Source organism: Wansuia hejianensis (genome assembly GCF_014337215.1).
In the GTDB taxonomy this organism is placed as follows: Bacteria; Bacillota; Clostridia; order Lachnospirales; family Lachnospiraceae; genus Scatomonas; species Scatomonas hejianensis.
In genome coordinates this window covers 1232722-1348064 of sequence record NZ_CP060635.1, presented here as the reverse complement: position 1 = coordinate 1348064, position 115343 = coordinate 1232722, and the positions used below count along the sequence as shown (strand labels likewise).

At 49.5% G+C, this 115343-nt stretch carries 113 protein-coding genes, 1 tRNA gene and 2 riboswitches (2 of these 116 only partly in view); of the genes, 85 read left to right on the top strand and 29 right to left on the bottom strand.

Translation table 11 applies throughout. The annotated features are described in order from the left end of the window. Both H9Q79_RS06220 and H9Q79_RS06215 read left to right on the top strand, forming a co-directional pair. A protein-coding gene (locus H9Q79_RS06220) for a MerR family transcriptional regulator (RefSeq protein ID WP_249329433.1) crosses the window boundary here: on the top strand, nt 1-70 show its 3' end. The gene continues 749 nt to the left of window position 1, outside the view; only the last 70 of its 819 coding nucleotides appear in the window; its start codon lies off the left edge, out of view; the stop codon is at nt 68-70. 315 nt (nt 71-385) lie between these two features. After that, complete coding sequence (locus H9Q79_RS06215; RefSeq protein WP_118643780.1) at nt 386-781, top strand: pyridoxamine 5'-phosphate oxidase family protein; 396 nt, start codon at nt 386-388, stop codon at nt 779-781. Nucleotides 782-801: 20 nt separating this feature from the next. Here H9Q79_RS06215 and H9Q79_RS06210 read toward each other — a convergent pair whose 3' ends face one another. Next, nucleotides 802-1089 (bottom strand): winged helix-turn-helix transcriptional regulator, encoded by a 288-nt coding sequence (locus H9Q79_RS06210; protein WP_249329697.1) that lies wholly within the window; start codon nt 1087-1089, stop codon nt 802-804. 161 nt (nt 1090-1250) lie between these two features. Here H9Q79_RS06210 and H9Q79_RS06205 point away from each other — a divergent pair, with 161 nt between their 5' ends. Together H9Q79_RS06205 and H9Q79_RS06200 are read left to right on the top strand one after the other, a co-directional pair. Continuing rightward, on the top strand, nt 1251-2120 hold the full coding sequence (locus tag H9Q79_RS06205) for an SIR2 family NAD-dependent protein deacylase (protein ID WP_249329432.1): 870 nt from the start codon (nt 1251-1253) through the stop codon (nt 2118-2120). Then, nucleotides 2117-2899 carry a protein-ADP-ribose hydrolase gene (locus tag H9Q79_RS06200; RefSeq protein WP_118643786.1) on the top strand — a complete coding sequence of 261 codons (783 nt, stop codon included), beginning with the start codon at nt 2117-2119 and terminating at the stop codon, nt 2897-2899. The genes H9Q79_RS06205 and H9Q79_RS06200 overlap by 4 nt, the downstream gene beginning before the upstream one ends. 8 nt (nt 2900-2907) lie before the next feature. On the opposite strand, the gene H9Q79_RS06195 is transcribed toward H9Q79_RS06200, so the two are convergent. The 5 genes from H9Q79_RS06195 to H9Q79_RS06175 are packed head-to-tail and all read right to left on the bottom strand — an operon-like array spanning nt 2908 to nt 6348. Next, a complete protein-coding gene (locus H9Q79_RS06195; RefSeq protein ID WP_118643788.1) occupies nt 2908-3321 on the bottom strand; it encodes an RrF2 family transcriptional regulator in 414 nt (137 codons plus the stop codon). Then, a complete protein-coding gene (locus tag H9Q79_RS06190) occupies nt 3311-4192 on the bottom strand; it encodes a 4Fe-4S binding protein (protein ID WP_249329431.1) in 882 nt (293 codons plus the stop codon). Before H9Q79_RS06190 ends, H9Q79_RS06195 begins: the two co-directional genes overlap by 11 nt. Continuing rightward, complete coding sequence (locus H9Q79_RS06185) at nt 4185-4331, bottom strand: CD1871A family CXXC motif-containing protein (RefSeq protein WP_118643792.1); 147 nt, start codon at nt 4329-4331, stop codon at nt 4185-4187. Before H9Q79_RS06185 ends, H9Q79_RS06190 begins: the two co-directional genes overlap by 8 nt. Continuing rightward, complete coding sequence (locus H9Q79_RS06180; protein WP_249329430.1) at nt 4321-4965, bottom strand: TlpA family protein disulfide reductase; 645 nt, start codon at nt 4963-4965, stop codon at nt 4321-4323. The genes H9Q79_RS06185 and H9Q79_RS06180 overlap by 11 nt, the downstream gene beginning before the upstream one ends. 18 nt (nt 4966-4983) lie before the next feature. After that, complete coding sequence (locus H9Q79_RS06175) at nt 4984-6348, bottom strand: FAD-dependent oxidoreductase (RefSeq protein WP_249329429.1); 1365 nt, start codon at nt 6346-6348, stop codon at nt 4984-4986. Between the two features lie 172 nt (nt 6349-6520). On the opposite strand from H9Q79_RS06175, the gene aroE reads away from it, so the two are divergent. The 29 genes from aroE to H9Q79_RS06030 all read left to right on the top strand — a co-directional run bounded on the left by aroE (nt 6521) and on the right by H9Q79_RS06030 (nt 39825). After that, a complete protein-coding gene (aroE, locus tag H9Q79_RS06170; RefSeq protein ID WP_249329428.1) occupies nt 6521-7456 on the top strand; it encodes a shikimate dehydrogenase in 936 nt (311 codons plus the stop codon). Between the two features lie 169 nt (nt 7457-7625). After that, entirely contained in the window at nt 7626-8642 is a 1017-nt protein-coding gene (gene galE / locus H9Q79_RS06165) for a UDP-glucose 4-epimerase GalE (protein WP_249329427.1), read from the top strand. A gap of 111 nt (nt 8643-8753) precedes the next feature. Then, nucleotides 8754-9131, top strand: a complete 378-nt coding sequence (locus H9Q79_RS06160; RefSeq protein ID WP_118643798.1) for a hypothetical protein — start codon at nt 8754-8756, stop codon at nt 9129-9131. A 140-nt stretch (nt 9132-9271) separates the two neighbouring features. Continuing rightward, complete coding sequence (locus tag H9Q79_RS06155) at nt 9272-10123, top strand: DNA-3-methyladenine glycosylase family protein (protein WP_249329426.1); 852 nt, start codon at nt 9272-9274, stop codon at nt 10121-10123. Between the two features lie 49 nt (nt 10124-10172). Next, nucleotides 10173-10739: a phosphatase PAP2 family protein gene (locus tag H9Q79_RS06150; RefSeq protein WP_118643802.1), complete on the top strand. Its 567-nt coding sequence runs from the start codon at nt 10173-10175 to the stop codon at nt 10737-10739. Continuing rightward, complete coding sequence (locus H9Q79_RS06145; RefSeq protein WP_249329425.1) at nt 10736-11659, top strand: ketopantoate reductase family protein; 924 nt, start codon at nt 10736-10738, stop codon at nt 11657-11659. The genes H9Q79_RS06150 and H9Q79_RS06145 overlap by 4 nt, the downstream gene beginning before the upstream one ends. Nucleotides 11660-11956: 297 nt before the next feature. After that, nucleotides 11957-13291 (top strand): hypothetical protein, encoded by a 1335-nt coding sequence (locus H9Q79_RS06140; RefSeq protein WP_147371423.1) that lies wholly within the window; start codon nt 11957-11959, stop codon nt 13289-13291. A 94-nt stretch (nt 13292-13385) separates the two neighbouring features. Then, nucleotides 13386-13760 (top strand): TIGR04086 family membrane protein, encoded by a 375-nt coding sequence (locus H9Q79_RS06135; protein WP_118643806.1) that lies wholly within the window; start codon nt 13386-13388, stop codon nt 13758-13760. Nucleotides 13761-14107: 347 nt separating this feature from the next. Continuing rightward, nucleotides 14108-14251, top strand: coding sequence for a six-cysteine ranthipeptide SCIFF (gene scfA, locus H9Q79_RS06130; RefSeq protein WP_118643808.1), 144 nt, complete (start codon nt 14108-14110; stop codon nt 14249-14251). A gap of 109 nt (nt 14252-14360) precedes the next feature. After that, a complete protein-coding gene (gene scfB / locus H9Q79_RS06125) occupies nt 14361-15719 on the top strand; it encodes a thioether cross-link-forming SCIFF peptide maturase (RefSeq protein WP_249329424.1) in 1359 nt (452 codons plus the stop codon). A gap of 21 nt (nt 15720-15740) precedes the next feature. Then, nucleotides 15741-18059, top strand: a complete 2319-nt coding sequence (secD, locus tag H9Q79_RS06120; RefSeq protein ID WP_249329423.1) for a protein translocase subunit SecD — start codon at nt 15741-15743, stop codon at nt 18057-18059. 64 nt (nt 18060-18123) lie between these two features. After that, nucleotides 18124-19839 (top strand): single-stranded-DNA-specific exonuclease RecJ, encoded by a 1716-nt coding sequence (gene recJ / locus H9Q79_RS06115; protein WP_249329422.1) that lies wholly within the window; start codon nt 18124-18126, stop codon nt 19837-19839. 86 nt (nt 19840-19925) lie between these two features. Further along, complete coding sequence (locus H9Q79_RS06110) at nt 19926-20450, top strand: adenine phosphoribosyltransferase (RefSeq protein WP_118643810.1); 525 nt, start codon at nt 19926-19928, stop codon at nt 20448-20450. A gap of 16 nt (nt 20451-20466) precedes the next feature. Beyond that, nucleotides 20467-22776, top strand: a complete 2310-nt coding sequence (locus H9Q79_RS06105; RefSeq protein ID WP_118643812.1) for a RelA/SpoT family protein — start codon at nt 20467-20469, stop codon at nt 22774-22776. 4 nt (nt 22777-22780) lie between these two features. Further along, nucleotides 22781-23410 (top strand): MBL fold metallo-hydrolase, encoded by a 630-nt coding sequence (locus H9Q79_RS06100; RefSeq protein ID WP_249329421.1) that lies wholly within the window; start codon nt 22781-22783, stop codon nt 23408-23410. Continuing rightward, complete coding sequence (gene hemZ / locus H9Q79_RS06095; RefSeq protein WP_249329420.1) at nt 23403-24872, top strand: coproporphyrinogen dehydrogenase HemZ; 1470 nt, start codon at nt 23403-23405, stop codon at nt 24870-24872. Before H9Q79_RS06100 ends, hemZ begins: the two co-directional genes overlap by 8 nt. Then, a complete protein-coding gene (locus H9Q79_RS06090) occupies nt 24862-25461 on the top strand; it encodes an HD-GYP domain-containing protein (RefSeq protein ID WP_249329419.1) in 600 nt (199 codons plus the stop codon). The genes hemZ and H9Q79_RS06090 overlap by 11 nt, the downstream gene beginning before the upstream one ends. 2 nt (nt 25462-25463) lie before the next feature. Further along, the gene (gene hisS, locus H9Q79_RS06085; RefSeq protein WP_118643816.1) at nt 25464-26720 is read left to right on the top strand and encodes a histidine--tRNA ligase; all 1257 of its coding nucleotides are present in this window, start codon (nt 25464-25466) and stop codon (nt 26718-26720) included. 22 nt (nt 26721-26742) lie between these two features. Next, complete coding sequence (gene aspS / locus H9Q79_RS06080; RefSeq protein ID WP_118643818.1) at nt 26743-28536, top strand: aspartate--tRNA ligase; 1794 nt, start codon at nt 26743-26745, stop codon at nt 28534-28536. Between the two features lie 105 nt (nt 28537-28641). Continuing rightward, nucleotides 28642-29322 carry a D-lyxose/D-mannose family sugar isomerase gene (locus H9Q79_RS06075; RefSeq protein WP_118643820.1) on the top strand — a complete coding sequence of 227 codons (681 nt, stop codon included), beginning with the start codon at nt 28642-28644 and terminating at the stop codon, nt 29320-29322. Nucleotides 29323-29346: 24 nt separating this feature from the next. Further along, nucleotides 29347-30099, top strand: a complete 753-nt coding sequence (locus H9Q79_RS06070) for an AzlC family ABC transporter permease (RefSeq protein WP_249329418.1) — start codon at nt 29347-29349, stop codon at nt 30097-30099. Further along, nucleotides 30096-30425 (top strand): branched-chain amino acid transporter permease, encoded by a 330-nt coding sequence (locus H9Q79_RS06065; protein ID WP_249329417.1) that lies wholly within the window; start codon nt 30096-30098, stop codon nt 30423-30425. Before H9Q79_RS06070 ends, H9Q79_RS06065 begins: the two co-directional genes overlap by 4 nt. Nucleotides 30426-30798: 373 nt before the next feature. Further along, entirely contained in the window at nt 30799-31170 is a 372-nt protein-coding gene (locus tag H9Q79_RS06060) for a GntR family transcriptional regulator (protein WP_118643827.1), read from the top strand. Continuing rightward, entirely contained in the window at nt 31167-32069 is a 903-nt protein-coding gene (locus H9Q79_RS06055; RefSeq protein ID WP_249329416.1) for an ABC transporter ATP-binding protein, read from the top strand. The genes H9Q79_RS06060 and H9Q79_RS06055 overlap by 4 nt, the downstream gene beginning before the upstream one ends. Continuing rightward, entirely contained in the window at nt 32044-34185 is a 2142-nt protein-coding gene (locus tag H9Q79_RS06050; protein ID WP_249329415.1) for a DUF6449 domain-containing protein, read from the top strand. Before H9Q79_RS06055 ends, H9Q79_RS06050 begins: the two co-directional genes overlap by 26 nt. 202 nt (nt 34186-34387) lie before the next feature. Then, entirely contained in the window at nt 34388-35800 is a 1413-nt protein-coding gene (locus H9Q79_RS06045; RefSeq protein WP_249329414.1) for an efflux RND transporter periplasmic adaptor subunit, read from the top strand. Then, entirely contained in the window at nt 35797-36552 is a 756-nt protein-coding gene (locus H9Q79_RS06040; protein ID WP_118643835.1) for an ABC transporter ATP-binding protein, read from the top strand. The genes H9Q79_RS06045 and H9Q79_RS06040 overlap by 4 nt, the downstream gene beginning before the upstream one ends. Beyond that, nucleotides 36545-38563, top strand: a complete 2019-nt coding sequence (locus H9Q79_RS06035; RefSeq protein ID WP_249329413.1) for an InlB B-repeat-containing protein — start codon at nt 36545-36547, stop codon at nt 38561-38563. Before H9Q79_RS06040 ends, H9Q79_RS06035 begins: the two co-directional genes overlap by 8 nt. Nucleotides 38564-38574: 11 nt before the next feature. After that, nucleotides 38575-39825 carry an ABC transporter permease gene (locus tag H9Q79_RS06030; RefSeq protein WP_118643841.1) on the top strand — a complete coding sequence of 417 codons (1251 nt, stop codon included), beginning with the start codon at nt 38575-38577 and terminating at the stop codon, nt 39823-39825. 286 nt (nt 39826-40111) lie between these two features. Here the strand turns inward: H9Q79_RS06030 and H9Q79_RS06025 are convergent, their stop codons facing one another. Continuing rightward, nucleotides 40112-40747, bottom strand: coding sequence for a lactate utilization protein (locus tag H9Q79_RS06025; protein ID WP_249329412.1), 636 nt, complete (start codon nt 40745-40747; stop codon nt 40112-40114). 229 nt (nt 40748-40976) lie between these two features. Between H9Q79_RS06025 and H9Q79_RS06020 the strand changes: the two genes are divergently transcribed. Continuing rightward, a complete protein-coding gene (locus H9Q79_RS06020; RefSeq protein ID WP_118643845.1) occupies nt 40977-41408 on the top strand; it encodes a CBS domain-containing protein in 432 nt (143 codons plus the stop codon). A gap of 229 nt (nt 41409-41637) precedes the next feature. On the opposite strand, the gene H9Q79_RS06015 is transcribed toward H9Q79_RS06020, so the two are convergent. Beyond that, nucleotides 41638-42447 (bottom strand): MBL fold metallo-hydrolase, encoded by an 810-nt coding sequence (locus tag H9Q79_RS06015; protein ID WP_249329411.1) that lies wholly within the window; start codon nt 42445-42447, stop codon nt 41638-41640. A gap of 206 nt (nt 42448-42653) precedes the next feature. On the opposite strand from H9Q79_RS06015, the gene H9Q79_RS06010 reads away from it, so the two are divergent. The 10 genes from H9Q79_RS06010 to H9Q79_RS05960 all read left to right on the top strand — a co-directional run bounded on the left by H9Q79_RS06010 (nt 42654) and on the right by H9Q79_RS05960 (nt 52724). Continuing rightward, nucleotides 42654-43139 carry a CarD family transcriptional regulator gene (locus tag H9Q79_RS06010; protein ID WP_118643849.1) on the top strand — a complete coding sequence of 162 codons (486 nt, stop codon included), beginning with the start codon at nt 42654-42656 and terminating at the stop codon, nt 43137-43139. Nucleotides 43140-43292: 153 nt separating this feature from the next. Next, the gene (locus H9Q79_RS06005; RefSeq protein WP_118643851.1) at nt 43293-43505 is read left to right on the top strand and encodes a cold-shock protein; all 213 of its coding nucleotides are present in this window, start codon (nt 43293-43295) and stop codon (nt 43503-43505) included. Between the two features lie 381 nt (nt 43506-43886). Continuing rightward, nucleotides 43887-45653 (top strand): arginine--tRNA ligase, encoded by a 1767-nt coding sequence (argS, locus tag H9Q79_RS06000; protein ID WP_249329410.1) that lies wholly within the window; start codon nt 43887-43889, stop codon nt 45651-45653. After that, nucleotides 45653-46834: an N-acetylmuramoyl-L-alanine amidase family protein gene (locus H9Q79_RS05995; protein WP_249329409.1), complete on the top strand. Its 1182-nt coding sequence runs from the start codon at nt 45653-45655 to the stop codon at nt 46832-46834. Before argS ends, H9Q79_RS05995 begins: the two co-directional genes overlap by 1 nt. A gap of 9 nt (nt 46835-46843) precedes the next feature. After that, on the top strand, nt 46844-48358 hold the full coding sequence (locus H9Q79_RS18340) for an HAD hydrolase-like protein (RefSeq protein ID WP_330596939.1): 1515 nt from the start codon (nt 46844-46846) through the stop codon (nt 48356-48358). Nucleotides 48359-48534: 176 nt separating this feature from the next. Then, entirely contained in the window at nt 48535-49281 is a 747-nt protein-coding gene (gene rpsB / locus H9Q79_RS05980) for a 30S ribosomal protein S2 (protein ID WP_118643857.1), read from the top strand. Between the two features lie 26 nt (nt 49282-49307). Continuing rightward, nucleotides 49308-50246: a translation elongation factor Ts gene (gene tsf, locus H9Q79_RS05975; RefSeq protein WP_249329408.1), complete on the top strand. Its 939-nt coding sequence runs from the start codon at nt 49308-49310 to the stop codon at nt 50244-50246. A gap of 225 nt (nt 50247-50471) precedes the next feature. After that, a complete protein-coding gene (locus H9Q79_RS05970; RefSeq protein WP_249329407.1) occupies nt 50472-51479 on the top strand; it encodes a LysR family transcriptional regulator in 1008 nt (335 codons plus the stop codon). A gap of 109 nt (nt 51480-51588) precedes the next feature. Continuing rightward, the gene (locus H9Q79_RS05965; RefSeq protein WP_147371424.1) at nt 51589-52086 is read left to right on the top strand and encodes a hypothetical protein; all 498 of its coding nucleotides are present in this window, start codon (nt 51589-51591) and stop codon (nt 52084-52086) included. Nucleotides 52087-52094: 8 nt separating this feature from the next. Beyond that, nucleotides 52095-52724, top strand: a complete 630-nt coding sequence (locus H9Q79_RS05960) for a signal peptidase I (protein WP_249329406.1) — start codon at nt 52095-52097, stop codon at nt 52722-52724. A 276-nt stretch (nt 52725-53000) separates the two neighbouring features. Here the strand turns inward: H9Q79_RS05960 and H9Q79_RS05955 are convergent, their stop codons facing one another. Then, a complete protein-coding gene (locus tag H9Q79_RS05955; RefSeq protein ID WP_118643865.1) occupies nt 53001-53216 on the bottom strand; it encodes a peptidoglycan-binding domain-containing protein in 216 nt (71 codons plus the stop codon). 650 nt (nt 53217-53866) lie between these two features. Here H9Q79_RS05955 and H9Q79_RS05950 point away from each other — a divergent pair. The 6 genes from H9Q79_RS05950 (at nt 53867) to larE (ending at nt 59340) form a co-directional block, all read left to right on the top strand. After that, on the top strand, nt 53867-54337 hold the full coding sequence (locus H9Q79_RS05950; RefSeq protein ID WP_118643869.1) for an L-rhamnose mutarotase: 471 nt from the start codon (nt 53867-53869) through the stop codon (nt 54335-54337). 462 nt (nt 54338-54799) lie between these two features. Beyond that, nucleotides 54800-55141, top strand: a complete 342-nt coding sequence (locus H9Q79_RS05945) for a DUF1622 domain-containing protein (RefSeq protein ID WP_118643871.1) — start codon at nt 54800-54802, stop codon at nt 55139-55141. 11 nt (nt 55142-55152) lie between these two features. Beyond that, nucleotides 55153-56406 (top strand): HlyC/CorC family transporter, encoded by a 1254-nt coding sequence (locus H9Q79_RS05940; RefSeq protein ID WP_249329405.1) that lies wholly within the window; start codon nt 55153-55155, stop codon nt 56404-56406. A 46-nt stretch (nt 56407-56452) separates the two neighbouring features. Then, complete coding sequence (gene larB / locus H9Q79_RS05935; protein WP_249329404.1) at nt 56453-57205, top strand: nickel pincer cofactor biosynthesis protein LarB; 753 nt, start codon at nt 56453-56455, stop codon at nt 57203-57205. Beyond that, on the top strand, nt 57198-58541 hold the full coding sequence (gene larC / locus H9Q79_RS05930) for a nickel pincer cofactor biosynthesis protein LarC (RefSeq protein WP_118643875.1): 1344 nt from the start codon (nt 57198-57200) through the stop codon (nt 58539-58541). Before larB ends, larC begins: the two co-directional genes overlap by 8 nt. Beyond that, complete coding sequence (gene larE / locus H9Q79_RS05925) at nt 58528-59340, top strand: ATP-dependent sacrificial sulfur transferase LarE (protein ID WP_118643877.1); 813 nt, start codon at nt 58528-58530, stop codon at nt 59338-59340. Before larC ends, larE begins: the two co-directional genes overlap by 14 nt. Before the next feature lie 88 nt (nt 59341-59428). On the opposite strand, the gene H9Q79_RS05920 is transcribed toward larE, so the two are convergent. Both H9Q79_RS05920 and H9Q79_RS05915 read right to left on the bottom strand, forming a co-directional pair. Next, the gene (locus H9Q79_RS05920; RefSeq protein WP_249329403.1) at nt 59429-59923 is read right to left on the bottom strand and encodes an HD domain-containing protein; all 495 of its coding nucleotides are present in this window, start codon (nt 59921-59923) and stop codon (nt 59429-59431) included. Between the two features lie 85 nt (nt 59924-60008). Continuing rightward, nucleotides 60009-61160 carry a glycosyl hydrolase family 18 protein gene (locus tag H9Q79_RS05915; protein WP_249329402.1) on the bottom strand — a complete coding sequence of 384 codons (1152 nt, stop codon included), beginning with the start codon at nt 61158-61160 and terminating at the stop codon, nt 60009-60011. Between the two features lie 69 nt (nt 61161-61229). On the opposite strand from H9Q79_RS05915, the gene H9Q79_RS05910 reads away from it, so the two are divergent. Then, entirely contained in the window at nt 61230-62141 is a 912-nt protein-coding gene (locus tag H9Q79_RS05910) for an NAD(P)-dependent oxidoreductase (protein ID WP_330596938.1), read from the top strand. A gap of 122 nt (nt 62142-62263) precedes the next feature. Here H9Q79_RS05910 and H9Q79_RS05905 read toward each other — a convergent pair whose 3' ends face one another. Further along, on the bottom strand, nt 62264-62902 hold the full coding sequence (locus H9Q79_RS05905; protein ID WP_249329400.1) for a GntR family transcriptional regulator: 639 nt from the start codon (nt 62900-62902) through the stop codon (nt 62264-62266). A gap of 277 nt (nt 62903-63179) precedes the next feature. Between H9Q79_RS05905 and H9Q79_RS05900 the strand changes: the two genes are divergently transcribed. The 12 genes from H9Q79_RS05900 to H9Q79_RS05845 all read left to right on the top strand — a co-directional run bounded on the left by H9Q79_RS05900 (nt 63180) and on the right by H9Q79_RS05845 (nt 76747). Beyond that, on the top strand, nt 63180-64508 hold the full coding sequence (locus H9Q79_RS05900; protein WP_249329399.1) for an aspartate aminotransferase family protein: 1329 nt from the start codon (nt 63180-63182) through the stop codon (nt 64506-64508). Nucleotides 64509-64520: 12 nt separating this feature from the next. After that, nucleotides 64521-65681, top strand: a complete 1161-nt coding sequence (locus tag H9Q79_RS05895) for a M24 family metallopeptidase (protein ID WP_118643885.1) — start codon at nt 64521-64523, stop codon at nt 65679-65681. Between the two features lie 38 nt (nt 65682-65719). After that, complete coding sequence (locus tag H9Q79_RS05890) at nt 65720-66745, top strand: sugar ABC transporter substrate-binding protein (protein WP_118643887.1); 1026 nt, start codon at nt 65720-65722, stop codon at nt 66743-66745. A 68-nt stretch (nt 66746-66813) separates the two neighbouring features. Then, nucleotides 66814-67773 (top strand): ABC transporter permease, encoded by a 960-nt coding sequence (locus H9Q79_RS05885; RefSeq protein ID WP_249329398.1) that lies wholly within the window; start codon nt 66814-66816, stop codon nt 67771-67773. Nucleotides 67774-67800: 27 nt separating this feature from the next. Next, nucleotides 67801-69306, top strand: a complete 1506-nt coding sequence (locus tag H9Q79_RS05880; RefSeq protein ID WP_249329397.1) for a sugar ABC transporter ATP-binding protein — start codon at nt 67801-67803, stop codon at nt 69304-69306. Between the two features lie 44 nt (nt 69307-69350). After that, nucleotides 69351-70433 (top strand): mannonate dehydratase, encoded by a 1083-nt coding sequence (gene uxuA, locus H9Q79_RS05875; RefSeq protein WP_118643889.1) that lies wholly within the window; start codon nt 69351-69353, stop codon nt 70431-70433. Then, complete coding sequence (locus H9Q79_RS05870; RefSeq protein ID WP_118643891.1) at nt 70402-72018, top strand: mannitol dehydrogenase family protein; 1617 nt, start codon at nt 70402-70404, stop codon at nt 72016-72018. Before uxuA ends, H9Q79_RS05870 begins: the two co-directional genes overlap by 32 nt. A 119-nt stretch (nt 72019-72137) precedes the next feature. Then, the gene (locus H9Q79_RS05865) at nt 72138-73199 is read left to right on the top strand and encodes a sensor histidine kinase (protein WP_118643893.1); all 1062 of its coding nucleotides are present in this window, start codon (nt 72138-72140) and stop codon (nt 73197-73199) included. Further along, on the top strand, nt 73186-73893 hold the full coding sequence (locus tag H9Q79_RS05860) for a response regulator transcription factor (protein WP_118643895.1): 708 nt from the start codon (nt 73186-73188) through the stop codon (nt 73891-73893). Before H9Q79_RS05865 ends, H9Q79_RS05860 begins: the two co-directional genes overlap by 14 nt. A gap of 12 nt (nt 73894-73905) precedes the next feature. Beyond that, on the top strand, nt 73906-75201 hold the full coding sequence (locus H9Q79_RS05855; RefSeq protein ID WP_249329396.1) for a TrkH family potassium uptake protein: 1296 nt from the start codon (nt 73906-73908) through the stop codon (nt 75199-75201). 15 nt (nt 75202-75216) lie between these two features. Further along, on the top strand, nt 75217-75900 hold the full coding sequence (locus H9Q79_RS05850) for a potassium channel family protein (protein WP_249329395.1): 684 nt from the start codon (nt 75217-75219) through the stop codon (nt 75898-75900). A 13-nt stretch (nt 75901-75913) separates the two neighbouring features. Next, nucleotides 75914-76747 carry a DUF368 domain-containing protein gene (locus tag H9Q79_RS05845; RefSeq protein WP_249329394.1) on the top strand — a complete coding sequence of 278 codons (834 nt, stop codon included), beginning with the start codon at nt 75914-75916 and terminating at the stop codon, nt 76745-76747. Between the two features lie 8 nt (nt 76748-76755). On the opposite strand, the gene H9Q79_RS05840 is transcribed toward H9Q79_RS05845, so the two are convergent. The 3 genes from H9Q79_RS05840 to H9Q79_RS05830 all read right to left on the bottom strand — a co-directional run bounded on the left by H9Q79_RS05840 (nt 76756) and on the right by H9Q79_RS05830 (nt 78180). Beyond that, the gene (locus H9Q79_RS05840; RefSeq protein ID WP_249329393.1) at nt 76756-77043 is read right to left on the bottom strand and encodes a hypothetical protein; all 288 of its coding nucleotides are present in this window, start codon (nt 77041-77043) and stop codon (nt 76756-76758) included. 106 nt (nt 77044-77149) lie between these two features. Next, complete coding sequence (locus H9Q79_RS05835) at nt 77150-77263, bottom strand: helix-turn-helix domain-containing protein (RefSeq protein ID WP_249329392.1); 114 nt, start codon at nt 77261-77263, stop codon at nt 77150-77152. A gap of 77 nt (nt 77264-77340) precedes the next feature. Then, nucleotides 77341-78180, bottom strand: coding sequence for a carbon-nitrogen hydrolase family protein (locus tag H9Q79_RS05830; RefSeq protein WP_118643907.1), 840 nt, complete (start codon nt 78178-78180; stop codon nt 77341-77343). A 384-nt stretch (nt 78181-78564) separates the two neighbouring features. Between H9Q79_RS05830 and H9Q79_RS05825 the strand changes: the two genes are divergently transcribed. The 4 genes from H9Q79_RS05825 to H9Q79_RS05810 all read left to right on the top strand — a co-directional run bounded on the left by H9Q79_RS05825 (nt 78565) and on the right by H9Q79_RS05810 (nt 83632). Next, entirely contained in the window at nt 78565-79749 is a 1185-nt protein-coding gene (locus H9Q79_RS05825; RefSeq protein ID WP_147371425.1) for an ROK family transcriptional regulator, read from the top strand. Between the two features lie 230 nt (nt 79750-79979). Further along, complete coding sequence (locus tag H9Q79_RS05820; protein WP_249329391.1) at nt 79980-81251, top strand: DegT/DnrJ/EryC1/StrS family aminotransferase; 1272 nt, start codon at nt 79980-79982, stop codon at nt 81249-81251. A gap of 33 nt (nt 81252-81284) precedes the next feature. Then, complete coding sequence (locus tag H9Q79_RS05815; RefSeq protein WP_118643911.1) at nt 81285-82328, top strand: Gfo/Idh/MocA family protein; 1044 nt, start codon at nt 81285-81287, stop codon at nt 82326-82328. Between the two features lie 101 nt (nt 82329-82429). Beyond that, nucleotides 82430-83632 (top strand): ROK family transcriptional regulator, encoded by a 1203-nt coding sequence (locus tag H9Q79_RS05810; protein ID WP_249329390.1) that lies wholly within the window; start codon nt 82430-82432, stop codon nt 83630-83632. Here the strand turns inward: H9Q79_RS05810 and H9Q79_RS05805 are convergent. Then, nucleotides 83619-84479, bottom strand: a complete 861-nt coding sequence (locus H9Q79_RS05805; RefSeq protein ID WP_249329389.1) for a sugar phosphate isomerase/epimerase family protein — start codon at nt 84477-84479, stop codon at nt 83619-83621. The genes H9Q79_RS05810 and H9Q79_RS05805 overlap by 14 nt on opposite strands. Nucleotides 84480-84493: 14 nt before the next feature. Continuing rightward, a complete protein-coding gene (locus H9Q79_RS05800) occupies nt 84494-85381 on the bottom strand; it encodes an AraC family transcriptional regulator (RefSeq protein ID WP_118643919.1) in 888 nt (295 codons plus the stop codon). 159 nt (nt 85382-85540) lie between these two features. On the opposite strand from H9Q79_RS05800, the gene H9Q79_RS05795 reads away from it, so the two are divergent. From H9Q79_RS05795 to nagA, 11 genes are all read left to right on the top strand, one after another. Beyond that, nucleotides 85541-86380: a sugar phosphate isomerase/epimerase family protein gene (locus H9Q79_RS05795; RefSeq protein WP_249329388.1), complete on the top strand. Its 840-nt coding sequence runs from the start codon at nt 85541-85543 to the stop codon at nt 86378-86380. 5 nt (nt 86381-86385) lie between these two features. Continuing rightward, nucleotides 86386-87402: a Gfo/Idh/MocA family protein gene (locus tag H9Q79_RS05790; RefSeq protein WP_118643921.1), complete on the top strand. Its 1017-nt coding sequence runs from the start codon at nt 86386-86388 to the stop codon at nt 87400-87402. Beyond that, the gene (locus tag H9Q79_RS05785; RefSeq protein ID WP_249329387.1) at nt 87399-88430 is read left to right on the top strand and encodes a Gfo/Idh/MocA family protein; all 1032 of its coding nucleotides are present in this window, start codon (nt 87399-87401) and stop codon (nt 88428-88430) included. The genes H9Q79_RS05790 and H9Q79_RS05785 overlap by 4 nt, the downstream gene beginning before the upstream one ends. A 282-nt stretch (nt 88431-88712) precedes the next feature. Beyond that, nucleotides 88713-89417: a PIG-L deacetylase family protein gene (locus H9Q79_RS05780; RefSeq protein ID WP_118643927.1), complete on the top strand. Its 705-nt coding sequence runs from the start codon at nt 88713-88715 to the stop codon at nt 89415-89417. Between the two features lie 118 nt (nt 89418-89535). Next, nucleotides 89536-90486 (top strand): sugar phosphate isomerase family, encoded by a 951-nt coding sequence (locus tag H9Q79_RS05775; RefSeq protein ID WP_249329386.1) that lies wholly within the window; start codon nt 89536-89538, stop codon nt 90484-90486. Between the two features lie 103 nt (nt 90487-90589). After that, complete coding sequence (locus tag H9Q79_RS05770; RefSeq protein ID WP_118643929.1) at nt 90590-91522, top strand: class II fructose-bisphosphate aldolase; 933 nt, start codon at nt 90590-90592, stop codon at nt 91520-91522. A gap of 35 nt (nt 91523-91557) precedes the next feature. After that, the gene (locus tag H9Q79_RS05765) at nt 91558-92691 is read left to right on the top strand and encodes a carbohydrate kinase family protein (RefSeq protein ID WP_249329385.1); all 1134 of its coding nucleotides are present in this window, start codon (nt 91558-91560) and stop codon (nt 92689-92691) included. Nucleotides 92692-92761: 70 nt separating this feature from the next. After that, nucleotides 92762-94108, top strand: a complete 1347-nt coding sequence (locus tag H9Q79_RS05760; RefSeq protein ID WP_118643931.1) for a hypothetical protein — start codon at nt 92762-92764, stop codon at nt 94106-94108. Nucleotides 94109-94205: 97 nt separating this feature from the next. Beyond that, nucleotides 94206-95075, top strand: a complete 870-nt coding sequence (locus H9Q79_RS05755) for an aldose 1-epimerase family protein (protein WP_249329384.1) — start codon at nt 94206-94208, stop codon at nt 95073-95075. A 12-nt stretch (nt 95076-95087) separates the two neighbouring features. After that, nucleotides 95088-95816 (top strand): glucosamine-6-phosphate deaminase, encoded by a 729-nt coding sequence (nagB, locus tag H9Q79_RS05750; RefSeq protein ID WP_249329383.1) that lies wholly within the window; start codon nt 95088-95090, stop codon nt 95814-95816. Between the two features lie 15 nt (nt 95817-95831). Then, nucleotides 95832-96977, top strand: coding sequence for an N-acetylglucosamine-6-phosphate deacetylase (gene nagA / locus H9Q79_RS05745; RefSeq protein ID WP_118643939.1), 1146 nt, complete (start codon nt 95832-95834; stop codon nt 96975-96977). Between the two features lie 44 nt (nt 96978-97021). Here the strand turns inward: nagA and H9Q79_RS05740 are convergent, their stop codons facing one another. Together H9Q79_RS05740 and H9Q79_RS05735 are read right to left on the bottom strand one after the other, a co-directional pair. After that, the gene (locus H9Q79_RS05740) at nt 97022-98728 is read right to left on the bottom strand and encodes a M56 family metallopeptidase (protein ID WP_249329382.1); all 1707 of its coding nucleotides are present in this window, start codon (nt 98726-98728) and stop codon (nt 97022-97024) included. A gap of 2 nt (nt 98729-98730) precedes the next feature. Continuing rightward, nucleotides 98731-99120, bottom strand: coding sequence for a BlaI/MecI/CopY family transcriptional regulator (locus tag H9Q79_RS05735; protein ID WP_249329381.1), 390 nt, complete (start codon nt 99118-99120; stop codon nt 98731-98733). A 335-nt stretch (nt 99121-99455) separates the two neighbouring features. Between H9Q79_RS05735 and H9Q79_RS05730 the strand changes: the two genes are divergently transcribed. Then, nucleotides 99456-99836 (top strand): Rid family detoxifying hydrolase, encoded by a 381-nt coding sequence (locus H9Q79_RS05730; RefSeq protein WP_118643947.1) that lies wholly within the window; start codon nt 99456-99458, stop codon nt 99834-99836. A 47-nt stretch (nt 99837-99883) separates the two neighbouring features. Here H9Q79_RS05730 and H9Q79_RS05725 read toward each other — a convergent pair whose 3' ends face one another. Genes H9Q79_RS05725 through H9Q79_RS05715 form a run of 3 tightly spaced genes read right to left on the bottom strand, consistent with a single transcriptional unit; the run spans nt 99884 to nt 101763 of the window. Further along, complete coding sequence (locus H9Q79_RS05725; protein ID WP_118643949.1) at nt 99884-100312, bottom strand: threonine/serine exporter family protein; 429 nt, start codon at nt 100310-100312, stop codon at nt 99884-99886. Beyond that, nucleotides 100309-101085 (bottom strand): threonine/serine exporter family protein, encoded by a 777-nt coding sequence (locus tag H9Q79_RS05720; protein WP_118643951.1) that lies wholly within the window; start codon nt 101083-101085, stop codon nt 100309-100311. The genes H9Q79_RS05725 and H9Q79_RS05720 overlap by 4 nt, the downstream gene beginning before the upstream one ends. Before the next feature lie 30 nt (nt 101086-101115). Continuing rightward, complete coding sequence (locus H9Q79_RS05715; RefSeq protein ID WP_249329380.1) at nt 101116-101763, bottom strand: helix-turn-helix transcriptional regulator; 648 nt, start codon at nt 101761-101763, stop codon at nt 101116-101118. A gap of 157 nt (nt 101764-101920) precedes the next feature. After that, a riboswitch (cobalamin riboswitch) is annotated at nt 101921-102111 on the top strand. Nucleotides 102112-102358: 247 nt separating this feature from the next. On the opposite strand from H9Q79_RS05715, the gene H9Q79_RS18335 reads away from it, so the two are divergent. Then, nucleotides 102359-104056: a hypothetical protein gene (locus tag H9Q79_RS18335; protein WP_330596936.1), complete on the top strand. Its 1698-nt coding sequence runs from the start codon at nt 102359-102361 to the stop codon at nt 104054-104056. Nucleotides 104057-104131: 75 nt separating this feature from the next. Here the strand turns inward: H9Q79_RS18335 and H9Q79_RS05705 are convergent, their stop codons facing one another. Further along, nucleotides 104132-104518: a 4Fe-4S binding protein gene (locus H9Q79_RS05705; protein ID WP_118643959.1), complete on the bottom strand. Its 387-nt coding sequence runs from the start codon at nt 104516-104518 to the stop codon at nt 104132-104134. A 173-nt stretch (nt 104519-104691) separates the two neighbouring features. Between H9Q79_RS05705 and H9Q79_RS05700 the strand changes: the two genes are divergently transcribed. The 3 genes from H9Q79_RS05700 to H9Q79_RS05690 are packed head-to-tail and all read left to right on the top strand — an operon-like array spanning nt 104692 to nt 107020. Beyond that, the gene (locus H9Q79_RS05700) at nt 104692-105495 is read left to right on the top strand and encodes a MerR family transcriptional regulator (RefSeq protein WP_249329379.1); all 804 of its coding nucleotides are present in this window, start codon (nt 104692-104694) and stop codon (nt 105493-105495) included. Then, entirely contained in the window at nt 105492-106307 is an 816-nt protein-coding gene (locus tag H9Q79_RS05695) for an ABC transporter ATP-binding protein (RefSeq protein ID WP_118643961.1), read from the top strand. The genes H9Q79_RS05700 and H9Q79_RS05695 overlap by 4 nt, the downstream gene beginning before the upstream one ends. Continuing rightward, nucleotides 106304-107020 (top strand): ABC transporter permease, encoded by a 717-nt coding sequence (locus H9Q79_RS05690; protein ID WP_249329378.1) that lies wholly within the window; start codon nt 106304-106306, stop codon nt 107018-107020. The genes H9Q79_RS05695 and H9Q79_RS05690 overlap by 4 nt, the downstream gene beginning before the upstream one ends. Nucleotides 107021-107028: 8 nt before the next feature. Here the strand turns inward: H9Q79_RS05690 and H9Q79_RS05685 are convergent, their stop codons facing one another. From H9Q79_RS05685 to H9Q79_RS05670, 4 genes are all read right to left on the bottom strand, one after another. Further along, complete coding sequence (locus tag H9Q79_RS05685) at nt 107029-107763, bottom strand: transglycosylase domain-containing protein (RefSeq protein ID WP_249329377.1); 735 nt, start codon at nt 107761-107763, stop codon at nt 107029-107031. Continuing rightward, nucleotides 107760-107897, bottom strand: a complete 138-nt coding sequence (locus H9Q79_RS05680; RefSeq protein WP_249329376.1) for a hypothetical protein — start codon at nt 107895-107897, stop codon at nt 107760-107762. Before H9Q79_RS05680 ends, H9Q79_RS05685 begins: the two co-directional genes overlap by 4 nt. Nucleotides 107898-108274: 377 nt before the next feature. Beyond that, nucleotides 108275-108348, bottom strand: a tRNA-Val gene (locus H9Q79_RS05675). A 245-nt stretch (nt 108349-108593) separates the two neighbouring features. Then, a complete protein-coding gene (locus H9Q79_RS05670; RefSeq protein WP_249329375.1) occupies nt 108594-109295 on the bottom strand; it encodes an energy-coupled thiamine transporter ThiT in 702 nt (233 codons plus the stop codon). A 28-nt stretch (nt 109296-109323) separates the two neighbouring features. Further along, a riboswitch (TPP riboswitch) is annotated at nt 109324-109427 on the bottom strand. A gap of 92 nt (nt 109428-109519) precedes the next feature. Between H9Q79_RS05670 and H9Q79_RS05665 the strand changes: the two genes are divergently transcribed. Further along, a complete protein-coding gene (locus H9Q79_RS05665) occupies nt 109520-110269 on the top strand; it encodes a YdcF family protein (protein WP_118643965.1) in 750 nt (249 codons plus the stop codon). Here the strand turns inward: H9Q79_RS05665 and H9Q79_RS05660 are convergent. Both H9Q79_RS05660 and H9Q79_RS05655 read right to left on the bottom strand, forming a co-directional pair. Next, complete coding sequence (locus tag H9Q79_RS05660; RefSeq protein ID WP_249329374.1) at nt 110264-111598, bottom strand: response regulator; 1335 nt, start codon at nt 111596-111598, stop codon at nt 110264-110266. The two genes, H9Q79_RS05665 and H9Q79_RS05660, sit on opposite strands and share 6 nt — an antisense overlap. Beyond that, nucleotides 111586-113388 carry a sensor histidine kinase gene (locus H9Q79_RS05655; protein ID WP_118643968.1) on the bottom strand — a complete coding sequence of 601 codons (1803 nt, stop codon included), beginning with the start codon at nt 113386-113388 and terminating at the stop codon, nt 111586-111588. Before H9Q79_RS05655 ends, H9Q79_RS05660 begins: the two co-directional genes overlap by 13 nt. Nucleotides 113389-113632: 244 nt before the next feature. Between H9Q79_RS05655 and H9Q79_RS05650 the strand changes: the two genes are divergently transcribed. Further along, nucleotides 113633-115343 carry the 5' portion of an ABC transporter substrate-binding protein gene (locus tag H9Q79_RS05650; protein WP_118643970.1) on the top strand. It continues 23 nt past the right edge of the window, so 1711 of the gene's 1734 nt are visible here — the first part of the coding sequence; its start codon is at nt 113633-113635; the stop codon falls past the right edge of the window.

Genomic DNA, 115343 nt, shown 5'->3' with positions numbered 1-115343 from the left:
GAGCCCGCATGAGACGGACCGTCCGGAGGAATATGTCACAGAGGTGTGTTATCCGGTAAAGAAAAAATAGAAGGGCCATATGATGGAAATAGTTTTTGACAGCAGTGTCTGAGGCAGTCTGAATATAGCGCACTCTGTACAATTCTTATTTTGTCTGCCCAGTCTCCGTGTTCCCTGCGCAATCGGTTCGTTTGGCTTCAGCCTGGGCAGTTATTCACGGACAGCAGCTTTTTGATCATAATAGGAGCCAGTATTTTTTAGATACTATAATACCAGGAAGTGCCTACCCCACTTTAAAGTGCGTACTTTTAAATCAAATTCTTTTGAACTATGATGGAATCAAAGGAACAATCGTTTGCATATTTCCATGAAGGAGGAATTTGAGATGAAAAGAGTAGTAGATTTTTTGCAGGCTAACCCGGTGCAGTATCTGGCAACAGTGGGAAGAGACGGGAAAGCAAAATGCCGTCCGTTCATGTTTGCCCTTGAAAGGGATGGGAAGCTGTGGTTCTGCACGAACAATCAGAAGGATGTCTATAAAGACATGCAGGCCAATCCGGAAATTGAGGTCAGCATTTCTGACGCTTCTTATGCATGGCTGCGTCTTCACGGAAAAGCGGTATTTGAAAACAACCGTGAGATAAAAGAGGCCTGCATGGCTAATCCGATTGTCAAAGGCCAGTATCAGACTGCAGATAATCCTATTTTCGAGGTGTTCTATCTGGAAGATCCCCATGGTGTGATTGCTGATTTTAACGGTAATCCGCCTTATGAATTTTAATTTCCGGCTCCGCGGGCAGATCAGGCCAGGTTTTTTTTGTAATTAGCACCCCAGAGAGACATGGAATCGAGAATCGGTTTCAGGCTGAGCCCGGTCTCTGTCAGAGTGTATTCAACTCTGGGGGGTACTTCGGGATATACTTTTCTGCTGAGAAGCCCATCGGCTTCCATGGCGCGCAGGTGGCTGGTCAGAACCTTCTGGGTGATGCCGGTCACTGAGCGCATGAGTTCATTAAATCGTTTCGTTCCTGTCATCAGATCACGGATGATCAGCACTTTCCATTTGTCGCCGATCAGCTGTAGGGTCATTTCTACGGGACAGTCAGGTATTTTCTTTTCTGGATTCACGGTATCGCCTCCTGAGTATTTTTAAGGGTGTATAGATATATGTAACTCTTAAGTATAATTATATACTGTAAAAAGGATTTTGCAAGCGGAGTTCTGGAAATTCATAGAAAGGCGGAAGGAACATGGGGACGTTGAAGGAAGTGCTTGGACGCGCTGAAGCGGTTGTGATCGGCGCCGGCGCCGGAATGTCTGCGGCGGCTGGTTTAACCTATGGAGGGGAAAGGTTTCAGAAATACTTCTCCGATTTTATCCGGCGTTATCACATGACGGATATGTACTCGGCCGGATTTTATCCTTTTGCTACACAAGAGGAAAAGTGGGCTTACTGGAGCAGGCATATATACTGCAACCGGTATGGGCAGCAGGCCGGGAAAGCCTATTTGGAGCTGTTGGAACTGGTGAAGGATAAAAATTATTTTGTAATTACTACGAACGTAGATCACCAGTTTTGGCTGGCCGGATTTGATCCGGAGAGAATCTTTGCCGTGCAGGGGGATTACGGGCTGTTCCAGTGTGCGTACGCCTGTCATAGAAGGCTGTACGGGAATGAGGCTGAGGTGCGGGCTATGGTGGCACACCAAAAGGATTGCAGGATACCGGTGGCTCTCATTCCCAAATGCCCTGTGTGCGGCGGGAATATGGAGGTAAATCTCAGACGTGACGGTCATTTTGTAGAAGATGAATCATGGTGCAGGGCGGAAGAGCGGTACAGAAGATTCCTGGAAAAGAACAGTCAGAAAAAGGTGTTGTTTCTGGAACTGGGGGTCGGAATGAACACGCCGGGGATTATTAAATACCCCTTCTGGCAGATGACCGGCCGCTGGAAGAATGCCTTCTACGTCTGCCTGAATCAGGGCCAGTCATGGGCGCCGGAGGAGCTGAAGGGCCGGTCACTCTGTGTGGATGAAGATATAGCTGACGTGTTAGAAAAGCTGGCGAAAGGAAAGATATCCGGCGCCGGCGCGGAGGAACAGGAGGTGGCAGCGCTGTGACCCATGAAGAAAAAAGAGTATATCTGATCAAAAGACTGTTGGCGGAGGATTCCCAATATCAGGGTGTTGTAATACCCAATACTCAGGAAAATCAGGAGGATTTGCTGCGCAGCCTGATGAATGTCCGCCCACCCATGCCGGTTAATGAAGAATTCTTAAAACTTCAGGATGAATATCTGGGAGAAGAGAGCGAGCAAAGGGGTGTAGTGGATGGCAGGACGCTGCCGCCGGTCCAGCCGGGAGGAAGGATGGTACTCTGGCAGGGAGATATTACGACGCTGAAGGCGGATGCGATTGTCAATGCGGCCAACAGCGCTTTGCTGGGCTGTTTTCAGCCGCTTCATTCCTGCATCGACAACCTCATACATTCCAGGAGCGGTATTCAACTGAGGCTGGCCTGTGACAGGCTCATGAGAGAGCAGGGCCATGAGGAGGAAGTGGGAAAAGCCAAAATCACCCCGGCCTTTAATCTTCCTGCCAGATATGTCCTGCACACTGTGGGTCCGGCCGTCTATGGCAGGGTCACGGAGCGGGATTGCGGTCTGTTGGCCTCTTGCTACCGCTCGTGCCTGGAACTTGCCGTAGAAAATGGATGCAAGAGCATCGCGTTTTGCTGCATTTCCACAGGGGTCTTTCATTTTCCCAACAGAAAAGCGGCAGAAACCGCCGTCACAGCAGTCAGAGACTATCTGGCGGGTGACAGCAGTATAGAGAAAGTCATTTTTAATGTATATAAAGACTTGGATCTGGAACTATACAGGAATTTGCTGCAGGTATAGACCCCCGTTTATTTTCCGAAAATCTTCCGGTCAATATCGGCAATTGTGATTGTTGCCAGATGATCCATGCACAGGGCGTTCAGGTCTCCGTACAGATCATCCATAATACCGGCCATACCTGAAGCCACCAGGCATTCCATGTCGGCGTTCCCAGATTTCCAGGAGGCTTTCACGATATCCTCCCGGAGTGCTTCACAGACAGATTTCAGCGTGATATCCTCCGCGGGCTTTCCGATACGGTAACCGCCCTTTAAGCCTTCCTGCGTCACGATCAGCCCGCCGGTCTTCAGCTTGGCCATCACCTTGCGGATACGGGCTGGGTTCGTGCAGATGTTTTCTGCCAGTAATTCACTGGACAGGGTTTCGTTTTTATGGTTGAGATAGACGAGAGCATGTACTCCGATCGCAAATTCACTCGTCACGTTTTTTTACCTCCTTTTTCCCCAGCCTGCTGCTGATGGCCTGTGTCGGGCAGGCCTGTATGCATTCGCGGCAGCGGATACATTCCCGGCTATTGGGCGTTTTCCATACTGGAATGTCCATTTTACAGGTCTTCTGGCATTTTCCGCAGTGAATGCATTTGGATTCGTCCACATCCAGGCGGTACAGGGACACGCCGTTGAATAGGCTGTAAATTGCCCCCAGAGGACAAAGATATTTACAAAAAGGCCTGTAGATAAAAGCAGAGAGCACTACAATGAGCACTAAAACCGCCATTTTCCAGGAAAACAGGAAGCCGATGGCGGCCCGCAGCGGTTCATTCGTGATTACCAGAGGAAGTCCGGCCATCAGGGTGCCGCTGGGACAGATGTACTGGCAGAACCAGGGCCTGCCCTGGCCGAGGAAATCGGTAGCCGCCAGGGGCAGGAAGATTACGAAGACTCCCAGGATCACATATTTCAGCCAGACCAGAATCCGGTGACCCGGAAGGTTTTTCCGTTTGCCTATAAACGGTATTTTATAGAGCAGGTCCTGGATCAGGCCGAAGGGGCACAGCCAGCCGCAGATAAATCTTCCGAACAGAGAGCCGGCCAGCATCAGGAAACCGATGACATAGAAAGAAAAACGGTAATTGCGGCTTCCGAGAACTGCCTGAAGGGAACCGATGGGACAGGACCCAAGGGCTCCCGGACAGGAGTAGCAGTTCAGGCCCGGCAGGCACAGGGCCTTAGAAGGGCCCGTATAGATTTTTCCTTTTACAAATCCCAGCAGATAGCCATTAGTGACCGCAGCGAACAGGATCTGTATCCATAGGCGCAGCCGCCTGCTAAAACGTCTGAATAATTTAACCAATTCCGATACACTCCATGCAAATATTCACCGCTTTTTGAAACACGGTGGTGACTTCGCCCCTGGCAATTCCAATGGCCAGGAACAGGAGGGCAAGAACCGCAAGGCCTGCCCAAATCCATCTTCTATGATTACGCTTCATTTACCTTCTCCAGCATTTCATCAATGATTTTTTTCCAGCCCGCCTTGTCGTGTGCTCCTGCATATACCTTTCCGACCTGGTTGCCTTCCCGGTCCAGAAAAATAGTGGTAGGCACCACCTGTACCTGGGAAAGATAATTATCATACAGATCCTGTGAGATGAGCAGATGGGTGTAATCCGCACCGGTCTGGTCAATGATCAGGGCGGCGGTTTCGTCTTCCGGTTCGGTCACGTCGCTGATGATTCCTACAATCTGCATTTTATCCTGATATTCGTCAGACAGTTCGGCCAGGTATGGCATTTCCTGCAGACATGGCCGGCAGTAGGTAGCCCAGATATTTACCATAGTCAGGTCTGACTGGGTGAATAACTCCTGGCTGATGGGATTGCCGGCCAGGTCCGTGGTCTCGAAGGTTCCCAGAAGCCCGCCTTCAGAAGCGGAAGTATTCTCAGAAGAACCGGAGGCAGCCTGGCTGGAAGAATCTGATCCGGAAGTCTGGCTGGATGCAGCAGATTCAGAGGAGGTATCAGATTGAGACGGGGAGCCTGCGGAACCAGCCCCCCCTGTTCCACAGCCTGCCAGGGCAAGAATGAGGATGAGCAGCAAAGCTGCAGGCATGATCACTTTTTTCATAATACGTTCTCCTTATATTTAGTTGGCAAATAAGTCATTCAGTGATTCGCTCATGGTAGGATGGGTGAAAATCTGGTCTCTCAAAAGCTGATAAGGTGCATCCAGATCCATGGCAAGCTTTACGATATTAATCATTTCGTGAGAGTCTTCACAGAAGAGCATGGCTCCCAGGATTTTATCTGTGTTACGGTCAATCACTGCTTTTAACAGGCCGGTGGTCTTGCCGAGCACATGTGCTTTTGGGATGGCGGATACCGGAAGCCTGCTAATTTTAACGTTGTAACCGGCAGCCTCTGCTTCCTGTTCGTTCAGCCCGACTCTCGAGTAGGTGGGGGAGAGGAATACGCTGTAGGGAACGGCTTTGCGCGCTTCCCGGTTATAGCTTCCGCCGTGCAGGCCGGACCAAACGATACGTGAATCATCCAGGGAAACGTAGGTGAATTGCTGTCCGCCGTTGACGTCACCTACAGCCCATATGTCCGGGACGGAAGTCCGCAGGTTCTCGTCGACAGCGATGGCACCTCTGGCAGAGGTTTTAATTCCGGCATTCTCAAGGCGCAAAGCTGCGGTGTTAGGTTTTCTGCCCGTGGCCAGCAGTACAGCTTCTCCCTGCAGCAGATGTGGTTTCCCGTTCCAGTCAAAGTGGACGGAGGCGCAGGGACCATCGGCAGTGATAGAATGAATCTCAGCGCCCAGGCAGAAGGTAACGCCCTTTGATTCCAGTGAAGCCTGAATCGCTTCAGCGATATCCCGGTCCTCTCTGGGAATCAATGTCTTACTATCCTGGAGTACGGTCACTTCACTGCCGAAACCGCTGTACATGGAAGCAAATTCCAGTCCGATATAGCCGCCGCCAACAATAATCAGCCTTCTGGGCAGTTCGGGCAGATCCATCAGGGAAGCGCTGGTGTATATGAATGGATGGTTTTCTACACCTGGAATGGGCAGGATGACCGGCGATGCCCCTGTATTGATGATGATTTTTTCTCCCTCCAGTTCCAGAATCAGGCCGTTTTGCCGCACTTCCAGCCGGTGGGGAGCTGTGAAAGAAGCTTCGCCATGAATGACGGTTACCAGTTCCAGATCATCCAGCTTGTGAAAGTTTTTATCTCTGAGCATGGAAGTAACGCGGCGTTTTTCCATTATTGCTTTTTGATAGAATTTGGCCTTTTCCTCAAAGGCCCTGTCCGGGTGGCGCATGGCGGACTGAGAGTAGCGCACGAGAGTTTTAGAAGGAATGCAGCCGACGTTGATACAGGTCCCTCCGTACATGTTGTCATCCTTCTCAATGACGGCTACAGTTTTGCCCTCTGCTGCGTATTTTCCCGCCAGGGTTTTGCCTGCTTTTCCGAATCCGATTACAATCATATCATATTTGTCCATGAGTTGTCTTCTCCTTTCATCTGTAACAATTATTATTTCAGTTATTACTGTAATTATATATGTTACAGTAATGAATGTCAAGCAAATATGAAAATAAATATCAAAACCAGTCATGGCCCTGGGAATGGAGAGTGCCGTATGTGCCATGAGAAAGATAGGCAGGAGGAGAGCTGTGTGGTATAATAAAAATCAGACAGCTCCGTTAAGAGCAGAGCGGTTGGAAAGGGACAATTCTATGGAGAAAAATTATCGTGCGGAACTGACGGCAGTGTTCGGTGATCCGGTGGACGGCAATCCTACGGGAGTGATGGAGGAAGCCGCCTATGAAGCGCTGGGTCTGAATTACCGGTATCTGACTCTGCGTGTGAAGAAGGAAGACCTGGAGGCTGCGGTGAAAGGGGCGAAGGCATTCGGCATGAAGGGGTATAATCTGACCATGCCACATAAAACAGCGGTCATCCCATATCTGGACTGCCTGACTCCGGCAGCGGAAATCATAGGAGCGGTGAACACGGTCGTGTGCCGGAACGGAAAATGGACCGGTGAAAATACGGACGGAAAAGGGTTTGTGCTGTCGTTGAAAAGAGATGGGATTAAACCGGAGGGCAAGAGGATCACCCTTCTGGGAGCAGGAGGAGCTGCGCGGGCAATCGGCGTCGAGTGTGCTCTTGCCGGGGCGGAGCATATCACTGTGTTGAACCGGGATGTAGGCCGCGGAGAAGAGCTGGCGGGGCTGATCGGCCGGAAAACCGGGGCAGAGGCGGAATTCTGTCCGTGGACGGAACAGGCCAGGATTCCGGAAGGGACAGATATCCTGATCCAGGCGACCTGTGTGGGGTTGTATCCGGACAGCGGCAGGAAACCGGATATCGCTTATGATACAGTGACAGACCGGATGGTGGTGTGTGATGTAGTATTTAATCCGGAGCGCCCGCTGTTTCTACAGGAGGCAGAGAGACGGGGAGCCAGGATAGTTACCGGTATGGGAATGCTGGTTCATCAGGGTGCTCTGAACTTTGAACTCTGGACAGGCAAGAAGGCGCCGTTGGAGATTATGTATCAAGCACTGGCGAGAGAATTTGGGGCTTCTCAAATTGGCCTGCCGTGATATAATGGTCAGGAAGAGATTTGGAATAAAGTTATCAGTCACAGAGCTGGCAGCGATAGATGAAACGGCGGCATAACAGACGGCAGGGGAATAAACAGCAATGAAATAAGCAGCACGGATAGAGAATAAACTCAGACAAAGAGACAGTGAACACCGAAGGAGGTAGAATATGAGAATCTTAGTGACAGGAGGCGCCGGATATATAGGCAGCCATACATGTGTGGAACTGCTGAAGGAAGGCTATGATGTGACGATTGTCGATAATCTGTACAATGCCAGCGAAAAAGCCGTCGAACGTGTGGAGCGGATCACCGGAAAAAAGGTGACTTTTTATAAGGAAGATATCTGCAGCCGTACAGCGATGGAACAGATTTTTGAGCGGGAAGCGGTGGATGCGGTCATACATTTTGCGGGATACAAGGCAGTGGGCGAATCTGTGGCAAAGCCGGTGGAATATTACCAGAATAATCTGGTCGGGACTCTGACTCTCTGTGACGTGATGAGAAAACACGGAGTAAAAAATATCATTTTCAGCTCTTCCGCAACCGTATACGGGGACCCTGCCGAGATACCGATTACTGAGAATTGTCCCAAAGGGACATGCACGAACCCTTACGGGTGGACGAAATGGATGCTGGAACAGGTGCTGACGGATATCCAGACGGCTGATCCGGAATGGAACGTGATCCTTCTTCGTTATTTCAACCCGATTGGGGCGCATAAGAGCGGTTTGATCGGTGAAGATCCCAAGGGGATTCCCAATAACCTGCTGCCTTATGTGGCGCAGGTCGCCATCGGTAAGCTGAAATGTCTCGGTGTGTTCGGCAATGATTATGACACGCCTGACGGCACAGGCGTCCGGGATTACATACATGTGGTGGACCTGGCCAGAGGTCATGTAAAAGCCGTTCAGAAGCTGGCTGCCAGAGAAGGAGTCAGCATATATAACCTGGGGACGGGAAAAGGGTACAGCGTGCTGGATGTGGTTCATGCCTTTGAAAAGGCCTGCGGCCATGAGATCCCCTATGAGATTAAGCCTAGACGGGCAGGAGATATCGCGGCTTGTTACTGTGATCCCCGCAAAGCCAGAGAAGAGCTGGGCTGGGAAGCGGCGTATGGGATTGAAGAAATGTGTGAGGATTCCTGGAGATGGCAGACACAGAATCCCGATGGATACGGCGAATAATGTCACCCCGGGTCGGCAGAATGCTTTGATTTACACGGGATTCTAATTGAAAGGCAATATGCTCTGTGGTAGAATGGTTACATGTCGGATATGCCGACGGGAGGATACTGTATGACCGGAAAAAGCACGTTGCTTAAGATAACGTCTGTTCTGCTGATCGTGTTCGGAGCTATGGCTGTGCTCATGAACGGGATAGCGCTGGCAGGCATGAATGTACTGAACCAATGGGCCCTGGCAATGGGCGGGGCCAGCCTGCCGCTGGGAGTGTATATCTTTTCATTGCTGGCTTCCGCGCTGGAGCTGGCGGCCGGAATCATGGGCCTTGCATGGAAGTCGCGCGGTGTTTTGATGGGGATCGGAATGGCTGTGGTGATTGTGGCGTTTATATCGCTGATCGTGAATACGGTTGTCGACGGATTTCAGGTTATGAATTTGCTCAGCCTCATTTTACCGGTGCTGTATGTGGCAGGCGCAGTAAAATCTGAATAAGGACAGGCTATTTGAAAGGGCTGCTTCAGGGCAGCCTTTTTTCCTGCTCAATCCAGACGGCAGCAGATTGCTTTTTAGAAAGAATTATATTAATATATTGCTATTACATATGATAAGACACGAGAGAGGAAGAAGCTGACATGGTACTGCTCCGTAGAGATGATATAGATATTGGGCAGATTTGTGATTCGGGACAGTGCTTCCGTATGGAAAACATGGGTGGGGGCAGGTTTTCCATGGTGGCGGGGGATCATTATCTGGAAATCGAGCAGAATAAAAAGGGGCTGCTGTTCCGCTGTGAAGAAGAAACGTTTGAAAGTATCTGGAAGGATTATTTTGATCTGGATACGGATTACCAGTCCATTCGGAAGAAGATTGACAGCGGGGACAGCTATCTGGCGCGCGCCGCTGAATTCGGGAAAGGGATCAGGATACTGAGGCAGGATCTGTGGGAGATGGTTATTACATTTATCATTTCCCAGCAAAACCATATTAAGAGAATCCGCAGGATCATCGGGCTTCTCTGTGAAAAATACGGGGAACGGAGAAGATGTCCGGAGAGCAGCCAGGGAGACAGAAGGTTTTATGATACGTTTCCGGGGCCGGAACGGCTGGCAGCTGCAGGGCTGGAGGAGCTGCGGGAGTGCAACCTGGGCTACCGCGCACGGTACGTGAAAGAGACGGCAGAACAGATACTGAAGGGTGACGTAATACTGGAAGAGATCGCCGGGCTGGAATATCCGGCGGCTAAACAGGAATTATTGCGCTGCTGCGGGGTGGGAAGCAAAGTAGCCGACTGCATCTGCCTGTTCGGGCTGCATATGCTGCAGGCGTTTCCGGTGGATACACACATCCGGCAGATACTGGCGCTGCATTATCCAGAGGGATTCCCTTTTGATAGGTATCAGGGCTATGAAGGTGTTTTCCAGCAGTATCTGTTCTACTTTGATCTGTTTGGGGAGAAAGGCGGCGCAGCCAGGGACATTTCGTAGCCCTGTGAACACGCTGGCCTCAGGAATATAAGCAAGAAAGGAAAATAAAGTGGAAGCATTGATACAAATGGATGGAAATATACTGCTGTGGATTCAGGACCATCTGCGAAACCCGGTTCTGACCCCGGTAGTGAAAGCAATTACTTCACTGGGCAATTCTGGGATTTTTTGGATTCTTCTGACAATTCTGCTGCTGTTATTCAGAAGGACGAGAAAGGCGGGTATTGCCAGCGCGGTTGCTTTAATAATTTCATTTATAATGGTAAATCTGATTGTAAAAAATGTAGTGAACCGGACGAGACCCTATGAAGTGGTAGAAGGTCTCAGGTGCCTGGTGGAAAGGCAGATGGACGCCTCTTTTCCGTCCGGCCATGCTTCGGCCTCTTTTGCGTCGTCAGTCGCCCTGCTGATGTATCTGCCTTGGAAAAAGGCCGCTGCCGGGCTTGTTATACTGGCTGGAATTATCGCATTTTCGAGGCTGTATGTGGGTGTCCATTATCCAACAGATGTACTCGCGGGTATACTTTTCGGTATACTGTCGGCTGTTCTCGCCGTCTGGCTGATCCGGTACGTTGAGAAGGTTCAGAGAAAAAAGAAAGGGGAAGAAAGCCTGTGAAATATCTGATCATAGGGGCAGGCGGAACCGGCGGCTGCCTGGGAGCATATCTAAGAAAAGCCGGGCAGGATGTCACGTGGATTGCCAGAGGAAAGCATCTGGAAGCGTTGAGAGAAAAAGGGCTGGAGGCCCATACGGCGGGAGCCGGTGATTTTCGGCTGTCTCCAGTAAGCGCGTATACCATGGAAGAATATTCTGACAGTCCGGATGTGGTCTTTGTATGTGTAAAATATTATTCCCTCGGAGAGTGTGTCCCCTTTTTAAAACGTGTTTGCAACAGCCATACGGCAGTCATTCCCGTTTTAAATGTATTCGGGACCGGGGGCAGCTTGCAGGAGCAGCTGCCGGAGATCCCTGTTCTGGACGGATGTATTTATATCTACGGAAAGATTGAGAAACCGGGTGTGATTGTTCAGCCTTCACCAATCTTCCGGGTGTTTTTCGGTTACCGCCCCGGACAGCCGAAGCGGGAGGAGGAGAATCTCCTGCAGGTGGAGCGGGATCTGAAGGCAGCAGGGATAGAGGGGCATTTTACCCCGCAGATCCGCAGGGACGCCCTTCAGAAATTCAGCTACGTTTCTCCGGTGGGGGCTGCCGGGCTGTATTACGGCGCGACAGCGGGAGATTTTACAGTTCCCGGAGAGAAACAGGACCTGGTCATCACTCTGATCCGGGAGATTGAGGCGATCGGGCAGGCCATGGGAATTACCTTTGAACAGGATCTGACGGAAGTGAATCTGGAGATACTGAAGGGACTGGAAAAAGATGCGGATACATCCATGCAGAGAGATGTGGCTGCCGGCCGGCCTTCAGAAGCAGAAGGGTTGATACATAATGTTGTGGAACTGGCCGGAAAATATGGGCTGGTATGTCCCGGATACCGGATGGTCAGCCGATGGGCCAGGGAAAGAGGATTGTAAAAAAAGTTACTCAATTTTTAAGAAAGTTACAAAAAAATTAAATCCTTTTATGGGTGAAAAATAGCATATTATGTATAGCGCCCGCAGAAAGACCACAACTTCCTGTGGTTGGACAGTGATAATGGAAAAAAGCCTCATTTTTGGGGCTTTTTTAATGGAGATTTTTGTGGTATAATGAGGCCTGAACATAAAAAACGGTGTAAATGACAGTGAATTATGTCAATGAGTATACATTTAGCGAACGAAGTATGAGACAAAAGCGAGGGTTATTTCATGAGGGCACAGAAGAAAAATGTTGTGAAATTGTTAAGCTTATTCCTGGCAGTCCTGCTGGCAGCCGGAGGGGTTTTGACCGTATCGGCCGGTGCAGACGAGGAGGAAAAGCCAGACAGCAAGGAAGCGGTGATTTATCTGGATACACGCAAGGGTGATGACTCCAATGACGGCCTTACCGCCGGGAAGCCGCTGAAGACCGTGCAGGCGGTACAGAAATATTTTGATAAAATAGAAGCAGAAAAAGAAGAAGATAAAGAAAACAAAGAAAATCAGACAGTGAAAAAAATAGTGGTCCTCTGTGGTAAGACGGAGTTGACATCTGAACAGAAAAAAGAATTTGAAGCGGAAAAACTGACAGCCATGACCGCAGAAGAATATAAAAAATATAACGAGGCGACAGATTCAGGAGCGCAGCCATCTCCGACGCCGGCACCCAGTCAGTCGCCGGAGCCATCCGTATCGCCGTCGCCAACGGCAACGCCGGAGCCTACAGTGACAGCGGCACCAACGGCAACACCGGAACCTACAGTGACAGTGACGCCAACCGTGACACCATCGCCCACAGCATCTCCGACGCCTGGAGTGACGCCAACCGTGATACCGTCGCCCACAGCATCTCCGACGCCTACTGTGACGCCAACGCCCACTGTAACTGTGACGCCTACTGAGGCGCCGTCCCCGACAGTGAGCCCAAGTCCGTCTGAGACGCCGGACGACGGGAAGAATGCAGTGACGCCAGCTCCAACAGTGACGCCTGCCCCTGATAACAGTGGAGAAGGAAAAACCACGCCTTCAACGGCGGAAGATCCTGCAGAAGAAGGGGCTGATGGAAATAAAGCGCAGTTCCGCACTTTCCGCGCGTTTATCATGAACCATAAAGACGGCGGCGATCCGCCGCAGGATACAGCCACAGGGGAAGAAAACCGGGAAGAGGAACATCTGACCGCGTCGGCAGCAGAAGGGAATCCTCTTCTGGCCGCGCCCGCTGTGGTGAATCCTTCTGCTGTTAATGAGGTGAAGCCCCAGAACCTGAGAAAACTGCCGGGTACAGATCTGGTGGGAAATGGCACGCCATCCGCGTCCACGGGGTCTGGCAGCTCTTCAGGCGCTTCCTCCGGCAGCTCCGGTTCTTCAGGCAAGACACAGAATGCCGGCAGCCACAGTCTGACGCCTCAGGTTTCCGCCCCGGTAAAGACAGGAGACCTGTCGCAGATGTATCCGTTTATCATCAGCCTGTGCATGGCGATTTTGGCCTGTGCCGTTCTGTATCGTCTGATGCTGGAGAATAAGAGAAGAATGAGAAACGCAGGCTATCGCGCAGAGCTGGATAAATTCCGTGAGGACTGCAGAATCTAGTAACAACCCGAGGCATTACGTATCGCTGTTTGGTGTAAAATCAAGGTCTAAAACGTACAACCCTTCCATATATAATGTATGGGAGGGTTCTTTTATGGAACAGACAAAATTATCCAGACGGAAGATACTGTCGGTAGTGAAAGCGCTGCTGGCAGCTTACGGGGTCACTGCAGTGCTGCTCCTGATACTGGCCCTGCTCCTTTTAAAGCTGAATCTGTCAGAGGGGATAGTGGCCATAGGAATTATGGCGACCTACCTGATATCCTGTTTCCTGGGCGGATTCCTGCTGGGAAAAGGAGTGCGGAAAAACAAATTTCTATGGGGGCTGATCCTGGGCGTAGTCTATTTCGTCCTGCTGATCATCCTTTCAGGAATCGCCAGCCCCGGAAATTTCGGAGGCTTCGGCCGTATGATCTCCACATTCCTCTTATGCGCAGCCGGCGGAATGGTAGGCGGAATGCTATCCTGAGAAAAAACCATCCACAGAAAAAAACACTTTAAAAATGAAGGGGCGTATGGTATAATGTCCACGAAAGCAATGAGCAGTGCAAAATAAGACGAATTTAAATTGACGTTGTGCTCGCACATAAGGCAATTTAAATTTGGCTTATTTTATAGGGCGAAGCCCGTGAGCCCGTAAAACCTCAGGTTTTGCGGGCGGTACTGCGGCTGGCAGAGAGGCCAAGCGTCAAATTTAATGAAAGGCGAAGCCCGTGAGCCCGTAAACCTGAGGTTTTGCGGGCGGCGCTGCGGCCGGCAGAGAGGCCACGCCTCCCAAGCCATTGCAAATACCAGCTGAGAAAGGAGGAAGGGACTATGAAACATATCAAGACATTGAATACGAAGAATCTTCAGAATACAGTTAAAAAAGGTGGATGCGGCGAATGCCAGACATCCTGCCAGTCTGCCTGCAAGACATCCTGTACCGTAGGCAACCAGAGCTGCGAGCATACAAAATAAGAAGAGCTGAGACAGATTTTCTATGAGGTGTTCCTGATGCCGGGTAACCGGAATCAGGAACACCATTTTCTTGAACCACAGGACAACACTTGAGAAAAGAGGTTTACCCGTGATACACCAATATAAAAATAACGGTTTTAACATGGTTCTTGATGTGAACAGCGGCTCCGTCCATGTGGTGGATGACGTCGTGTATGACATGCTGGAGCTGATGGACCGGCAGATTTCGCCGGAAGATATTTCAGAAGCCCTGAAGGGAAAATATGCGCCTGAGGAGATTGGGGAAGCATGCGCTGAGGTACGGGAGCTGACGGATGAGGGCATGCTGTTTACCGAAGATGTTTACCGGAATGCGATTGACCATTTTAAGGACAGACCTGCCGTGGTTAAGGCTTTGTGCCTGCATATCGCCCATGACTGCAATCTGGCATGCAGGTATTGTTTTGCGGAGGAAGGCGAATATCATGGCAGAAGAGCCCTGATGTCCCTGGAGGTGGGCAAAAAGGCTCTGGATTTTCTGATTGCGAATTCGGGAAGCCGCAGGAATCTGGAAGTGGATTTCTTTGGCGGTGAGCCGCTGATGAATTGGCAGGTGGTTAAAGAGCTGGTGGCTTACGGGCGCGAACAGGAGAAGAAGCATGACAAGAATTTCCGTTTCACCCTTACTACAAACGGAGTCCTTCTGAATGACGAGGTGATGGAATTCTGCAACCGGGAGATGGGCAACGTGGTTCTGAGCATTGACGGGCGGCAGGAGGTCCACGACCGGATGCGTCCGTTCCGGAAAGGGGCCGGCAGCTACAGCCTGATCGTTCCCAAATTCCAGAAGTTTGCTGAGAGCCGTCATCAGGACAAATATTATGTGAGAGGCACCTTTACCCGTTACAATCTGGACTTTGCCGCCGATGTGCTGCATCTGGCCGATCTAGGATTTAAGCAGATCTCCGTGGAACCGGTGGTGGCGCCGGCCTCTGCTGATTATGCGATCCGCAGAGAAGATCTGCCCGTCATCATGGAGCAATACGATATCCTGGCCAGAGAAATGATCCGGAGGCAGAGAGAGGGGAGAGGCTTCAACTTTTTCCATTTCATGATAGATCTGACCGGCGGTCCCTGCGTGTATAAGAGGCTTTCAGGCTGCGGATCAGGAACTGAATATCTGGCGGTTACCCCATGGGGAGATTTCTATCCCTGCCATCAGTTTGTGGGGGAAGAACAATTCTGCCTGGGGAATGTGGAACAGGGCATCAGGCGGACAGACATCTGCAATGAGTTTAAACAGTGCAATGTTTATTCCAAAGAGGAATGTTCCAAGTGCTTTGCCAGATTTTACTGCAGCGGCGGATGCGCCGCCAATTCCTGGAATTTCACGGGAAAGATCAATGATATTTATGAAATCGGATGTGCCATGCAACGCAAGCGGATTGAATGTGCATTGATGATAAAAGCGGCACTGGCCGACGAATAATATGTAGAAGAGGGAAAGAACATGAAGAAAAAACAGAGTATTGTTATTCTGGTCATCTGTGCGGTTCTGACGGTGCTTCTTGGCTTCACTGCCATCAAGGGATGGGGGCCGACGGGTACCGGGAGCATGGCGAATATCCGCACGGGACTGGATCTTTCCGGCGGCGTCAGCATCACGTATCAGACGAAGACGGAGAATCCTTCGCAGGAAGATATGGACGACACAATTTACAAGCTGCAGCAGCGTGTTTTCCAGTACAGCAATGAGGCACAGGTATATCAGCAGGGGTCTAACCGGATCAATATCGAGATTCCGGGGGAGAACGACGCCAACGCGATTCTGGAAGAGCTGGGCAAACCGGGTTCGCTGGTATTCCAGGATGAGAGCGGTAATACAGTCCTTGAGGGAACGGATATCGCAGACGCGCAGGGTGTGGCGAGAACAGATTCTACGACCGGACAGCGGGAATATATGGTAGACCTGACGCTCACTGAGGCAGGCAAATCCAAATTTGCCGAGGCTACCACAAACAACGTGGGCAAGAGGATTTCTATCGTATACGACGGTGAAGTAATCAGTTCACCTACGGTTAAAAGTGCGATCACAGAGGGCACGGCCCAGATTGACGGCATGGCCGGGATTGACGAGGCCAAAAACCTGGCGGCTGTTATCCGTATCGGCTCCCTGTCTCTGGAGCTTGAAGAGATCTATTCTAATGTGGTCGGAGCACAGCTGGGCCAGGATGCGCTGAGCAGCAGCGTGATGGCCGGTGCTATAGGGGTTCTGATTGTCATTATATTTATGATTTTTGCATATAGGATATCCGGCCTGGCAGCGGGCTGGGCCCTGGTGGTATTCACTTTCCTGGACCTGATATGTCTGAACGCCTTTGATGTTACGCTGACATTGCCCGGAATTGCGGGCGTCATTCTGACGATAGGAATGGCTGTGGATGCCAACGTAATTATCTATGCGCGAATGCGGGAAGAGCTGACAGCGGGCAGAGGGCTTCACGGTTCCATTCAGGCGGGCTTTAAAAAGGCTTTTTCAGCGATCTTTGACGGCAACGTGACAACTTTGATTGCAGCGGCAGTGCTCTATCTGCTGGGAACCGGAAGTATCCGCGGGTTTGCGATTACGCTGGCCATGGGTATTGTGCTGTCCATGTTCTCAGCTCTTGTGGTATCCAGAGTGCTGAGTTATGCGTTCTATGGCGCAGGCATCCGGAATGAGAAATTTTATGGCAAAATCAAAGCCCACAAGCCGATCAATTTTGTCGGCAAGAAAAATCTTGTGTTCATCATCTCGGCAGTCCTGATTCTTTCAGCGCCTGTGGGGATGGCGGTTTATAACGCCAATACCGGAAAAGCCCTGAATTACAGCCTTGATTTCATTGGCGGGACGGCTACCACAGTGGATTTTGGTGAAAAGCTGAGCCTCAGCGATCTGGACAGCCAGGTACAGCCGGTGGTGTCAGAGGTAACCGGGGATGCGAATGTCCAGTTCCAGCAGATTAACGGCACTGATCAGGTGATCATTAAGACAAGAGAGTTGAATGTGGATGAAAGAGAGCAGCTGAATACAGCCCTTGCCGGAAAGTTCTCGAATATTAAAGCGGCAGAGATTACGGCAGAAAATATTTCTTCCACGATCAGCGGGGAAATGCGGTCAAACGCCATGAAGGCCGTAGTAATCGCGGTAATCTTTATGCTTTTGTATATCTGGTTCCGTTTCCGGGATCTCCGGTTCGCTTCCAGCGCGGTGCTCGCCCTGGTGCATGATATTCTCATTGTGCTGGCCTTCTACGTATTATCCCGTTTCTCGGTGGGCAGCACTTTTATAGCTGTCATGCTGACGATCCTCGGCTATTCGATCAACGCCACTATCGTAATCTTTGACCGGATCCGGGAGAATCTGTCAATTATGAAGGGCAGCAGCCTGAAACTGATTGTGAATACGTCTGTAACCCAGACTCTTACGAGAAGCATCTATTCTTCTCTTACGACGTTTATCACAATTTTTGTGCTGTACCTGTTGGGTGTTCCGTCAGTAAGGGAATTTGCCCTTCCGATCATCGTGGGAATTCTCGTGGGAGCCTATTCTTCCGTATGCCTGACCGGCTCTCTGTGGTATATCATGAAGACGAAGCTGGGCAAAAAGAAGATCATAGACAAAGAGGAAGTGCCGGAGCTTTCGGCGGCGGAAACATCCGTACCGGGCGCCAGCGCAAAACCGGCGCCTGTGAAGGCAGCCTCTGCGGCGCCTAAGAAAAAAACCGCAAAGAAAGACAGATCAGAACTGCAGAGCGTAAAACCTAAGAAAGGCAGACGCAGGAGATAGTAATGGAGGGACAGAAGCTTACAGTTTCTGTCCCCCTTTGCTTTCTTCCTGTTCAGGAGATACTATGGAAAAATGGGTTGTGACGGCAAAACGTGCCGATTTTAACGGCATTGCCGGGAGATTTTCAATTGATCCGGTGCTGGCCCGGCTGATACGGAACCGGGATGTGGTCGGGGATGAAGAAATTGAGAAATATCTGTATGGAGGGCTTTCAGACCTGTATCCTCCGGAGCAGATGAAGGGGATGCGAGAGGCAGGCGAGCTTTTGCTGCAGAAGATCAGGGAGCGGAAACCGATCCGGGTGATTGGAGATTACGATATCGACGGGGTGATGTCTTCTTATATATTACAGACAGGACTGAAGCGCCTGGGTGCTGTCTGTGATGTGCGGATACCAGAGAGGATCAGGGACGGGTATGGCCTGAATGAAAGCCTGGTGCGCCAGGCAGGCGGTGACGGCATTGATACGATTGTGACCTGTGATAACGGAATCGCGGCGTCCGGGCAGATTGCCCTGGCCCGCGAACTGGGCATGTCCGCGGTGGTGACCGACCATCATGAGATTCCCTATTCTGAACAAGAGGATGGAACCCGTGAATACATACTTCCGCCTGCAGATGCGGTGATTAATCCCAAACAGCCGGGCTGCGGGTACCCCTTTAAGGGTCTTTGCGGCGCCGGTGTAGCCTGGAAGCTGGTCTGTTATCTCTATAGCCAGTCAGGCATACCGGAAAAGGAGCAGGAGGACTTTCTGGAATTCGTGGGCATTGCCACGGTCGGAGACGTGATGGACCTTCAGGGGGAAAACAGGATTCTGGTAAAAGAAGGCCTGAAACGTCTCCACAGGACGGAAAATCCAGGACTCCTGGAACTGATCTCACAGAACGGCCTGGAGCCGTCCCAGATAGACGTCTATCACATCGGATTTGTGCTGGGACCCTGCCTGAATGCCAGCGGGAGGCTGGATACGGCGAAACGCGCCCTGGCTCTTCTGACAGCGGAAAGCAGGGAAGAGGCGGCGCGGCTGGCAGGAGATCTGAAAGCCCTGAACGAAAGCCGGAAGGAAATGACGGCGCAGGGGGTGGAAGAAGCCATCAGCCTGGTGGAGTCCACATCGCTGAGAGACGACAGGGTCCTGGTGGTCTATCTGCCGGATTGCCACGAAAGCCTGGCCGGGATCATCGCCGGAAGGCTGAAAGAATATTACCACAGGCCTTCCTTCGTGCTGACGGGGACGGAAGAAGGGGCGAAGGGTTCCGGCCGTTCTATTGAAGCCTATTCCATGTATGAGGAGCTTTGCCGGTGCCGGGAGTATTTAACGCGCTTTGGCGGTCATCCGATGGCTGCCGGAATTTCTCTGGAGGAGAAGAACATACCGTTATTCCGGAAGAGGATCAATGAACTGTGTGCGCTCTCGGAAGAAGATCTGATCCCCAAAATCACCATAGACGTACCCATGCCCATACGCTATGTCAGCCGGGAGCTGCTGGAGCAGATGGAGCTCCTGAAGCCCTTCGGAAAGGGAAATCCCAGGCCTCTCTTCGCAGAAAAAAAGATGAAGGTGTTGAATCCCAGAATTTTTGGCAAAAATAGAAATGTAGTAAAAATGCAGGTGGTGGACGAAAACGGCTGCGCGATGGACGGAGTTTACTTCGGGGACGCCAGCGGATTCACCGACTACGCCGCCGCCCATCCCCAGCTGTCCCTGGTCTATTATCCCAGTATCAACAGTTACATGGGCCGCGAAACCCTGCAAATCACAATCACCAACTACCAATAATCACTCCGCTTGCAAGCAAAATCGTTGATTCTGCGCTGAAATAATGGTATACTTTAAGTTACGATGTCGAAAAAAGGAGATTGGCTATGAAAAAGTTGGAAGAGTATGTGAGAAGTATTCCGGATTTTCCTGAGCCGGGGATTATATTCAGAGATGTGACCAGCATACTGCAGGACGCGGACGGGCTGAAGCTCGCAATCGACTCATTGCAGGGGCTGCTTGAAGGTTTAGATTTTGATGTGGTTGTGGGAACGGAATCCAGGGGATTTATTTTTGGAGTTCCGGTCGCATACAATTTACATAAACCGTTTGTTCCGGTTCGCAAGAAAGGCAAGCTTCCCTGTGAGACGGTGGAAGCCAGCTATGAACTGGAATATGGAAGCGCTGTCATTGAGATGCACAGGGATTCTATCAAGCCCGGGGACCGGGTTGTGCTGGTGGATGATCTGATTGCCACAGGCGGAACGATTGAAGCCTGTGCGAGAATGGTGGAAGGGCTTGGCGGTGAAGTGGTCAGGATGATTTTCGTTATGGAGCTGGCAGGACTGAACGGCAGAGACCGGCTGAAAAAATATGATGTAGCTTCTGTCATCCGTTATGAGGGAAAGTGAAAGTTAGGGTAGGCTTATGGAAACAGACGCAAGGGACGCAAAAGGAAAAGAAGAAATATTGGAAGAAGAGATTGCAGCCGTTGACGCCAATGTGAAAACGATGGAGGACTTTACAAGCCCGGAGCAATTATATGAGGAACTGATCACCAGCGTGAAGAAGTATCATCCTTCTGCCGATCTTTCCCTGATTGAAAAGGCATACCGTATGGCGGACGGCGCACACAAGGGGCAGGTGCGCAAATCAGGAGAACCGTATATCATCCATCCGTTGTGTGTGGCGATTATCCTGGCGGATCTGGAGCTTGACAAGGAGAGTATAGCTGCCGGCCTTCTTCATGATGTGGTGGAAGACACCATCATGACGAAGGAAGAGCTGGCCGGCGAGTTCGGGGGTGAGGTTGCTCTTCTGGTGGACGGCGTTACCAAGCTGGGCCAGTTGAATTATTCGGCGGACAAAATTGAGGAGCAGGCGGAGAATCTGAGGAAGATGTTCCTGGCCATGGCCCGTGATATACGGGTGATTCTTGTGAAGCTGGCTGACCGTCTTCACAATATGCGGACGTTGAAATATATGTCTCCGGAGAAGCAGAAGGAAAAGGCCAGAGAAACCATGGATATCTATGCGCCCATCGCGCAGCGCCTGGGTATTTCCAAGATCAAAGTGGAGCTGGATGACTTGTCTCTGAAGTACCTTCAGCCGGAGGCCTATTACGATCTGGTTCATCAGATTAACCAGAAGAAGGATGAAAGACAGAGGTTTGTCAATCAGATTGTGGTTGACGTGAAAAAGCATATAGACGAGGCGGGAATCGAGGCGCAGGTCAGCGGAAGGATCAAGCATTTCTTCAGCATTTACAAGAAAATGGTGAATCAGGAGAAGACACTGGATCAGATCTACGACCTGTTCGCGGTGCGGATCATTGTGGAGACTGTGAAGGACTGCTATGCGGCCCTGGGCGTCATCCATGAGATGTACACGCCGATCCCCGGCCGTTTCAAGGATTATATCGCCATGCCGAAGCCCAACATGTATCAGTCTCTCCATACGACGCTGATAGGACCCAACGGCCAGCCTTTCGAGATTCAGATCAGGACCTTTGAGATGCACAGGACCGCAGAATACGGCATTGCGGCCCACTGGAAATATAAAGAGGCCTCCGACGGCAAGAAATCCGGGCCGGAGCGTGAGGAAGAGAAGCTGAACTGGCTGCGCCAGATTCTGGAATGGCAGCAGGATATGTCCGACAACCGGGAGTTCATGAGCCTCTTAAAGAGCGATTTAGACCTTTTTACCGACAATGTGTACTGTTTTTCCCCGGCGGGCGACGTGAAGACACTGCCCACTGGCTCCTGCACCATAGATTTTGCCTATACGGTCCATACGGCGGTGGGCAACCGGATGGTGGGCGCCAGGGTCAACGGCAAGCTGGTACCCATCGAGACGGAGCTGCACAACGGCGACCGGGTGGAGATCATCACCTCCCAGAATTCCAAAGGGCCCAGCCGTGACTGGCTGAAGGTGGTGAAGAGCACCCAGGCCAAGAACCGCATTAACCAGTGGTTCCGGCAGGAACTGAAGGAGGATAATATCCTCAAGGGCAAGGAGATGCTGAACAGCTACGCCAAGCTGAAGGGCAAGGTTCTCGGCATCTATCTGAAGCCTCACTACATGGAGGCTGTCATGAGAAAGTACGGATTCCGTGACTGGGATTCCGTGCTGGCCGCAATCGGGCACGGAGGCCTGAAGGAAGGCCAGGTGCTGAATAAGCTTCTGGAGGTCTGGGAAAAAGAGCACAAGAAAGAGATTACGGATAAAGAAGTGCTGGATGCCGCTTCGGAGGCAAAAGCTGAGCTTCCGGTGGCCGGTAGCAGAGGCGGCATTACCGTCCATGGCATCAACGACGTTGCCGTCCGTTTCTCCAAATGCTGCAGCCCCATACCGGGCGATGAAATCGTAGGATTTGTGACCAGAGGCAGGGGGATTACGATTCACCGGACGGACTGTGTGAATATCATGAATCTTCCCTCAACAGAACGGGAACGCCTGATCGAGGCGGAATGGCAGCCGGAACAGGCCGGGGGCCAGCTGTATACGGTGGAGATCAACGTCTACGCTAACAACAGGACGGGGCTTCTGGTGGATATCTCTAAGATTTTCACAGAGAGAAAGATCGATCTGAGCGCGATGAATGTCCGGACCAGCAAGCAGGGGACGGCGACTATCGACATGACCTTTGACGTTAACAGCAAGGAAGAGCTGCATGCGCTGGTGGAAAAGATCCGCCAGGTGGAAAGTGTAATTGATATAGAACGTTCGAAAGGATGATACCATGGCAGAGATGAGAATTCAGAATCTGGTTCTGGGAATGGTGGCGACCAACTGCTATTTCCTTCTGAATGCAGATACAAAGGAAATGATCCTGGTGGACCCGGCGGATGAGGCGGAGGCCATCGAAGAAAAGGTGAATGCCATGGGCGGCAGGCCTGTGGCCGTGCTTCTGACCCATGGGCATTATGACCATATGCTGGCGGCCGACAGCGTGCGCCGGACCTATCAGATCCCAGTATATGTCCATGAGCTGGACGAAGCGGTTCTGGAGGACGCTTCCCTGAACCTTTCCGGGTTCTGGAGCTCTTCCTTTACCATGAAGGCGGACCGGCTGCTGAAGGATGGGGACGAGCTGCGTCTGGCAGGCTTTGAGATCCGCGTCCTGCACACTCCGGGCCATACGGTGGGCAGTGCCTGCTATTATTTCCCGGAGCAAAAAGTGCTGATGAGCGGGGACACCTTATTTTGCCACTCCTATGGCCGGACAGATTTTCCCACCTCCAGCATGAGGGATATGCAGAAGAGCATCCGGAGGCTGCTGCAGGAACTGCCGGAGGATACGGCCGTATATCCGGGACACGAGATGTCCACGACGATCGCGATGGAAAAGAGGTACAATCCCCTTGCTTAATATCAGCCTTCAGTTTAACCGGAGAGATTTTGAATACGACGTCTATACGCTGGTCGGTGCATTTTATCCCGGCAGCCGGATTAAGACCTGGTATGAGGGAGAAGAGGCACCGGAGGGTGAATTTGCATATTATTATAGTATAAACTACGGGCAGGAGCAGATTACTTTCAGCATGAACGGGCCGGGCAGAAGCCAGTTCGCCTGCTGCAGGCTGAAAGATGCCGGAGACCGGACGGAGACAAAGAACCAGCTAAAACGGCTGGTTTACCGTTTTTTATCGGAACAGACAGGAAAAGAGCTGCCGTGGGGGGATTTAACGGGCATACGCCCCACGAAGATTCCTATGCGACTTCTGGAAGAGGGCTGGAGCAATGTGGAGATCGCCCGCCATATGAAGGAAACTTACTTTACGAGCAATGAAAAAACAGCTCTGGCGATCGCGACAGCCAACCGGGAAAAGGCCCTGCTGTCGCAGCTGGATGTGGAAAAGGGTTACAGCCTTTACATAGGAATCCCCTTCTGCCCCTCCATCTGCCTGTATTGTTCCTTTGGGTCCCATCCGTTGAAGCAGTGGGGACATATGATGGAGCCTTATCTGGAATCATTGTTCCGGGAGCTTGCGTTTATATCCGGGCGGATGAGCGGCCGCCGTCTGAACACCATCTATGTGGGGGGAGGAACTCCGACCACGCTGGAGCCTCCGCAGCTGGAGCGACTGCTCTCTTTTGTACAGGAGCATTTTTCCTTTGAACATCTGAAGGAGTTTACTGTGGAAGCCGGACGGCCGGACACGATCACAGAAGAAAAGCTGGAAGTCCTCAGGAACCATCCGGTCACCCGGATTTCTATCAATCCCCAGACTATGAACCAGAAGACCCTGGATCTGATCGGACGTAAGCACACGGTGGAGGAAACGGTTGAAACCTTTCATCTGGCGCGGCGCATGGGCTTCGATAATATTAACATGGATCTGATCGTAGGGCTGCCCGGAGAGGGCCAGGAAGAGGTGGGGGCCACACTGAAGGCTGTCAGGGAGCTGGACCCGGACAGCCTGACCGTTCATTCTCTGGCGCTGAAGAGAGCCACAAGGCTGCATCTGTTCAAGGACCAGTATGAGGATATCTCTTTTGAAAATTCTGAGGAAATTATGAGGATGACAAAAGAATGCGCCATGGAAATGGGAATGGGGCCTTATTATCTGTACCGCCAGAAGAATATTGCGGGGAATTTTGAAAATGTTGGCTATGCAAAGGTTGACAAAGCTGGTATTTACAATATACTGATTATGGAAGAAAAACAGACCATTATGGCTGCCGGTTCCGGAGCCTCTACTAAATTTGTCTTCCAGCAGGGAACACGTATTGAACGGGTCGAGAATGTCAAGGACCTGAAGAATTACGTGGAACGGATCGACGAGATGCTGGAGAGAAAACGTAAAGGGATGGAATTGTATGGAATATGAAAATCAAAAACATTTATTGCGTTACAGCCTTTCGGAGCAGTTGACCCACGGCATGCAGGTGAGCAATCTGGCTCACGAGATCGCCCGGGAACTGGAACTGCCGGAAGAGGAGTGCCATGAACTGGCAGTGGCCGGCGTGCTCCATGACATCGGGAAAGTGAATCTGATGCATGAAGCGGAGCTGCAGAGCCATCCACTGGTGGTGGAAGAGATGAAATACGTCCGGATGCATCCTCAGAAGGGATATCAGATCCTGAAGCAGAGGGGTTATTCGGATTCAATCTGTGAAAGCGTTCTGTACCATCATGAGAATTATGACGGCAGCGGATATCCCTATAACCTGGAAGGACTCAATATTCCCGTAGGAGCCAGGATTCTGAGGGTCTGTGATGTGTTCTGTGCGCTGATTTCCGACCGGCCATACCGCAGTGCCTTTCCTCCGGAATCCGCTGTGGAGCTGATGATCGATGAAATCAAGAATTACGATATGAAAGTGTTTCTGGCTTTTATGCGGGTGATTCACGACAATCCTGACCGTGAGATCCGGCTGCCTGAAATTACATTGGATGTGAGAGGAGAGCTGCGATAATTATGACGTTGAAGAAAAAGCCGGTGACCGGCATGAAGGATATTTTGCCACAGGAGATGGCAGTCCGCGACTATGTGATCGGGTTGATTAAGGAAACCTACAGGAATTTTGGGTTTTCTTCTATGGAGACTCCCTGTGTGGAGCACATTGAGAATCTGAACAGCAAGCAGGGCGGCGAGAATGAAAAGCTGATTTTCAAGATTCTGAAGAGAGGCGAGAAATTGAAGCTGGAAGAAGCCAAGGAAGAGGCAGACCTGGTAGACAGCGGCCTCCGGTATGACCTTACCGTGCCGTTGTGCCGGTATTATTCCAACAATGCCAGCCAGCTGCCCTCACCCTTCAAGGCGTTGCAGATGGGGAACGTCTGGAGAGCTGACCGCCCCCAGAGAGGAAGGTTCCGCCAGTTTATGCAGTGCGATATTGATATCCTGGGCGAGCCCACCAATCTGGCGGAGATTGAATTGATCCTGGCCACCACCACATTGTTGGGCAAGCTGGATTTCCATAATTTTACCATCCGGATCAATGACCGGAGAATACTGAAGGCCATGGCCGCATACAGCGGTTTCCCTGAGGAGGCTTACGATACTGTGTTTATCATTTTGGATAAGATGGACAAGATCGGCCTGGATGGGGTGGCCCAGGAGCTGGAAAAAGAAGGCTTTGCAAAGGAAGCTGTGGAGAAATATCTGGAGCTGTTCCGGGTGATCACACCGGACGCGGCCGGGGTGCGGCTGGTGAAGGAGAAGCTGTCCGGTTATCTGGACCCCGCCTATGCGGACGGGCTGACCACGATCATGGACAGCGTGGACGCGTCCAGGGACGCGGATTTCAGAATTGCCTTCGATCCCACGCTGGTGCGGGGAATGTCCTATTATACAGGGCCGATTTTTGAGATTTCCATGGACGAGTACGGCGGGAGTGTCGGCGGCGGCGGGCGGTATGATGAGATGATCGGCAAGTTCACGGGACAGGACGTGCCAGCCTGCGGTTTTTCCATAGGATTTGAGAGGATTGTCATGCTGCTTCTGGAGCGGAATTATCAGATTCCGGGTATTTCCAGGAAGAAGGCATATCTGCTGGACAAGAACCTGAGCCCGGAGGCTATGGAGCGGGTGATCGGAAGAGCCATGGAGGAACGGAAGGACGGCTGTACCGTCAACCTGTCAGTGATGAAAAAGAATAAGAAATTCCAGAAGGAGCAGCTGGAGGCGGAAGGCTACACGGAGATTGAAGAGATTTTCGCCGACAGGCTGTAAGGATGAGATGGAGGAAGAATAAATGGCTGAGTCAATGAAGGGGATGCATCGTTCCCACAGATGCGCGGAGGTTACGGAGCGTGAAATCGGCGCTAAGGTCACACTCATGGGATGGGTGCAGAAAAGCCGCAACAAAGGCGGAATCATATTTGTCGACCTGAGAGACCGGACCGGCGTCATGCAGTTGATTTTTGAAAATGGCAGCATCGACGGGGAAGGGTTTGAGAAGGCGGGAAAGCTCCGCAGCGAGTTCGTAATCGCTGTCACTGGTACCGTAGAGCGGCGTTCCGGCGCGGTTAATGAGAATCTGGCGACAGGCACGATGGAGGTGCGGGTGGAATACCTGCGGATTTTGGCAGAGGCAGAGACGCCGCCGTTCCCAATAGAAGAGAATAGTAAGACAAAAGAAGAGATCCGTCTGAAATACCGTTATCTGGACCTGAGGCGCCCGGATATCCAGAGGAACCTGATGATGCGTTCCCAGGTGGCGATGCTGACACGTCAGTTCATGGCCAGGGAAGGCTTTTTGGAGATTGAGACGCCGATGCTGGGTAAGAGCACTCCGGAGGGGGCACGGGATTACCTGGTTCCCAGCCGTGTGCATCCGGGCAGCTTCTACGCCCTGCCCCAGTCTCCTCAGCTCTTCAAGCAGCTTCTGATGTGTTCGGGATATGACCGCTATATCCAGATCGCCAGATGCTTCCGGGATGAGGACCTGCGGGCCGACCGTCAGCCGGAATTCACACAGATCGATATGGAGCTGTCTTTTGTGGACGCAGAGGATGTGATGGATGTTAACGAACGGCTGTTGGCGTACCTTTTCAGGGAGGTGCTGGCTGTGGATGTGCCGCTGCCGATCCAGCGCATGTCCTGGCAGGAGGCCATGGACCGTTTCGGCTCTGATAAGCCGGATCTCCGATTCGGGATGGAGCTTGTGAACGTATCGGAGGTTGTGAAGGGCTGTGAGTTCGCCGTGTTTAAAAATGCCCTGGAGCTGAAGGACGGTTCTGTGCGCGGGATCAACGCCAAGAGACAGGGCGGTATGCCGAGGAAAAAAATTGACAAGCTGGTGGAATTCGCAAAGGGATACGGCGCGAAGGGGCTGGCTTATGCGGCTATTCAGGAGGACGGTACGCTGAAATCCTCCTTTGCCAAGTTTATGAAGGAAGAAGAAATGACAGCTCTTGTGACGGCTATGGACGGACAGCCGGGGGATCTGCTCCTGTTTGCGGCGGACAGAAATAAGATCGTCTGGAACGTGCTGGGCGCGCTGCGCCTGGAGCTGGCCGGGGAAATGGGGCTGCTGAACAAGAACGAGTACCGCTTTGTATGGATTACAGAGTTCCCGCTTCTGGAGTGGTCCGATGAGGAGAACCGTTTTATGGCCATGCATCATCCGTTTACCATGCCTATGGAAGAAGACTGGGACAAGATCGATACCGATCCGGGCAGCGTCCGGGCCAAGGCTTATGATATCGTGCTGAACGGGACGGAGCTGGGCGGAGGTTCGGTCAGAATCCACCAGAATGATATACAGGAGAAGATGTTTGAAGTTCTGGGCTTTACGAAAGAACAGGCCTGGGAGCAGTTCAGCTTCCTGCTGAGCGCTTTTAAATATGGTGTCCCGCCCCACGCAGGGCTGGCGTATGGCCTGGACCGTCTGGTCATGCTGATGGCACAGGAGGATTCTATCAGAGATGTCATCGCCTTTCCGAAGGTGAAGGACGCATCCTGTTTGATGACTCAGGCGCCTGCGCCCGTGGACGGCAAGCAGCTGGAAGAGCTGGCGATAGCCGTCTGCAGCAGGGAAGAGTGAAGGAGCAGAAAAGGCTTACTGTGAAAGCTCCGGGCGGCGGCCATCTTTCAGGAACGAGGTTGTCCGTGCCGGCAGACACATATGCTTAGACAGGAGGAGCAGGGTATGAAACGTTCAGAGATTAACAAAGCATTGAAGGAAATGGAAGCAATGATCCGGAGCTGCCGTTTTGAGCTGCCGCCGTTTTGCGGATTTACGCCGGAGGAATGGCAGGAAAAAGGACACGAATATGATGAAGTCCGGGACAACATGCTGGGATGGGATATCACGGATTACGGCCTGGGCCGTTTTAATGAGATGGGCTTCTCCCTGATCACCCTGCGCAACGGCAACGTGAAGCTGCCGAAATATACGAAGACTTACGCGGAGAAGCTGCTGTTTCTCCGGCCCGGCCAGGCGTCTCCCATGCATTTCCACTGGAATAAGATGGAGGATATCATCAACCGGGGCGGCGGCAACGTGCTGATCCAGGTATATAATTCCGATGAACAGGGAGGGTTTGCAGACACGCCAGTGGAGGTCCACTGTGACGGACGGGCGTTTACCGTCCAGGCTGGAGAGCGGGTGCGCCTCTGTCCGGGAGAGAGCATCACGATCTATCCTTATATGTATCATGATTTTACGCTGGAAGAAGGGACAGGGCCGGTTCTTCTCGGAGAGGTATCCATGTGTAACGACGATGAGAATGATAACCGTTTTTACGAGGAGATGCCCCGCTTCCCAGCGATTGAAGAGGATGAAAAGCCTTACCGCCTGCTGTGTACGGAATATCCGGAGGCGCGTTAGAGGCAGCAGGGGAGAGCAAACATCATGAAGAAAAACCACAGTATCATCCTGCGGTATGCATTTAAGAAATCGCTGCCTGTTATGTGCGGCTATCTGTTTCTGGGCTTTGCCTTCGGCATCCTGCTTCAGCAGGCCGGCTATTCGGCGGTCTGGGCATTCTTTATCAGCCTGCTGGTCTATGCCGGTTCTATGCAATTTGTGCTGGTGACGCTTCTGAGCGCCGGGGCCGCCCTGCCGACGGTAGCCATGATGACATTATTCATCAACTGCAGGCATATGTTTTATGGGCTGTCATTTGTGGAATCCTTTAAAAAAATGGGGAAGAAATATCTGTATATGATTTTTTCCCTGACTGATGAAACCTATTCCCTGCTCTGCTCCAGCGGACAGGAGGCAGTGGAAGGGGAAACGAACCACGAATCCTGGTTTTGGATCGCCCTGCTGGATCACTCCTACTGGATTGTGGGATCCGTGATAGGGGCTCTGGCGGGGCAGCTGATCCCACTGGATTTTACAGGAATTGATTTTTCCATGACTGCACTGTTTGCGGTCATCCTGATCGACCAGGTACGGGATTCGGGCCTGGCAATCCGGATACCTGCTCTCATCGGAGGGGCTGCCGCTCTTGTGTGCCTGCTTCTGTTCGGGACAGATGCCTTCCTGCTCCCCGCCCTGATATTGACTGTAGTCAGCATCGCTGGCTTAAACGCCGCTGCGGGCAGGCAGAAACGGCAGAAAAAAGGCGGACCCAAAGCCGGAACGGAGGCAGCGCCATGACGATACCGGTATCACAGTCTGTTTTGATCATAGCAGTTGTGGCGGCAATTACCGTGTTCACCCGGGCGGTTCCGTTCCTCTTTTTCGGAGGAAAACGGGAAATGCCTCCCGTTGTCCGGGCTGTAGCTGAAAAGCTTCCGCCGGCCATTATTGCGATCCTGGTCATCTACTGCATCAAAGACGCTCTGTTCCAGCCGGGAGGCACCCTACTTGCGACGCTCGCGGCGCTGACGGTAGTGGCCGTGCTGCATCTGTGGAAGAGAAACACACTGATCAGCATAGCGGCAGGGACTTTCGTTTATATGATATTAATCAGAGTTTTGTAAGAGCAGAAGCTTAAAACAAGGAGTTAAAAGCATAGAAAGCTGAATGGTCAGGCGATGAATGACGTTTTCAGCTTTTTTATTTTTGGTTGTTGTGGAAGGAGGTTTTGGCTGCCCGGACGAAAGGCTTGTCTAAAACGTTTCACCCAGATTCAACGAAAGTGCCGCCGGTATAGCTTCAGACAGTAACCACTGGCCGATTGCAGCTGATTGGCGGCCGCTGTACCGTTTGAAATGGCCAGAAAAGCAGCGGGTATCCATCAACTTCCCGCAAACTTTCCATATCTTCCTATAAGAAGATACTTGACAGAGGGTGTATTATGTGAGATAGTACAGTTGATACGATGGGTAAAATCGGAAGGAAGGAGATAAGACCATGATTGTCATTGATTATCAGGACCGCCGTCCAATCTACGAACAGATTGTGGACCGGTTTGAGCTGCTGATCGTCAAAGGTGCGCTGGAGCCTGATTCCCAGATGCCTTCTGTCAGACAGATGGCGATGGAGCTCTCCATTAATCCGAATACAATACAGAAGGCATATGTGATTCTGGAGCAGGAGGGTTATATTTACCCGGTCAAAGGAAAGGGGAACTTTGTAACGGGGAATCAGGCAGTTAGGGAGAAGAAGAAGCAGGCCTGTTTCCAGAAGCTAGAGGATTGCCTTCTGGAGGGAAAAGAGTTTGGAGTCACCCGTGAGGATTGCATGCAGGCGCTAGGACGGGTTTACGGGGAGGTACGTGTATGATTAAGCTGAAGGGGCTGCACAAGAGTTTTGGCAAGATAAGGGCTGTCAGGGACCTGAGTGCGGAGATCCGGGAAGGGGAAGTCTTCGGTGTGGTCGGGACGAACGGCGCGGGCAAGAGTACGCTTCTTCGGATGATTGCAGGGGTACTGAAGCCGGATAAAGGAGAGGTTTTTGTGGATGATAAACCGGTGTTTGAGAATCCACAGGTTAAAAGTGATATCTGTTTTCTGCCGGACACGGCTTTCTTTCTTCCCAATGCTACGCCGAAGCTGATGGCTGAGAGCTACCGGGTGTTTTATCCAGAATTTGATATGAGGCGGTTTGAAAGCCTGACGTCCAGGATCGGGCTGGAGACGGGAAGGAAGATCCGAATGTTTTCCAAGGGGATGCAGAAGCAGGTGTCTGTCATCCTGGGCATCTGCACGAACACAAAATACCTGTTGTGTGACGAGACCTTTGACGGTCTCGACCCTGTAATGCGCCAGGCTGTGAAGAGCATTTTTGCTGTAGAGCTGATCAACCGGGATTTTACGCCGGTAATCGCTTCTCATAATCTGCGGGAGTTGGAGGACATCTGTGACCATGTGGGGCTGCTCCACAAGGGAGGAATCCTGTTTTCAGAGAACCTGGAGGATATGAAATTTCACATACAAAAAGTACAGTGTGTCATCGGTGATCCAGTCAGGGAAGAGCAGCTTTTAAAAGAGCTGTCAGTCATGCAGTATGAACGGCGTGGTTCCATGATGCTTCTTGTGGCGAAAGGAACCAGAAATGAAATTCTTGAACGGGTCAACAGCAAGCATCCGGTGTTTGCGGAAATTTTGCCGTTGTCTCTGGAAGAAATCTTCATCAGTGAAACGGAGGTGGCAGGTTATGACGTCAAAAATCTCCTTTTTTAAGCTGCTGAGAGAAAATCTCCGGCATCGCGGCTGGTTGATGATTCTCATGTTTTTTATCAATGCCTTTCTGCTGCCGATTAACTTTCAGATGAGGCTGGAAAATGTGCTTCACATCCAGTTCACAGATATGACGTCCAATCAAATGAAAGTCTGGGTTGAGCAGAACCGGCAGCTTGCTGCCGAGCAAGTGCTGGGTCCTTCCAACGGCATGATTATGGCAGCAGTTCTGGTGGCTGCTATACTCTGTGGAGTGACAGGCTTTGCATATCTTCATTCTAAGGAAAAGGTAGATTTTTACCACAGCATAGCGGTGAGAAGAAGGCAGCTGTTTCTAATACAGTATCTATCGGGAATTATCATAGCGGCGGTTCCCTATGTAGTCTGTGTGCTGATAGCAGTGCTTGGGGTGGGTACGGTTAACGGAATAGTTACGTCGGAAACCGTAGCGATGGCATTGGGAACGATGGGATTTTTCTGCCTGAGCTTTTTGACTGCATATACGGTCTGCGTACTGGCCATGCTGTTGACAGGGAGAATACTGACAGGTATTCTGGGGACGGTTTTTTTCTGGGGATATGGCCCCATGTGTTTCTGGGTGATTCGGAATATGATGGTTTCATTTTTTGATACTTATTGTACGATTCCAGGCAGCACGAATCCGGGCACCTATTTTTCCCCGGTCACGCTGATGATCTACATGGGTAAGCAAATGGGGCTGAGAGATACTGTTCCGGCTCTCATGTGGCTGATCCTTCCGGGCATTTTGGCGGCAGCGTTGCTGCTTTGTTTTCTGGTATATGAAAAGCGGCCGTCTGAAGCGGCAGAATGTGCGTTGAGCTATCCAAGGTCAGAGGGGATTGTGAAGATTATGATCACCATACCTGCCGCGCTTTCGGCGGGAATGGCCGTCAGATGGTTTGCAGGCTACGACAGCAGGGGCTGGTTTGTTTTCACGGCTGTTTTGGCGGCTTTATTCCTGAACTGTATCATTGAATTTGTGTTTAGCACAGATCTAAAAAATATCTGGACACATAAATATTCCTGCGGGTTTATCCTGGGAGGGGTTGGCGCGCTGTTGATTATATTTTTGCTAGATCCGCTGGGATATGACCGGTGGCAGCCAGATACCGGTGAGGTAGAAGAAATGTCGTTGTACAGCTACAGGATCTATGAGCCCTTCATGGAATATTATTCAGCGACGGAGCGGCTGGAGGCCACACTGTTGGAAAAAGGCGGACTCAGCAATTATATGCCGCTTTATGGACTGGCAGATGAAGGAATCAAGGCAGTCCGTTTTGATGAAACAGAAGATTTCATAGAGGAGGTTGTCCTATGCTATCATCTCAAAGGAGGCAAGAAAGCATACCGCCGTTATCAGGTCAGCGGCGAACTGCTGGAACAGACGCTTGAAGACCTGTCCCAGGATGAAGAATTTCGTGAGAAATATTATCCCGCCTGTGGTGACGGGATCACTGGGGCGGACAGCATAAGTGTAACTGACTGGGCGGACTACAGAGATACGGAACAGAAGTTGAATCTTTCAAGAGAGGCGCTGCTGGAATTCATTGGTCTGTTCAGAGAAGAGAGCAAAAAGGTGACCATTGGGGAGCTTCGGGAGACACAGCCGTCGGGAATTCTGAGGCTTAGCCGGAATGAGCCGGTGGATACAGGCCGCCAGTATGCCATGGGAACCGTCCATTTGATGGAAGACCGGCTAGATGAGGGGTATTTTTACTTATATCCCCAGTTTGAGAAAACATTGGATTTTCTGGAACGCATGGGAATTGTTTTCCAAAATGAAATCAATCCGGAAGATATTAACGGCCTGCGGCTGGAAATAGAACAGAATTCAGATGAGGGCATCAGTGCCGAGACGGAAAATGGTTATGCAGCTGCAGCAGAAGTCTCTGAGATTCACACTTTTTATAAGAAAAAGGATATTGAGCAAGTGCTGTCCTGCATAGAAAGATGCCGGTATTCAGATTATAGGGAGGATGAGAAATGGATTTACATCATACTGACCTATAAGGACGGCAGTTCTGGCGGAGGAAACTGCAGAATTACAGACGTGGAGAAAATGGAACAGCTGTTAAAAAACAGTGAGCCGGCGGTATGACAGAAATCCGTCTTTCTATAATGTGTGAAAAACAGAAAAACAACCCGTATTTTGCAGTTAAATACCGATATATTAAGGGAATATTAATAACAGTAATAAAAAAAGCGTGATATAATGAGAACGGCAAGAGACGGTTGTCAATGAGATTCAGAACATAATGACTGTTAATGAATGAAACGAAAATTTGAGCTGGAGGACAGATATGAAGAAAAAGGGTGTGGTTATCCTGTGTGCGGCAGTGGCTGCGGCAGCGGCCGTAGGACTGTTGTGCTGGCGCTTTTTGGGCAACAGGAATGGAGGCAAAGGTGACAACGTAGTATATGTCAATACGGTAGAGAAGCTGATGAGCCTTGGCAGCGGAAACGGTATGATGAATCGTTTTGCCGGTGTGGTGGAATCCCAGGAGACCTGGTCTGTACAGCAGAATCAGGAAAAGACAGTAAAAGAAATCCTGGTATCCGTGGGACAAGAGGTGACGGCAGGTACGCCCCTGTTTACCTACGATACGGAGAAATTTCAGTCAGATTTGTCCCAGGCACAGCTGGACCTGGAACGCATCAACAATGAAATCAGCAGTATGAATTCAGCAATCGCTGATCTGGAAAAGGAAAAGAAAAAAGCGGACGCTAACAGTCAGGCAACGTATACTCTGCAGATCCAGGAACAGCAGCTTCAGGTAAGGCAGAAAGAATTTGACGCACAGAGCAAGCAGCTGGAGATCGATAAATTGATTGAAAATATTAACAACGCAACGGTAACCAGTGAGATTGACGGCGTGGTTAAATCTATCAATAACGACAATTCCGCGGTCAGCTACGGTAATGGTGATAATTCCTTCATGACAATCATGAAGACCGGGGACCTGAGGATTAAGGGCACCATCAATGAACAGAATATGGGTTCCCTGATTGAAGGGTCTCAGGTAATCGTACATTCACGGGTGAATGACGAAGCGACCTGGAAAGGGACAGTCACGAAGATTGACCGGGAGAATACGGTGAATAACCAGAACAATATGTATTACGGTGGTTCTAGTGACGCGTCTGCCAACAGCAGTTCTTATCCGTTCTATGTGGATCTGGAAACGAGCGAGGGCCTGATGATGGGACAGCATGTATATCTGGAAATGGATTATGGACAGTCAGAAGTTAAGGAAAAAGAAGGAGTCTGGCTGGATTCCTATCTGATAGATATGACCGGTGAGGAACCTTTTGTATGGGCAGACAATGGAAAGGGCAGGCTTGAAAAAAGGAAGGTGACTCTGGGTGATATGGATGAGGTTCTGGGGCAATATGAAATTACAGAGGGGCTCGCTAAGGAGGATGCAATTACCTGGCCGGAAGAGGGTCTGGAAGAAGGCATGGAGACAACTATCAGCAAAGACGGCATGATGGGACAGAGTAATCCGGAGCCGGCTGACGGAGAGGACACTGACGGCGGAGCAACCGATGACGGCGCGGTAATCGGCGGAGAAGACGGTACATCCGGTGGAGAGGTGATTGGCGGAGAAGACGGCATGTCCGGAGGGGATGATATGCCGGCTGAAGGCGGCGCGGCAGCCGGCGATGGCGGAGATGAGCAGCCGGGCAGCGGAGAAATGGAGGATGCCAAGTGATTATAGAAATGAAAGATATCTGTAAGGATTATATACAGGGGAAAATGGATGTCCCGGTCCTGAAAAATATCTGCTTTCAAATGGAAGAAGGGGAATATGTGGCGATCATGGGCCCATCAGGTTCCGGAAAAACGACTTTGATGAATATTGTGGGATGTCTGGATCAGGCTACCAGCGGGACATTCTTGCTGGACGGCCTGGATATCAGCAAGTGTACGGACAATCAGATGTCAGATATCCGCCTGAATAAAATCGGCTTTGTATTTCAGAATTTCCAGCTTCTACCCCGCCAGTCGGCGCTTGAAAATGTGTCTCTGCCTCTGACCTATGCAGGGGTTCCCAAGAAAGAGCGGAGAGAGCGGGCAAGAGAGGCTTTGGAAAGGGTGGGCCTGGCAGACCGTATAGATTTCAAGCCGACACAGCTTTCCGGCGGGCAGAAACAGCGCGTGGCAATTGCCCGGGCTATGGTGAACCGTCCGAAAATATTGCTGGCCGATGAACCAACAGGTGCTTTAGATTCCAAGTCCGGTAAACAGGTCATGGAGCTGTTCAGGCAGCTGAACCAGGAGGGCGTCAGCATCCTGATGATTACGCATGACGCGGGGATTGCCTCATGGGCGTCGCGCAAAGTGGAAATCTGGGACGGCATATTAAAGTATAATGAAGAGGATAAGGCAGAAGATGCCACCGGCGGGGCGGAGGATCAGCATGTGCCGTCGATGCCTGGAGAGGAGGCGGGATCAGATGAATAAGAAAAAGATTCTGGCAGGCGTATTGTCCGCTGTGATCACCGTCGGAGCCATCAGCGGGATCGTGATAGGCGTAAAAGCTTCCAGACGTTCAACAGTCATGGTGATACAGGCCAGTGAACTGAATTATGGAGGATACTGGGGCTCCAGCTCGCAGATGCAGGGCATGATTTCTTCGGACGTATCTCAGGACGTCTATCTGACCGATACCCAGACCGTATCTCAGGTCATGGTAAAGGAAGGGGATCAGGTAAAAGAAGGCGATGTGCTCATGTCTTATGATACCACCCTGACGAACCTCAACCTGGAAAGAGAAAAGCTGAACAGGGATCAGATCAATCTGAAACTTCAGGTCGCCCAGGATAATCTGAAAAAGCTGAGAAATACAAAACCGGTATCGGACGGGGGCGGTTCTTCAGGCGGTATAGACGTTCCCGACTTTAATATACCGGATGAGCCGATAGATCCGGAGCCCACGGTGGAGCCGACGGAAGAACCCACGAATGAATTTACAATTGTATTTCATAATAACGGACATGGATCTGCGCCGGAGAATGTAACAGTGGGTAAGGATCAGAGCTTTCAGAGTTACCTGGACCAGCTCAGTGAAGAGCAGAGAAATAAATATCTGCTGTCAGAAGATGGCTATGTATTCGGCGGGTGGTATGCAGATCAGATCTGTACGGTGGCTTATGATCTCACGGCTCCGGTAACAGAGGATCTGCAGCTTTTCGCAAAATGGACGAAAGCAGCTCCCGACTACAGTGGAGCAGTGGCGAACAGTGAACTCACCGCGGATACTGCCGCGTATAATGAAGTTCCCGGCCAAACGGATGCAAGCCTTGGGACGGTAGTCAATCCATACCGTTATCTGTGTACTGATCAGGCTGTGATTACTGCGGGCTTTATGAATGCGCTGCGTGCAAGGGCTCAGGCGGCTCTTGACCAGGATTCCCAAGCTCATTATTATTTTATGCTTGAAGTTCATGACGGAGATACAGTGGCCGGAAAACTGTTGAAAGCCTGGATGCAGGATGCGGTACAGCTGTTAAATCAGGGGCAGGATTTTCCGGATGACTGGCAGGGGATTTTGAACCTGGCTACGGGAAATATTGATGTTTCAAAGAAACCTGCTGAACAAACAGATCAGCATGAAGACGGGACAACTGTCCAGGGTACCGCTGTTTCCATGAGAAAGATGACTCCGGTAGCCCTGAATGATACCGGTTCCGGTTCTGCGGGGCTGGGCGTACTTTCAGGGGAGCTTTCCTATACGAAAGAGGAATTGGAAAAGGCAATCAGGGAACAGGAAGAGGATATTAAAAGTCTCCAGCTGGATCTGAAAGAGTCTGATCTGAAAATTCAGCAGGCGGAAAAGGCTCTGACGGACGGTGTCGTGCGCGCGAAGCTGAACGGAGTGGTAAAAAAAGTCGGTGACCCGAAGAATCCGCCGAAGGACGGTTCCGCATTCCTGCAGATAAACAGCACGGAAGGGTTATTTGTCAGGGGCGGCATCAGTGAGCTGATGCTGGATCAGATCCATGAGGGTGACACAGTATCTGTCATGTCCTGGCAGAGCGGTACGGTCTGTGAGGCAGTCATTAAAGAGATTTCTCCCTATCCGGATGAGAGCGGAATGTTCAGCAGCGGTGATAATGCTTCCTACTATCCGTTTACCGCGTATATAGCTTCAGGCGGCGACAATCTGACGAATCAGGAATGGGTGCAGATCACTGCCGAAGGCGATATGGGAAGCATGATGGGCAGCGGCGATACGTTGTATCTGTGGAAAGCCTTTATCCGTGAGGAAGACGGGGAAAAATATGTCTATCTGCGGGATGAGAACGGCCGCCTGAAGAAACAGGTGATAACCGTAGGCAAGCTTTCCGGTGAAGGATATGAGATTTTGTCGGGAGTAACCTTTGAGGACTGGCTGGCCTTTCCATATGGAAAAGATGTGAAGGACGGCGCGAAGACCAAAGAAGGTTCTACTTCAGAACTGTACGGATATTAAGGAGGGAGAGCATGGTAGAAAATATTCGATTATCTTTTCAGGGGATTTGGTCCCACAAAATGCGCTCCTTTTTGACTATGTTGGGTGTCATAATCGGAATTGCATCGATCATTGCCATTGTATCCACAATTGAAGGTACTAATGAACAGATTATGCAGAATTTGATCGGAGCAGGAAATAATAATGTAAAAATCACTCTGAGGCAAGGCGAGGGGGAGTATTGGATGGATAATGGCGCCCCGGCCGGAGTATCTCTGATCAGCCAGGAACAGAGAGATCAGATCCTGGCTCTCGATGATGTGGAAAATGCTTCATTTTTCAACTACCGCAGCTATGTAGACGGCGTTACCAATGGAAAAAATTCATTGAACAGTGGAAAAGCCCTGGGTGTGGATTTAAATTATCTGGATACCTGTGGCTATGTGGTTTATGCCGGGCGTGGATTCCTGGAGACAGATTATACAGAGATCCGCAAGAACGTTCTCCTGGATGAGGCCGCCGCCGCATCCCTATTCCCGGACGGCAATGCCCTGGGGAAGACAATTGAAGTACGGGGAGAACCGTTCACTGTAATCGGCCTGATCAAAAAAGCGGATAATTTTCAGCCGGTGATCAATTCCTTTCAGGATTATCTGACCTATAACCAGGAAGATTATGGTGCGATGCTGATGCCGGATGTATGCTGGCCGATTGTATTTTCTTATGATGAACCGCAAAACGCGGTGGTCATGGCTAAGACGACAGAAGCGATGACGAATGTAGGGAAAGAAGCTGCTGAGATCATGAATGTTTCCATAGCGAATCCAGAAGGGGACATCAAGTATGAGGCAGAAGATTTGCTTGAAAAAGCCAGAAACCAGCAGGAACTGAGCGCGAGTACCAATAACCTGTTGCTTTGGGTGGCGAGTATTTCATTGCTGGTCGGGGGAATCGGCGTCATGAATATCATGCTGGTTTCTGTAACGGAGAGAACCAGTGAAATAGGACTGAAAAAAGCCGTTGGAGCCAGAAAACGGAAGATCTTGGCTCAATTCCTGACGGAGTCCGCTGTGCTGACCAGCTGTGGAGGAATGATAGGTGTTCTGGTGGGAATTATCCTGTCCCAGATCATCGCCCGGATGTCAGAGACCCGTGCGGCCATCAGCGTGCCGGCTATTATCGGCAGCGTAGCATTCTCCATGCTGATCGGTATCGTATTTGGACTGCTGCCATCTGTTAAGGCATCGAACCTGAATCCGATCGACGCACTGCGGAGAGAATAAATTACGGTATTGTGGCGAGTTATTGGATACCCGGACGAAAAGCAGCGGGAGACCTCCGGCCGCTGCGGTCTGCCCAACAGGCCGCAGCCGCCGGAGGTCCCCCGCTGCTTTTCTGGCTGTTCCAGATGGTACAATGGCTCTCGCCAGGGGTGGGAACCCTGATGGTATCAGGCGGTAGATTTCTGTATTTAATAAAGAAATACTGGCGCCAGTAGGCCACAATTAGCCGCTGATTACTGTCTGTAACCATACCGATGACACTTTCGGAGAACCGGGTGAAGCGAGTTTAGAATCCAAGCTCTTCTCCTACCATCACCACTGTGATTCTGCCCGGCTGGCGTGAACGCCGGGTTACCACTACCTGGCAGCAGATGGATTCGGGGCTCTGGCAGTCGGCGCACAAGCCGGTGGACGCGCAGGGCGTCTTCAGGCCTAGACGCACGCAATTGGGGGGCGTAGCGGCTGTACGTATGCGGTCTATTGCCTCCTGCACTGTCTTTGTGACTTTGTTCATGCCAGTCACGATGATGACATGGGCGGGGCCTGTAATCAGGCAAGCCACACGGTTGCCATTGCCGTCGATATTGACCAGCTCCCCGTCGGTGGTGAAGGCATTAGTGCTCATCAGAAAATAGTCTGCACAGACGATCCTGCCATAGAGGGCGCGGGCTTCTTCGGGAGACTTCGCAGAAGCACGGTCAATCAGCTCGTAGCTGCCTTTTTTTAGTGCGTCCAAAAGCCCGGTTTCAGACAGGGTCATTGAACCGCCCCAGGTGACAGAAGCGTGTTCTGGAATCAGCTCAAGGACTTTTCTGACTGCTTCAGTGCTGTCTTCACAGTAGCAGGCGTCAATTCCTCTTTTGTTAAAATTGCGGATTAGAGTTTCTCCTAAGTGGCGGTAGCTTTCTTTTTTGTAAGACATACAAAATCTCCTTTCAGTATTGCATGTTTAAATTATATCTATTATACTATAAAACAGTGTTCAGAATAAGAAAAATTTAGAAAAATTTAACCCCCTATAAGGGACAGATTATGGTAAAATAATAATATATCCACAGGGCGCATCCGAATGCATTCCCTGGCGGGGAACAGCTATTGCTGTTCAGTAATGTTTTAAATCTTATGTAAAAGCAGGAGAGTAGCAGGGCATTATGAATATACTTTTTTTTATTACGCCAAAGAGTGAGGTCGCCTATATTTATGATGACTTTTCACTGAGACAGACAATCGAAAAGATGGAATATCATAAATATACGGCAATACCGATGCTGAATCGGAGAGGGATATACATAGGCACAATTACTGAGGGTGACCTGCTCCGGACGGTGAAGGAGCAATATGATCTGAATCTGCATGATGCGGAGGATATTCCGATCTACAAAGTGAAACGCAGATGGAGAATGGATCCGGTGAATATTAACTGTGATATAGAGGATCTGGTGTCCATTTCGATGAAGCAGAATTTTGTGCCTGTGGTAGATGACGAAGGGGTATTCATCGGTATTATCCGACGGAAAGTGATCATTCAGTATTGCTATGAGAAAAGCGGACTCGGGGTCTGCCCGTTGAAGGAGAAGGCCTGACTGTCCGTCAGAGGCCATGAACATAAGAATATCAGGAATATAAAAGAGACAGCTATCTTGCAGATGTACTTTAGTCTGCACGGTTTTTGTCTCTTTTTTATCGCTCAGGGCTATACAGCAGAATATCGAAGAGCCCTGAATCCGGAGATTTGAAAGATAAGGCAGTCCGATGAGAATGAAAAAATTTAGAGGCCAGGGGCCGGGGAATCCCGGCCCCTTTGCAGAGGCGTCAGAGGGAAAACTGTTCCCCGTCGTCGGGGACGTAGAGGTTCCCCGCATAAACGGGGGTGCCCTCAGCAAGGTATCGTTCCTTGCGGTGAGGGATGTCTTTGTCTTCAGTGTGCCAGAGTATGAGGTTCTTAATGCTGAGCGATTGTGCCAGCTCGCAGGCGTCCCTGACGGTGCTGTGATGCTTTTCATAGGGCTTAAAGCGGCTGCGCTCTTCATAGAGGCAGAAGGCCTCGTGGAACATCCAGTCCGCGTCTCTGAAGATATCAAAGAGAAAATCCGGACATGGTTCGTCGCCGGGGAAAGCGACCCGGATACCGTTGGAGGTGACACAGGAGAATCCTGTCTGCTTTGCCTTAGTGGAACGGATGTCCAGGAAAGTAAAGCGGCTGCCCAGGATGTCCAGAACAGTTCCGTCTTCTACGACATGGAACTGGATCCGTTCGTCAAAGTGGCGGCAGATTTTTGCCTGGACAGTCAGCGAGGCAATAGTTTTAATGGCCTCTTCCAGTTCTTTGTGGCAGTAGATGGACAGCGTGCCCTGATAAGTGCCTTTGTTCATCTTCGTGCCGATCATCCGGATCATCCAGGCCATACCCAGAATATGGTCGCTGTGCGCGTGGGTTACGAAAATATGATGGATCTGTTCCAAAGGAATCTGCTGCTGTTCCAGCGCCGCAAGAATGCCGTTTCCGCCTCCCGCATCTACCAGCAGATATTCATCTCCGTGCCGGAGCGCAAAACAAGTATTAAAACAATGAGTGACACTGGCATTGCCAGTGCCGAGTACAATTAATTTTTCCATGATCATATCCCTTTCGTAAGAAGCTTCTGTTATTAATATAACTACTGGAGAAGATTTCGTCCAGTGCTAAATATGCAGGTGATTGCAGGTGTTTTATTGTTTGGGGTGCATTTTGCTGTAAAGTGTGTTATACTGAAATAGCAAAGCTGCGCAGATCTGGATCTGCGTTCAATGTAACCTCCGGTTACGGCCAGCCATAGAAAGGTGGTATTATGTATCAGGTCAATGATGTAATCGTTTACGATAACCGCGGTGTATATAAGATATGCGGCATCGGCTCTCTGGAATTTCTGTCCAAGGAGAAATCCTACTATACGCTTCAGTCTCTGGAGGATTCCAAAGCAATTATATATATTCCGACAGATAAGCAGGATAAACTGTGCCAGTTGATTTCCGAAGAACAGGCAGTATACTGGCTTTCCGAGATTCCCAATATACCCGACAGATATAACAGCAACCCGAAGGAGAGGGATAAGGAGTACAGCAGGATACTTCAGTCGAGAGACTGTATGCAGTGGATTGAGATGCTGAAGGGGATCCGCGGCGAGAAGAAGCATCGTAAGAGCAACGGAAGGAATCTGAACGTCCAGGATGAATCAAATCTGAGGAAAATAGAGAAACGGATTTCCGTTGAATTCTCCGCAGCATTGAGGGTGTCCCAGGAGGAAGTGGAAGAACGGATAGATAAAATGCTGTAAGAAAATGCTCTCAATGACTTGACAAAAAGTAAAAGATATTATATAATGTATAAAGTTATTAATTTGAATTTGGCAGAGGCAGAAATTATAATTAATTTCGTGTCTCTGTTTTTTTATTCTGTTAATACAAATAATTAAATGGAGGTACTGATTATGAATAACGGTACAGTGAAATGGTTTAACGAGCAAAAAGGATTTGGATTCATCACAGACGACAACACTGGAAAGGATGTATTTGTACATTTTTCAGCAATTATGTCCAATGGATTCAAGACTCTTGGAGAAGGCCAGAAGGTAACTTTCGATACAGAAGTTGACCCCAAGGACAGCAGAAAGCTGAAAGCAGTCAATGTTTGCGCAGCATAAGCAGAACTACTAATTTAAGAGGAAAATAAAACTAATAGTTTTAAATATAATTTATTCTTTTGTACGTTGTTTATCTTCCATTTGGATATTTGTATTTTTAGAACCATCAAGTTTTATGTGAATGCGGAACCGCCGGTTTATAGTTATATGATAACTGTGAACCGGCGGTTTTACGTTTCCATAAGACAGAAAAACGGGACTGATTCCGGAAATCAGAAGAATTTGCTTCTTAATTTCCTATTTATGCAGGCGTAATACTTGAGAAAAATGGAAATTCGTTTTATAATAAACTCTATATGTGAAAAAAGAGGGCTGAGTCCCTGAATAAACGGCACCTGGCGGCAAGCCGCCCTGGATAGATGTGTGCCGCCGGAGGTTACTATGAAGAAATTAATTGAGCGGATTACAGAGGAAGCGGCAAAGGCTTTTGAAAAGGCAGGCTATGACTCTTCCTATGCCAGAGTGACGGTGTCCAACCGTCCTGATTTGTGTGAATATCAGTGTAATGGAGCGATGGCAGCCAAAAAAGCCTATCAGAAAGCACCGCTTCTGATTGCAGAGGATGTGGCTGCGGCCATGGACGGTTCGGAGGTGTGTGAAGAGGTGACGGCGGTAAAGCCGGGATTCATCAATATCAAGATTGCGAAACCGTTCCTGGCTGAATATTTGCAGCAGATGTACGAGGATGAAAGGCTGTCATCAGAGCTGTCATCGGAGCCAAAGACTATCATCGTGGATTACGGCGGCCCGAATGTGGCCAAGCCGCTTCATGTAGGGCATCTCCGTTCGGCTATCATAGGGGAAAGCCTAAAACGGATGGGACGTTTCCTGGGCCATAGGATGATCGGGGACGTACATCTGGGAGACTGGGGCCTGCAGATGGGTCTGATCATAACAGAACTGAAAGAAAGGAAACCGGAGCTGCCGTATTTTGATGAAAGCTTTGAAGGAGAATATCCGTCGGAGGCTCCCTTTACAATCAGCGAGCTGGAAGAAATCTATCCAGCTGCCAGCGCCAGGTCCAAGGAAGATGAGGATTACAGGGAAAGGGCGCTGGCCGCAACCCATGAGCTGCAGGAGGGCAGAAGGGGTTATATGGCTCTGTGGAACCATATTATGACGGTCTCCGTCAATGATCTGAAGGAAAATTACAAAAAGCTGGATGTGGAATTCGATCTGTGGAAAAAAGAATCTGATGCCCAGCCATACATCCCGGAAATGATTCAGCGGATGAAGGAGGAAGGCTTTGCCTATGAGGATCAGGGCGCCCTGGTGGTAGATGTGAAGGAAGAGACAGATTCCAAAGAGATACCTCCCTGCATGTTGCTGAAATCAGACGGGGCATCTCTTTATACGACAACAGATCTGGCAACGATTGTAGAACGGATGAAATTGTTCCAGCCGGATGAGATCCTCTATGTGGTAGACAAACGGCAGGAGCTGCACTTTATCCAGGTGTTCCGCTGCGCCCGGAAGACCGGGCTGGTGAAGCCGGATACGAAGCTCTCGTTCCTGGGGTTCGGTACGATGAACGGCAAAGATGGAAAGCCGTTTAAGACCAGAGAAGGCGGCGTCATGCGCTTGGAGAATCTGATCCGGGATATTGACCAGGAGATGTACCGGAAGATTGTAGAGAACAAAAGTGTAAAAGATACAGACGCTGAAAAGACTGCTGAAATGGTGGGTTTATCTGCCATCAAGTACGGCGATTTGTCTAACCAGGCGTCTAAAGATTATGTATTTGATACCGAGCGCTTTACCTCATTTGAAGGCAATACAGGACCGTATATTCTGTATACAATTGTCAGGATTAAATCCATACTTGCCCGTTATGTGGAGGAAGGCGGAAGCCTGCAGGGGAATGTGCTGATGCCTGCGGCCAGTGACAGTGAGAAGGCTCTCATGCTGGAAACAGCGCGGTTTAATTCTGTTGTAGATAATGCGTTTGAAGAAAAAGCGCCTCATAAAATCTGCTCTTATATTTATGAACTGTCTAATGACTTTAACCGTTTTTATCATGAGACAAAGATTCTAACTGAAGAGAACAGCGGACAAAAAGCGTCCTGGATCCTGCTTCTGGATCTGGTGCGCAGAGTTCTGGAAGAGTGTACCGGGCTCCTTGGCTTCTCAGCGCCGGAGCGGATGTGATGAAGAGGCCATCGAGAATCAAAGTCAATATCCTGCTGATTTTTATAGCCGCCATTGTAGTGGCGGTAGTAGTGGGAGGGCTTTGGGCGTATGGAAGATACAGAGCGGAGGAAGAAGCAAAGCAGAAGGCGAGAGAAGCAACAGTGACGCCCGTGGTAACGGCCACCGAAACACCGGCCCCGACTCCGGAGGTGAATATCCGGGAGGAGCTGCTTTCAGCAGCGGTAGGGGCGCTGGATAAAAACCGCATTACGGAATTCGGCAATTGCCTCAGATACCGGGACGAGCAGGGGAATCTGGCGTCCTACGATGAGAAGGCGCTGGCTGACTGTGTCCTGTATCTCAGAGCCCACGAGGAGCTGTATGAGCCCTTCCGCGGCCTTCTGGCAGCGGAGACGACGGAGATCGCGGAGGAAGGCGGGAACCGGTACTTTGTCCTGGCCGGGAAAAATCTCTGGGAGATTACGGGGACTCCCCGCACAGAAGAGGAAATCGCCCCGGAACTGGCGACGCCCACCCCGACGGAGGCGCCTGTGCCGAATGGACAGAAGATAGCCATCGATCCCGGACATCAGGCACAGGGGGACAGTGAACAGGAGCCCGTCGGCCCGGGTTCGGATCAGACAAAGGCTAAAGTAGCCTCCGGGACCCATGGAGACACGTCGGGACTGAATGAATATGAACTGAATCTGGCAGTGTCGCTGAAGCTGAGAGATGAGCTGGCAGCACGGGGATACGAGGTGTATATGATCCGGGAGACGAATGAGGTGAACATCAGCAACCGGGAACGGGCGGAAATGGCCGCTGCCTCAGGAGCGGATATTCTGGTTCGCATCCATGCGAATGGCTCTGCAGATACCTCTGTACAGGGCGCGCTGACCATGGCGCCGTCTACGGGCAACCCTTATGTGGGAAGCTTAGCGCTGGAGTGCCAGAAGCTGTCTCAGGATATCATTGACGCGTTCTGTGCGTCAACAGGGGCTGCCAGCCAGGGTGTCTATATCACAGATGAGATGAGCGGGATCAACTGGAGCACCATACCAGTGACGATTGTTGAAATGGGCTACATGACAAATCCTGACGAGGATCTGCGGATGGCGTCGGGGGAATACCAGGATTTAATGGTGCAGGGGATCGCCAATGGGGTGGACAGTTATTTCGCGGGGCAGAGCAATGGATAGGAGACGGAAATGATTGAACTGATTTTATTTGACCTGGACGGGACGCTGACTGATTCGGCGCCGGGCATCACCCGGTGTGTCCAGTATGCGCTGAACTATCTGGGAAAGCCCAGATATTCCCCGGAAGAGCTCAACTGTTTTCTGGGCCCCCCGCTGCATGAGCAGTTTATGAAGTTTGCGGGGCTGACCAGTGAGGAAGCGGATACGGCTGTAGAGCAGTACAGGGAACGGTATAACGGGATCGGGATTTACGAAAATGAGGTCTACGAGGGAATCCCGGAGCTGCTGGGCCTTTTGAAGGAACATGGAAAGCTGCTGGGGGTGGCGTCCTCCAAGCCGCAGGTCTATGTGGAAGAAATTTTAAACCATTTTAAACTGGCCGGCTATTTTGACGCAGTGGTGGGCAGTGAACTGGATGGATCCAGGACAGACAAGGCAGAAGTCATTGAAGAAGCCCTCTGTCGCACAGGCTATGAACGGAAGCGCGACAGGGTGATCATGGTGGGAGACCGGAGCAATGATGCAGAAGGCGCCAGAAAATGCGGGATTGCCTGCATGGGAGCAGCGTATGGCTATGGAGGCCGTGAAGAACTGGAGGCGGCAGGAGCTGAATATATCGCAGAAACGGTGAAGGATCTGGGCATTCTGGCGGCAGAGGACGAAGCTGCCTCTCAGGAGAAAAAAGACGTAAAAAAACGTGTCCGCTACGGACAGGAGCTGAGCTGGGGCAGGAAGATCTGGGATATGCTGTATCCGATGGTATACTTTTTGCTGTGCATGGCTGCTGTTACGGTGGCGGCCCTGATCGTGGCCAGCCTGGTTACAGGCGTAAGGGGACTGGATACCGTACAGCTGGTGGCGCTGATACCGGGGCTGCCGCTGATGATTAATATTGGTTTTTATGGAATTACAGTTTTCAGCCAGCGGAAAAGCTATCTGATGGATCAGGTACGCTTCGGGACTTATGAGCGGGCCTGGAAAGTGGGAAAGATCATCTTAGCCTGCCTTCTGGCAGTCTGCATCGGGCATCTCTGGAGTACATTCATCGATCTGAGCGGGCTGGAGCATGTGTTTCCCGGATATGCGGAAAGCGCGGCAGGTGCCTTTGAAGGGCAAAATCCGCTGCTGCTGATCGCTGCCACGGTCCTTTTGGGGCCTGTGGCAGAGGAAATGATTTTCCGCGGCATGACTTACCGGAGGGTGAAAAATTATCTGGGCACTGGCTGGGCTGTGGGGATTTCAAGCGTCCTGTTCGGCATTTATCACGGAAATACGATCCAGTTTTTATACGCTGCCGTTTTAGGTATCCTTCTGGCCGTGCTCTATGAATACAGCCAGAGTCTGCTGGTGCCGGTCCTGGCACATATGGCCGCCAACCTGTGGGCGATTTACAGCGGCGGTTGCATCACACTGCTGGCCGGGATGATTCCTCAGGCGAAGATCCTATTGCTGGCGGCCGAGGGACTGGTGGCTGTCGTGTGTATTTTTGTCCTGTTCCTGAAACAGACGGGAGACAACAGGTAAAAAAGGGGAAAAATTAGAAAAAGCCTGTAAAAGTGCTTGTATCCACACTTTTTTTATGGTATAATTTGCACGTTGCGAAAAAGCACGCATGCGGATTTGAGGGACGGTGCCTGAAGGCTTCAGGTTTCCCAAAAGCTGAGACATGCGGAAGAATTTAACCAAAAGGAGAGAAACAAATGAGCGTAATTTCAATGAAACAGTTACTTGAAGCAGGTGTTCACTTCGGGCATCAGACCAGAAGATGGAACCCCAAGATGGCTCCGTACATCTACACAGAGCGTAATGGCATCTACATCATCGACCTGCAGAAATCTGTGGGAATGGTAGACGACGCTTACCGTGCGGTTGCAGATATTACTGCGGACGGAGGCACCATCCTTTTCGTGGGAACGAAGAAACAGGCTCAGGACGCCATCGCATTAGAGGCAGAGCGCTGCGGAATGTTCTATGTAAATGAGAGATGGCTGGGCGGTATGCTGACCAACTTCAAGACGATCCAGAGCAGGATCGGAAGGCTGAAAGAGATCGAGACCATGCAGGAAGACGGAACCTTCGACGTACTGCCGAAGAAAGAAGTCATTGCATTGAAGAAAGAATTAGAGAAGCTGCAGAAGAACCTGGGCGGCATCAAAGAGATGAAGAGAGTGCCGGACGCAATCTTCGTTGTTGATCCGAAGAAGGAGAGAATCTGCGTTCAGGAGGCTCATGCGCTGGGCATTCCGCTGATTGGAATCTGTGATACCAACTGTGATCCGGAAGAACTGGATTACGTAATTCCGGGCAATGATGACGCTATCCGTGCCGTAAAACTGATTGTTTCCAAGATGGCGGACGCCGTGATTGAAGCAAGACAGGGCGAGACCGCTGAGGATGCCGTATACGAAGAGGAAATGGAAGCAGCTGAAGCAGACGAGCAGGAATAATCTGAACAGATACGGAGGAATATAAAATGGCTATTACAGCAGCAATGGTAAAAGAATTGAGAGAGACAACCGGTGCCGGAATGATGGATTGCAAAAAGGCCCTGACCGCCACCGATGGAGATATGGGCAAGGCTGTTGAGTTCCTGAGAGAAAAGGGACTGGCAACCGCTCAGAAGAAGGCAGGGAGAATTGCGGCCGAAGGCATCGTTATGCTGAAGGTTACCGATGACTGCAAGAAGGCAGTGGCAGTGGAAGTAAACGCTGAGACTGATTTTGTTGCCAAGAACGAGAAGTTCCAGAGCTATGTTGCAGAGGTCTGCGACCAGGCTATGGATACGAAAGCCGCTGACATCGAAGCATTCCTGGCAGAGCCCTGGAAGTTTGATACGACCAAGACCGTAAACGAGGCTCTTGCAGGACAGATCGCCGTAATCGGTGAGAATATGAACATCCGCAGATTCACCCAGATGGAAGAAGCCAATGGTTTTGTTGCAGCTTATACTCATATGGGCGGAAAAATCGGCGTTCTCGTAGATGTGGAGACTGACATCGTAAATGATGCGGTAAAGGAGATGGGCAAGAACATTGCCATGCAGGCGGCAGCCCTGAAGCCGCTGTATACCAGCAGAGACGAAGTGTCTGAAGAGTATATCGCCCATGAAAAAGAGATCCTTTTGGCTCAGATCAAGAATGATCCGAAAGAATCCCAGAAGCCGGAGAAGGTGATCGAAGGCATGATTAACGGACGTATTAACAAAGAGCTGAAGGAAATCTGCCTGTTAGACCAGGTGTATGTAAAGGCAGAAGACGGGAAACAGTCTGTCAGCCAGTATATCGCTCAGGTCGCTAAGGAGAACAGTGCGAAGATCAGCGTAAAAGGATTTATCCGCTGGGAGACCGGTGAAGGCATCGAGAAGAAAGAAGAAGATTTTGCGGCTGAAGTTGCAAAGCAGATGGGACAGTAATTGCAATGAGTTTTAATTAATTATAGAAGACATCGCTATCTACAAAATAGGTAGTGATGTCTTTTTTTCGGCTTTGAAGTGGCTTTTAAATGCGGTTTGAGAATCCGGGCTGGAAAGGTCAGAGGCTTTATGACTGGGAAAAGCTGTCCTATTTGCCATAAGTTGAAGATTTTTCCTGAACAGTATGATAAAATTTAAATTTAATGCTGATTTTCCTGAAAGAATATGTTAGAATCAAAGGAAGCTGTAAATGGCTTAGATAGCTACGGGGATTATGGAGAACTGAAGCGGAGGGGCATTTTGGAGTTAAAGGATTTGAGGTATTTTCTGGAAATAGCGGATTCAAAAAGCATGCGAAAAGCTGCAGCGAATCTGTATATTTCACAGCCGAGCCTGACGAGGTCCGTGCACAATCTGGAAAATGAGATAGGAGCAGCTTTACTGGTGCGGACGAATAAAGGTGTGGAGACGACTGAGCTGGGAGAGGGAATCTATCATTATGCCCAGTCTATTTTGCAGCGGGTAGATGAGATTACTAAGCTGCGGACGGAAACGTTGAAGTATGCGGAAGCAAAAGTGAGCGCCGCGATCGGGGGGATCATCCTGCAGGATGATCTGATGCTCAGATATTATGAAACCATCCGGGCCAACCGCACGAAAATCGTGCTGCTGGAGACGTCTGTGGAGAAAGTGGTGGATCATGTGGCAGCGGGGGAGGCGGAGATAGGCATTGTCTCGATCAATAATATACAAGTAAGAGTTCTGAATAAGCTGGCGGAATTAAAGGACCTGAGCTATTATGAAATCGGAGAAGGCCCCCTCTATGTGCATGTGGGAAGAATGAATCCTCTGTATGGCCGAAGTGAAATTGAGGTTGCGGAACTGATGCCCTATGCACAGGTCAAGCTCCCACCGGACTATTTTTCAGATCTGAACTGTGCGATGCGTATTGCTGGGGAGGTTCGGATGATGGACTTCAATAGAACAATTACGATCAATAATTACCATGCGATTATCAATATGGTGAAAAGGACGGATGCGTTTATATTGGGAAACCAGTGGCAGAGAGTTGAGTTGGAAAAGGGGAATATATGCAGCATCAAGCTCAGAAACTGCAGAATCAGACAGAAGCTCATATGGATGAAATGCAGAAGGACGACATTGACGGAACGGTCGGAGGAGTTTCTGAATCTAATACTAAAATGCTACCGCGGGTTAAACGGCGATACTTAAAACGTATCGCTCACTTATGATATTTAGGCATTATCCAAATCAATGAAAACCAGGTATAATTATAAATAACTAATAAAACCCCCTGGGATGAATTGAGAGGAGAATGAAAGTGAAACGCATAATCAGTAAAAAAGGAATGGTGGGTGTGCTGACTGCATCGGCAATTGCCGCTACGATGGCAGGATCCTACGCAATATGGGATACCCTGGAGAGTACAGGTACAGCAACACTGACACTGGAGAAACCGGTAGTGGCGGAAACTGCGTTGGATGCTAACTTTGCAATAGATGGCACCAGAAAACTGGGAGAGACAGGTACGTATAAAAATACAGTAACATTCACGGTAGCGGACGCCAAGGATCTAACGAAGCTGCAGGCGAGTTTCGTGCCGATAATTAAAGATGCATCTAGCCAGGATTGCACCAGCCAGTTTACCATCAAGATATCTGAAGGTTCAACAGAATTAACATCTAATACGGATACAAGTGTCGATGCAAGCAATACTTATACTATAGAAGTGACACCGACTGAAGCTGCAGCTTCGCTGGCGGGGACAGCGTTGACGGTTGAAGTTAAAGGTACCTTATCAGAGAAATCAACTTCCTGACATACATAATGATTAAAAAAATTTTCAATTACTTATTTGACCTTTTATTTCTTTTGCTGACTGTATACATCGTACTAATACATGCTTGCCCGGAAAAGGTAAAAGAGTTTACCGGATATCAGACGTTCGTAATATTGACGGACAGTATGGAACCTGTAATTCCGACAGGCTCTTGCGTGTTAGTCAAAAATTTAAAAGAAAAAGAAGAACCTGAAGCGAACGATATCGTTTCATTTCGCGTGGACCGCCTGGGTGAACAGACGGTCTTTACGCATTATTTCCGGGAAAAGGAAACGGATGAGGATGGAAGGGTTCTCTATCACACGCAGGGAGTGACGGCAGACCGGTACGATGATTATAAAATATACAGAGAAGATCTGATCGGAACTTACGTATGGCATGTTCCCTATGTTGGGAAAGTTATGCTTTTTCTGCGAAGCCCGTTTGCATTGATAGAATTGGGAATCATCATGTTAATTCTGATTATTAACCGTTTGCTGTCGAACAAATTTACACGGGAAGAGGAAGCGTTGGCGGAAGCTGGTGTTCCTGAGAAGGGAGAGGCACTCGAATCAAAGGCGGCTGCCACTCGGGACAGTTTGATCGCAAAAGAATTGCCGAAGGACGGAAGAAGCTGAAAGAGGCGCCGTACAGGCTGTTGTAACTGAGCTGCCGCCCTTGAGACTCCGAACGCGCGCAGGGCGGCCGGAATGCCGCCCCAGTAGGTGCCAGAGCCATTGGAAGCGTAGCTGTGGGAGGCCTTCCACTGGGCGACGATCCAGGAATCCAGGTCCACGATGTCTGCCACTGAAGTAGAGCCGCAGCCGCTGGCGGCCATGAGCCCTCCTGCGTAGGGCAGGTTTGCCCATCGTGGGTCGTTCTGTCTATAATTTTTCATAGTGATTTTCCTTTTGTTATAATACGATTAAATCTTTCCAGGTGTTCGGGCCGCAGATGCCGTCGACGGTTAGCTGCCTCTCTTTCTGATAGGTGCGGACGGCGGCATCCATCTGGCTTCCGAAGATTCGGTCCAGCGCTCCGCCGTACAGTCCTCTGGCTTTCAGGATTTCTTCCAGAAGCAGCATATCGTTGCCGATATCGCCTGCGCGAACTTGTCTGCATGAGAACATATATTCAATTCATCCTTCTTGTTGATGGGTTGATCCGGCGTCATATCCTTCGGCGCTGATCCTTCTTTTAAAATCCCTCTAGGCAGCCTCGCTGCCGCTTTCGGAATACAAGCAGCATACGCCGGGGCAATACTTCCCGTTTACATCAAAGTGGCGGATGACCCGGCCGGCGGGGAGCACTGGCATTGCGGAAAAAATGCCTTTTCAATGATTCTTGCCGCGCCAGACGGGGTATGCTACAATAATAGGCAGAAAATTGAAGAAATACTTCAGAGCAAACCTTGACGCATGTCCTCAACAGGGGGATTAGACAAAAAAACTGACAGACGAAATCCTGAAACCGGCAAGGAGGAACTGAAACGGGGGCTTTTTGTGATTATCGGTCAGGAGCTGGATGAAGCCGCGCTGAATCATGCATTTATCTCCAGAAAACAGGTGAAAGCAGGAAGGCTGCGGATTTTGAATAAAAGGTTGAAAAATGTTTGTTTATTTGCTGCAAATACCGATAAAAAGCGATCTGGTTATTGAAAAAAGGCGGGCTTTCCGTTATAATAAAAACAGATTCCGAAAAGCGGAAAACAGTGAGATTTCATTCGGGTCGGAGGAGCCTGTGTGAATAATGTAGCAAAAAATAGACAGGGAGGCAAGTAATGAGACGAGTAGAGGAAATTATTCATGTTGTTCCGGAGGAAAGAGATGCCTATCTCCAGCAACACCTGAATCCATCGGAAAAAATTGCACAGATCCTTTGGATACACGGTATCCGCAATCAGTTTTATTTTAATCTGAACGATTTAATTTTGATGAGCTTTGAATATGTGGGCAGGCATTTCCATAAGGATATGGCAGCGATTGCCGCATATCCGGAGATGAAGGATTATCTCGTACAGAAGCGCCGTAAGGATGTGCCGGCAGAAGAACAGATGACTACGAACTGGTGGGCGCCGCTGAAACGGATAGGCAGCACCCTGACAGAGAGTCCGATGCCGGATGACGAAGAAGAGGAGCTGACTCTGGAAGAGCAATACCGCTCCATGGTAAGCGGATATATGGCTGAAGGCACCGTTGCTAATGATATATCCTATGATGAAGATGACTGGAGTGAGTCAATACATATCTAATTGAATGAGAAATGGGATGTCGGCATATGACCGCTTTGGTTGTGAACGGCATCCTTTTTTATTTCATAGTAAAGTTCATCCTATGAGATAAAACCCTCCGGGGGATGCACACTCCGCGCTAAGGAAATATGGCCGCTGAGGCGACCGCGCTCCGGCGCGAGCGTCCGGCTTGCCGGACTCTTTGTATTCTGCGGTTTTGGACGGAGGGATAGAGAAGGAGGGGGCGGGATATGCAAGATCGAATGCTGGGATCATCCCTTGCGGCATATGTGATCCCTGTGGTATAATTTGGAGGGCGCGTGAATTGGCCTGCATTCGCCGTGTTATGTGCAGCAGTACGACCTGCTGCGGAGCGTTTGGCCCGGCAGAGTCTCCGGTTATGGGGATGCTGTGTGGCATTTCTAAAGGCAGAGCCTGGGCGTCTGGCCGCTCAGATTATGACAGTGAACAGGAGAAGGAAAGATGGGGATTTTTCAGGATGCGTTGAATTTGATTGTAGAGTTTGCAATACTGGTTTTTGAATATATTGGCGTGGCGGTAATCCTTATGGCCGGAATCAAGGGAGTCGTCAACTATGTCACCAGAAACCCCAAGACAAGGCTGGATCTGGCGAAGGGCCTTGCGATGGGGCTGGAGTTTAAGCTGGGCAGTGAGATCCTGAGGACGGTAGTAGTGAGGGAAATGACAGAGCTGGTATTTGTCGCCGGGATTATAGCTCTGCGCGCTGTACTGACGGTGCTGATCCACTGGGAAATTAAAAATGAAGAAATGCAGGAACAGTCAGGAAAGGAAATACAACAGTAAAAGGAAGGGCAATGGAGAACAATACAGTTTCAATCATCATAATTGCAGTCTGTATCATACTATCCGGCTATTTTTCAGCCACAGAGACAGCATTTTCGTCGCTGAACGTGATCCGGATGAAAAATATGGCAGAAAAAGGTGACAAAAAAGCTTCGCTGGTGCTGAACCTGTTAGAAAATTTTGACAGCCTTTTGTCTACGATACTAGTAGGAAACAATATCGTGAATATATTTTGTGCATCGGTGGCGACACTGCTGTTCGTGCGCCTGATCGGGGAGGATGCCGGCGCCAGCATGTCAACGGCGGTCACTACAATTCTGGTGTTGATTTTCGGAGAGGTATCGCCTAAAAGCATTGCCAAAGAATCGCCTGAGAAATTCGCAATGTTTTCCGCACCAATCATCCGGGTTTTATATATCGTACTGACTCCCGTCAATTTTCTGTTCAGACAGTGGAAAAAGCTGCTTTCCCGGCTGTTCCGGTCTGAAAAGGGGACTTCTATTACCGGTGAAGAGCTGATGACAATTGTGGAGACGGCAGAGCAGGAAGGCGGCATCAATGAGCAGGAAGGAGCCATCATCCGTAACGCCATAGATTTTTCAGATCTGGAGGCTATGGATGTTTTTACGCCCAGAGTGGATGTGGCCGGAATTCCGGCAGAGTCTTCCAAAGAAGAGATTGCCAGGATTTTCAGAGAGACAGGCTACTCCCGGCTTCCGGTCTATGAGGATACTCTGGATAATATTGTCGGCATCATCAATCAGAAGGATTTTTATAATTTTGCCTATGATTCAGAACAGGATATCCGGTCGATTATACAAAAGCCATTGTTTATCGCCCGCCAGAAAAGGGTGGGAAGCCTTTTAAAAGAGTTCCAGCAGCAGCAGAACCATTTTGCGGTGGTTATTGACGAATTCGGCGGAACGCTGGGAATCCTCACCCTGGAAGACATTCTGGAAGAACTGGTCGGTGAAATATGGGATGAAAATGAAACTGCAGTAACGGAGATTGACAGGATATCAGAACGGGAATACCTGGTACTTGGAGATACCAATGTGGAGAAATTATTTGAACAGCTGGACCGGGAGCAGGAGTTTGAGACAACTTCTGTCAGCGGATGGGTGATGGGCGAACTGGGAAGGATTCCAAAGGCAGAGGATACCTTTGAATACCAGGGGCTGGAGGTCACAGTTCTCACAATGGCAGGAAAGCGCGTTGGGAAAGTGCGCATCCGGATTCTGCCGGAGGACGGGCAGGAGGAATAAAAGCGGACGGGAACGGGGCCGGCATGGCGAAGGAGAGTGATTAGTGATGGATGCACATGAGATACTTCAGAAAGTCAGGAACGGGGAGGTGTCGGTGGAAGAGGCGGAAGGCTTTTTCCGGAGACAGCCCTTTGAGGAGCTGGAATATGCAAAGCTGGATACGCACAGAAAAATGCGTTCCGGTTTTGCTGAAGTCATATATTGCAGCGGAAAAGCGGATCAGCACCTGATTCATATATTCGGGAGGATCTACCGGGAGGAAGGCGAGGTGCTGGGGACGAGAGCGTCAGAAATGCAGTATCAAATCCTGAAAGAGCATTTCCCGGAGACCGTCTATGATCCCGTATCCCGTATTATCAAGATTGAAAGGGACGGTAAAAGACGGGTCGGAAGCATTGCTGTGTGCACGGCGGGGACTGCAGACATTCCGGTTGCCGAGGAAGCCGCCCAGACGGCTGAATTCTTTGGCAGCCATGTGGAACGTGTCTATGACGTTGGAGTATCTGGGCTTCACCGCCTTCTGTCCCGGCTGGAGGTCATACAGAGTGCGAACTGTGTGGTGGCTGTCGCGGGAATGGAGGGAGCTCTGGCCAGTGTGCTGGGCGGAATGGTGGATAAGCCGGTGATCGCCGTGCCGACCTCTGTGGGATATGGAGCCAACCTTCACGGGATTTCTGCCCTGCTGACCATGATCAACTCCTGTGCCAACGGAATTGCAGTTGTCAACATAGACAACGGGTACGGCGCAGGATATCTGGCTACCCAGATTAACAGGATGGGGGTAAAGGCGCATGAGTAAGACAATCTATCTGGAATGCAGCAGAGGTATCAGCGGGGATATGTTCGCCGCGGCTCTTCTGGATCTGGGCGCCGATCCGGAAATTTTACGGAAGCAGCTTGACAGCCTGTCAATAGAAGGCGCTGATATAAAGATCAGCCGGGTGAAAAAGGCAGGACTGGACGTCTGTGATTTCGACGTAGTGCTGGATAAGGTACATGAGAACCATGACCATGACATGCATTATCTGTATGGCAGCCACGGCGGAGGTTTGGAAAAGCAGGCAAAGGCCTGCGAGCCTGAGGGAGCGGGAGGCGGGGCGGATAGCCATCATAAATCCGGTTTTGAACACGATCATGGGCAGAATCATGAATACTCGCATGAACACAGGGGGCTAACGGAAATTCTGGAAATTCTCAGGAGAGGAAGCCTGTCGAAGGGAGCTGCCGCGCTGGCGGAAAAGATTTTCCGGATTCTCGCGGGGGCAGAGGCGAAAGCGCACGGTGTCCCGGAAGAGCAGGTACATTTTCATGAGGTGGGAGCAGTTGACTCGATTCTGGACATAGCCGCCGCTGCCATCTGCATGGATAATCTGGGCATAACACATGTGATCATACCTCAGATTAATGAAGGGAGGGGGGCTGTCAGATGCCGCCACGGTGTCCTGCCGGTTCCGGTTCCTGCTGTAGTTAATATTGCGGCTGACTATGGCCTGCCTCTGCATATCATGGAGGAAGAAGGGGAATTCGTCACTCCGACAGGCGCTGCGATTGCAGCGGCCATCCGTACCGGAGGAAAACTTCCGGAGCGTTTTACAGTGAAAAGGACCGGCATGGGTGCCGGAAAGAGAGCTTATGAGAAGCCGGGAATCCTGCGTGCATTTTTGATTGAAGAGGAAACAGAGGTGGAATCGGACAGAATCTGCAAGCTGGAGAGCAATATTGATGACTGCACGGGAGAAGCTCTGGGGTTTGTGATGGAACGGCTTCTGCAGGCCGGCGCCAGAGATGTCCATTATACGCCGGTCTATATGAAGAAGAACAGGCCGGCCTACCAACTGGACGTAATCTGCAATCCCTCTGATGTTCCGGCAATGGAGAGGATTATTTTTCAGGAAACGTCTACCATTGGCATCCGCCGGATGGAAATGGACCGGTCGGTTCTGAACCGGTCTGCCGGGACGGTGAAGACTGTCTGGGGAGAGGTTCGTGTAAAGATCTGCCGTTTGCCAGAGGGGGTACGCTGTTATCCTGAATATGAGGATGTGGCGTCTCTCTGCAGAGACCATGGAATCGCCTATCCGGATGTATATCAGGAAGTGTTGCGGGAATGCGGGGATTGCTATGGCGGATTATGAACAGAAAAAAGAACGTTTGCTGACCAGGATGGAGGAATTGTCCTGCCAGGATCTCACAGTGGCATTTTCCGGAGGAGTCGACAGCAGTCTGCTGCTCCGCTTGGCCTGCGGGTATGCTGCCGGGAGCAAGCGCAGGATATATGCTGTCACCGCCCAATCTGAACTCATGCCGGAGCAAGACCTTGCGATCGCGGAGCGGGTGGCAGGGGAGGCCGGTGCGCTCCATCACATCCTGCGGCTGCGGGAGCTGCAGGAGGCTGGGGTCCGTGAAAATTCCAGGGACAGATGTTATCTCTGCAAGCATTACCTGTTCCGGAGGATTCTGGAGTTTTCGGCGGAGAAGGGTGTGAAAACGGTGCTGGAGGGAACCAATGAGGATGATCTGCACGTATATCGCCCCGGCATCCGGGCAGTCCGTGAGCTGGGTGTCCTTAGTCCGCTGGCGGAAGCTGGGCTGACGAAGCAGGAGGTCAGGAGGATGGCTGCGGAATATGGAATTTCAGTCGCCGCCCGTCCGTCCGCGCCTTGTCTGGCCACGCGTTTTCCCTATGGAACTGCGCTGTCACTTCCGGAGCTGAAAAGAGTGGAAAAAGGAGAAGCCTATTTGCGCAGCCTTGGTTTTAGGAATGTCAGACTGCGGGTCTATGGATGCCTGGTGAGAATAGAGGTTGATGCGGAGGATCTGGAAGGACTTCTGGATCGCAGGCTGGAAGCGGCCGCTTTCCTGAAGGAACTGGGATACCAGTATGTGACCCTGGATCTGGAAGGCTTCCGCTCAGGAAGCATGGATATGGATTGAAAGCGGGTTTAACAGAGACGCGGTCAAAAAAGCTGCCCCGGCACCAGTGTGAAGTGCGAGAGGGCAGCTTTTATATTCAGTTTTGTATTCAGGCGGCGCTGATCTTCACGCGGCCTGGTTTAGCCAGGGCTATGTGCAGCTGGAAAAGTTCCATCGTTGCACAGATTTTATCTGCGCAGGTGATCAGCCATGCCTCTTTGCTGGTTGGAAGCGGACCCAGAGGGAACATGTGCGAAAGAATCGCGTTAGCCTCCTTCTCAGAAATATTAAAGTGGTTCGTACTGTTGTAGGCAGCTACCTTGGGATGATAAAAAGCCTGCAGCTCCCTGGTAGGCTGCTTATCCCTGAAATCGTACAGGAAAAAATCGTGAAGCAGGCCTGCACGGGCGGCAGCGCGGGCATCACAGCGGAATCTTCTGGCAAGGCACCAGGAAATATACGAAACGTTCAGGCTGTGCATGAAACGCGTTGTCTTCAGGTGCTGGCGAAAACAATTCAGCTTCTTAAACTCCCGGTCTTCCAGGATATCCCGTACGACTTCCAGAAATTCTGAGTCGATATCTTCCGAAACGGTAATGTCCATCGGCAATCACTTCTTTCTATATTTGATAATTACAGTATGAGACAGGTAGACATAAAAAGTCAATGACTTTAGAAAAAAATAATAATTACCCGGCAGTACCCGTGTCCGTCTCTCCATAGCTGCTGTTAATCAGAATCAGCCCGGCCCTGAAGAGTCGCATGATCTGCCAGATGCCAACGCCCTCCATGCCGGAGTCTCTGGTGAGGGCCAGTTTTTCACTCCAGCTTCTGACGTCTTCAAACCAGACAACGTGTTCTGTCCCATCCTTCGTGTAGTAGAAGTACGGGGAGCGTGCAACCGGATCATATTCAATGGGAACGCCGTTTTGGACAGCGATCTGGACAGCCTCTACATTTCCGATCGTTACAGCGGAGGTAATGCCCTTTTGGTAGGGCAGGGGCCAGTCATAGCCGTAATTAGCCAGGCCCAGGCTCAGTTTTCCAGGTGGGATAACTCCGGTAGCATATGTGACCACCCGGCGAACCTGGTCCAGAGGGGCTACGGCCATCGGCGGGCCATAGCGGTATCCCCATTCATAGGTCATCAGAAGAGCGTGATTGGCTGCAGCCCCGAGAGCCTGGAAGTCTTTGCCGTCGAAGAGGACGCCTGTCTGTGTGGCTGAGACTTTGGGGGCCAGAGCCACCGAAACCTGGCCGCCTTGGCGGTTCATGGCCGCTGTCAGTTCACTGACAAAAGCTGTGAAAGCATCCCGGTCCTCCTTCAGGATATATTCAAAATCCACATTTACGCCGCCGAACCCCTTTTCCGGTACGATCTGCAGAAGCTGGGAGATCAGGTTGTTTTTTGCGGTTTCGCTCTGCACCATGGAATGGATCAGTGCATTGTTAAAGTTTCCGTCTGGCCCGAAAGGCGTCAGAGTTAGAATCGGAGTGACGCCGGCGGAAACAGCCACAGTAATCATCCAACTGTCGTCCAGGGCGGGCGGAAGGAGTTCCCCATTGCCTGTAAATCCATAGGAGAAAACAGGAAGCTCCTGAAGATAGGGGAGGGACTGCTCCAGAACCCATGGCGAAATGAATGGGTAAGCATATCCTGCTGTCCTCAGAAAATATTGCGCAGCTGCCGGGGATTCTTCCGTAAGCAGAAGGGACTGTCCGACAGCCAGTTCATAAGGTGGAATTAGTTGGTTGACATAAGCAATTGTATCCGCAGAGAGCTGATAAGCGGCAGATATTGAATACAGGCTGTCGCCTGGCTGAACAGTATAGATCTGCATGTTGTCTCCGGAACATAGTTTCTTTTTATTATATGCGAATAGTTCCGGCTTGAGTGCAGATTAGAAAGAATGTATAATGAGAAGTACAGATGGAAAGGGGATGAATGTCATATGAAGAAAATAGGCTGGATCGGAACAGGGATCATGGGAGCGGCAATGGTGCGGAATTTGATGAAAGCAGGGTATGAAATGTATGTCTATAACCGTACTAAGGAGAAAGCGGCGCCGCTTTTGGAACAGGGGGCTCACTGGTGCGCCAGTCCCGGGGAGTGTGCAAAACAGTGTGAGGCTGTGGTCACGATCGTAGGATATCCTGCGGATGTGAAGGCGTTATATCTGGGAGAGGACGGGATTTTGGAACACGCGGGACAGGGGACATATGTAGTCGATATGACCACCTCATCTCCTTCCCTGGCGGAAGAGATCTTCGAGGAAGCCCGCAGGAGAGGGGTCCATGCACTGGATGCTCCTGTCACAGGCGGAGATACCGGCGCGAAGGCAGGCACGCTGACGATACTGGCCGGAGGGCGGGAAGAGGATTTTCAGGCGGTTCTGCCAATATTGGAGGCGATGGGGAAAAAGATTTTTTATATGGGAGGACCCGGAGCAGGCCAGAAGACGAAGCTGTGCAACCAGATTGCCATTGCAGGGGCACTTGCCGGAGCCTGTGAGGCGATATCTTATGCGGAGCTGTCCGGTCTGGACGCTGAACGGGTGCTGGGAGCCATATCCACAGGTGCGGCAGGCAGCTTCCAGATGAGTAATGTGGCAGCAAAAGGGCTGGCAGGAGATTACACGCCGGGTTTTATGCTGAAGCATTTCATCAAGGATATGCGGCTGGGGGCGGAAGCTTCAGAGAGCTGCGGAGGGAGCCTGAAGGTGCTCTCTCAGGTGCTGAAGGAGTGTGGCGTTTTGGAAGAAAAAGGGTTAGGAGAAGAGGGGACGCAGGCTCTGCTGAAGTATTATAGGGACAGGTCATAAAAGAGCCGCTTACGCCAAGAAGACAATCTATTGATCGAATGATAAAATGGAAGCTTGTTCAGGCAGTAACATAGAAATGCCTGAACAAGCCCCAAAGTGATGTTACATAACTTTTTCTTATGTTATATTTTCCCTATCATCATGATTGTACGATCTACCCGGTCTAAATGATTTTTTAATTCGAGAAGAGCTATACTTTTTTTTCGTGCAAAGATATACTCCAAAAGGCGGAGATGTTCTGCCCTTGATAAATAATTGTCTTCCATGTTATCGTCGTAGATAATGCACAGGGAGAACAGATCTTTGATTTGGTTGTAGTGGTCCAGAAGATAGGGATTTTTAGAGGCCTTCACAAAACTGGAATGAAGAGCGGCATCATCTTTTTGGTATTGGAGGTTATCAAAGTGATCGCCGGTATTCTGCTGTATGCGTTGATATAGTTCATGTAGTTTTTCCAGATCCAGAGAATCAAAAAAATTATCCAGACAATACATCTCGAACATACGTCTGCAGCTGGAGATTTGAATTAATTCTTCTGGCGTATAGCTTGCAACAAAATAGCCCACCCGTGCTTTATTGACGACCAGCTTTTTGTCGCAGAGTTCACGAAGTGCCTGGCGTACAGGCATTGCACTTACGCCATAGTTTTGCGCTATTTCCTTAGTGGGAATCTGTTGGCCGGATGTCAGTTCTTTATTCATAATCATTTCTAATATCAGATTGGCAAATTGTTCTGCCAGACTGTTTGTATTAATATCCATGTTTGTAAATCCTCCTGTATGTATAAAAATATAGCCTTTTTCTAAAGGAAAGTCAATGTATAAATTGGAAATCTGAAATCTCAGATTTCAGATGGTACTATTTTCACAAAAATTTAGTTAAAATTTGGTAGAGTTATGCATTGACATATGAATTATATTTATTTATTATTTAATCAACGGATATCTGAAATATCAGATTATAGATATCAGATATCAATGTATAAATTTACCTGTCGATGTACAGGATGATTAAAAAATGGAAAACAGGAGGATCAAAATGAGCAAGTTACAGGAAATTTACGATGAGGCCAGACAGTATTTTATAGGCGGAGCCTCTGCAGGCGGAAGATTTAACAGCACATTGCAGCAGCCATTATATCTGAAGTCTGCCAGCGGCAGCCGGATCATTGATGCGGACGGAAAAGCGTATATCGACTATCATACCGGATCGGGCGCGGCATTTTTCGGACATAACCATCCAAGACTAAGAGAAGCTGCTGAGAAAGCTATGGATATGGGATTTTTCATGAATTTTGAAACTGAATATCATAAGGAGCTGGCAAAACTGTTTCATGAATTTTTTCCCTGTGCGGAAAGAGTTCGCTTTTCAAATTCCGGGACAGAGGTAACTATGGCGGCGGTTCGCGTGGCCCGTGCGTATACCGGAAAAGACATCGTTATCCGTTTCGAGGGACATTTCCATGGCATGAATGAGTTGGTATGGTATAATCATAATGGGGCCCGGGGAAAAAAGAATGATATTGGCGAAGTGGAGAATATTTCTGATACAGCCGGGACACCCCAATGCTTTTCAGAAGTGATCAGGAACGTAGAGTATAATGATTTGGAATCCTTTGAACGTTGCGTAGAGGCACACAAAGGACAGATCGCCGGCGTTTTGCTTGAACCTGTCAGCTTCAATTGCGGCTGCTATCCGGCACAGAAAGCTTTTCTTGAAAAAGTACGTGAGATCTGCAGCAGAGAAGGAATTGTCCTGATTTTTGATGAGGTGATCACCGGTTTGCGCATGAGGCCAGGTTCTGCCCAGGCTTATTACGGAGTGACTCCAGATCTTGCAACCTTCGCGAAAGCGATCGGAGGAGGCTTCCCGATTGCGGCTCTTTGTGGGAAAAAAGAAGTAATGGAAGTGCTGAATCCGCTTGGCAGGACGATCATGAGCGGTACTTATACGGGAGCTTTAATGCCGGTGCTGACGTCTATCGAATGTATGAAGATGGCTATGGAGCCAGATTTTTATGATCACATTGATGCTCTTGCGGATACGCTGTACGGCGGCATGAATGCGCTGATGAAAAAACATGGAATTCCAGGCCATGTGCGTGGTATTGGTGCAAGATTTGGCATTTATTTTGGAGTAGAAAACCCAGAAGATGATTATAACTGGAGAAAAGCAGGAGATAGCTATAGATGTGATATGACTAAGAGCTTCTTGATTAAATCACTGCGTGATGGTCTCTATATGCATGACTGCGGACAGGCGGCGCCGGCACATTATGGGTTCAGCGTTCAGCACACTATGGAAGATATAGAGATCACCCTGAATAAATTTGACAAGATATTTAAAGAAATGAAGGAAGAATTCTAAAGGAGGAAAATTATGTATCAGCATATTCCTGAATATCAAAGGGCGATGAGAGAACAGGGGATAGCCGTATCTGTTTTAAGGCTGCCACAGAATCTCACATTATTTACACAGTACTGGTCGAGGAACGGGTATTCATATATGACCATTCCGGCTGAAGGCGATCCCAGCGTTATTGTTCCAATTGCGGAAGAGATCGATACTAAGGAAGCAAAACTGCATAATGTTTATGTATATGATGACATTGATATGAATGCAGAAGATACAAGTATCCAGATTCAAAAGATTTTTGCAGAACTGTCAAGACAATATGGAATTACAAATGAATCTGTAATCGGACTTGAACTGGACTATGATGTGATAGCCCCATGCCATTGTTCAGGAAAGGTGTCGCTTGTGGGAAGCAAAGTGAAGAAGCTGGTGGCTGAAGGGTTTGGGAGTGACCATTTCGTATCTGTTAAAGATTTAATTACAGAAGTGATGGCTGTGAAAAACGAAAGTGACATTGAAAAGCTGAAGATTGTAAATGATCTGGTGGCTATGGCCATGGACCGCTTTGCAGACCTGGTAGATCTGCCGGGGATTCGGGAAGTGGATATCGTGAATGAAATCGAGAAACACATTCAGGTTAACGCCAGAGATTATAAAGGTGCAAGAGTTGCCAGAGCGTGGGCTCAGTTAAGCACCGGCCCCAAAAGTGAGATTGCTGCCTGTGACGGAGTGATCAGTGACGCAAGAGTTTTGGAAAAAGGGGACTGCTGCCTTTTTGAGATTGGTGCCTGTGTTGACGGCTACTGGGCGGATATCACTCGTTCCGCAGTGGTGGGAGGAGCTCAGGGCCGCTCAAAAGAGATGATGGAATTAATTGAAAAAGCTTTTCAGGCGGGAGTTGAAGCCGTACATATTGGAGCGGCAGCCAGAGATATCGATCTTGCGACCCGTAAGGTGATGGAAGACGCGGGATATGGAAAATATTATGTACATCCAGCCGGCCATGGCGTGGGATTTTCCTATCATGAATCCATACCGGAGTTAAATCCTAATTCAGAAACCATTTTAAAAGAGAACATGGTTATTGCTATTGAACCAGGCTTATATGTGCCGGGCATCGGAGGACTCCGAAAAGAATTGAATGTGCTGGTAACAAAAGAAGGCGGAAAAGTTTTTGGATGGTAAGCAATCAAATAAAAATATCATGTTAAGGGGGAATTTGTATGAGAAAAAAATTAAGTATGGTTTTGACCGCAGCAATGTTAGCAGGAATTATGGCGGGATGTTCTGACAGCGCCGCAGATAGTTCCAAGGTTTCAGCGGAATCATCGGATGAGTCTAAAACAGCTTCTGCAGCTTCATCAACTGATGATAAAGAAGTATATGAGATAGGAATCTGTTGTGCAAATTTTGAGACGCCTATGCAGGTAGCGTGGATGAATGCCGCTACGGAGGCGCTGGACGCTTATGGAAATTATAAGGTGGACCAGCAGGATGGTAAAGATGATCCGGCGACCCAAACCCAGATTATTGAAAATTTTATTACCCAGAAAAAAGATATGGTTATCGTGGCGCCTACCCAGACAGATGCCCTGGTCGCGGCTGTAAAGGAGTGCAATGAGGCTGGAATTCCAGTGATTACGGTGAATCGTACTTTGGGAGAGGGAGCTGAGGTGCTGACTGAGGTAAATATGGATTGTGTGGAAGCGGGACGCATGTCTGCACAGATGGTAGAGAAGCTTTTAGGTGGGGAAGGAAAAGTGGCTTACCTGATTGGTACACTTGGGGCCGGCCCTCAGATTCAGGAAAGTGAAGGCTTTTATAAATATCTGGAGGATAAGCCGGAGATTGAAGTAGTATTTGAGCAGACCACCGAATGGAATAAGGAGACAGCTATTCAGGTAGTAGAGAATATGCTTCAGAAATTTCCGGCAGGAGAAATAGATGCGATTGTTTGCCAGGGGCCGGATGATGCCGTAGGCGCGGTTGCCGCCTGTGAAGCTGCAGGAAGAACAGAACTGTTGGGTAAAATTATCGCGTTTGATTATCCTTCATATGTAAAAGAAGCGATTGAGGCTGGAACAGTATATGGCACCATCAACCAGGATCCTAGATTACAGGGTGTGCTGGCAGCAGAAGTTGCAAATGAATATTTTAGCAATGCGGATGCAGAATTCGGAGCGCTGAGCAGTATTGAGCTAAGTGTAGTGACCAAAGAAAATGCAGATGATTATGAGGTGGCATGGTAAAAAATCAGAAATAAAGAGGTAGTGGGGCAGAATACTGTGTCCAGGCCGAAAGAAAAGATGAGGTGCATATGAAAACAGGATTTTTAAAATCAAAAAGTAAGAAAACTACTTCAAAAGAATTCACAATGCTCATTGTGCTGGTAATCATGATTATCATTTGTATTTTTATCAATCCGGTATTTATCTCAATGAGCAATGTTATGAACCTTCTCGCGCAGAATTCTATCATTGGCGTCATGGCGCTGGGCATGGTATTCGCACTGATAACAGGTTCCTTTGATATGTCAGTTTCATCGACGGGTGCGCTGACGGCAGTCGTATCTACATATATGTTTATTGAATTCGGTTTGGCTGCCGGCATATTTACAGGATTATGTGTAGGGATTGCAGTAGGGCTTATCAATGGACTGTTGGTCACTAAAGTGGGAGTTAATGCGTTTGTGACAACTCTTGGTACGCAGACATCTGTCCGTGGCTTAGTCTATATTATAACCGGTGCAAAACCTATTACCGGAATACCGGCTGATTATAACTTTATCGGCATGGGCAAAATAGGAGGAATCTTCCCAGTCCCTGCCCTGATCTGGATTATTCTGGCTGTTATCATGGCTTTTGTTTTGAAAAAAACCAGATTTGGACAGTATGTATATGCGACAGGAGGAAACAGAAAAGCAGCCTGGCTGTCAGGTGTTAATACGGATAATATTAAAATTTCTGCTTTAGTACTCAGCGGTCTGTTTGCTGCTATCGGTGGTTTAATCTACACTTTGCGTATCCTTATGTGCACGGCAGACGGTATGGATGGGTATGAACTAAAAGTTATGTCAGCCTGCATCGTTGGCGGAACTTCTCTGGATGGCGGTAAGGGTTCTATTTCAGGCTGTATAATAGGTACTTTTATCATGGGCATTATTTTGAATATATTGCAGCTGGCAGGTGTATCCAGCTTCTGGCAGGATGCGATCACCGGCATAATTCTTATCGGAGCTGTGGCTATTGATAGTATTACAGCAAGGCGCCGTGAATAATGCCATAAAATTTAAGGAGATACAGCTATGAGTGAAAATATTCTGGAAATGAGAGGCATTATTAAGGAATTTTCAGGAGTTCGTGTGCTGAATCAGGTGGATTTTGAACTGAAAACAGGAGAAGTGCATGCACTTCTGGGCGCTAATGGTGCCGGAAAATCCACGCTTATGAAAATTCTGAATGGTATTTATACATTGACGGAAGGTGAAATCTATTATGATGGGAAAAAGGTGCGTATACATTCTCCGCGTGACGCGTATAGCTGCGGGATCACCATGATTCATCAGGAACTGGATTTAGTGGGGTGCCGGGATGTATCAGAGAATATCTATTTGGGGAGAGAGCTGTATAAAGACAGAGCCCATAGGATTTTAGACCGTGCCGGCATGCGCAGAGAGGCTCAGACACTGCTGGATGAACTGGAGTTTGATCTGAGGGCAGAAGATCTTGTAGAGAAACTCCCGCCGGCAAAGCAGCAGCTTATTCTGATTGCCAGGACTGTTTCCTGTAATTCCAGGGTGATTGTAATGGATGAACCCACGTCTTCCCTGTCACACAATGAAACAAAACAACTGTTTAAGGTCATCAAGAGTCTGAAAAGAAAAGGTATAAGTATTATCTACATTTCCCATTTCCTGGAGGAAATTTTTGAAGTGTCAGACCGGTTGACTGTTCTTCGTAATGGCGAGAAGGTTACAACCGCAGTTACGTCCGAATGTTCTACGCAGCAGCTGATTCAGTGGATGATTGGCCGGGAATCCGTAGTTCAGAAAAATATTGGAGAACCTAAGAATGATCATGAAATGCTGTTGGAATGCAGAGGGCTGACTACCCTGAGAGATTGTATAAAGAATGTAAGCTTTCAGATCAGGAAAGGGGAAATTGTAGGATTTGCCGGTGTGGTAGGGGCAGGGCGGAGTGAAATTGCAAAGATGATATTTGGTGCAGAGAAAATGGCAGCGGGAGAGATCTATCTGGATGGAGAGAAGGTTGTCATTAAGAGCCCCACTCAGGCTGTCAGGCATGGAATCAGTATGGTGCCGGAAGACCGGAAGCAGGAGGGATTGGTATTAAAATTAAATGTTGGCGCAAATATGTGGTTATCCTATTTAAATAAATTAAAAAGAGGAGTGGGACTGGATTACAAGAGTCTGAACGGGAAAGCCCAGCAAATGTTTCAACATATGTCTATCAAATGCGAAGGGGTCGAACAGGGCATTGATAAACTTTCGGGTGGCAATCAGCAGAAAGTAGCCATTGGCAAATGCCTTCTAAATGAGCCGAAGCTTCTGATACTGGATCAGCCTACCCGTGGTATCGATGTTGGGGCAAAGGGGGAAATTTATCGTCTGGTGACTGAACTGGCTCGTGATAATAACACGGCAATTTTATATATTTCAGATGAACTGGAAGAGATAATTGCTCTTTGTGACAGAATATATATTGTAAAGCAGGGACAGTGTGTGAAAGAAATTGATAATCATACGCAGCAGGTGACCAAGGCTTTACTTTTAAAAGATATGGTTGATTAATTTAAGAAAAAAACGGCTTTTAGCCATGACAGAGGAGATAATATATGAAAATGTCATTTCGATGGTATGGACCGGATGATGCCATACCCCTGAGGTATATCAAACAGATTCCCAATATGTATAGCGTTGTAACGGCTGTTTATGATGTGCCTGCCGGTCAGGTATGGAGCAGAGAAAGCATTTGGAATTTGAAAAAGCGGGTAGAAGCAGCAGGACTTGCTTTTGAAGTAATTGAAAGTGTTCCCGTTCATGAAGATATTAAATTAGGAAAATCAGACAGAGAGCAATATATTGCTAATTATCAGGAAAATATCCGAAGATTAGGGGAAGCGGGGATTAAATGCATCTGTTATAATTTTATGCCGGTTTTTGATTGGACCCGGACACAGCTCGATAAGATGATGCCAGATGGTTCGACGGCTTTGGTCTATTATGAAGAGCAGCTGAAGAAAATGGATCCGATGACGGGTGAATTAGCATTGCCGGGCTGGGATGCCAGTTATACGAAAGATTCCCTGAAAAAGGTTTTTGATGAATACAAGCAATTAACGGAAGAGGATTTGTGGAAGAATCTGGAGTATTTCTTAAAAGCTGTCATTCCTGTTGCTGAGGAAGCAGGAATAAAAATGGCCATACACCAGGATGATCCGCCGTGGCCGATTTTCGGACTTCCGCGAATTATCCGGGATGAAAAAAGTCTGGACCGGATGCTCGCCCTGGTGGATAGTCCTGCAAATGGCCTGACCTTCTGCACCGGCTCCATGGGAGCTTCGCCTGCTAACGATGTTGTGTATCTGGTGGACAAATATTCTGCCATGGGAAGGATTCATTTCATGCATATGAGAAATGTAAAAAGGCTGGATCATGGGTTTGAAGAGGCAGGACATTTTTCTGCCTGCGGCAGTCTTGATATGACAGCGATCCTGCAGGTGCTGTATAAAAATGGTTTTGACGGTTATATACGTCCGGATCATGGGAGGATGATTTGGGGTGAAGAAGGCAGGCCGGGATATGGTTTGTATGACAGAGCTTTGGGGGCCGCATATATTAATGGAATTTGGGAAACGTTAGAAAAAATGGATCAATGGGGGAAATATGAAATTATCGCAAGAAGCAATCGGGAATAAAAAAATTTGGGAAAATGCAGGCTTTATACTTCCCTGTTATGAACGTAATGCTATGATTGCTAAAACCAGGGAAAACCCTAAATGGCTGCATCTGGGCGCGGGAAATATTTTTCGTGCTTTTCCCTGCAGCCTGCAGCAGGAATTGCTGAACGCAGGGATAACAGACACAGGTATTATTGTAGCTGAAGGATTTGATTATGAGATTATTGAGAAAATGTATCAGCCCAAAGATAATCTCAGCCTGTTAGTAACATTAAAAGCTGACGGCGGTATTGAAAAAACAGTAATTGGGAGTATAGCAGAATCTGTTACGATGGATTCTGCAAACGAAGTTTCCTGGAGACGGCTGAAGGAAATATTTGCTGCGCCTTCCCTTCAGATGGTAAGTTTTACTATTACGGAAAAGGGGTATAACCTTTGGGATGCAAATGGTGTTTATTATCCGCAGGTTGCTGACGATCTTTCTGCGGGACCGGAGAAGGCGAAAAGCTATATAGGGAAGCTCACAGCTCTTCTATACTGCCGTTATCAGGCAGGGAAACTGCCCGTTGCCCTGGTAAGTATGGATAATTGCTCGCATAATGGCACACGTTTATATCAAGCGATACATGATTATGTAAGCGTTTGGACGGAAAGAAAATTAGTGGATGAAAATTTTGCCGCTTATATCGAAAATCCATCTGGCGTATCTTTTCCGTGGAGTATGATAGATAAGATTACGCCCAGGCCGGATGACAGTGTCAAACAGATGCTGAAGTCCGCAGGCTTCGAGGATGTAGAAGGAATTATCACAGGCAAGAATACCTATGTGGCACCTTTTGTGAATGCGGAAGAGCCCCAGTATCTTGTGATAGAGGATTCTTTCCCAAATGGAAGGCCGCCATTGGATCAGGCAGGTGTTATTTTTACTAATCGGGAAACTGTTGATAAAGTTGAGAAGATGAAAGTATGTACTTGTCTGAATCCATTGCATACGGCACTGGCAGTGTACGGTTGCTTGCTGGGATATACGCTGATTGCGGATGAGATGAAAGATCCTCAGCTAAAAAAATTGGTAGAGGGCATAGGATATCAAGAGGGGCTTCCAGTAGTCGTGGATCCAGAAATCATACGGCCGGAAGATTTTATTAAGGAAGTGCTGGTTAAAAGAATTCCGAATCCATTTATGCCTGATACGCCCCAAAGGATTGCTACAGATACATCTCAGAAACTGGGGGTCCGATTTGGGGAAACGATTAAAGCATATATGGCAAGTGATGTGCTGGATATTAAGCAATTGAAACTGATTCCGTTGGTTCTGGCCGGCTGGTGCCGTTATCTTCTTGCGGTGGATGATGAAGGTAATAGGTTCACGCCGAGCCCTGATCCAATGCTGAAAAGTTCTCAAAAATATCTGGAAACCATACATTTAGGAGATCGTAGAAAGTTTCATACAGAGCTAGAGCAGCTGTTGTCAGATTGTTCTATTTTCGGAGTGGATTTATATGAGGCAGGACTGGGTGAAAAGGTGGAGAGCTATTTTGCGGAACTGACAGCGGGCATCGGAGCGGTAAGAAAAACTTTGATAAAATATACTGATTATTAATAAAATTGACAGGCGGAAATGAATCCTTGCCTGTCAGTTTTTAAATAATTAAAAATCTTAACCATTTCTTAGCTGTGTAAGTGATATAATAACAAGAGAATTTTTAGGAGCGCAGTAAAATGAAAAACAGGATTTTAATCAACAGCCTGATATCGGCGGTAATACTGACAGTATCGTTCGCCCTGAGCCTGGCGATCCAGAATCTGTTCCGCACACAGTCCCTGATCCCGGCGGTATTCGTCCTGGCAGTCTTCTGCATTTCCCTTGTGACACAGGGATATATAGCGGGGATTCTGTCCTCGCTGGTCAGCGTGCTGGCTGTTAACTTTGCATTTACTTTTCCATATTTCAGATTTAATTTCTCAATGCCGGAAAATCTGTTTTCTGCAGTTATCATGCTCGCAGTCACAGTCATGACCAGTATGCTCACCACAAAAATCAAGCGGCAGGAGAAGATAAAGGCGGAGAGTGATAAGGAAAAGATGCGCGCCAATCTGCTGCGGGCGGTCTCTCACGATCTGAGGACGCCGCTGACGACCATATATGGTTCTTGTTCCGCGATCATGGAGAATTACGAGAGGCTCACACCGGAACAGCATCTGAAACTGCTGGGCGAAATCAGAGAAGATTCGGAATGGCTGATCCGGATGGTGGAAAATCTGCTTTCTGTGACCCGGATTGACGGGGAAAGGGTGAATGTGATTAAAACTCCGACAGTCCTGGAAGAGCTGATCGACTCCGTCCTGCTGAAATTCCACAAGAGGTATCCGGGCCAGCAGGTCTGCGTGACCATACCGGATGAATTTATAAGCATTCCCATGGATGCTATGCTGATCGAACAGGTGCTGATGAATCTTCTGGAAAACGCGGTCCGTCATGCGGAAGGGATGAAAGAGCTTTCCCTGAACGTTCATACAGAAGGAGGCAGAGCCGTTTTTGAGATTGCAGATGACGGCTGCGGAATACCGGGAGAGAAATTATGCGGCCTTTTTACAGGCTATCTTGAAAAAGAAGATGTGCCGGCCGACGGGAAGAAAAGGAGTATGGGCATCGGGCTGTCGGTGTGTGCGGCAATCATCAGGGCGCACGGGGGTGAGATCCGCGCAGAGAACAGAAAACCGGAAGGGGCTGTTTTCCGTTTCTGGCTCGAAATGGAGGGGAAGGAACATGAGCAGCAATAAATATAAGATTTTGGTGGTTGAGGATGAAACGAATATCCGGAGCTTTATAAGAACAATCCTGGAGGCGAACGGATATCAGGTATTGACGGCCGGAACCTGTGAACAGGGGATGCTCATATTTTCCTCACATTGCCCTGATCTGATCATTCTCGACCTGGGCCTGCCTGACAGAGACGGCCAGGATTTGATCCGTGCTGTGAGAGACGGTTCGGCAGTTCCAATACTCGTGCTGTCGGCACGCACCAATGAAAAGGATAAGGTGGAGGCGCTGGATCTGGGAGCTAACGATTATATCACAAAGCCTTTTGGAACGGCAGAGCTGCTTGCCAGAATACGGGCGGCGCTGAGAAACCGGAGAGGCGCAGAGCTGGGAGCCCTGCCAGGAGGAAAATTCGCAGTAAGGGATATGGAAATCAATTATGACCAGCGCAAGGTATATATCGGAGGAGAGGAAATCAAACTGACACAGACTGAGTATAACATAGTTGCATTACTCTCTGAATACCCTGGCAAGGTTCTCACCTATGCGGCGATCATACGTGAAATCTGGAGGGAATCAGATTCAGGGAGCGTCAAAAAGCTTCAGGTTAACATGGCGAATATCAGAAAAAAATTTGGTTCCAGGCCCGGCGCCAATCAATACATCATCAATGAGCTGGGTGTGGGTTACCGGATGTATGACGGGAATGAGTGAGGTAATTCAGGAATGAGCTTTATAAAGAGACAGTCGCCGGGAAGGATCATTGCACTGGGCTTTGCGATGGTCATATTAGTGGGTTCGCTGCTTCTGATGCTGCCCTGCAGCATACAGGACGGTGTGACCGTCCGGTATGTGGATGCGCTCTATACGTCCACCAGCGCCGTCTGTGTGACAGGCCTGATCGCCATCGACGCGGGAACTACTTTTACGCCGCTGGGACAGTTTTTTCTAGCGCTGCTGATCCAGATCGGAGGGCTGGGCGTCACTGCCATGGGAGCGGGAATTATGCTCGCTATGGGCAGGAAAGTCAACCTGAAGGGGAGGAACATCATCCGGGAGGCGATGAATCTGAATTCCGGACGAGGGCTGGTCAGTTTTGTGAAAGATATATTCATCACAACTCTGGTCATTGAGCTCGCGGGGGCCGTTCTCAGTTTTACAGTATTTGCCGGGGATTACCCGCCTCTGAAAGCTGCGGGAATCAGCCTGTTCCATTCCGTGGCCGCTTTTAACAATTCCGGATTCGATATCCTGGGAGATTTTCAAAACCTGATACCCTATCAGAGCAGCGTGATGCTCAATCTGGTGACCTGCGGGCTGATTATAACCGGAGGCATCGGGTTTCTGGTCATCCGGGAGCTGCTGAAAGAAAGGTTCCGGTGGCGGCGGCTGTCCATGCATACAAAGGTTGTGCTGGCGGTCAGCGGAGCCCTGATCGCGGCGGGCACTCTGCTACTGAAGCTGACGGAAGACGTTACCTGGCTCGGAGCCTTCTTCCAGAGTGTTTCCGCGAGAACGGCAGGCTTTTCCACTTATCCCCTGGGCAAATTCACCACGCCGGGGCTTCTGGTCCTGATTGTTCTGATGTTCATAGGAGCGTCGCCCGGATCTACCGGAGGGGGAATAAAGACGAGCACGTTTTTTGTGCTGCTGCAGGGGATCAAATCGGCTGCAACGAACAAGACAGAGAAGGCGTTCCACTATTCCGTCCCGAGGGCGGCGTTCAAAAAAGCGGCGGTGATCACGCTGCTTGCGGTTTCAGTGGTGATGACGGGCACGTATTTCATGACTGTCATGGAACCGGCCGTGTCTCTGAGAGACGCCCTGTTTGAAGTGACCAGTGCATTCGGCACAGTCGGATTGTCTACCGGTATCACGCCCGGGCTGGGAACAGGCAGTAAGCTGCTATCCATACTGATCATGTACATAGGGAGAATCGGGCCTTTGACGGTGGCCTCGCTGTGGTATTTTAACCGGAAAGAGCGGATCAGCTATCCGGAAGGGAACATTTCAATTGGTTAATCTGGGAGGACTGGCATGTATACAAAGAGGAAAAATGATAGAATGGCTTATGGCATTGTCGGCCTGGGGCGTTTCGGTTACGCGCTGGCTATGGAACTGGCCCGATCCGGCGCAGAACTTCTGGTGATCGACCGGGATGAGGAGAAAGTGGGAGAGATCCGGGAAATCACAGAAAATGCGATTGTCCTGAAAACACTTGATAAGAAAGCCCTGATGGAAACGGGAATCCAGAATTGTGACGTTGCAGTGGTCTGTATTGGTGAGCATATGGATACATCGATCCTCACGACGCTGTATCTGGTTGGGATGGGAATCCCGACAGTCATTTCCAAGGCGACCAGCCCGGAGCACGGGGAGATTCTGGAGAAGCTGGGAGCTGAGGTGGTCTATCCGGAGCGGGATATGGCCATCCGCCTGGCAAGCCGCTTGGAAACCTCACGGATGTTGGATTTTATAGAGCTCAGCGAACAGATAAATATCACGAAAATGCTGGTTCCCGAGCAATTTATCGGTAAAATGGTGAAAGACATTGAGTTCCGGCCGCGTTTTGGTCTGAATATTATTGCGATAGAAAATAATAATATAATCATGGAGAACATAAAACCGGAGTATTTGTTCTGTAAAAATGATATCCTGATCATAGCCGGGAGCCGTGAAGGATTGTTCCGTCTGTCTGAATGGGCGGAGAAAAACTGTTGACGGAGGTGTTTGATTGAACAGAAATTTTATGCTGCGTGCCATCATCTGGTTTTTGGAGGGGGCAGTCGTTGGTTTCGGGGCAATTATGCCCGGAATCAGCGGCGGCGCCCTCTGTGTGGCGTTTGGAATGTATCAGCCGCTGATCGGAATTCTGTCGGACCCGAAAGAGAACCTCAGAAAGCACTGGAAAATGATCTGTGTTTTTGTGATCGGAGGGGGCGCCGGCTTTATCGGCCTGTCAGGACTGGCTGCCTGGCTGATGGCCAGGAACAGTCAGGCGGTCACCTGTGCATTTGTTGGTTTTATACTCGGCACACTGCCTGAGCTATGGAAAGATGCGGGAAAAGAGGGGCGGAAATACCCGTCAATCGTGGCCATGCTGGGAGGATTTGGCGCTATGCTGGGCCTGCTGATTCTGCTGAAAGGCAGCGCCGCATTTGTGATTCAGGCGAATATCTGGGGATTTTTTCTCTGCGGTATCCTGTGGGGGCTGAGCTTTGTGGTGCCTGGGCTTTCCTCATCGACTCTTCTTTTATTTTTCGGACTGTATCAACCCATGCTGGATGGAATAGCGAGACTGTCCCCAGGCGTCATCTTTCCACTGGCGGCAGGAGCCTTTCTCTGCCTTCTGATCCTTTCAAAAGCCGTAAACGCAGCTTTCCAGAAGTATAATTCCGTGATTTCACACTGTATCCTGGGAATTGTTGTGGCCACCACTGTCATGATCGTGCCCTCCTTCCCGGAGGATGGAAGAGAAGTGCTTCTGTATATCGCCTGCATCGTCGGGGGAAGTATCGCGTCGTATTTTCTCAGTACGGTGTGTGGGAAGCTGAAAAGCGCGGAGTAGCGATACTTTTAGCGCTTTTGCAGCAATCTCATTTTAAAAGCCCTGATTTTAGAGATGGACAGGCTGGTGTAGATAACGCCTACGATCATCAGGCCAAAATCCAGACCGAGCGCAAAGCTGGCTATTGCTTCTGTACAGCCGCTGTCGGCAAGCCCGGTTAAGTCAAGCAGCATATAAAGGATAAATGCTGCAACGTCTGCCAGGAATAATGCGTGCATTCTTCTCGTTTTGCGCGCCTTTTCCTCATTGCTGTAATCTGCAACCTTAAGTACAGTTTCTTCTAATTCTTTTTTCATTTTTTTTGCTCTTCCTTTCCCCATCGAGAATCTCCCCGATTTCAACCTCATAATAGTCAGCCAGCTCAATAAGAACGGCTAAATCTGGCATGTTTGATCCCGTTTCCTATCTAGACACCGATCTGTTGGAAACGCTCAGCGCTTCTGCCAGACCTTCCTGGGTTATGCCCTTCTGTTTTCGAAACTCTTTTAAAAACATCCCAATCTTTTTCTGATCCATTGTCAGCTCCTCCTTTCAAGCTTAGAATAAACGGTATAACCGGAAAGGAACACGACACAAAGCGAGAAATGCCGGTATTATTGTCCTTTACGCATAAACGGCTTATTTATCGCGGGGTCCAACAGTTTACGATAAGCCTCTGTTTTTCTAAAAGTGTTTCCCATCATTTCACTTTCCCTATACCGGCGGATGGCATTCATATCAAAATCGGCGATGAACAGGCCTTCAGTCATTTCGTCGGCCAGAAGAATTGTATTGTCAATGCATTCGCCGTCGTCATTCCAGCATATGGGGCTAAACGCACAGGAACATCCGGCATTTTTCCGATTTGGATTAGCCATCGCAATACCAGTCATATTTTCATAAGCTCTTGTTGACAGAGCCTGAACACGTGGCTTCATCGATTCGCAGTCGTTGGGGACCAGGATAATTTCTGCACCTTTTAGCATCAGGATTCTCGCGCTTTCTGGATATTCTCTGTCATAACAGATCATCACGCCCAGCTTTACTCCATGAAAATCACAAACGGTAAAATCTTTGCCGCTTTCCAGGCAAATCTCATCAGCGAAATCACAAGTATGTACTTTAGAATATTTCATTAGAATTCTACCGTTTTTATCTATCACATAGGCTGAGTTTTGGGGCTTTTTCTTACCTTTGGTAAATGTTGTTGCGACTACCCCCACTTTCAGTTTTCTTGCTGCATAACAGAGATCAGTGATACATACGTCGTTGTCACTCAAAGCTTTGTCATATTCGATCGGCAGCGCATAGCCCGTTATAAAACATTCAGGTATCAGCAAAATATCTGCTTCTAACCGGGCCGCTTCTTCCAATCTGGAAATAATCGTTTTGGTATTCTCACTGGGATTTCTGTCAGGAGAAGGAGTCTGTAAAACTGCCACTCTAAAATTCATGTATATTCCTCCACAAATCATATTGGTATGCATACTTCAGAATATGCTGCAACTCACGCTGTCTGCAGGGCGGGGAACAGCATATGCTTTTCTGCAAAGTACGGCCAGAGGAAGCCTTTCTGCAGGTGTTTCTTGTCCTGAATTATAATGGATATTTTGGCGATTTACAAATACTTTATACAGCTTCAGCCCAGAGCTGAACATCAGCGGATAGCCGCATAAAACCCATTAAATTTTATCATAAGTCTGGATTTTGTATCAAACATTTGATACAATGATTATCAAACAGGAATGCATACAAAAGATCCTTTAAATTGACGGAACGATGGCATTCATGTAACGCAGAAGTTCCGGTACAGTTTGGGAAGAGAGCGGGGTGGGCATTTGGCGGTCATAAGCAGGGGTGAGAATCAGCAGCTATCCAAATTTCATAACAGGGGGCTGATTTTAAAGCTGATCTGTACTAACAAGGGGATTACACGCGTACAGCTCACAGAGATGACGAATTTGGCCAAGATGACGATCACGAATATTGTCACGGAGCTGATCCGGTCCGGTGTGATCACGGAAGGCATTGAGAAGATGAATGACAATGTGGGCCGGAATCCGATCATTCTGGAGATCTCGACCAAGGCTCCGAAGGTGATTGGGGTCCAGATCACCAGAGATTCCTGCACAGCCGTGCTTTCTGATATGCAGCTGAACATCGTGGAGCGCTATGAGGAGAAATTAGAGAATGAAAATAACGAATCTCTGTTGGATAAAGTCTCTCTGCTGATCCGGAAAATCCTGCAGCACGAGGAGAATATTCTGGGTATCGGCATATCCTCCATCGGGCAATGGGACGTGGAGCAGGGACTTTTGATGAAGGTTATTGATTTTTGGGATATCCATGACATGCCTCTGCGGGATTTTATAGAAGAAAAATTCCACCTTCCGGTCTATGTCAATAATGACATGAATGCTTCTGCGCTGGCAGAAAAGCTGTACGGGCATGGTCAGATGTATCACGATTTCGTATATGTGGGCCTGACGAACGGTATCGGCGGCGGCATTGTCACCAATGACGAAATCTATCAGCTGAACAACGGGCTGGCCGGTGAGATCGGGCATATCAGCATTGACTACAATGGCAAACCCTGTGCCTGCGGCAACAGGGGATGCCTGGAGATGTATGCCAGCATTCCGCGGATTGAAGAGAAGCTTCAGGAGGCGGTGGGACAGCGGTATACCTTCCAGCAGTTCTGCAGCATCGGGAATCAGCAGGAGGTGGATCAGGTCTTTAAGAGTGTAATGGATAAACTGTCCTATGCGCTGGTATCTGTTGTGAACATGCTGAACTGTCAGGCAATCATACTGGGGCACGGCGGGTATCTGATCCCGGACAGGTACATACGGTACCTGGAGGAAAACGTTAATTCTAAGAAGGTATTTAAAAGAGGAGAGGTGCGGGTGATTAAGTCCTCTTTTTCAGACGAGGCGTCCTTGTACGGCAGTATCTGCTGCGTGCTGAATGTCCTTTTTGAAGGAAAGCTTCTGGAGAATCTGAACGAGCTTCAGAACCAGTAACCGAATCAGCCGGGGCCATTATAATCAACTGGGAGAGATCCCGGATTTTCATAAGTACAGCTTTTGAAAATCCGGGATTTTTCCAGTGATTACGGAGATCTTTGACCGAAAATAAAAATAATAAAAATATTAATTAATTCAGTGGACAAATTAATTCCTATCGGTTATGATGAGACTGTAAACAAGAGAATGATTCAAGCAATCATATAATTAATGAAAGAGGTGGCATTATGGGTGAGGAAAAAGAAATGGCAATGAACGGTGCAGGCGTGGAAGAATTAGGTTTCCCGATGTGGCCGCAGTTTGACCCGCAGAGCAGAAAAGACATTGTGGATATTCTGGACAGTGGACTGGTGAGCTACTGGACCGGCAAAAAGGGTATGGAATTTGAAGAGAAATTCGCAGCCTGGGCAGGCGCCAAGATGGCAATTTCCTGTACCAACGGTACGGCAGCGCTTCACATCGGTATTTCCAGCCTGGGAATCGGGCCTGGGGATGAAGTGCTTGTTCCTTCTTATTCCTTTATCGCTTCTTCCTTTGCGATCGTTCAGGCCGGCGCGATTCCGGTATTCTGTGATGTGACGGAAGATCACACGATCGATCCTGAGGATATGGAGAGAAAGATCACACCGCGTACAAAGGGTGTCGTATGTGTTCATCTGTACGGCGTTGTATGTGATATGAAGAGAATCCTGGAAGTGGCTAAAAAGCATAACCTGTATGTAATTGAGGATTCCGCTCAGTGTATTGGCGGAAAATATAATGGCAAAATGTGCGGTACCATCGGTGATGTAGGCTGCTTCAGTTTCTGCCAGTCCAAACATTTCACCACCGGCGGCGAAGGCGGAATGGTTCTGACCAACAACGAAGACGTGGGCTGGGAAGCACGGTCTTTCCGTGATCACGGCTATGACGTGAGAACACGTATGAACATGCTGGCGCTGGAGGAGAAACTTCCCTATATCCATACGAGAGTTGGATTTAACTATCGTATGACGGAGATTCAGAGCCAGATCGGCCTGAATGAGCTGGCCCGTTTTGACGACTGGAACATGGCGCGCAGGAAAAAATATGCGGCTATGTATGACAAAGCTCTGGGCGGCCTGAAGGGCGTTGCTAAGCTTCCGGTTAACACCGCTGAGCGGGAGAACGCATACTGGTGGTATCCTGTAACTCTGAATTTGGACGCTCTGGATATTACTGCGCCTGAATTCGTAAAAGAGCTGATTGCCCTGAAGATTCCCTGCTATGGAATCCAGTGGCCAGAGGCGTATGAGGAGAAGGCTTACCGTGAGATGAACGGATTTGGTACTGCTAAGTTCCCGTTCCACTCCAAAGAATATGCGAGAGAAGGCCTGTCCTATGACAATTGCGTATGCGAAGTGGCAAAATCCCTGCGTGCGCGCACAGTGAACCTGTTTCTGCATCCTACCTGGGAAGAATCACACATTCAGAGAGTGATCGATGCATTCGTATCTATTCATGACAAACATCTGAAATAATCCTCAGGCAGAGGTCTGGAAAGGAGTAACGCGATGGAAAAGTTACGTTGGGGCGTAATCGGCGCGGGAGGCATTGCCGACCGCAGGACTATACCTGGCATGATGGAGGCGTATAACGCTGAACTTGTAGCGGTTATGGAAATTAATATGGAGTTCGCAGAAAAGCTCCGCGCCAAATATAATGCCAAGAGAGCATATGATTCAGCGGAGGCGCTGCTGAAGGACCCGGAGGTTGATGCGGTATACATCGCGTCTCCGGTTGTGCTTCACGCACAGCAGGCGATGGCAGCGGCCGATGCGGGCAAGCATATCCTGATCGAAAAACCGCTGGCCATGACCAGCGCAGAAGGCGAAAAGGTTGTTGCATACTGCGAGAGTAAAGGCGTTAAGATCGCCGCCGGCTTCATGATGCGTTTTGGTGCCTATGTCCAGGAAATGAAGAAGGACATCCAGGCAGGCAAAATCGGTGATGTGGTTTCCTCCTATTCTCAGTTCACCTGCTGGTATCCGGATATGCCCGGTAACTGGCGGCAGCAGAAGAAGCAGGGCGGCGGCGGCGCTTTGATGGATATGGGCGTTCACTGTATCGATCTGGTGCAGTACATTACAGGAAGCAAGGTTAAGCAGGTCACTGCCATGCATGACACGCTGACCTTCCAGTACGAGGTGGAGGATTCCTCTATCGTGCTGATGCGCCTGGAGAACGGGGCCCAGTGTGTGGTTCAGTCCAATTTCAACATCCCGGATGACGCGGCAAAATGGCGTCTGGAATTCTTTGGAACCAGAGGACGTATGATGGGCGACTCCATCATCGGCCAGGTGGACGGCGGTACGGTAGACGCGCTGTTCCTGGGTGATGTGGGCGGCTATGATGCGACACAGGATACGAAGGATACCAGGGGAGAAGAGTTGGAGGTGACCTTTGGCAATGCTTACACCCGTGAGATTGAAAGCTTTTCTGATTCAATCCTGAACGGGAAACCGCTGGAGGTTCCGGCATCTGACGCTGTGTATGTACAGAAAGTGATTGAGGCTGCCTATCAGTCCAATGACGAGAAACGCACAATAGACTTGTAAAGATTTAGAAAATCCTGTAAAATACGTATCCGGGCAGTCCTCTTCGGGGCTGTCCGGATATGTTGTATCCAGGGGGACGGAAAATATAAGGGGGTGCTGACATGCCCAGAGAAGACACGCAGTCACAACAGAAGATGAAAGAGCACAACAGTATGCTTCTGCTGAATATGATACGGAGAGAAGCGCCGATTTCAAGAGCGGAGCTGGCGTGCCGGACCAGGCTCTCGCCGACTACGGTCTCCATGCTGGTAGAAGAGCTGCTTGAGAAAAAATGGGTTGTAGAAACAGGGGCCGGCAGCTCTGGTTCCAGGGGCAGAAAACCGATCATGCTGGAGATAAACGGAAAAGGCGGCTGCATCGTGACGGTAGAGATTGTCAGCAATGGCTGTATCTGTTCCCTTTATGATTTTTGCCTTCGGAAGCTTCGTTCTGTCCGGATGAAACAGTCCGGCCAGATGAGCCGGGATATCATAGAAGAGATACGGGTGCTGCTGCACGAACAGCGTGTGGCCCTGAGCAGGCTTGTGGCTATTTCCATTATTTTCCCGGGAATCTTTGAAGCGGAAACAGGGCACATTCTGTTTTCCAGCGTAATTCCCACAGAGCTGCTGGAACGGGATCTGCCGGATAAAATCAGAAAAGGATTCCCCAAGGTACGGGTGATCATGGATAATGATACCCGGATGATGACTCTGGCGGAAAGCTTTTCTGAGGGCTATGTTCCGGGGACGAATATGCTGGCTATCAATATTGATGAAGGGATCAGCGCAGGCGTGATTTTAAAGGACGAATACGATGATATTAAAATATGCAACGCCCTGGAGGCAGGCCACATTGTGATAGAGCGGAACGGAAGAAAATGTAAATGCTCCAATCAGGGCTGCCTGGAAGCGTATTGTTCGGTTAACGCCCTGTTGAGGGATCTGAATGAGCAGGCGGGAGTGGAGCTTCCCTATGAAGACGTCTGGGGGTCTGAGGTCAATGCGGAATCTCTGGCTAAGGCTGCAGGCCTTTACCAGGCGGGAGATCCAGGCGTCCGGAAAGTGATGGGTGAATATATTTTCAACCTCTGCTGCGGCCTGTTCAGCATTGCGAATCTGTTTGACGTCCGGGCCATTCATATCGGGGGGAGGATTATGGCATTGGGGGAGCATTTTCTGGATGAAGTGAGAAAGACTCTTGCCGAACAGTTTCGCTTTGTGAAGAGCGGAGAAGTGGTCATCGAGCAGTCCCACAGCGGCTATGAGACAATCCGCCAGGCCGCGGTGAGGACTGCGATGGATCTGGTGTTCAGCAGCCACTGAAGGAACGGATGACCTCGATGCAGCGAAGGATCTCCCGGTAACTGTCCCCGGGATCGGCTGCTGTTTCACGTTCTATCGTGAGATAGCCGGTGTAGCCGGCGGCTTTTAAGGCGCGGTACCAGGCGGGAAGATCCACCTGCCCCTCCATCAAAGGCGTTTCCTGAAAATAATCACCGAGCCGGAAATCTTCAATTCCGCCTTCAGCCAGAAAGCGGTAGATGATTTCCGGATCGGTTTTTTTGAGCATTTTTCCGTCCTTCACATGGGTGTGGACGATGCGGGAGCCTGCTGCGGCCACGCCGGCCACCGGATCATCTCCGGTCACCATGACCAGGTTGGCCGGATCGTAATTAATGCCGATGAAAGGGCAGCCTGTTTCCTCAAGAAAACCGGAGAGGACGGCGATGGGCTCCGGTCCGGTCTCGATGGCCAGATGCACGTCATACCGTTCTCCCAGCTCATTCAGCCGGAGACATGCCTCCTTCAGCGTCCTGCGCACAGGGCCGTCCCCGTCAGGAATCACTCCCAGGTGGGTGGTGGCGGTATGGCAGCCTAACTCATTGGCCCAGGCCAGCATGCGTCCGGTCTTTTCCAGGCGTTCAAGATTGCCGGCAGGGCGGGTGAAGCCGTGGCCGCCCAGATCGGCGCACAGGGCGCTGATCTCCAGTTCATTGCGGAGGAGTGTACGGTAAAATGCCCTGCGGTCTTCGGCTGTACAGCGGTCACAGTCCAGAGGCCCGGTGCCTGCATAGAACTGCACGCCTTCTGCCCCAGCCTTCCGGGCCAGGGATATGGCTGTGGGGATATCCGTGTGGAACGCTTCCAGCATAACTCCAATCTTATTCATATCGAACCATCCTTTCATTCTCTGACCGACAAAGCATATTCCGAAGGAGTCATGCCGGTCAGCTCTTTAAATCTCCTGGAAAAATAATAAATATTGTCGAAGCCTGTAAGCTCCGCAATCTGCGTGAAGGAATAGCTGCCTTCGTGAATCAGCCGCTTGGCTTCACTGATCCGGGTTCTGGCCAGGTAAGAAATCACAGAGTCCCCGGTCTCCTCTTTAAAAATCCTTTTCAAGTGGGAAATGCTGATATTTCCGCAGTCAGCCAGCGCTGTGAGTGTCAGCCGTTCCCGGTAATGGGATTCGATGTAGCTCTTCACCCTTTCTACCGTGAGCGTCCGGCTGGAAAGCTCGGAAGGGCGGTATTGCCGTTCCTGAACGCCGATGCTTTCACCTCGCCGGTAGATCAGTATCAGAAGCTGTTCCAGCCCCATCTTCAGAAGCTGGTCACTGCCGAAGGGAGCTGAGGCTTTTTTCTGCATGTGGATCAGGGGAGGCGCTTTTTCAAAAGCTTCGTAGGAGATCTCAGATTCCCTTACCACGTTGTGCAGGCATTGTTTTTCAGCCTGGTTCAGGAAAAGTATCTTTTCTTTAAAATCATCCATAAAAGGGCTGGTGCAGATGAAGGATACAACAATGATGTCAGCGGTTGACCCCTTTAAAGAGCGCTGGCTGTGGAATTCATTGCAGGAATGGAAAGCCATCTCTCCTGCCTTCAGCACGTATTCCAGCTTGCCGGCTGTCACCAGTATTTCTCCCCGGTCTACATAGACGAATTCCCAGAAATCATGCTGTTCTCCCGGAAATATATAGTTTTTGGGGAATTTGTAGTAAGAGATATTGATGATAGCGGGAACTGACAGCACAGTTTCCAGTAAGGTGGGCACGTAGGTTCTGTTCTCCATGGCAGCCTCCTGAATGATGAGCTGATTGTATAAAAAGGACAGCGCATTTGATAAGGAAAAATGCAAATAAAAGTGTAAAATTAAGATTGTAAAAAGTATACGCTTAAGCTTGTTTGCTGTCAATCATTTTTTTAATTGTGTGGGAAAGGTGGGAATTGTATGAAAAAAGCTATTAATATCTGGTCTTTTCAGGGGAAAACGCTGAGAGAAGCGATGGAAACGGCCGCCAGGGCAGGCTTCCAGGGGATTGAGCTTGCCATGGACGGGAGCGGGGAACTGACACCGCAGACATCGTCCGCAGAACTAAAGGATATCCGAAAGGCCGCGGAAGAAGCCGGAATTGAAATTCACAGCCTGGCCAGCGGTATGTATTGGGATTACCCGTTCACTTCCGATGATGCAGAAGAGCGCAGGAAGGCACTGGAACTGGCAAGAATTCAGATCCGGATGGCGAAGGAATTGGGCGCGGGCGCGGTGTTGATTGTTCCCGGCGCTGTGGGCGTGGATTTCCTGCCGGAACGCCCGGCCGTCAGTTATGATGCCGCTTATGACCGGGCGCTGGAGGCTTTTTTGAAGATCAGAGAGACGGCGGGAGAATATGAGATCCAGGTGGGGATAGAGAATGTTTGGAATAAGTTTCTTCTGTCACCGCTGGAGATGAGAAATTTTATAGATGAGATCGGCAGTCCTTTTGTGGGTGCTTATCTTGATGTGGGAAACGTGTTGTACTGCGGATATCCGGAACAGTGGATAGAGATTTTAGGCAGCCGGATCAAACGGGTTCATTTTAAGGATTACAGGAGGGCTGCCGGAGGGCTGCATGGGTTCGTTGACCTGCTGGCCGGAGACGTAGACTGGAAGGGGGTCATGGAAGCTTTTGAGGCCGCAGGCTATGACGGCTGGTGCTCCGCTGAGATGATACCGGCCTACGCCCAGTACAGCGATCAGATAATCTTTAATACGTCACTGTCCATGGACAGGATCTTTGGAAAGGAGTAACTGAGATGGTAAAAATCGGATTAATCGGTGCGGGATTTATGGGAAGTATGCACGCGGCATGCTATGAAGCGCTGAAGGAGGAGGGCGTCCAGGTGGCAGCGGTGGCTGACCTGAGAGCGGATTACGCGAAAAAGGCGGCAGAAAAATTCGGCGCTGAAATCTATGAGACAGGAATGGAGCTGATTGAAAAGGCTGACGTGGAAGCTGTTGATATCTGCCTTCCTACTTATCTGCATGCGGCGCATGTGCTGGCGGCGATGAAAGCAGGGAAAAAGGTCTTCGTGGAGAAGCCGGTCTGCCGGTATCCTGAAGAAGGAGAAGAGCTTCTGAGAGTACAGAGGGAAACGGGCGCGGCAGTGATGGTGGGCCAGTGCATCCGGATGTGGGGAGAGTATGTATGGCTGAAAAGGGCAGTGGAAGATGGAACTTACGGATCACTGGAGTCGGCGGTTTTCAAACGGGTCAGTTCAAAGCCGGACTGGGCGTGGGAAGGATGGCTGGCGAAGCCGGAATGTTCCGGAGGCGTTGCGTTGGATATGCATGTGCATGATGCGGATTATGTCCGCTACCTTCTGGGCGAGCCGGAGGAGCTGTCGGCGGAAGCAGCCAGGGATGAGGCAGGGGTGATCCAGCAGATATTCGCTACATACCGCTATGGAAAGGCAGCTGTGGCTGTAGAGGCAGGCTGGGATTATCCTGCGGCGTTCCCCTTCTGCATGGCCTACCGGATAAAATTTGAAAGGGCGACAGTTGTGTTTGATTCAACAGCAGACCCCTCTCTGGTGGTATATCCCAAAGCCGGAGGAAAAGTGATTCCTGAGCTGGAAAAGGAATATGAGAGCGAAAATGATATAGGCGGCAACGTGTCTTCTCTGGGAGCTTATTACAGTGAGCTGAAATATTTCGTGGAGGGGCTGCAGGGGAAGCACCCGCTGGAAGCCGCGACGCTGGACGACGCGATAAAATCGGTGACTCTCGTTCTCAGGGAAATTGAGGCGGCAGGAGGGCTGGTTTTGCCATGAGCCGCGTATACGGTGTTGCCCTGATCGGCTGCGGACATATGGGAGAGGCCCATATCCAGGACATTTATTATAAAGAAAATGTCAGGATGGAATATGTCTGTGATCTGAACCAGGAACAGGCCAAAAATTTTCAGAGAAGATACGGAGCGGCACATATCTGTACCGATTACAGGGAATGCGCCGCTTCCCCGGCTGTGGATATTGTCATCATTGCAACATATGCGGGAAGCCACCTCACTATATTGAAGGAATGCCTGAACGCCGGGAAGCATGTGATCTGTGAAAAGCCGATAGCCGCCACTCTGAAGGAGGGAGATGAATTCCTGAAGGAGGTGAAGGCCCACCCGGAATGCAAGGTGCTGGTTGGCCATATCCTGCGGCACAACGAAACTTATCAGAAGGTGGCAGAGATGATACAGGAAGACGCCATCGGAAAGCCCATCGTCTTCCGTATGGTTCAGAACCATCACATTATGGACTGGAAAAAATATTACAGCATACTGAAGGAATCCTCCCCCCTTCTGGACTGCGGCGTACACTATGTGGATGTGATGCGGTGGTTTACAAAGGCTTCAGTGACAGGGGTCAATGCCACAGGAGCCAGGACAGAGGAGGGGGTTCCGGAGCAGACCTTCAATTACGGGATCATGACCCTGGAGCTTTCGGACGGTTCGGTAGGCTATTATGAGGCAGGCTGGAGCAATACGATCTCTTCTGAGAACAAGAAAGAATTCATAGGGCCGAAGGGAAGTATCCGCATAATTTTCCGGAAAGACCGTCAGACCCATCAGGAGGAAGGAGATCTGATCGAGTATTATAAATATCCGGATAGGACCTATGAGATGATTAACCTGCCCTGCAAGAGAAAACCCACAGGCGCTCAGCTGGATTACCTGATAAAAATGATTGAAACAGGATGTCCGGAAAAGCCCACGATTGAAGAGGTCTACGACAGTTTCCGGATCTGTCTGGAAGCCCAGGAACAGGTCTTCCGAAAGCTTCAAAAACAATTGACAAATCCGGCATAAAATGTTAAGCTATTATCATAAAACGTTCAAATTCAGGCAGCATTGCTGCTGTGCCGTTCCGGCCCTGTATCAGGTAACGGAATGTGTCCGGAAATCATAAGAAATTGCTGAGTAAAGGTGCATGAACCGAGGAGATTGTTTGTGCACCTTTTTATCAAAACAGAAAGCCCTTTTGAAGTTCATCGGTAAGAAGGGCATTTTTAAAGGCTAATAGTATATTGGCTGTACGAATTTGAACGGTTGCTGTTAACAGCACAATTAAGAAAGGATAGGTGAGTAGCAATGAGAGTACTAGCGGTAGGATGCCATCCGGATGATCTGGAGATCGCCTGTGCCGGAACTCTGCACAAGTATGTGAAGAGCGGTGCGGAGGTTTACATGTGCCATGTGGCCAACGGCGACAAGGGACACAAGATTATCATGCCGGATGAGCTGAGGTCAATGCGCCATCAGGAGGCCGAACATGCAGCCGCCATCGTAGGGGCCAGGAAAATCTTTGACCTGGATGTGCCGGATCTGGAAGTGAATTCTTCAAACATGGAGCTGAAGAAAAAAATGATCCGGGTGATTAAAGAGACGAGGCCGGATATCATCATCACTCATTCTCCCAATGATTATATGACGGATCATGTGGAAGTCAGCAAGCTGGTTTTTGACGCGAGCTTCGGGGCAAGCGTGGATCACATTGAGAGTGATCTGGGGTCCTGCGAGGTGGCGCCGCTGTTTTATATGGATACGCTGGCGGGGGTAGGCTTCCAGCCGGAAGATTATGTGGACGTGACCGATGAGATTGAGGTGAAGCTCAAAGCGCTTAACTGTCACGAATCACAGATTAAATGGATGATGGAGCATGACAAGATTGATTTCCTGGATTTTGTGAGAACCTGTTCCAAATACCGCGGGCTGCAGTGCAGCGTTCCCTATGCGGAAGCATTCACCAAATGCTATACCTGGCCGAGAATGGCAACAAAACGGCTTCTGCCGTAATGTAAACATATACCCACAGGGCACCCCGTAACACATGCCCCTGACGGGGCGGGGGAACAGCTCACGCTGTTCCACAATGTATACCCACAGGGCAAACGTATAGAAAGGAGAAAAGATTATGGATTTTTTAGGTACTGTGAAGGGCTCTATGTTGGAGGGATTTTATCCGAAGGGATGGGATTTTGCGAAGATTGACGCGTGCTGCAGCAATCCGCCTGAGAGCATTGAGGAGCCGCAGAGCTTCTGGAACAAGGATTTTGGCCTTCAGAAGTGTGAGAATATTTATGAATTTGATATGGTGCTGGGGCATGAAATCGCCCTGGAGATCAAGAAGGCGAGAGATGAGGGAAGAAAGCTGATTATGATTCTTCCGGTAGGCCCCATGGGGATGTATCACTGGGCTGTATATTTCCTGAAGGCATGGAACGTTTCCTGCGACCATGTGTATGGCTTCAATATGGATGAGTGGGCAGACGGGGAAGGCAATACTCTGGAGCCGACCAATACCGCTTCCTTCCAGTATGCGATGCAGGATGCGTTCTACGGTCCGCTGGGAGAACTGACTGTTCCGGAGAACCAGAGAAACTTCGCCAGAAAAGATAACCTTCCTACATATCCGGAGAAGATCGCGAAGCTGAAAGCAGAAGGAGCGAAGATGATCACCGTATACGGCATCGGCAGAATGTGCCATATCGCATTTTGGGAGCCGTTCCGTGCAGAGGAATTCTCCTCCTTTGATGAATGGAAGAAGCAGAATTACACCCTGGGTACCCAGCTTCATCCGCTGACCATCGAGCAGAACGCGATCACCAGCTTCAAGAGCAGGACAACATTAGTTCCCTGCCGCGCCAACACCATCGGGCCAGGCCTCTTCCTGCAGTCTGATAAGATGATCGGCGGCGCTGACGGAGCCTTTAACCGCGGCATGAACTGGCAGGGCATGTCTCTGTGGATGACACTCCGCTATGGACCTGATATGTGGGTGACCTCCAGCGTAGTTCCGACCCTTCCCGGCAAGCTGTTCTATCTGAAAGAGCTGGCTGGCCCGTTAGTTGCAGAATGTAATTAAGCTGCGGCTTTTCTTGACAAGGGCGCGGGTATGAGATAAAATAACTTTTGAAAGAAATTTTAAAAAGTGAATATTCCATTCAGGATACGAAGGAGGCTATTACATGCTTGTAACATTAAACGATGTGCTGATTCCGGCCAAAAAAGGGAAATACGCCGTAGGGCTTTTCAATGCTGTTAATCTGGAACTGGCGCGGGGCATTATCGCGGCTGCAGAAGAGACTGGTTCACCGGTCATCATGGGTACGGCGGAGGTGCTGTTCCCCTATGGCCCGCTGGATGAAGTGTCCTATTACCTGATCCCGATGGCAAAGAAGGCCAAAGTGCCGGTAGTCATCCATCTTGACCACGGCCTTCGGAAAGAAACCTGCCTGAAAGCCCTGAAGCTGGGCTTCTCCTCTATCATGTATGACTGTTCCACAGATCCCTATGATGTGAACGTGGAAAAGGTAAAAGAGATGGCGGATATTGCCCATTCCTATGGCGCGACAATTGAAGCGGAGCTGGGCCATGTGGGAGACAATGAGGGATCGGCGGAAGGATCTTCTCATATGGATGATCCGTCCAGATTCTATACAGATCCGAAGCAGGCAAAGGATTTTGTGGACAAGACTGGGGTAGACGCCCTTGCCATCGCCGTAGGAACGGCGCATGGCGCTTACAAGCTGCCGCCCAAGCTGGATTTCGGAAGGATTGAGACGATTGCCAAGACAATCGATATCCCGCTGGTACTGCACGGCGGTTCAGGGCTGACAGATTCAGATTTTAAGAAGGCCATTGAGAAGGGCATCAGCAAGGTCAATATCTTTACGGATATCAACATCGCGGCCGTAGAGGCGGAATTCAGCGCCTTTGACAATATGAACAAGGGTGTGATCGATCTGATCCCGGCCGCTGTGAATGCAGTTAAGTCGGCAGTCATCCGGAAGCTGGAGCTGTTCGGTTCCGTGGGAAAAGGCGGGATGGATGCAAGGAATGTTGACCAGATCGTGCAGCTGGTAGTAAAAGAAGTAGTGAAAGAACTGAGAAACAGATAAACAGGATAACGATCTATTTTGGGGGTAAGTAGGACATGAAAGAACGAGCAAAACGGAAGGCAATTTCAGCCGGGCATATCTGCCTGGACATTACGCCGGCGATTTCCCAGAATAAAAGTTATCAGAATATCGGAGAGTATCTGATTCCCGGCCGCCTGATACCGGTTGGCAAGCCGGATATACATACAGGCGGCTCCGTGGGTAACACAGGCCTGGCGATGAAAGTGCTGGGAGCCGATGTGAAGCTGATGGGAAAAGTCGGAACAGATGATTTCGGAAAGCTGGTACTTTCTCAGCTGAAGGAGTACGGCGTCGAATCCGGAATGATCGTCGCGGAAGGCGACGAAACCTCTTATTCAGTTGTGATATCGGTTGCCGGCATAGACCGGATTATCCTTCATGACAGCGGGGCCAATAATACCTTCACCATGGAGGACATAGACTTTGACCTGGTCAGAGACGCGTCACTGTTCCATTTTGGCTATCCCTCCATCATGCGCAGCATGTATCAGGACGGGGGAGCGCCGATGGTGGAGCTGTTCAGGAAGGTCAAATCTCTGGGAGTGGCAACCTCCCTGGATATGGCCATTGTCGATGAGGACAGCGAAGCCGGTCAGGTGGATTGGGAAAGTGTGATTCAGCAGGCAATTCCGTATATAGACATTTTCGCGCCCAGCGTGGAAGAGCTGGCATTCCTCATAGACCGTCCCAGGTACCATGAGTGGCTGGAGAGAAGCAAAGGCGGAGACATCACCTCCATATTGTCGGTGGATGATGATATACGTCCTCTGGCTGAGAAGCTTCTCGGCTGGGGCGCGAAGGTTGTGCTGATCAAATGCGGGGCGCCGGGTCTCTACCTGCGCACCAATACTGCTGAATATATCCGGGAGATCGGCGGCGGTCTGGGTGAAGAGATGGCCGGCTGGGCCGGGCAGGAATATTTCGAGAGAAGCTATAAGCCGGACAGAATACTTTCCGGTACAGGAGCGGGTGATACCAGCATCGCGGCATTTCTGTGCGCGATTTTGGAGGGCTGTTCCTGGGAGGAGTCTCTGCATTTGGCCGCAGGCACAGGAGCGTCCTGCGTGGCGGCATATGATGCGCTGAGCGGGCTGAAAAGTTTTGATGAACTGCGTGCTAAGATCGCGGCTGGCTGGGAGAAAGCCTGAACAGCCGTGTATACGCCTGATTCATCAGGCCTGTCCGTTTAATATGTGAAGAACGGGAGGATCATAGACAATGGAGAAGTTAAAAGCTGGATTTTCACGGCTGGATATTACACCTCCTCTGGGGGTTTTTGTAGATGGTTATTACAATGATCGGTTTGCCGACGGGATTCTGGATCCGCTGGAAGCAAACTGTGTGGCTGTCAGCGACGGCGAGAAGACCGCTGTGCTGCTGAGCATCGATATCTGTGAGGTATATCAGGTGGACATGGATAAGTTCCGCCATAAGGTGGCGGAGGAGAACGGCATCGATTATGAAGCCGTATACGTCCACTGCACCCATACCCACACGGGTCCGGCGACGGATAAGAAGGGTGATCCCGGATATCTTGATATGCTGGGCAGGAAGCTGTCAGATGCGGCCCGCCTGGCAGTTCAGGATCTGAAACCTGTCACTGTGAGTATCGGACGGGGGGCGGTTCCGGGAGTTTCCTTTGAGAGAAGGTTCCGCATGAAGGACGGCGCAATCCGTACGAATCCCGGCGTCGGTAATCCCGACATCGCGGAGTCCATCGGCACACCCGATGAATCTCTGCAGCTGGTACAGCTTTCGAGAGAACATGCCAGCGATATCCTGTTGGTTAATTTCCAGGTGCATCCGGACACGATCGGAGGCTGCAAAATTTCCGCGGATTATCCGAGATTTGTCAGGGAAACGCTGGAACGGGCAATTCCCCATGTGAAAGCAGTTTATTTTAATGGAGCACAGGGTGACCTGAATCATGTGAACGTCAACGCGAAAGAGGGCGATCTGAAGGGATTGGAGACAGACAGCTTTGACGATGTGGCGCGCGGTTACGCTCACGCCCAGTGGATGGGCCGCGCCATTGCCGGCGGCGTGCTGCAGGTGTACGGCAAGACCAAGGATGTCCCTGGTGGCAAGGTATTCTTTAAGCAGGAGATCGTGGATATCCCATCCAACCGTCCGGACCCGTCTCAGATCCCGGAAGCGGCCAGAATCATGAAGCTTCATACGGAAGGAAGAGACGCGGAGCTGCCCTATGAAGGCATGGAGCTGACTACCGTTGTGGCAGAGGCTCAGAGAATGATGAATCTGGAGCATGGCCCGGAGAATTTCCAGGTGTATGTATCCAGTGTGGGATTTGGTTCCGTGGCATTCCTGGGCGTTGCAGGTGAGCCCTTCACCGAAGTGGGACGTCTGCTGAAAAAGGGTTCTCCTTTTGAGATGACGATACCTTGCTGCCTCACCAATGGGGCTGAGGGCTATTATCCCATGAAGGAAGCATATGAGGAAGGCGGTTATGAAGCCAGAAGCTCCAAGTTCAGGGCAGGAGTGGCTGAAACGCTGGCCGAAGCCGGTATCGGCCTGTTGAAAACTGAATATGAATCTATAAAGTAAGCTGGCGATGGCGTACTTGAATTTACTGTTCCCGGGCATTGTTATGCCTGGGAATAGCCATTTAAGGAATCATTCAATGAAGAGGAGGTAGTGTGTCATGCACAGTCTGACAAATGGGAAGATTGCCATCGGGGTAGAAGCGCATGGGGCAGAATTGCGTTCCCTGAGAGATGCGGGCAGTGGTATGGAATATATGTGGAGTGGAGATCCTGAATTCTGGGGAGAGGTTTCCCCAATTTTGTTTCCCATAGTCGGCAGTTTCCGGGGAGGCCAGACTGTCTACCAGGGAGCTGTCTACTCCATGTCCCAGCATGGATTCGCACGGGACCGGGAATTTGCGGCAGAGAAAAAAGGTATGGACGGTATCTGTTTTACGCTGGAATCAGATGAAGATACCAGAAGCGTGTATCCGTTTGACTTTCGGCTCCAGATCGGATATTATCTGAAGGAGAGGACTGTTCGGGTAGAATGGACGGTGGAGAACACCGGGCAGGAAAAAATGTATTTTTCCATCGGAGGGCATCCAGGGTTCCTCTGCCCTCCGGAGGGCAGAGGCTCGAAAACAGACTGCAGGCTTCGGTTTGACTGCCAGGATCAGCTTGTCTGCCGTAATATCAGCCCGGACGCCCTGGCAGAGAACAGCTTTACAGAACATGTGCTGGATCAGGGAGAGCTTGCGATTACGGATACGCTGTTTTATCCCGATGCCCTCGTGATGGAGAATGGGCAGGTACACCAGATTTCCCTGATAGACGGAGAGCAGAAGCCGTACGTGACTGTTAATACGGATGCTCCTGTGGTGGGGATCTGGTCACCTCAGGGCAGCGAGGGACCGGTGGTATGCATTGAACCTTGGTACGGCAGATGTGACCGTGTGGATTTTGAGGGCACATTTGACCAGCGTGAATGGGGGCAGAGCCTGGAGGCGGGAGCTGTATTCCGAGCGTCCTACACCATAACAATTTAGGAGGATGGATTTATGAGAATTATTCGCGCCAAAGACTATAAGGATATGAGCAGAAAAGCAGCCAATATCATCTCAGCGCAGGTGCTGATCAAACCAGATTGTGTGCTGGGCCTGGCGACGGGTTCCACACCCATAGGGGCCTATCAGCAGCTGATTGAATGGTACCAGAAGGGGGATCTGGATTTTTCGGAGGTGACGACCGTGAATCTGGATGAATATAAGGGACTTCCCAGGGATAATGAGCAGAGCTATTATTATTTCATGCATGAGAATCTGTTCCGTCATGTGAATATTGATCTGAACAGGACCTATTTGCCTGACGGGATGGAGCCTGACAGTGAGAAGGCCTGCGGTGATTATAACCGGATTATTGCGCAGGTGGGAGGAATCGACCTTCAGCTTCTGGGACTGGGCCATAACGGTCATATCGGTTTCAACGAGCCGGGCCCCTCCTTCGAGACGGAGACTCACTGCGTGGATCTGACCGCGCAGACGATTGAGGCGAACAAAAGGTTTTTTGATTCCATTGATGAGGTGCCGAAGCAGGCGTACACCATGGGAATCAAGACGATCATGCAGGCGAAAAAGGTGCTGCTGGTCGTGAGCGGAAAGGACAAGGCGGAGGCTGTGAAGAATTCCTTCTTCGGGCCGGTTACGCCGCAGGTCCAGGCATCAATTTTACAGCTTCACAGTGATGTGACGGTTGTGGCCGACGAGGACGCTCTGTCACTGGTTCATTAATTTGGAGAAAAGCGGATGATCATTAAGAATGCATATGTCTTTACGGAAGAGAACGTTTTTGAGAAGAAGGATGTCTTCATAGAGGGAGACGTTTTCACAGAAGAGGCTTCGGAAGGGGAGGTCATTGACGGAAGCGGATGTTTCGCTGTTCCGGGCCTGACGGATATACATTTTCACGGCTGTGTGGGATACGATTTCTGCGACGGAACGCAAGAAGCGATCCAGGCTATTGCGGCTTATGAGGCTTCTGTGGGGGTCACCTCCATCGTCCCGGCTACCATGACCTATGGCGAGGAAAAGCTGAGGGGTATCTGTGAAGCGGCTGAAAAATACCGCCGGGAGCAGGAAAAATATCCAGGGCAGGCGGATCTGTGCGGAATCAATATGGAAGGGCCGTTTATTTCCATGAGCAAAAAAGGAGCGCAAAACCCCGCATATATCCAGAGGCCGGATGTGGAGATGTTCCGGCGGCTGAACGAGGCTTCCGGAGGATGCATCCGCCTGGTGGCGCTGGCGCCGGAGGTGGAAGGCGCCATGGAGTTTATTGACTCCCTTCACGACGAGACAGTCATCTCCATTGCCCATACGGCTGCGGATTATGAGACAGCGGATGAGGCGATGAACAGAGGCGTGCATCACATGACGCACCTGTATAATGCCATGAACCCCTTAGCACACCGGGACCCGGGACCTGTAGGGGCGGCGGCCGACCATGAAGACTGTGAGGCAGAACTGATCTGTGACGGAATTCATATACACCCGGCAGTTGTGCGGAACACTTTCAGGATGTTTGGAGAAGAACGTGTGATCCTGATCAGCGACAGCATGATGGCGGCGGGGCTTCAGGACGGAGAATATGAACTGGGAGGTCAGGCTGTTACAGTCCGCGGCAGGAAAGCTATTCTGGCAGACGGGACCATCGCGGGTTCTGCCACGAACCTGATGGATTGTGTCCGCACAGCAGTGCAGCAGATGGGCATTCCGCTGGAGACAGCCATCCGGTGCGCAGCGGTGAATCCGGCCCGGAGTGTGGGGATTTATGGCCGGTATGGCAGCGTCACGCCGGGTAAGAAAGCAAACCTGGTACTGCTGGACCAGAAGGATCTGAGCCTGCGTCAGGTGATTTTAAAAGGAAAAAAGCTGCCTGCAGCGACTGAATAGAAAGATTAAGGGGCATCCGTGCAGGATGCCCCTTTGGCGTCTGGTTATGAAAATTCATGCCCGGGAATGGAATTGTTGGAATAGACGCATCCGTCTGTGGTTTCAAAGCCGCTGACAGAGAGATCTGTAATATTCTCAAAGGAAAAGAACAGGTCATATTCTTTCCCATAATAGGCAGCCCTTTGGCCGTCATCGATGAATATAGCTCTATGAGGGTTAAAAACCACTACACTGCTCTGCTTCTCCGGCTGGTATTGCTGTATGAAAAAATCGAAGGAGGAAGCAGTAACATTATAAATGATAATGCTGCACCAGTTGTCCGGGCAATTCGGGTTGTCCCCATAAGAACGGCTGTCCTTATATTCGCCGGCATAGAGCTCCACGGTCCGCTGTACTTCAGCAGATTCACCGGTCTGCCCGCTAAGCTGGGCAATGGATGGCCTTGGTTCGCCGTCGGAAAGAGTGATTCCCTGATTGCCGGCTGAATCGGACGGCAGGGCTTCTGACTGCGGCTGCGAACTGTGATCAGGCGGTGCCGCATCTTTATTTATGTCCGGCGGCGCCTGGGTGCCGGAGCCAGAACTGGCAGAAATTCCGTTCTGCAGGGATTCCGTGTCTGTGGATTCGGTTCCGGGAAGCTGCGTGCTGGTTGAAGAAACGCTGGAAGAACCGGAAGAGTCAGAGGCGGAAGAAGGTACGGATGTGCAGCCGATCAGGCAACTTGAAGAAGCCAGGAAGACTGAAAGCAGCAGAGCAGGCAGCACTCCGGCTTTCAGCTTTCCGGCCGCCATGATGTTCAGCACTCTTTGTTTGAAATCAGCGGCTCCGTCATTCAGGCTGGCAGATATATAGTAGAGATGTCCGTGGGCCGACGCTGCAGTTTTGAGCAGAAGCCGGTTGTATTGGAAGCGGTAGGTGCTGAGCTTTCCGGCGGCCACTTTTTCATCGCAGATAAATTCCAGATCCCTGTCAGCCTCACGCACCATCAGATGAAGCGCCGGATTAAACCAGTACAGAGTGGAGACGGTCATGAGCAGCAGCTTATACCAGATATCCTTTTTGCGGTAATGGCATAGCTCATGGGAAAACACAAGCTCCAGTTCTTTCAGCGTGTACAGGTTTTCCGGCAGGTACAGGCGCGGCTGCAGCAATCCGGTTAAAAGCGGCCCTGACAGGTCAGGATTCACAAGCAGTTCCGGTCCACCCGACAGTTTCTGAGCCGTACGGATGGAGCTGTAAAGTGCGAGGATTTCATCGTCTTCCAGGGGATGACTGAACCTGCGCAGCCTGTGACCGGCCAGAGCACAGGAAATAATCCGGAAGATGGACAGAGCGGAGGCGGCTGTGATCCAGATACAGAAGATCAGCAGCGGAAGCTCCAATGTGAACGCCGCCTGCGATGCCGGGGCCTCGGCGGGAATATCAGAGGTATTCTGCCTGGGAACGGCAGTCTCTGCATTTCCGATCACGCCTGCGAGCAGGGTACTGCCGGGGGCATCCGCCATATCAGATACAGGCGCCGTGTCTGGGGAAGATGCAGTGACGTGTGCCGGAAGCGGAATATTCCATACGGCAGTTTGAGAGGAAATATCCAGCGGGATCAGAAGGTAAGCCGCGAGAATCAGCCACATCACATACTTCCACCGCGCAGAATATTTTGCCTTCAGGCGTCTGGAGAGAAGCAATACCAGAAAAATGCAGGCAGCGGCAAAAAGATTGATTTTTAGAATATGAAGAATGGCAACAGTCATAATCAGTCCTCCTTCTGCTCCAGTCCATGCAGAAATTCATCCAACTCCTGAATATCTTCCCGGTCGATTTCCCGTCCGTGATACAGGGATACTACAAAATTCTTCAGGGAATTGCCGTAGAGCTTCTCCAGGACACTTTTGCTTTCCTGCTGCCGGTAGTCTCTCTGGGATACCAGTGGGGTATATAAATTCATCTTTCCGTCCTTTTTAACGGATACAAAATTTTTCTTCTCCAAACGGGTCAGCAGGGAAAGTATTGTTGTGGGAGCCAGACTTTTATTCCGGTTCACCTGTGCTTCAATTTCAGATCTGGGCATATCCGGATGGCCGTTCCAGAGAGCGAGCATGATATCCAGTTCAGAATCCGGCAGCGTCTGAAAGTGTTTTTTCATACGTGCACACCTCCTTTCGTTATTTCTTCCGGCCTTTGGTAAACTTACATCCGGCGATCCACAAGAGAGTGAGAAAACTCAGTGCAATCATAAAGATCAGGCTGGCGAAAAGCAGGATGATCAGAAAGATCATATAACCTCCGAACCCTGTTGAAATAATAAATTTCTACAGTTGTAGTAGTTACTATTATTGTACGCACCTGCCGGAAAAATGTCAACAGATTTTTTAGCCACTTGTCAAATGAAAACCTGTGGGAGTATAATGAAATACGGATTAAGATTAAGACGGAATGCCGCATTACCGCGGCACCGCAATAGAAAAGGAGATTAAGAGAATGTCAAAAGAAATTATCAGCACAGACAAAGCGCCGGCAGCGATCGGGCCCTATGTACAGGCAGTGAAAAGTCACGGGATCTTGTTTATTTCCGGGCAGCTTGGCTTCAATATGGAAGACGGAAGCATCCCTGAAACGGTGGAGGACCAGGCGGCGAACTCCCTGAAGAACCTGGAATCCATCATGAAGGCTGCAGGGACCGATAAGTCTAAGGTACTTAAGACAACGATTTTCCTGACGGATATGGCGGATTTCGGAAAGGTAAATGAAGTTTACGGTGCATTTTTCGAGGGAGAGAATCCGGCCCGGTCCTGCGTTGCGGTGAAAGAGCTCCCGAAGGCGGCAAAAGTAGAGATTGAGTGCATGGCAGAGGCTGACTGAAGCCGGTGAGAGGGGATCTCAGCACCGGGCGATGCCTGCTTGTGCAGCTATTTTTTACTTTTTGCCGCCCGCTTTAGCAGTATAAAGAGTGAATCTGCGATGAATATTGCCACTGCGATTGCCCCGGCAATTTCCAGCGTCATCAGAAGCTGATGATTTGCCTGGGAGCGGGTTCCGCGGAAAAACTGATATACGGCGCGGTACAGATATGCTCCGGGCACCAGGGGGAGGATGCTTGGGATCAGGAATACAGTTACAGGGCTTTTTAACGTTCTGGCAAGTATGTGGGAGGCCAGAGAGACGAAAATGGCGCTGACAAAGGTGGCCAGTATGATTCCCTGGGACTCAAAGAGCAGATAGATCAGCCAGCAGCCGGCTCCCAGCAGCCCGCACCAGACGACGTGTTTTCTGGGCACAGACATGAATATGGAGAACGCTGCAATGGCGATAAAGGCACTGATAATCTGGAGTATCATAATCCTGCACCTCCCAACATCATTCCGAGTCCGGTACCAATAGCGATAGCGGAGGCCAGCAGCACGGCTTCCAGAGCCTTTGACATGCCGGAGAGGTAATCGCCCTGTAAGGTATCCCGGACAGCAGTAGTGATGGCGGCTCCGGGTATTATGGGCATGATGGTACTGATGATAATTGTGTCAAGGTTCATGGGCAGCCTCAGAGTTTTGGTGAGCAGCAGAGCACCGAGCGCGATGACCAGAGAATTGGCAAAGTTGAATAGATAGGGATTAAAGCCGATCTGTTCACCCAGGAACATACACAGGATTAAAAAGATCCCATCTATTCCGGCGCCCAGGGCATCCATGTGATTTCCGCCAAAGATCAAAGCGAATGCGGCTGATATCACAGGAACGCTGGCATAACGCAGCCACCGTGTATAGAGTGAGCGGGGCAGGCGCTTCAGTTCATAATTCGCCTGCTTAAGGGTAAGCTGTCCCTCACAGAGTTTTCTGGAAATATCGTTGGTCAGGTATATTTTATACAGGTTTGTGTCCCGGCTCCGTATCCGCTTGACGACAGTCAGAGAATCGTGATAAGGGTCGTCAAGAGTGACGAACATGCCTGTGACAGTGACATATGCTTCAGTCGACTGGAAGCCTGACAGCTCCAGAATCCGTTGAATCGTATCCTCGACGCGGTATATCTCCGCCCCGTTCTGCAGCATGATCTGACCTGCCAGAACGGCGGTATCCAGCAAAAGTTTGTAATCTGTAATGATTTCCGTTTGCATGTAAGCGTTCTCCCCCAGGGTTTCTATCGTTTATTTTCTTCCGCTTGTATCCATATAGCTGTATAGCGTAAATTTTGAAATTCCAAAGAATCTGGAAACCTTTTCGCCGGACCGTGTGATGAGGAAAGCGCCTGATTCGCTGAGAAAGCGTATGGCTCTTATTTTCTCTTCTTTATTCATGAGAGCCGCGGGTTTACCGATCAGCTTTTCAGACTGCCGGATCAGACTGTCCAGAAAAGTATTTACGTTTGGCGGGGCAGAAGCGGTGACGCTTGATTCTGAGTCCCGCGCATATGGCGCCACAAGGCATTCCAGTGACTGGCTGACGGCGGACAGGGCGGTGATATCGTGGTGTATGGTCAGAAGATAGTCGATCCGGGTGCTCTTTTCGTTGCGTATATAGAGAACGCTGGATTTCAGCAGGCGTCCGTCAGGCGTGCTGTTCAGCAGTCCCAGCCTGTCCTTGGGAAGATAGTTTTCCCGTTTGAGATCTGCAAGGATCTGGGCAGATGGGCCGTCGCCTGGTTTACGGTTTGTGACGTGGCCGTTGACGATATAAACAATGGATTTTTCCGGCGCATATTCTATCAGGTCACAGACAGCGGCCTCGCAGTCGGCGCCGAACTGGCCCGCCAGCCCGTCGGCTGTCTGAATCAGGTATTTCCATGTCTGTGTCAAGGGTAGCCCTCCATGATATCAACAGTGAAAAACAAGTGGTATGTTTAGAAAATTCAGCTAAAAATATAATAGCATTGAAAGATGGGAAAAACAAGATCGTAGAAAAAAGAACCTAATTACTTGATATTATAATTTCTATCTGTTATAATATGGACAGTTAAATACAGGGATTTTCAGTGCCGGCAGAGTGATCTGTCCGGTTAAAAGGGAATCAGGTGTAAGTCCTGAGCGATCCGGTCACTGTAAGCAGGGAGTGAAGCTATAGAAGCCATTGCATTTAGAATGTGAGAAGGCATAGCCAAGCGAAGATCTGCAAGCCAGGAAACCTGCTGAAAAGGTTAGTGAACAGCTTCCGAAGAAAGTGTGTATTCATAAGATGACTGAACAGGATCAGTTTATTTCTAATATCCGAGAAATGAACTGTATCTTTAAAATGGCATCTGCCTTCTCCAGAGAAGACAGATGCCATTTTTGCTTCTATGGTTTCTTCATGGGTGATAGTCTGTCATGTACCGGGAAGCTACATTGACAGGAATCCGGCCGCCTCTCAAAAGGCCGTCATCCGGGCAATTTGCCTTTGAGGAAGGAGAAGAAAATGAAAGGAAACATGAAGAGGTTTCTGGCAGCTTTTCTGTCATCGCTGATGGTGCTGGGAATGGCGTCAGGTGTGTATGCGGATACTCCGGAAACACAGAGCCAGACTGAGAACAGACCCCAGGAAGGAACAGAAAGCCAGGGCAATGACAGCCTGACACCGAAGCCGGGCTCTTCGGAAAGTCAGAAAACGACAGAGACGGAGGAGAGCGGTAAACAAAGTCCACAGACACAGAATCCGGAGAAAGACACAGATACCGGCAGTGCGGACAGCAAGAAAACGACGCAGGGCAAAACAATGATAGCTCCGTCAGTTTCAGGAACGCCGGAAGCTTCTAAAGTGCCTGAGGGATCAGACGATACAGATACTTCAGGTAAAGACAGCGGTAAAGCTCAGTCTGAAGAGAAGAACAGTCTTGAACCGGACGGCAGGGAGGACAGCGAAAATCCGGCAATTTCAGGCGCAGAAACTGAGGAGACACAGGCCGAACGAAAGTTCGAGATCCAGAAGACAGAATTAAAAAAAGATCAAGGACAGTTAATAGTCACAGTATATACAGAGAATAACGACTATGACCGTATCTACATAGGTTCCAGGGAGGATACTGACAAGACTCCTGTAATTGAAGGAATCAAACAGGTAATGGGCGGTTATAGCTTCCGTTTCCAGGTGGAAGAAGAAAAACTCGGACAGAGGTTAACTGTCGTACCGGGAGTGACGGAAGAGGATTCCTGGTATACGGATAAAGATGTTTACTGCGATATCCCGGAGATGGAAGAAGAGCAGGGATTTTTGGAGTTTTCAGCTGTAGATAGTCTGCGGGACCAGGCTGTAATGTCGATTTCTGAGGGAACTGACAATTCCGGGAATGCGGAAATTAATGCTCAAAAGCCGGACGGGACCACATTTCCTATGTTTAATATAGAAAAATCGACAGCGCAGGTAAATGGGGACCAGATAGATATCGTCTTATATTTGAAAGCAAATGCTTCCGGTAAGTTCACATATAGTGAGATTTATCTGGGGAGCAAAGAAGATGAGGAAAAGACACCAACTATAAAAGAAAATGTCAATGAGAGTAATCAGCAGGTATACAGTTTCAGTGTTCCATTGTCAGTACAGGGAACGAATGTAAAGTTTGTTCCTATTAAGGCGGATGGAAGTCATGAGATTGACCTGGCGCAGAAGATTTCAGATAAAATCATGTGTGTGAAGGGAGATGTCATATCACACTACGGCGTGCCAGAAGAAATATTCCGGGAAGAAATCATCAGGGATCTGTATGAGATAGATAACGGCTTTTTTGATCCCTGCTTTGGAAGTATCGAGCTTCCGCGGCCGGAAGGGGAGCCGGAGATCTTTGTCCTGTCCTCGTGCGGCACAGGGATATCTGTGTTCCGGAGTCTTCAAAAGGAAAATATACCATTTGCAGCAGGGATTTTGTACACCAATGACATTGATTATCAGTTGGCCAGGCTTTTGGCTGCCCGTGTAGTGACGGAAGAGCCGTTTCGGGAAATCAGCGGGGAACGGTACAGGGAAGCACTGGAGCTTATGAGCCGGTGCGGAAAGGTGATTAACGCAGGGGTCAGGCTGGGAAGCTGTAACCGGAAGATGGTGGAGCTCATAAAAGCCGCTGAAAAAATGGAGCATTACATCTGCCTGGAAACCCGCCGGCACAGACGCGGCGCGGTCTGAGGGAGGGGATGAAAAAGAGGCTGTTTCAATCTTTGTTGAAACGGCCTCTTTTTAGATGTAATCTTTATGGAAGAATCAGCCTTCTACGATCTCCAGCACATCCATGGGGCATGCTTTTACGCAGATTCCGCAGGCGATGCACTTAGAAGCATTCGGGCTTTCTTCAGCCTTGACCATTACGTGGAAAGGACACGCCTCGACGCATTTGCCGCATCCGGTACAGAGCTTTTTGTCGACCATGTACACGCCCTTCGCGTTCTGCTTGATGGCTCCGGCTTCACAGGCCTCTGCGCATTTTCCGCACTGAACGCAGACCATCGGCTTCGGCTCGCCTTTCTTCTCAATAATTTCCAGACAGGCTTTTCTGGGATCGGCAACCTTGTAGAATGCCTCGGAACAGGCTTCCACGCATGCCAGACATGCCATGCAGGCAACGTCTTTCTTTGCTTTTAGTTTCTTCATGTTGAAATCCTCCTCAAATGTTTTAACCCACTCATATCATAACAGATTTTTGTCAAAAAGTACACAATGAAATCGAAATATGGCAAAAGGCCCCGCCCTCCTGTGGGGAAATATTGGAAAGGGGTTGCTTGTGACGTAAGGTAATGAGCTATAATGTAAAAGAGGTGATTAGGATGGCAAATAAAAAAAGGGCAATACCAGAAGGATATATGACTGTGGGCGAGGTAGCAGGGAAAATGGGCGTCACAGTCCGTACTCTTCAATACTATGACAGAGAAGGGCTGCTTTCCCCTGCGGCCGAGAGTGAGGGCGGGAGAAGGCTCTATACGGATAGAGATGTGATTAAGCTCCATCAGATCCTGTCTCTGAAGCGTCTGGGTTTTTCTTTGGATCATATTAAAAATCGTCTGACGGCACTAGATTCTCCGGAAGCAGTAGCAGCCGCGCTTGAGGAACAGGCCGCTGCTGTAAGAGAAAAGGTGAGGAATCTGTCGGAATCTCTCAGGGCGCTGGAAATGCTGCGTGAGGAGGTTTTGCAGATACAGGAAGTGGATTTCAGTAAATATGCGGATATTATTGTGAATCTCGAGATGAAAAATGAGTTTTACTGGATGATTAAACATTTTGATGATGAGACGCTGGAATATCTGCATGAGCGTTTTGACCAGGACAGCGGCCGGACGATGATGGATAGATCCACCCGTCTGCTAACGGAAGCGGCAAGACTCCAGGAGGAAGGTGTGCTGCCGGACAGTGAAAGAGGACAGAACTTTGCAAAAGAATTCTGGGATATGATCATGGAATTCACAGGGGGTGACCTTCGCATTGTGTCCAGGCTCATGAAGACGGAGAATTTCAACGGTATGGAGGATGGAGGGCAACAGAGGCAGGCAGAGGCGAATTTTTTTATTGGAACGGCACTGGGAGCTTATTTTGAAAAAATCGGCTATCATCCGTTTGGGGAGGGGGCAGAATGAAACATGCAATACAGGTAGACGGGCTGGTGAAAAGTTATGGCGGCCATACAGTCCTGAAAGGGCTGACCTTCCATATTCCGAAAGGGGAAATATTTGCTCTTCTCGGAGTCAATGGCGCGGGGAAAACTACGGCCCTGGAATGCATTGAAGGTCTGCGTAAATATGAAGGGGGAAGGATAGAGGTAGATGGAAAGATGGGGATTCAGCTCCAGTCAGCCTCTCTTCCGTCTTATATCCGGCCAATGGAAGCGGTGCGGTTATTCGCTGGATGGAATAAGGCCCATATTGACGGTGCCATGCTGGAGGCACTCGGAATCCATGATTTTACGAAAAGGCAGTATGCAGAACTTTCAACCGGACAGAAAAGGAGGCTGCACCTGGCGCTGGCTCTGATCAGCAATCCGGATATTGTGTTCCTGGATGAACCGACAGCCGGTCTGGATGTGGAAGGGAGGCTATCTCTTCATGGCCAGATACGGAGGCTGAAAGCGCAGGGGAAAACAATCCTGCTGGCCAGCCATGACATGGCGGAGGTGGAGAGCCTGTGTGATCGGATCGCAATCCTGAATGACGGAAAAATCGTCTTTTGGGGGACAGTAGAAGAACTGGGCGCGAAGGTGGGAAAGCGATATACACTTCAGATCAGAACGGAGCAGGGAGAGGAGAAAGTTAAATCGGACGATATCGGCGATACCCTTCTGGCTCTGCTGGAAGATTATAAGGCGAGAGGAATTACCGTACTGGACATTAAAATAGACAGAGGATCACTGGAACAGCATTTTATTGAGATAGCGAGGGGGAATGGAGATTGAAGGCATTTTTGTATGGGGTGGGGCTGCAGTGGAAACTGGATATACGCAGTAAATCACTATTGATTACCTGCTATGTGGTTCCGCTCTTATTTTTTGCCGTAATGGGTGGGATCTTTACATCTGTCAACCCGGAGGCAAAAAATACGCTCATACAGTCTATGACTGTGATGGGCGTATCGATGGGGGCGATGATAGGCTTGCCGCCCTCCCTGGCAGAAATATACGGGAGCGATATCAGGAAGATGTATAAAGCTAATGGGGTGCCGCTGTATCTCGGCCTTGTCTCAGTATTTCTGTCAGCGTTTATCCATCTGCTGATCATGAGCGGTATTATATACTTAACAGCCCCTGTTCTGTTTCATGCAGAGCTTCCGGCGAATCTGCCCTCATATTTTGGCTCCCTGGCGGTATTCATCGCCGTATCGCTGAGTGTAGGAAGTGTTTTGGGGCTTCTGGTAAAGAGCCAGGCAAAGCTGACTATGTTTTCTCAGCTGTTATTCCTTCCGTCCATCATGCTGTCGGGCATCATGTTCCCGGCAGAGTTGTTGCCGGAGACTCTGACATATGCCGGAAAACTGCTTCCCGCAGCATGGGGCTACCAGATGATGTCAGACCGTGTGTTCCATCCCGGGAATCTGTGGCCTCTGGCTGCAATTCTGGCGGCAGCGGCTGTGATCTGCGGGTTGCTGCTGAGAATGTTAAAATCTGAATGAGAGCAGGGTTAAACCTGAATCAGAAGATCCTCAGCCTCCTGTTCTGTCAGTTTGCCGTTGTCAACCATTTTATCGAGCACTTGTCTCTGGCGCTGGGCCGCCAGGTCAGGGTTTTTAGTGGGGGCATAGACAGAGGGGGCATTGGGAATGCCGGCCAGCAGCGTACATTCCTGTTGATTCATTTCTGAAGGGAATTTTCCGAAATAGCCCTGGCTGGCCTCTTTGACACTGTAATAGCCGTCTCCGAAATAGATTGTGTTCACATAGAGTTCTAAAATCTCGTTCTTACTGTAATTACGTTCCAGATCAAAAGCGAGAAACATTTCTGCAAACTTCCGGGAGAAATCCTTTTCCTGCGTAAAATATATGTTCTTGGCGAGCTGCTGAGTGATGGTGCTCCCTCCCTCTTCGAGAGAGAGGGTCTGTATATCGTGGATGGCAGCCCGCCCGATGGATATCAGGTCGATTCCCTCATGCTGATAGAAGCGGCAGTCTTCCGCTGAAACCACAGCATCCAGATAAGTCTGGGGCAGCGCGGCAAGCGGAGTGTAGTCTTCTTTATCCCGTATTTCCTCCACAGCGGCGGCCAGAGATTTCTGCTGGACAGCTTTCTGATACAGGGAATAACCTCTGCTCAGAAAAATGATGGCCAGAAGGGCGAGAACAGTCAGAAGAATTAGCAGAATCCGGCCAGTCCACCGTAATGCCTGTTTTCCGGCTGCCGGCTTACCGTTCTTGCTCATGCCCGCCGTTTCTCCGAAGCGGGAGTATGCGCGTAAAGAAGAGCCTTCAGGGATTCTACCGCTGTGAGAATCAAGCTTATGGGAAGCATGAGAACTACGAAAAAGAGTGTGCCAATATAACTTAAAATCTGCATTATAAATTCCTCCTTATGGTATATGCTTTTTGATATAAACAGTATACAGGAGAAATCTTACGACAGCTTTGTACTAACCTTATGATTTCCTTAAGGAATATGGAATTTTGGAGGAGTAAAAAACGCCTAATTAAAGACTTATTTTAAGGTGTTTCTGCTGCATCCATAGTCTGCGGATATCCAGTTAGTGACGATTATTGATAACGGTACAGAGACAGTTAGGTCAATTTTTGGCATGGTGTTAAACCTCCCATTTTTATGGTCAGTATATCAGAGAAGTTAAAGGAGATAAAGAATATGACTATTGTTGGGAAAGAATTCGGATGTGTTGTTCAGCCGTTGGTACACTTACTGGTGATTCAGAAGGGCATAAAAAATGGAAGCAAAGGGGCTCGAACCCTTGACCTCCCGCTAGTCAGGCGAGCGCTCATCCCAGCTGAGCTATGCTTCCATAAGCATATTATATCATATTCCAGGGCAGAAGGGAAGAAAAATCAGCAAACAGTTTTAAATCAACAGGGCGGATAGGGCAGAACTTTGCCCTGTGGGTCTGTGCGGCTTGGCAGCCGCACAGGCATCGGGTCAGGTGACTGCTGTATATTTTCCTGCGTTTGGATATTGCGTCTCCGACAGGCCCAGGTTTATCGCCGATGGCGGAGAAATGCTTCACTGTGGAACGAGGCCAGTTCTGAAGCTTTACGCGGCTGGTTTTCTGGAAGCAGATGTCTTGGGTTCGTCCAACGCAATCCGGCGCACCTGATTCAGCGCTTTTGAGACAGCGGGAATGGAAATCAGGATGACGGTCAGGATTCCTTCTACCAGAAGATAGCTGTAGTTGTATATGACCGGATAGATAGCACTCAGAGACTTCGGGAAGTCTTCAGGCATGTATTCCATCCAGTAGAGGTAACCGGCCAGAGAGGCGAATACGCCGCGGCAGAGCACCGCCGCGATGTAACCTTTTACAAGGCCATGCTTCTGTTTCCGGAAAAAACCTGCCACACCCAAAGCTGCAAAAGCTAGCAGATAATCGCAGCAGACCTGGAAAAAGGTCAGGAAATAAGGGTCTTGTATGAATTGCAGGATACCGTAGACCAGTCCTACCAGAATCCCGGTGCCCGCGCCATACCAGTAGCCAACCAGCACGATGAAAAGCATGGAAAACAGCGTAATAGTGCCGCCCATGGGAAGCTTCAGAAAGCGGATATATGATGTAATAAAGGCCAGGGCAATCCCCATGGCGCAGAAAGCCAGACGTTTCGGCGAAATGGGACTGGATTTCGTATTGCGCCGGGCGACTGCGACGGCAATCAAGAGACAGATGACGGCGGTGGCAATGAAGAGGCCATACCCGGCTCCCGTAAGGCCGCCCTCTTCGGTGACAAAGTGTTTTAACATAAAAAATCCTCCTTTGCTGGACGCAGGAGGGGCTTCTGATTTGCTTCCTTACGCCGGTATTAACCGGGTCAAGTGGTGAGGGTCAGCGGCACTGCAGCCGCATTCTCAGCAATAGCTCCCCTAGCGTGTGTTTTATATTTCTGTAGTTAAAGTATATTCCGGCAAAAATATTTTGTCAATTCCCAAATAATGAGGTATGATAGTTAAAACAAGAGGGGATTTTAATGAAGAGAAAGCTTATGATATTTCTGGTTCTGGGGATTGTATTTTTACTTTATTATTTGCTGTGTGGGAAATATGGCGGATTTCACCTGTCTGTTCTGTTTATCTGGCTGGTTGCGGGGATTTTCTGTCTGATTCTGGCTGGGCTTGAACTGCGTTTTGGGCGCATACCGATTCCGGCGGGACTGAAAAAAGGGGGGTTAGTCTGCCTGGCTGTCCTTTTGACGTGTTTTGTCTTTGTTGAGGGATTGATCATCAGCGGGATGGGCGCCAAAGGAAAAACAGGGCTGGATTATATGATTGTGCTCGGTGCAGGCGTCCGGGGAACTAGGCCGACCCGTGCGTTGAGGCACCGGATTGAGACGGCGGCAGATTACCTGCATGAGAATCCGGAGACTGTCGCCATCGTGTCTGGAGGGCAGGGACGAGGGGAAGAGATCAGCGAGGCCGATTGCATGCGGAATGAGCTGGTGAAGCTTGGAATAGAAGAGGAACGGATTCTGACGGAGGATCAGTCCAGAGATACGGTGGAAAACATCGTGAACAGTTTCCGGCTGATTCCAGATGACGATGCATCGGTAGGGATTGTAACAAACAATTTTCATGTGTTCCGCGCTGTGCGGATTGCTGAAAAACAAGTTGGGAAGGAAGTCTGCGGTATTGCGGCCCCTTTCAGGAGCATACTGCTTCCACACTATATGGTAAGAGAGTTTTTCAGCATCGCGCTTGATGCGGCCAAAAGGAAACTATAGAGTTTTCCTGTATTCGGAGGGAGTGAGCTTTACCAGCTTTTTAAATATAAAATTAAAATACTTTGGATTACCATAGCCCACAGCATAGCTGACTTCATAGATTTTCAGAGAAGGATCAGCCAGAAGCTGCCGGGCTTTTTTTATCCGTTCATTATTCAGATATTCATTGAAACTGATTCCCACTTCTTTGTGAAAAAGATTACAGAAATAGATGGAAGACAGACCAATTTTTTCGCTAACAGCAGAGAGGCCCAGATTCTGGTCAGACAGATGTTCCTGAATATAGTGCTTTGCTGAAGCAATAAGGCGGTTCTGGCGCACAGTCTGAGTGGCGCCTGGTTTTCGTTCTGATTCCGGAGTAAAAGAAGTGAGCGGATTCTTCAGCCGGTGGGGCAGCTGTTTTAGGTTCTGGTAATTAAGGATAGGATAATCGTCCATTTGATAGCTGTATTTACAAGAATTCCATGCCTGTATCCATAGCGTGTGGATTTCCGACAGGCTGCGGGTGGACAGACTGATCCCGCCGTGTATGGAAGCGTGGTAATAAAGCCAGATCCGGTCACGGATATTGTTGGAAAGCTGCTCCAGATGATCGTTGGAGGGGGAAAGGTTCCAGCTGATCAGGTAATTAAGGTTGAAATGGCTGTCGCAAAATGCATAATGGTGGTAGCGCCCATTATCCATGAAGTCGTCGCCGATGTTCTGGATGGAGGACAGTATCAAGTCACGGTCGAAATCAGCGGGAAAGGTGTTCCAGTCCGGGCTGAGGATCAGGACAAAATAATGGCGGCCCTGAATATCCAGGCCCAGTTTCTCAAGAGAGGACAGTATGCTCTGAGCCGAAGCCGCCTGGGGAGAATAAAACAGGCGTGAAATATGGCGGTCCAGAAGAAGAGACTGGTTTTCACGCAGCACTTTTTTCAGAGCCTGCATTTTTTCCTGTGTCTGGAACAGTGAACGGAAATAGTCAGTCGCTTTCCGGAGGCTCTGGTTGATCTCATCTTTCATAATTGGCTTGGATATCAGGTCCACTGCCCCCAGAGCAACGGAAGATTTCACGTATTCAAAATCGTTGTATCCGGTGATTACTATAAAACGCGTATCCGGATAGACCTGGGCAAATTCTCTGCACAGTTCCAGGCCGGAAATGAGAGGAATGTTGATATCTGTAATTACAATAGATGGGCGGTGCAGGAAAAAAAGTTCTCTGGCTGTATTACTGTCTCCAGCTTCACAGGAAAAAGCCAGAGAAAGTTCTTTCCAGTTGATAATATTTTTTAGCCGTTCTCGGATGGTCGGTTCATCGTCAATAATCATTACTTTATACATAGAGCGCTCCTTTCTTCAGAGCTGTTCGGCGATGCTTTGTCCGGATGCAGCTCCGGAAAGCGCAAAGTAACTTTCGTATATTCGCCGAATTCGCTGTCAATCGTAAGTCCAAAAGACTCGCCGAAATAGTTCTTGATTCGGCGATTAATATTGTACAGGCCAAAATGTCTCATGCCGTCGGGAGGCGGATAACATTCCAGGCCGGCCTGTACGGATACAAGGTCTTCCGGCAGCAGACCTATTCCGTAATCATAGACGGAAATAGTCACTATTCCTGCTTCGTCCCTATCAATCCACAGTTCAATTCTGGCCGAGTCATAACCAAAGAATCCATGGATAATACTATTTTCAATGATGGGCTGCAATGTGAATTTGATCACAGGGATGTCACTCCAGGCTATGGATGAAACAATTTGGAACTGAATATTTCGGTTATGGGCCAGACGCTGAATGGCGATATAATTTTCCAGAAGGCGGCATTCATTTTTGAGTGGGATCAGGAAAGAGCCCTTTGACAGCGAGAGACGGAAAAAGCTGCTCAAGTTTGCCAGCAGGTCCAGGACCTGAGGTTTCTGATCACTTTCCATCAGCCACAGTGCGGAATCCAGCGTGTTATATAGCAGGTGTGGGTTAATCTGAGACTGCATCAGCCGAAGTTCTAATAATTCACCTGTCTTTTTCAGTTCGTCCTCACGCCGGATAGAAGCCTGTATTTGATCCAGCATGGCATTTATGTGATTGCCCAGAAATGCTATTTCATCTTTTGCGCTGGTGGTAAAACGGGCGTTAATGTCACCTTTTGTTACCTGGATGATAAAATTGCGCAGAGCAAGGACGGAATCAGATAATGTTTTTGAAAATTTGTGTGAAAAAATAACTGCCATTAAAATTCCAACGGTAATAATCAGAACCATGGAAAAACTGAACATAAGGATATGGTTCTTTCCGACGGCACTATAATAGCTGTTGGGGATCAGCAGGGACAGATTTGTGTGTGTGATCTGATGAAGGATATAATCACCTTTGGACTCAGTTTTGTCTGGAATATAGCTGGTTCCAATGTCATCCCGTTTTGCATTGTGTGAGACGATATAATGGCCGTTTTCCAAAAGCATCACGTCCGAAGCCAGCGTGTCGTAGTAGCAAAGGAAGTCTGTTTCATCAATTCCGCAGAGCAGAAATCCAACCTGTTCATAGGTTTCTGAAGAATAGATTGGCCGAAGATACAGAAGGATATAACGAGTATTTCTGCCTGAATTTTTGACCAGGATGTCTGTATATTGAGCATGCGGGTAAGAGGCGTCCAGATATCCTGCGTCTGTATAATAAGCTTCACAGCCATAATAATCTTCAAAAGGCAGAGAAGCCTGATAATGTGAGTAATTATATCCATTTTTGAAGTAGACATTCAGTACCGAGAAATGTATTCCATAGTTTGCGTTGGCGGACAATAGCAGGGGCTGCAGGTCGGAACGCAGTTTAGCTGTGACGGAGGCCTCCTGTTCCGGAAGCACAATATTTCCGCATTCCCGGAGGGAAGAAAGCTGAATGATGTTGGTGGCTGTCTGGGTAACATCTGAAAAATAATTTTCTAGCTGTCTACAGATATTGGAGGCATAGGAATCTGCAAGCTCCGTGGAGAACTGCTGGAATAAATAGGCAGCGGAAAAAAACGCAAAAATTGTCAAGTAAACGGCTATTAGACAGGTGATTAGGATCATGGAAAGGGAAAGCTTTTTGGGAAAAGACAAATCAGAGTATTTCTGCTTTATTTTTGAAAAAGATTTCATTTTCAGGCCCCCGTAGGATGGTAATCATTAAAACTATAATAACGAATAGAAAGTTAAAATTCAATATAATATAGAAAGAAAAAAGTATAATATCTAACTATTTGTTCCGAAATATTAATGGATTTTGATTTGATGATTGATTTTAAAAAAAGAATTTTATAAACTGCAGTTACCAGCAAGACCAGAGGATGGTACCCGGGTAAACCAAGCGTCTGGATTCACAGGAATAATAAGGAGGAGAGATATGCGCAAACAAATAGTTTCAATTTTTATGGCGGCAGTCATGGCGGGCATGGCACTGAGTGGTTGCGGGAAAACTGCGGATGGAGGAAGCAGCAGTTCAAGCCCGACAAACTCCGGCTCGGAGCAGCAGGAATCTTCCGGCATGGCTGGTGCAGAAGCAGTAAATTATAATGAGACGGGGACTTTAAAGCTTATATGGTTTGCTTCCAATGGTACCGATACGATGTTCCAGTGTCCCTGGGATGAAGATCAGTGCATGTTCTCACAGATGATATTTGACACGCTGATCAAAATGGACACCGACATGAGCTACATTCCGAAACTTGCTGAAGTTGAAATCAGCGATGATCAGATGACTTATACATTTAATGTGTCAGATCAGGCTAAATGGCATGACGGAGAAGCTGTTACAGGCGAAGACGTCTTATTTTCAATGAACGCGTACCTGGCTGATGCAAAAGCCATGTATCCAAATTATTTTACCAGCGTTCAGGGAGCCGCCGAGGTAAAAGGAGGTACCAGTGAAAGCATCAGCGGCGTTACAGTGGATGGAAATCAAGTGACTGTGCAGCTGACCCAGCCGGATAACACGCTGCTTCTGGGACTTTGTTCTCTTCAGATACTGCCAAAACATTGTTTTGAAGGCGTTGCTCTGAGCGAAGTGGCGACTTATGAAGATTATTGGAAGAGACCTGTGGGGTGTGGGGCCTATCAGATCGATGAGGTATCTTTTCCGAACTATTTTACAGCAGTGCGTAATGAGACATATTATGGCCCCAGGGCCGCCATTAAGAATGTGTTGTTTACCAGCTATGCCACCGGAGGAAACGATGCGATTGTAGCTGCCTGTGCAGCTGGAGAAATTGATTATGCGTTTGGAAATGCCGTTAATGATAAGGCAACAGCGGACAATATTGTAAGTCAGAATACGGATATGGAATCCGTTATGATTCCATCCAGTTATGTACGCCAGTTACGCTTTAATACCAGCGGCGAAAGCCAGGACGGAAAGTATAATGATGACATGCTGAAAACGGAAGTGCGTCAGGCAATGAATCTTCTGATTGATAAGGAGACGATTGCGGGTATGTACAACGGACAGGCGGTGGCCCTTTCAAGTATTATCAATCCGGGCAGCGCTGCGTATAATGCGGATATCCCGATCTTTGAACGAAACGTGGAAGAGGCTAAGAAAATGCTGGATGAGGCTGGCTTTGATTACAGCCGACCTGTCAGACTTCTGTATTATTATGATGACCAGACAACGGTTGATATTATGGAAATCATAAAACAGAATTTTGCCGAGGCAGGAATTGTCTGTGAGCCTTTCCTGATTACCGGTGATACGGCGACTCAGATATTCGAGACAAAAAACTGGGATATTATGTACTGTGCCGGCGGAGATAAGGCTGACCCCGTACTGGGTTATTATTATATTGTGCCAGACGGAGCGAATGTAGATAAAATTTTCGGTGATGTCGAAGAGAGAAATGAAATATTTGGAAAGCTATATAAAGAATATATCGGAAGCTCGGATGAGACAGAAAAGAAAGTGCTCGGAGATAAGCTGCAGCTTGCCGATGTGCAGAATTGCTATGATTCTGATATCTATGCGCTGAACAAGGTCGTACTTGTAAATACCGCGAAGCTGAAAATGGACATGAGCGTATTTGATGTGGATCTTCAGCAGCAGAGAGAATATCACTTTGAAA

Excerpts from the sequence above, each read along its gene's own strand:
- H9Q79_RS06015 (WP_249329411.1), bottom strand. The coding sequence starts at position 42,447 with ATGATCATGGAAAAATTAATTGTACTCGGCACTGGCAATGCCAGTGTC.
- H9Q79_RS05870 (WP_118643891.1), top strand. The coding sequence starts at position 70,402 with ATGAAATTATCGCAAGAAGCAATCGGGAATAAAAAAATTTGGGAAAAT.
- H9Q79_RS05680 (WP_249329376.1), bottom strand. The coding sequence starts at position 107,897 with ATGCAGATTTTAAGTTATATTGGCACACTCTTTTTCGTAGTTCTCATG.
- H9Q79_RS06215 (WP_118643780.1), top strand. The coding sequence starts at position 386 with ATGAAAAGAGTAGTAGATTTTTTGCAGGCTAACCCGGTGCAGTATCTG.
- H9Q79_RS06045 (WP_249329414.1), top strand. The coding sequence starts at position 34,388 with ATGAAGAAAAAGGGTGTGGTTATCCTGTGTGCGGCAGTGGCTGCGGCA.
- H9Q79_RS06035 (WP_249329413.1), top strand. The coding sequence starts at position 36,545 with ATGAATAAGAAAAAGATTCTGGCAGGCGTATTGTCCGCTGTGATCACC.
- rpsB (WP_118643857.1), top strand. The coding sequence starts at position 48,535 with ATGAGCGTAATTTCAATGAAACAGTTACTTGAAGCAGGTGTTCACTTC.
- H9Q79_RS05955 (WP_118643865.1), bottom strand. The coding sequence starts at position 53,216 with ATGTTCTCATGCAGACAAGTTCGCGCAGGCGATATCGGCAACGATATG.
- H9Q79_RS05755 (WP_249329384.1), top strand. The coding sequence starts at position 94,206 with ATGCACAGTCTGACAAATGGGAAGATTGCCATCGGGGTAGAAGCGCAT.
- H9Q79_RS05945 (WP_118643871.1), top strand. The coding sequence starts at position 54,800 with ATGGGGATTTTTCAGGATGCGTTGAATTTGATTGTAGAGTTTGCAATA.
- H9Q79_RS05705 (WP_118643959.1), bottom strand. The coding sequence starts at position 104,518 with ATGAAGAAACTAAAAGCAAAGAAAGACGTTGCCTGCATGGCATGTCTG.
- H9Q79_RS05770 (WP_118643929.1), top strand. The coding sequence starts at position 90,590 with ATGCTTGTAACATTAAACGATGTGCTGATTCCGGCCAAAAAAGGGAAA.
- H9Q79_RS05775 (WP_249329386.1), top strand. The coding sequence starts at position 89,536 with ATGGATTTTTTAGGTACTGTGAAGGGCTCTATGTTGGAGGGATTTTAT.
- H9Q79_RS05810 (WP_249329390.1), top strand. The coding sequence starts at position 82,430 with ATGCCCAGAGAAGACACGCAGTCACAACAGAAGATGAAAGAGCACAAC.
- H9Q79_RS05900 (WP_249329399.1), top strand. The coding sequence starts at position 63,180 with ATGAGCAAGTTACAGGAAATTTACGATGAGGCCAGACAGTATTTTATA.
- H9Q79_RS05785 (WP_249329387.1), top strand. The coding sequence starts at position 87,399 with ATGAGCCGCGTATACGGTGTTGCCCTGATCGGCTGCGGACATATGGGA.
- H9Q79_RS06025 (WP_249329412.1), bottom strand. The coding sequence starts at position 40,747 with ATGTCTTACAAAAAAGAAAGCTACCGCCACTTAGGAGAAACTCTAATC.
- H9Q79_RS06075 (WP_118643820.1), top strand. The coding sequence starts at position 28,642 with ATGAAACGTTCAGAGATTAACAAAGCATTGAAGGAAATGGAAGCAATG.
- H9Q79_RS05685 (WP_249329377.1), bottom strand. The coding sequence starts at position 107,763 with ATGAGCAAGAACGGTAAGCCGGCAGCCGGAAAACAGGCATTACGGTGG.
- H9Q79_RS05760 (WP_118643931.1), top strand. The coding sequence starts at position 92,762 with ATGGAGAAGTTAAAAGCTGGATTTTCACGGCTGGATATTACACCTCCT.
- H9Q79_RS05695 (WP_118643961.1), top strand. The coding sequence starts at position 105,492 with ATGAAACATGCAATACAGGTAGACGGGCTGGTGAAAAGTTATGGCGGC.
- H9Q79_RS05865 (WP_118643893.1), top strand. The coding sequence starts at position 72,138 with ATGAAAAACAGGATTTTAATCAACAGCCTGATATCGGCGGTAATACTG.
- H9Q79_RS05850 (WP_249329395.1), top strand. The coding sequence starts at position 75,217 with ATGTATACAAAGAGGAAAAATGATAGAATGGCTTATGGCATTGTCGGC.
- H9Q79_RS05740 (WP_249329382.1), bottom strand. The coding sequence starts at position 98,728 with ATGACTGTTGCCATTCTTCATATTCTAAAAATCAATCTTTTTGCCGCT.
- H9Q79_RS06090 (WP_249329419.1), top strand. The coding sequence starts at position 24,862 with ATGGAATATGAAAATCAAAAACATTTATTGCGTTACAGCCTTTCGGAG.
- H9Q79_RS05995 (WP_249329409.1), top strand. The coding sequence starts at position 45,653 with ATGAAGAGGCCATCGAGAATCAAAGTCAATATCCTGCTGATTTTTATA.
- H9Q79_RS05860 (WP_118643895.1), top strand. The coding sequence starts at position 73,186 with ATGAGCAGCAATAAATATAAGATTTTGGTGGTTGAGGATGAAACGAAT.
- tsf (WP_249329408.1), top strand. The coding sequence starts at position 49,308 with ATGGCTATTACAGCAGCAATGGTAAAAGAATTGAGAGAGACAACCGGT.
- argS (WP_249329410.1), top strand. The coding sequence starts at position 43,887 with ATGAAGAAATTAATTGAGCGGATTACAGAGGAAGCGGCAAAGGCTTTT.
- H9Q79_RS06055 (WP_249329416.1), top strand. The coding sequence starts at position 31,167 with ATGATTAAGCTGAAGGGGCTGCACAAGAGTTTTGGCAAGATAAGGGCT.
- H9Q79_RS06005 (WP_118643851.1), top strand. The coding sequence starts at position 43,293 with ATGAATAACGGTACAGTGAAATGGTTTAACGAGCAAAAAGGATTTGGA.
- H9Q79_RS05665 (WP_118643965.1), top strand. The coding sequence starts at position 109,520 with ATGAAGAGAAAGCTTATGATATTTCTGGTTCTGGGGATTGTATTTTTA.
- H9Q79_RS05970 (WP_249329407.1), top strand. The coding sequence starts at position 50,472 with ATGTTAGAATCAAAGGAAGCTGTAAATGGCTTAGATAGCTACGGGGAT.
- H9Q79_RS05960 (WP_249329406.1), top strand. The coding sequence starts at position 52,095 with ATGATTAAAAAAATTTTCAATTACTTATTTGACCTTTTATTTCTTTTG.
- H9Q79_RS05660 (WP_249329374.1), bottom strand. The coding sequence starts at position 111,598 with ATGTATAAAGTAATGATTATTGACGATGAACCGACCATCCGAGAACGG.
- H9Q79_RS06020 (WP_118643845.1), top strand. The coding sequence starts at position 40,977 with ATGAATATACTTTTTTTTATTACGCCAAAGAGTGAGGTCGCCTATATT.
- H9Q79_RS06155 (WP_249329426.1), top strand. The coding sequence starts at position 9,272 with ATGGTACTGCTCCGTAGAGATGATATAGATATTGGGCAGATTTGTGAT.
- H9Q79_RS05855 (WP_249329396.1), top strand. The coding sequence starts at position 73,906 with ATGAGCTTTATAAAGAGACAGTCGCCGGGAAGGATCATTGCACTGGGC.
- H9Q79_RS05765 (WP_249329385.1), top strand. The coding sequence starts at position 91,558 with ATGAAAGAACGAGCAAAACGGAAGGCAATTTCAGCCGGGCATATCTGC.
- larE (WP_118643877.1), top strand. The coding sequence starts at position 58,528 with ATGGCGGATTATGAACAGAAAAAAGAACGTTTGCTGACCAGGATGGAG.
- H9Q79_RS05735 (WP_249329381.1), bottom strand. The coding sequence starts at position 99,120 with ATGAAAAAACACTTTCAGACGCTGCCGGATTCTGAACTGGATATCATG.
- H9Q79_RS06160 (WP_118643798.1), top strand. The coding sequence starts at position 8,754 with ATGACCGGAAAAAGCACGTTGCTTAAGATAACGTCTGTTCTGCTGATC.
- H9Q79_RS05820 (WP_249329391.1), top strand. The coding sequence starts at position 79,980 with ATGGGTGAGGAAAAAGAAATGGCAATGAACGGTGCAGGCGTGGAAGAA.
- H9Q79_RS06010 (WP_118643849.1), top strand. The coding sequence starts at position 42,654 with ATGTATCAGGTCAATGATGTAATCGTTTACGATAACCGCGGTGTATAT.
- H9Q79_RS05780 (WP_118643927.1), top strand. The coding sequence starts at position 88,713 with ATGAGAGTACTAGCGGTAGGATGCCATCCGGATGATCTGGAGATCGCC.
- H9Q79_RS05670 (WP_249329375.1), bottom strand. The coding sequence starts at position 109,295 with ATGTTAAAACACTTTGTCACCGAAGAGGGCGGCCTTACGGGAGCCGGG.
- H9Q79_RS05920 (WP_249329403.1), bottom strand. The coding sequence starts at position 59,923 with ATGGACATTACCGTTTCGGAAGATATCGACTCAGAATTTCTGGAAGTC.
- H9Q79_RS06180 (WP_249329430.1), bottom strand. The coding sequence starts at position 4,965 with ATGAAAAAAGTGATCATGCCTGCAGCTTTGCTGCTCATCCTCATTCTT.
- scfA (WP_118643808.1), top strand. The coding sequence starts at position 14,108 with ATGAAACATATCAAGACATTGAATACGAAGAATCTTCAGAATACAGTT.
- larB (WP_249329404.1), top strand. The coding sequence starts at position 56,453 with ATGGATGCACATGAGATACTTCAGAAAGTCAGGAACGGGGAGGTGTCG.
- H9Q79_RS05815 (WP_118643911.1), top strand. The coding sequence starts at position 81,285 with ATGGAAAAGTTACGTTGGGGCGTAATCGGCGCGGGAGGCATTGCCGAC.
- H9Q79_RS05730 (WP_118643947.1), top strand. The coding sequence starts at position 99,456 with ATGTCAAAAGAAATTATCAGCACAGACAAAGCGCCGGCAGCGATCGGG.
- H9Q79_RS05700 (WP_249329379.1), top strand. The coding sequence starts at position 104,692 with ATGGCAAATAAAAAAAGGGCAATACCAGAAGGATATATGACTGTGGGC.
- uxuA (WP_118643889.1), top strand. The coding sequence starts at position 69,351 with ATGAAAATGTCATTTCGATGGTATGGACCGGATGATGCCATACCCCTG.
- H9Q79_RS18340 (WP_330596939.1), top strand. The coding sequence starts at position 46,844 with ATGATTGAACTGATTTTATTTGACCTGGACGGGACGCTGACTGATTCG.
- H9Q79_RS05720 (WP_118643951.1), bottom strand. The coding sequence starts at position 101,085 with ATGCAAACGGAAATCATTACAGATTACAAACTTTTGCTGGATACCGCC.
- H9Q79_RS05800 (WP_118643919.1), bottom strand. The coding sequence starts at position 85,381 with ATGGAGAACAGAACCTACGTGCCCACCTTACTGGAAACTGTGCTGTCA.
- H9Q79_RS06135 (WP_118643806.1), top strand. The coding sequence starts at position 13,386 with ATGGAACAGACAAAATTATCCAGACGGAAGATACTGTCGGTAGTGAAA.
- H9Q79_RS05840 (WP_249329393.1), bottom strand. The coding sequence starts at position 77,043 with ATGAAAAAAGAATTAGAAGAAACTGTACTTAAGGTTGCAGATTACAGC.
- H9Q79_RS05655 (WP_118643968.1), bottom strand. The coding sequence starts at position 113,388 with ATGAAATCTTTTTCAAAAATAAAGCAGAAATACTCTGATTTGTCTTTT.
- H9Q79_RS05910 (WP_330596938.1), top strand. The coding sequence starts at position 61,230 with ATGTATAATGAGAAGTACAGATGGAAAGGGGATGAATGTCATATGAAG.
- H9Q79_RS06060 (WP_118643827.1), top strand. The coding sequence starts at position 30,799 with ATGATTGTCATTGATTATCAGGACCGCCGTCCAATCTACGAACAGATT.
- H9Q79_RS06185 (WP_118643792.1), bottom strand. The coding sequence starts at position 4,331 with ATGAAGCGTAATCATAGAAGATGGATTTGGGCAGGCCTTGCGGTTCTT.
- H9Q79_RS05905 (WP_249329400.1), bottom strand. The coding sequence starts at position 62,902 with ATGGATATTAATACAAACAGTCTGGCAGAACAATTTGCCAATCTGATA.
- nagA (WP_118643939.1), top strand. The coding sequence starts at position 95,832 with ATGATCATTAAGAATGCATATGTCTTTACGGAAGAGAACGTTTTTGAG.
- nagB (WP_249329383.1), top strand. The coding sequence starts at position 95,088 with ATGAGAATTATTCGCGCCAAAGACTATAAGGATATGAGCAGAAAAGCA.
- H9Q79_RS06065 (WP_249329417.1), top strand. The coding sequence starts at position 30,096 with ATGACGATACCGGTATCACAGTCTGTTTTGATCATAGCAGTTGTGGCG.
- H9Q79_RS06105 (WP_118643812.1), top strand. The coding sequence starts at position 20,467 with ATGGAAACAGACGCAAGGGACGCAAAAGGAAAAGAAGAAATATTGGAA.
- H9Q79_RS05795 (WP_249329388.1), top strand. The coding sequence starts at position 85,541 with ATGAAAAAAGCTATTAATATCTGGTCTTTTCAGGGGAAAACGCTGAGA.
- H9Q79_RS18335 (WP_330596936.1), top strand. The coding sequence starts at position 102,359 with ATGAAAGGAAACATGAAGAGGTTTCTGGCAGCTTTTCTGTCATCGCTG.
- H9Q79_RS05805 (WP_249329389.1), bottom strand. The coding sequence starts at position 84,479 with ATGAATAAGATTGGAGTTATGCTGGAAGCGTTCCACACGGATATCCCC.
- H9Q79_RS05880 (WP_249329397.1), top strand. The coding sequence starts at position 67,801 with ATGAGTGAAAATATTCTGGAAATGAGAGGCATTATTAAGGAATTTTCA.
- larC (WP_118643875.1), top strand. The coding sequence starts at position 57,198 with ATGAGTAAGACAATCTATCTGGAATGCAGCAGAGGTATCAGCGGGGAT.
- H9Q79_RS05790 (WP_118643921.1), top strand. The coding sequence starts at position 86,386 with ATGGTAAAAATCGGATTAATCGGTGCGGGATTTATGGGAAGTATGCAC.
- recJ (WP_249329422.1), top strand. The coding sequence starts at position 18,124 with ATGGAAAAATGGGTTGTGACGGCAAAACGTGCCGATTTTAACGGCATT.
- H9Q79_RS06110 (WP_118643810.1), top strand. The coding sequence starts at position 19,926 with ATGAAAAAGTTGGAAGAGTATGTGAGAAGTATTCCGGATTTTCCTGAG.
- H9Q79_RS05885 (WP_249329398.1), top strand. The coding sequence starts at position 66,814 with ATGAAAACAGGATTTTTAAAATCAAAAAGTAAGAAAACTACTTCAAAA.
- H9Q79_RS05835 (WP_249329392.1), bottom strand. The coding sequence starts at position 77,263 with ATGGATCAGAAAAAGATTGGGATGTTTTTAAAAGAGTTTCGAAAACAG.
- H9Q79_RS06030 (WP_118643841.1), top strand. The coding sequence starts at position 38,575 with ATGGTAGAAAATATTCGATTATCTTTTCAGGGGATTTGGTCCCACAAA.
- H9Q79_RS05895 (WP_118643885.1), top strand. The coding sequence starts at position 64,521 with ATGTATCAGCATATTCCTGAATATCAAAGGGCGATGAGAGAACAGGGG.
- H9Q79_RS06210 (WP_249329697.1), bottom strand. The coding sequence starts at position 1,089 with ATGACCCTACAGCTGATCGGCGACAAATGGAAAGTGCTGATCATCCGT.
- H9Q79_RS06175 (WP_249329429.1), bottom strand. The coding sequence starts at position 6,348 with ATGGACAAATATGATATGATTGTAATCGGATTCGGAAAAGCAGGCAAA.
- H9Q79_RS05950 (WP_118643869.1), top strand. The coding sequence starts at position 53,867 with ATGAGACGAGTAGAGGAAATTATTCATGTTGTTCCGGAGGAAAGAGAT.
- H9Q79_RS05830 (WP_118643907.1), bottom strand. The coding sequence starts at position 78,180 with ATGAATTTTAGAGTGGCAGTTTTACAGACTCCTTCTCCTGACAGAAAT.
- H9Q79_RS05725 (WP_118643949.1), bottom strand. The coding sequence starts at position 100,312 with ATGATACTCCAGATTATCAGTGCCTTTATCGCCATTGCAGCGTTCTCC.
- H9Q79_RS05890 (WP_118643887.1), top strand. The coding sequence starts at position 65,720 with ATGAGAAAAAAATTAAGTATGGTTTTGACCGCAGCAATGTTAGCAGGA.
- secD (WP_249329423.1), top strand. The coding sequence starts at position 15,741 with ATGAAGAAAAAACAGAGTATTGTTATTCTGGTCATCTGTGCGGTTCTG.
- H9Q79_RS06205 (WP_249329432.1), top strand. The coding sequence starts at position 1,251 with ATGGGGACGTTGAAGGAAGTGCTTGGACGCGCTGAAGCGGTTGTGATC.
- H9Q79_RS06050 (WP_249329415.1), top strand. The coding sequence starts at position 32,044 with ATGACGTCAAAAATCTCCTTTTTTAAGCTGCTGAGAGAAAATCTCCGG.
- aspS (WP_118643818.1), top strand. The coding sequence starts at position 26,743 with ATGGCTGAGTCAATGAAGGGGATGCATCGTTCCCACAGATGCGCGGAG.
- H9Q79_RS06100 (WP_249329421.1), top strand. The coding sequence starts at position 22,781 with ATGGCAGAGATGAGAATTCAGAATCTGGTTCTGGGAATGGTGGCGACC.
- H9Q79_RS06070 (WP_249329418.1), top strand. The coding sequence starts at position 29,347 with ATGAAGAAAAACCACAGTATCATCCTGCGGTATGCATTTAAGAAATCG.
- hisS (WP_118643816.1), top strand. The coding sequence starts at position 25,464 with ATGACGTTGAAGAAAAAGCCGGTGACCGGCATGAAGGATATTTTGCCA.
- H9Q79_RS05940 (WP_249329405.1), top strand. The coding sequence starts at position 55,153 with ATGGAGAACAATACAGTTTCAATCATCATAATTGCAGTCTGTATCATA.
- H9Q79_RS05915 (WP_249329402.1), bottom strand. The coding sequence starts at position 61,160 with ATGCAGATCTATACTGTTCAGCCAGGCGACAGCCTGTATTCAATATCT.
- galE (WP_249329427.1), top strand. The coding sequence starts at position 7,626 with ATGAGAATCTTAGTGACAGGAGGCGCCGGATATATAGGCAGCCATACA.